The sequence below is a fragment of the Microbacterium canaveralium genome (genome assembly GCF_047238045.1).
In the GTDB taxonomy this organism is placed as follows: Bacteria; Actinomycetota; Actinomycetes; order Actinomycetales; family Microbacteriaceae; genus Microbacterium.
Window position 1 is genome coordinate 282105 of sequence record NZ_JBDFMA010000003.1, and the last position, 114518, is coordinate 396622.

Here is a 114518-nt window from a genome sequence, read left to right on the forward strand (position 1 = left end):
CGTCCGTCACGGCGACGGTGAGGGATCCGATCCACCACACACCGCGTTGTGCGAGCGGCAGCACCTGGACATTGAGCTCGAACGAGTGCGCCCGGCGCCCGACCCGGCGTTCGTGCTCCGCGATCGCGCTGGCGTAGGCGCGGTACGAGACGCCCGGACGCGACGCGCCCTCCGCGCTGTAGCGCCCGTGAGCGAGCCGGGCGAACTCCAGCGCGTCCGCGGCGTGCGGCGCGATCGCCTCCCGCAACGCCTCGGCCCGGCCGACCGGTAGCGCCAGCAGGTCGTCGAACCCCTCGACCAACTCGAGCGGGACGGGCGAGGGGTGCGCCAGCGGCTCGACGCTCATGGCCCACAGTTCGCGCCACTCGCGTTCGAGAAGCGCCTGTTCGTCCTCGGGGCGGTCGAGGCCGTCATACGCGGGCACGCGTCGGAGGGCCGGCAGCTCCTCCGGGGCGCGGATGCCGCAGACCTGCCGCAGATAGAGCGCGATCAGGACGGCGATCGCCGCGTCCTCGCGGATCACCCAGTCCGGCTGACCGCTCACCATGGCGCCATTGTAGGGAGCGGTCGTGACCGCGAGGGCGGGTCTTGCTCTCGGCGTCGCTGCGCGGGGTTCTCTGCTCGTAGCTCGCCGGCCCGCTTCTCGGTGAGGACCGGAGGACATGGGGCAAGGGGAGGAGCAATCCACCTTCCGGCATCCTCCGTACTTCCCAACTCCTCCGCTCGTCCCGCGGCATCGAAGGACGGACTCCGGGCGACGGTTCCTCCCCAGTCGCCGAATCCGGCATTCCGTCCACAGAAGCGCGTCGTCGCCGGACGCGTTCGTGCCGAATCGCGCACAGTATGTGGATGCCAGCTCACCGCGCCGATCCCGTCGACCTCGCTCGCCGGGCTGGCGGGATCGTGCGTGGAGTACGACTGGCAGAGGCGGGAGTCTCATGGCGCGCGGTGGCCGATGCCACCGACCGTGGCGAACTCGTCCGGCTGCGTCGCCGATGGTTGGCCCTGCCCGACGCCGATCCGTATGTCACCGCCGCGGCGCGCGCGGGCGTGATCCTGACGTGCATCACGGCCGCGGTGCATCACGGTCTCTGGGTCGCATCGCACACCGAACCGCATGTTGCCACGGGTCCGCACTCGGGGCGCGTGGACGTTGCTCCGGGTACACGCGTCCATCGCACGCGCCCGTTGATCCCGCGGCACCCGGACTCACTCGTCGATGGCGTCGGCAACACCCTCGTCGCCGTTGCATCCTGCCTTCCTCGTGATGACGCACTGGTCGTGTGGGAGTCGGCATTGAACAAGCGGCTCATCTCGCTGGACGAACTCTCGCGTCTGCCGCTCCCCGCGAGAGCCCGCGCGCTCGCGGAGGTTGCGCAACCATTCGCGGACTCGGGGCTGGAGACGTATCTCATCGCCCGACTTCGGTGGCTCGGGCTTCGTTTGATTCCTCAGGCCTGGATCCTCGATCATCGCGTGGACCTCCTGATCGGAGACCGGCTCGTGTTCCAAGTCGATGGGGGCCACCACGTCGACGCTCAGCGTGAGCAAGACATCCAGCACGATGCACTGCTCACCCTGCACGGGTACCACGTCATACGCGTCGGGTACCGACAGGTCATTCACGACTGGCCCCAGGTGCAGATGACCGTCATGAACGCGGTCGCCCAGGGGCTGCACCGAATCTGCGACTAGTCACATCCGGGCGTCGCGCCCGTGAAATGCGGGGGGAGGGGAGGGCGGGGGAGGAGGGGAGGATGCCGGGAGGCCATGGCATCCTCCCTCTGCCCCAAGCCCTCCCCTCGTCACAGCAACGGCGCCGCTCGCCGCCGCGTCGACGGCGGCTGACGCGCCGCCCGAACCGCGGATTCGCGTGAGGAAGGGAGGGCGGGGGAGGAGGGGAGGATGTCGGGAGGCCATGGCATCCTCCCTCTGTCCCAAGCCCTCCCCTCGTCACGCAGCCGCAGCCGCAGCCCCAACCAGCCCCCGCACACCCCCGCGAAGCGCAGAGGCGGGAGGCGTGTCGGATCCTGCGGGTAGTCTGTTGCGGTGGCCTCTGCTCCCCACGAAAACCCCTACTCCGCTGCTGGCGTCGACACCGCCGCGGGCGACCTCGCCGTCGAACTGATGAAGTCGGCCGTCAAGCGTACGCACGGCCCCGAGGTGCTCGGGGGAGTGGGCGGCTTCGCGGGTCTCTTCGACGCTTCCGCGCTGCGGGACTACGCGCGGCCGCTGCTCGCGACCAGCACCGACGGTGTCGGCACGAAGGTCGCGATCGCGCAGGCGATCGACAAGCACGACACGATCGGCGAAGACCTCGTCGGCATGGTGGTCGACGACATCGTCGTGGTGGGTGCGCGGCCCCTCTTCATGACCGACTACATCGCGTGCGGCAAGGTCGTGCCGACCCGTATCGCCGACATCGTGGCGGGGATCGCGCGCGGTTGTGCGGCGACCGGCACGGCCCTGGTCGGCGGCGAGACCGCCGAGCACCCGGGTCTGCTGGGCATCGACGACTACGACGTGGCGGGTGCGGCGACCGGCGTCGTCGAGGCCGACCGCGTCCTGGGCGCCGAGGGCGTCCGTTCCGGTGACGTCGTCCTCGCTCTCGCCTCGAGCGGTTTGCACTCGAACGGCTACTCGCTCGTGCGCCACATCGTCGCGGGTCGCGGCATTGCCTACGGCGCCGCCTCCGCCGAGCTCGGCGGTACGTGGGGCGAGGCGCTGCTCGAGCCGACGCGCCTGTACACCTCGCCGCTGCTGCGTCTGCTCGACGATGCGGCCGTGGGTACCGGCATCCACTCGCTCAGCCACGTGACGGGCGGGGGCATCGCCGCCAACCTCGCCCGCGTGCTGCCGCAGAACACCTGGGTCGACGTCGACCGCTCGACGTGGAGCCCCTCGCCGGTGTTCCGAGTTCTCGCCGACATGGGCGGTCTCGAGCTGACGCAGACCGAGGGCACATGGAACCTCGGCATCGGCTTCCTCGCCGTGGTCGCCCCGGAGGTCGTGGATGCCACGATCGCCGGACTCCGCGCCGACGGCATCCACACGTGGCAGGTCGGTGTGGTGCGCGACGACGCGCGTCCTGACGGAGAGTTCGAACAGGGTGCGAAGGGCGTCGACGGTGGCGCCGTGCGCTTGGTCGGCACCTACGCGGATGCCGGTACCCCGGCGAACGGAGCGAAGTAACACTTCATGTGCGGCATCGTCGGCATGGCCGGGCAGGGCCCGGTCAACCAGGAGATCTACGACGCGCTCCTGCTCCTCCAGCACAGGGGGCAGGACTCCACCGGTATGGCGACGGCGGAATCGAGCGGCGTCTTCCACATCCACAAGGCCCGCGGGCAGGTGCGCGAGGCGTTCCGCACCCGCGACATGCGGGCGCTTCTCGGCGACATCGGCCTCGGGCACGTGCGCTACGCCACCAAGGGCACCGCATCCAGCGAAGAAGAGGCGCAGCCCTTCTACGTCAACGCCCCGTATGGCATCGTCCTGGTGCACAACGGGAACCTCACGAACACCCGCGAGCTGACGAGCGAGCTGTTCCACAAAGACCGCCGACACCTCAACACGAGTTCGGACACCGAGCTGCTCGTGAACATCCTCGGTTCCGAGCTGCAGTCCGAGATCTCCGGTCCCGACCTCGACCCGGCACAGGTGTTCCGCGCGGTGGCCCGCGTCCACGAGCGCGTCGAGGGGTCGTACGCGACCATCGCCCTCATCGCGGGCTATGGCCTGCTTGCGTTCCGCGACCCGTTCGGCATCCGCCCCCTCATCCTCGGCAAGCGGCCGGCGGCCGAGGTGCCCGGTGGCGAGGCGCGCGAGGAATGGGTGGTGGCATCCGAGTCCCTGGTGCTCGAGAACGCCGGCTTCGAGGTCGTCCGCGATGTCGAGCCCGGCGAGGCCGTCTTCATCACCCTCGACGGCACGCTCCACGCGCAGCAGTGCGCCGAGAACCCCACGCTGGCGCCGTGCTCGTTCGAGTACGTCTACCTCGCCCGCCCCGACTCCGTCATGAACGGGATCTCGGTGTACGAGGCGCGTCTGCGCATGGGTGAGCGTCTGGCCGACACGATCGCGAAGTACACCCCGCACGGGTCGATCGACGTCGTGATGCCGATCCCCGACTCGTCGCGGCCCGCGGCGATGCAGGTGGCGCGCAAGCTCGGTATCGAGTATCGCGAGGGCTTCTACAAGAACCGCTACGTCGGCCGGACGTTCATCATGCCCGGCCAGGCGGTGCGCAAGAAGAGCGTGCGTCAGAAGCTCAACGCCATGTCGACGGAGTTCCAGGGCAAGAACGTCCTCCTCATCGACGACTCGATCGTGCGCGGCACCACCAGCCGAGAGATCATCCAGATGGCTCGGGATGCCGGCGCGAAGAGCGTCACGTTCGCCTCGGCGGCGCCGCCGGTGCGGTACCCCCACGTGTACGGCATCAACATGCCCTCGCGCCACGAGCTGGTCGCGCACGGCCGCACGATCCCGCAGATCGCCGAAGAGCTCGGGTGCGACTACCTGGTGTACCAGGAGGTCGACGATCTGAAGGCCGCGATCATGGAGGGCTCCGACCTCGTCGACCTCGATATGAGCTGCTTCGACGGCCGGTACGTCACCGGCACCGTCTCGGAGGAGTACCTCGCCTGGGTCGAGGGCAGCCAGGAGTCTTGACGCCCCGCGCCGCGGGGACGGTCGCGTGGGCCGCGGCGGCGATCGTGCTGCTCGCGCTCACCCTGCGCATCGCGGTGGCATCCCTGTCGCCGCTGCTGACCATCATTTCCCGTGACTTCCCCCTGCCGGCGGCGGTCGTCGGACTCATCGGCATGGCGCCTCCCGTGGCGTTCGCGTTGTCCGGGGTCGTCACACCGGTCATCGAGAGACGGGTCGGGCTGGAGCGCCTCGTCCTGCTCGCGGCGATCGCGGCGGCGGCGACGCTGGGTCTGCGGGCTCTCGCGACGGATGCCTGGACCCTCCTCGCCGCGACGGCGGGGGTGTTCGCCTCGGTCGGTGTGGCCAACGTGCTGATCCCGGCGGTCGTGAAGAAGTACTTCCCCGAGCGGGTCGGCCTGATGACCACCGTCTATACGACGACGATGGCGGTGGCCACGTTCACTCCGCCCCTGGTGGCGGTCCCGCTCGCCGACTCGATCGGGTGGCGCGGGTCGTTCGCGGTGTGGGCGTTCGTCGCGGTCGCGGCGGTCGTGCCGTGGATGGTGACGAGCCTGCGGGCGCGAACCGGACGCGGGGACGTCGTGGAGGAGCCGCGCGCCTCCGTGCTCTCGCGCGTGGTGCGCGTGCCGCAGGCGTGGGCGCTCGTCATCACGTTCGCCGTGAACTCGTCGGTCGCCTACGGCATGTTCGCGTGGCTGCCCGCGATCCTCATCGATACCGCCGGCGTCGACGCGGCCACCGCGGGGAGTCTGCTCGCCCTGTTCTCGTTCATGGGCCTGCCGGTTTCGCTCGTCGTGCCGCTGCTCGTCGCGCGCCTGCGCCGGACCACACCGTTCTACGCCCTCGCGGTCGGAAGCGGCGTCGCGGGAGTCGCGGGACTGCTGCTCGCGCCGGGCACCGCAACCGTGCTGTGGGTCGTCCTGATCGGGCTGCCGCCCCTGATGTTCCCGATGGTGCTCGTGCTGTTCGGCCTCCGCACGCGCTCGCACGAGACGGCGGTCGCCCTCAGCGGATTCGTGCAGAGTCTGGGCTACGCGCTGGCCGCGCTCGTTCCGCTCGCGATCGGCGTCACCCACGAGATCACCGGCGGTTGGGCCGCCGGACTGCTCGTGCTCGGGGCTGCCATCGTGATCGTGGTGCCCGCAGCCGTCGTGGTGGCGCGCTCGGAAACGATCGAGGAGGCGTGGGAACGCCGCCACGGTCGAGCGTGGTGAGGAAGGCTAGGCCTTCTCGTCTTCGTACTCGTCCGCGTACTGGTCGGCCCACTTGTCGACGTACGCGTCTTCACCCGCTTCGGGTGCGCCGAGTTCGCGCTCGAGAGCCGAGTAGTTCACCGAGTAGGTGTCGTACTTCAACTCACGGGCGATCTTGGTGTTCTTCGCCTTCTGACGGCCACGCCCCATGCGAGACCCCCTCACGATCGACGTCGAGGGCCACGCTCTGGGCCCTGCGTATTGCGGTTCCGGACCGAGCCGGTAAGAGTAACAGCCAGGATATCACGGTGCCCTCTGACCCCGGCTGTCCGGGGATCGGACCAGAGGTGCACCGAGCAATGCGAGGAGTGACGATGGCCGAGAACACCCCCACCCCGAAACGCGCGGGAGCCGTGATCGCGGGTGCGGTACCGGGTCAGTCGCCCCGCGTCCTGCGTGTCGCCGCGCGACAGGCGGCTCTGGCGGGCACCGAGCTCGTGATCGCGCACGTCGACACCACGCGGTTCGTCGCCTTCGAGGACCCGGACGGTTACGTGAACCCCTCCACCGTCGACGTCGCCGGGGCGGCGTCCCGGGCGGCACTCGCCGAGGTGCAGGCCGCGGCGGATTCGGCCCTTGCCGATGAGACGGTGTCGTGGACGGTGCGGCAGGTGATCGGCGATCCCGCTCTCGCCCTGATCCGACTCGCCGACGAGCTGGATGCCTCGCTGTTGGTCGTCGGTACCCGCAAGCGCGGGCTGGGGGAGTCGCTGCGCGAGTTCCTCACCGGCTCGGTGGCCGCCCGGCTCACCCATCGGCAGCGTCGTCCGGTGCTGGTGGTTCCGCTGGGTGAGCCGCTGGCCCCCGACGAAGAACTCGTCTGGGAGTGATCGTCAGCCGCGCATGACACGCGTGACGGCATCCGACGCCTGCTGAAGCGCGGATTCGATGGCATCCACGCCGGATGCGCTGAGCTCGCCGCCCCGCGCCACGTGCGATCGCAATTCCGCTCGGACCCTGCCGCGGAACTCGGTGATTGCCGCATCAGCGCGATGCAGTTGTTCTCGACTGCGCACGCGCGGATCGTCCGTCGGCGCTTTCTGCGCCTGCTCGCGTTCGTCGCGCGAGGCGGCGGCGAGGTCGGCGCGGAGGCTGCGCATGGCATCCCGTACGCTCCCGCGGACCTCGTCGGCGATGAGCCGGACGCTGTCGGCGAGACCGGCCTGGATGCCCTCGAGGTCGCCCTCGCGAGCGGTGACTTCGGCGCGGCCGGCGTCGGTGATCTCATAGACGGTTTTGCGCCCGTCGACGGTCTTGGTGACGAGACCTTCTTCTTCGAGCTTCGCCAGGCGCGGGTAGATCGTGCCCGCTGACGGAGAGTACGTTCCGCCGGTGCGTTCGGTGAGCGCCTGCATGAGGTCGTACCCGTGACGGGGCGCCTCGGCGAGGAGACTGAGGATGTACAGGCGCAGGTCGCCGTGGGAGAAGACGGGGGTCATCACCACTCCTCCTCTCCGGCGAGCTCGTCGGGACGCAGCCCCGAAACGCCGCGCCGCAGGACCGTGATCTCGCCCGACACGGTGTTCGCGCGCACATCGACGAACGACCCGGCGAGGGTGCCGGTCGAGCCCGCGTAGTTGGTGGGGCCCGAGCCCGAGCGCACGTGCCCGTCGATCTGCACGCGGCCGCTCACCGAGCGCGCGACGTAGTTCGCGGGGAGTTCGCGATCCAGTCGGATCGTGGCCGAGCCGTTGACGGAGTTCAGTCCGATCGACTGGACCGTGCCGGTGGAGTCGACGAGCATCGCACCGGAGACGGTGTCGATCGAGGCCTTGGTGACGGCGCCGGTGGCCGCGATGTCGCCCGAGACGCTGTTCGCCGTGAGGGCGCCCTGGAGCTCGCGCACCTGGACGTCGCCCGAGACGGCGTTGAGGCTCACGTCGCCGACGAGTCCGTCGACCATGATGTCGCCCGAGACGGTGTTGAGCTTGGCATCCCGGCGGAGTCCCGAGACGAGAGCGCTCGCACTCACGACGCCGAGCGTCAGGGCGACGGTCCGCGGGACGGCGACGCTGACCTCGGCCTTGGGGCCGCCCGCGCCGAAGTTGCGGAACACCTCGAGGAAGTTGTCCCACCGCAGCTGCGGGTGGTCGATCTCGAGTCGACCGTCCGTCATCTCGATGCGCAGGTCTTTGACCGTCACGCCGTGCACCTCGATGCGGGCGCCGGGGTCATCGTGGGCGATGACGTCGACTTGGCCTCCGACGAGACCGATCTTCAGCTCCCGCAGTCCGTCGACGTCGATGACGCGGGTTTCGCCCGGGTGGACGATCCATTTCTCCATGGCGATCTCCTTACTCACGATATATCGCGTTTTTTCGAGTATCGCGATATATCTCGAGTCCGTCAAGCCCCGCCCTCGCCCCGCGCCCTTCTAGCCCCCGGCATCCGGCGAGAACGCACGTTCGGGTCCAGCGCACACGTTGTGGGCGTCCCGACCGTGTGCGCTCGACCCGATCGTGGGCGTTCGGTGCTGATGCAGCCGTTCGGTGCTGACGCCGCCGTTCGGTGCTGACGCCGCCGTTCGGTGCTGACGCCGCACGGAAACGACGGATGCCACGTCCCGGGGGGAACGTGGCATCCGGGGCGGGCGAACCCGCCGGGGGATCAGAGCGCTGCGCAGAAGTGCGAGCGCTCCTCTCGGGGGTTAAACCGGCTTGCGGCCGCTGATCAAACGGAACAGCAGCACGATGAGGGCGATGAGGCCGACGATGATCGCGATCCAGAGCAGGAAGCTCGCGGCCTGGCTCAGACCGCTGACGATCGCGATGACGATCGCGGCGACGATGATGATGATCAGGAAGATGTTCATGGGGGGCTCCTTGCTGTTTCCGCTGGGCGCGGCAACCGGCGAGTGGTTGACCTCTACGTTCCCACTGCGGCTCCATCCGAGCCGGGGGGTTGACGTTTCTGGAAATTCGCTGTTAGTCGCGGCGAATGCTTGACCGGGGGATCAGAAGGGGCGTCTGTCAAGCCCGACCGCGGGGCCGGGCCGCGAGTCGTACGTTCGGGGCATCCGACGGAAGGAGACGGCCATGCCCCAGGGGCGAGGATCGAGCAGCCTGAAGGACCCTGATCTGTACGAGGAGTTGCGCAAGCAAGGCGATTCGAAGGAGAAGGCCGCGCGCATCTCGAACGCGGCTGCCGCGCAGGGACGCGGCAAGGTCGGCGCGCGCGGCGGGCATGCGGAGGACTACGAGGACCGCACCGTCGATGAACTCCGTAAGCGCGCCAAGGAGCTCGGCATCACGGGATACTCCGGCAAGAAGAAGGCGGAGCTGATCGACCTGCTCCGCAACCACTGACGGTGGCGCGGCTCGTCCGGGTCCGCCCGTACGAAGACCCCGGGTTCCGGCGGGTCCGTTCCGGCTCGGGCTTTCGATTCGTTGACCATACGGGGGCCGCCGTGCCCGAGCGGGAAGCCGATCGCGCGCGGGGACTTGTCATCCCTCCCGCGTGGCGCGAGGTCTGGATCGCGAAGGAACCGAACGCGCACATCCAGGCCGTCGGCACGGACGAGGCCGGACGCCGCCAGTACACGTACCACGCCGACTGGTCGAAGGGCCGGGACAAGGGCAAGTACTCGCGCGCCCTCCAGCTGGCCGAGGCGCTCCCGCGCGCTCGAGCGCGCGTCACGCAGTCGCTGCGACGCTCGGACCTCGACCGGGAACGGGTGCTGGCGGTGTCCTTCCGACTCCTCGATCAGGTCGCGCCCCGCGTCGGCAACGCGCGCTACTTCGTCACCAACGGCAGCCGCGGCCTCACGACCCTCCAACGACGGGATGCCACTGTCGAGGGCGACCTCATCCGCCTCTCCTTCCCGGCCAAGAGCGGGAAGCGCGCCGAGTTGTCGCTGAGGGATGCCGAGGTCGCGGCGCTCATGTCCGAACTCGCGACAGGACGGTCTCGTGCGGCGCTGTTGAGCTACCGCCGCGGCCGTCGGCGTGTGCCGCTGACTCCCGGCGACGTGAACGCCTACGTTCGGTCGCTGACCGGTGGTCCCTTCAGCGCCAAGGACTTCCGGACGCTGCGCGGCACGATCCTCGCGGCCGAGGCGCTCGCCAAGGCGGGTGTCGCGCCGACCAAGAACGAGCGCAAGAAGGTCGAGCTCGCCGCCGTCCGCGCTGCCGCCGAGGCCCTCGGCAACACCCCGGCGGTCGCACGGTCCAGCTACATCGATCCGCGCGTGTTCTCGCTCTACCGTCGCGGGCACACGATGGAGCTGGGCGGATCGAAGGATGCCGCCATCCGACGCCTCATCCTGGGGCAGTAGCCGGCCCCGCGCCCGCCTGGGCCCGCGCCCGCCTGGCCCCGCGCCCGCCTGGGCCCGCGCCCCCGCCCTTCCCGCGAGCCCCGAACCCGCGCGGCCCGCACGTACCCGCGAGCCTCGAACCCGCGCGGCCCTCGCGTACCCGCGAGACTTCATCCGGCTGACATCTCCCTTGCAGCCTGCAAGGGAGATGTCGGCGCGATGAAGTCTCGGCGGAACCGGGGCCGCAACCACACCGCGTGCGCGGGACGTGACCGCGGGACGTGACCGCGGGGCGGGGCGCGTAGGGTGTCGACGTGGTGTCCTGGCGCGATCTCGTCTCGGTCGCCGTCGGCGGTGCGCTCGGGACCGCGGTGCGGGCGGGCCTCACTCTCGCCTTCGCCGACGCCCTCGGGTCGGCGCTCGTGCCGATCATCAACGTCGTGGGTGCGTTCGCGATCGGCATCCTGTTCGGAATCCGAGCGCGGATGCCGAGATCCACCCGCGCTCAGCGGGCGCAGCTGTTCTTCGGCACCGGCGTGCTGGGCGGCTTCACGACATACAGCGCTCTGGCCGTCGAGTCGGCCGATCTGTCACTTGTGTGGTGGGGGGCGGCGACCGTGGTCGTCGGGACGTTCGCGGCGTGGGTCGGTGTGCTCATCGGCCGGGGCGGCCGCGTGCGCTGACCGGCGCTTGGTGGTGAGTGCGGCGCGGTGGTACAAATGTGCCACTCGCCGACGTGGGCTCGCTGCGCCGGAAGCGACCCGGAGGCTCAACGATGACAGCCGTCCCCCGAATCGTCACGCTCGGCGCGCACGTGCTCGACACGATCGTCCAGCCCGTCGACGAGATCCCGCCCGGGCAGGGCTCACTCCTCGTGGACGAGATCGCGATGTCGGCCGCCGGCCCCGCCGGCGGCACGGCGCTCGTGCTCGCCAAACTCGGCGCGCGCGTGATCACGAGCGGGGCCGTGGGCGACGATGTCGCGGGGCGTGTCCTGCGCGGGCTGCTGGCCGACGCGGGGATCGACGTCACGCATCTGCGCACCGGCGAGCTGCCGACCTCGGCCTCGGTGCTTCCCATCCGCTCCGACGGGTCGCGGCCGGCCCTGCACGTCGTCGGGGCCAACGCGCTCGCCGCCGATGTCGTCCCCTGGGATGTTCTCGCCGACGCCGATCACGTCCACATCGGAGCCCCGGAACTCCTCGGGCCCGAGAACGTCATCGAGATCCTCGACCACGCGCGCGCGAACCGGGCGAGTACGTCGCTGGACTTCCTGATCGGCGGTGAGCAGGCGTTCTACGCGCTCATCGAGCCCCTGCTGCCGTACACCGACTACATGCTCCCCAACGCCGAGCAGGCTCTCGGGTGGACCGGTGCCCCCGACCTCCACACCGCCGCCCACGTCCTCGCCGAGGCGGGCGCGCGCGTGGTCGCGATCACGAACGGCGGCGACGACATCGTCCTCGTGGAGGGCGACCACCTCGTCGACATCCCCATCGTTCCCGCGATTCCGGTCGACACCAGCGGCGGTGGCGATGCGTTCTCCGCCGGGTTCGTGTTCGCGCGGCTGCGCGGGCAGACCTCCGTCGAGGCCGCGCGGTTCGGCTCCGCCGTCGCGGCGCAGGTCGTCGCGGGCGTGGGGACGAGCCATGGCACCTACGACGAGGCATCCATCGATGCCCTGCTCGCAGGGGCCGCCCGGTGACGGACGCCGACGCGCATACGGCGGTGCGCGCCGCCATCGCCGAGGTGTGCCGGGCGCTCGCCGCGGACGGGCTCGTCAAGGGGACCGCGGGCAACGTCAGCGTGCGGGTCGACGAGGGGATCGCGATCACGGCGACCGGCGTGGTCTTCGCGCAAGCGACCCTCGATGACGTGTCCGTCGTCGATGCCGCGGGGCGCGTGGTCGTCGGTGCGCTCGCCCCGAGCTCGGAGCTCGGTCTGCACCTCGCGGCGTACGCGGACGACGCGGTGGGGGCCGTCGTCCACACGCACGCGCCGGGCGCTGTCGCGCTGTCGCTCGTGTCCGACCGGCTGCCGTGCCTGCACTACCAGCAGCTCACGTTGGGCGGGGAGATCGAGGTGGTGCCGTTCGCCGTCTTCGGGTCGGAGGAGCTCGCGGCCCGCACCGGTGCCGCGCTGACGACGGCGAACGCGGCGATCCTCGCGCACCACGGTGCCGTCACGACGGGCCGTGACCTCGCCGATGCCGTCGCGAACACGGCGCTCCTGGAGTGGGTGTGCGACATCTACCTGCGCGCGCGGGCGGTCGCGGAGCCGGCGGAGCTCAGCCCGGCGCAGCAGGCCGACGTCGTGGCCGCGGCGCTCGCCACGGGCTACGGGCAGACCAGACCGGTGTAGCGGCGCTGCGAGACCGGTGTAGCGGCGCGGCGTCAGCGGACCGAACGCACCCGCATGATCAGCACCGAACCCACCAGCCCCGCGATCCCGCTCGCGACGAACAGCCCCGTGAAGCCGCCGAAGAGCACGACCGCGCCGGCGCCGAGGAGGGGGCCGAACGCCTGCGGCCCGGCTTGGGCGATGTTCATGAGGCCGACGTCCTTGCCGCGACTCTCCGCCGACGGCAGAACCTGCGTGGCCAGCGCCTGGTCGACCGCGAAGAAGCAGCCCTGACCGAGTCCGAGCAGCACCGCGCCGACGATCGCCGTCGATTCCGCGGGAGCGACGGCGAGCAGCAGCGCCGCGACGGACTGCGCCGCGCCCGACGCGAGGACGAACACGCGTCGTCGGCCCAGGACGTCGCTGAGCTTGCCGAACCCGACCGACGCGACGATCGTGACGACCATGTAGATCACCGTCGTGAAGACGAGGAACCCCGTCGGGTCGGCGACCCTCAGTGCGAACGTGAAGAAGTAGAGCAGCATCGTCGTCGCGATCGCGTTGCTCAGGTTGATGAGGACGCGGCTGACCACCGTCCACACGAAATCGGGGTGGCGGCGCGGGTCCACCCAGATGGATGACAACACCGAGCGGACGGTGAGGGGCCCCAGCAGCGCCGCCTCGGCGGGGGTCAGCGGGACGTCGTTCAGACGCAGCAGGAACGGCACGGCGAGCACGACCGCGCACACCGCCAGCGCAAGGTAGCCCGAGGACGTGGTCGTGAACACCGCCGTCACCAGCACGATCCCCAACAGGATGCCGAACGCGTTCGGCGCCGAGATCCAGCCCGACACCAGGCCGCGCTGATTCTCGGGCACGCGGTCGGCCATCACCGCGGTGAGAGCGGCGGATGCCATGCAGAATCCGATCATGGTGACGGTCCACCAGATCACCGTGCCGACCGTCTCGGTCTGGAACCCGAGAAGGGCGAGTCCCACCCCGACCGTCAGGGCGCCGGCGAGGATCCACGGACGACGACGTCCGAATCGTGAGCGGGTGCGGTCGCTCAGGGCGCCGACGATGGGGTACGCCACGACGACGAAGGCGCCGGCGATGGCGCTGACCGCGCCGTACGCGACGAGCGAGGCCAACCAATCCTCGGAGGTGTGCTGGGCCTCGATCTGCAGGGGCAGCAGCACCTGGACGGGGACGAGTTGTGCCATCCAGAGTCCGAGCCATACGCCGGCGAAGGCGGCGATCCATCCGGCGCGCACGGGTCGGGTCGGCTCGGCGTATGCGCTCAGCGCCGTCGGGCGCTCGGCGGATGTCACCTCAGCTCGCGGGCAGGGAGGGGGATCATCTCAGTGGCCCTTCTGTCGATCACAGCATCGGAATCGACTATCCGGTCACTTTATTGCACAGGCGTACTGAGTTTTGTATCCAGAATGTGAATTTCCGCGGCTGGGTCGACCGACCGCAAGTGAAACCTGTACATTCGTGCCAACTAATCGGCTTCGTGCTCCGCGTCCCCGAGGGATGACGTGGCGGCGAGGCTCACGAAGCCGATGAGGGCGGCGCGGAGGGCGTGCGCGAGGGACTGGTACTGGATGACTTCCGAACGGGCGATGCGATGCAGGGTGAATCCGTCGATCAGCGCGACGACCGCCGCCGCGGCGTGCGGGTCGGTGACGCCGTTCGTCCGCAGGACCGCCGCCGCGATCGTGCGCGTCTCATCGAGGATGCGCTCCACGTGCACGCGCAGAGCGGGATGCCGAGAGGCGAAGAGGTAGATCTCGAACTGCGCGACGGCGTTCTCGTCCGACTGTTGCCGCACGATCTCCACGAACTCGTCGATCGCGGCGCCGGGGCCGTTCGCCCCGGTTTCGAGCAGTGTGCGGAACTCCTGCAACCGGTCGAACTCGGCCGCCATGGCGTGCGCGACCGCCTCGCCGATCATGTCGTCGAGCGAGTCGAAGAAGTATGTTGTCGACGAATGCGGCACTCCTGCCGCTGCGGCCACCGAGCGGTGGGTGACGCCCGAGATGCCGCGGTCCGCGATGATCGACAGCGTCGCCTCCAGCAGCAGCTCGCGGCGCGCGCGACCCCGAGCGCGCATCGACCGAGTCGTCGTCCCACTCACCGTGTCCTCCTCACCGACCTCCGGGGTCGGCCTCGCAACGGAATGGGAGCAAGCCTATGACCGCGCCTTCGGCTCCACGCGGTTCCGACGGCCCTGATGACGTCGATGTCGTCGTCGTGGGCGCGGGTCTCTCCGGGCTGACCGCCGCGCACCGCCTCCGGCAGTTCGGTTTCACGGTCGCCGTGTTCGAGGCGTCCGCCCGCGTGGGCGGCCGCGTGTCATCTGCCGAGGTCGACGGTGTCCACGTGGACCTCGGCGGCACGTTCGTCGGCCCCGGGCAGGACCGCATCCTCGCGCTCGCCGACGAGGTGGGCGTCGAGCGTTATCGGACCTACGGCGCGGGGGACAACGTCATCCGATGGCGCGGTCGGAGTCGTCGGTATCGGGGCACGGTCCCGCCCGTCGGCGCGGGTCTGCTCGATGTCGGACGCATCCAGCTCGCGCTGGATCGACTCGCCCGCACGGTTCCCTGCGGGGACCCCGCCGCCGCACCACACGCCACCGAGCTGGATGCCGAGAGCCTCGGCTCATGGCTCCGTCGATCGCGCGCGTCGGCGGCCGCGCGCGACCTCATCGCGATCGCCGGGCGCACCACGTGGGGCTGTGAACCCGACGAGATCTCGCTCCTGCACGCTGTGCACTACATCCACCAAGCCGGTGGTCTGTCCTCGATGCTCGATACCGAGGGGGGTGCGCAGGAGGAGCACTTCGTCGAGGGGTCGCACGAGATCGCCGTGCGTATCGCGCGCGGACTCGGGCCCGCGCTCCGCCTCGACGCGCCGGTCGAGCAGGTCGAGGCGTCGGCGGACGGCGTCGTCGTCTCGTCCGTCGGTGAGGCCGTGACGGCGCGCGCCGTGATCGTCGCCGTGCCGCCGGCGCTGCGCGGTCGCATCCGATTCTCGCCGGAACTCCCACCCCGGCATGCCCAGCTCGCGCAGCGGTGGCCCGCGGGAGTGCTCTCGAAGGCCTACGCGATCTACGACGAACCGTTCTGGCGCACGCGAAACCTCTCGGGTCAGGGCCTCTCCGACACCGGCCCGGTGTTCATCACGTTCGACGCGAGTCCGCCGGGTGACGGCGGTCCGGGCGTGCTGCTCGGATTCATCGGCGCCCGCTACGCGCGCGAATGGGACGATCTGCCGGCCGCCGAGCGCCGGGTGCGGGCCCTGTCCTCCTTCGCGGATCTCTTCGGTTCTCGGGCCCTGGATGCCAGGGGCTACATCGATCAGCGATGGGGCGCGGAGCCGTGGGTCGGCGGCGGGCCGACCGCGGCTCCCGGACCCGGCGTCGTGGCCCCCTACGCCTCGGCCCTCGTCGAGCCGGTCGGCCGCATCCTCTGGGCGGGCACCGAGACCGCGTCCCGCTGGACCGGGTTCATGGACGGCGCCGTCCGCGCCGGCGAGCGCGCCGCTCTCGAGGCGCGGCGCTTGGTCGACACCTCCGCACGCGACACCGACATGACGGGAGACGGCGAATGACCTGGCGCCGCGAGTACACGCAGCTCACCACGGCCACGCCGGAGGCGGTCTGGAAGCGGTGGACGACGCCCGAGGACTGGGCGACCGACGACCCCGACCTGCGGGAAGCCACGTTCCCCGTCCCGGCGCGCGTCGGCGCCGTCGGTCGTGTCGTGAACCACGGCACTCCCGCGCAGAAGATCGTGTTCACGGAGCTCCAGCCGGGCTACGCCATGAATTTCCGGATCTCTCTGCCGGGGGCCACGCTGTCCTTCCCGCACCGGATGCACATGACGCCGAACGGGCTGTCGGTCACCCACGCGGTCGAGATCTCCGGCCCGCTCGCGAAGCTCTACGGCCTGCTGGTCGGTCGGTCGATCGCCGCGGGTCTGCCGGCGGTCGTGCGTCTGGTGACCACGAACGCGCTCGCCGACGCGGTGGGGTGGACGACACCCTAGTGTGACGGGACATATGTGCAAGAATTGCGCGCGTGACGACGATGTCACGGAGAGCAGGAGAGACGATGGCTGCACGCTACGACCTGGCGAAGGTCAAGCTGGGGGCACTCATGACCGATCCGGATGCCGAGAGCATCATCCTCGACGTCATTCCCGACCTGAAGAAGAGTCCGACGTATCTCGTGGCGCGGACGCTGACGGCGAGCGCCGCGCTGCAGCTCGCCGCCGCCCAGCTCGGCGCGGAGAAGGCGGCGGAGCTCCGCCGCCGGGTCGAAGCGCTCGAGGCGTGAGCCGGCGACCGGCGCCGCCACGGACGCCTGCGTCGGCGTAGATTGGCGGCGTGACGCCCCTCGTCTTCCTCGCGGTCGTCGTGGCCGGCGGTGTCGGCGCGGCCCTGCGCTTCGTCGTCGATGTCGCCGTGCGGCGGCGAACGGGTGAGCGCTTCCCGTGGGGGATCCTGGTGGTGAACCTCACCGGCGCGTTCGCGCTGGGGCTCGTCACACCGCTCGCGGCCGACGAGGCCTGGCGCTGGATCGTGGGCACGGGGCTCCTCGGTGGGTACACGACGTTCAGCGCCGTCGCCGTGACGACGGCGCTCCTCGCGGAGGAGGGGCGCTCGCGCGCCGCGACCTCGTACGCGGTGGCATCCTTCGTGGGGTCCGTCCTGGCGGCCGACCTCGGGCTGGCCCTCGGCCGCGCCCTCTGATCCGCCCGCACGATCCGTTGGCCCGCCGCCTCCGCGGCCGTCTTCCACGCGCGCGGACCGTGGGATACTGGCCGTCGATACAGTCCTGTATCGAACCGGCCGACCGAAGGGCCCCCGCGTGTCGTATCTGGCCGTGCTCAGCCTGCGCAACCGCGCCCTCATCGCCCTCGTCACGATCGTCGCCGCGGTGTTCGGTGGCCTCGCGTTGACCAGCCTCAAGCAGGAGCTCATCCCGTCGATCGAGTTCCCTCAGCTCGCGGTCGTCACGACCTACCCGGGCGCCTCGCCGGAGGTCGTCGAAGCCGACGTGTCCACGCCGATCGAGGGCGCCATCCGCGGCGTGGAGGGGCTCGAGTCGACCACCGCGACGAGCACGACGAACTCCTCGATCGTCTCCGCCTCGTTCACCTACGGCACCGATCTGGCCGCGGCGCAGCAGAAGATCCTCGCCGCGATCGCGCGCATCAACGACCAGCTCCCCGAGTCCGCCGACACCACCGTCGCCTCCGCGAGCATCGACGACTTCCCCGTCATCCAGCTCGCCGTCACCGGCTACTCCGACGCGCAGACGATCCAGTCGACCCTCGAGACGGTCGTCGTCCCGGCTCTCCAGGACGTCGACGGCGTCAACGCCGCCCAGGTGGTCGGTGGCACCGGCCAGCGGGTCACCATCACCCCCGATCCGGCCCGGCTCGCGGAGCGCGGCTTCAGCCAGCAGGCGATCAGCGACTCCCTCGAAGCCAACGGCGTGCTGTTCCCGGGAGGCACGGTCACCGAGGGCGATGAGACGCTGACGGTGCAGACGGGGGCCAAGATCACCAGCGTCGATGAGATCTCGGCGCTCCCGCTCGTCCCGACTGATGCGGCGCAGGTGACGGCCGGACGCACCACGATCGGCGATGTGGCGACCGTGGCGCAGCAGTCCGACCCCGTGACGACCCTGTCGCGGGTCAACGGCGAGCCCGCGCTCACGATCGCCGTGACCAAGCTCCCCGCCGCCAATACCGTCGACGTCTCGCGCGCCGTCCTGGCCGCGATCCCCGATCTCGAGTCCTCGCTCAACGGCGCCACGTTCACGGTCGTATTCGATCAGGCGCCGTTCGTGGAGCAGTCGATCGAGGCCCTCGCGCAGGAGGGTCTGCTCGGCCTCGCGTTCGCGGTCGTCATCATCCTCATCTTCCTGATGTCGGTGCGCTCGACGCTCGTCACGGCGATCTCCATCCCCACCAGCGTCCTCGCGACCTTCGTCGGGCTGCAGGCGTTCGGGTACTCGCTCAACGTCCTCACCCTCGGCGCCCTGACGATCGCGATCGGGCGCGTCGTCGACGACTCCATCGTCGTCATCGAGAACATCAAGCGGCACTACGTCGGCGATGCCGACAAGATCCCCACGATCATCCGTGCCGTGCGCGAGGTGGCTGCCGCGATCACGGCATCCACGATCACCTCGGTCGCGGTCTTCCTCCCGATCGCGTTCGTCGGCGACGTGACGGGTGAGCTGTTCCGCCCGTTCGCGCTGACCGTCTCGATCGCCATGGCCGCGTCGCTGCTCGTGTCGCTCACGATCGTCCCCGTGCTCGCCTCGTGGTTCCTCAAGCCCGGGAAGGTGATCCGGGATGCCGAGGGCAACCCCGTCGACCCCGAGTCGCCGACCGCGCCTCCCTCGCGCCTGCAGAAGGCGTACGTCCCGATCCTCAGCTGGACCCTGCGGCACTCGTGGGTGACCCTCGGGCTCGCCGTGCTCGTGCTGGCCGGGACCGTGGCATCCGTTCCGCTCCTCAAGACCGACTTCCTCGGCGACTCGGGTCAGAACACGTTCACCGTCACACAGAAGATCGGCGCCGCACCGAGTCTCACGGCCGAAGACGACGCCGCGCAGCGCGTCGAGGCGGTCCTGCGCGACATCCCCGGCGTCGAGACCGTGCAGACCTCCATCGGCTCGAGCGGCTCGGCTCTCCGTGACGCCTTCTCGGGTGGTGGATCGGGCATCACGTACTCGATCACCTCCGAAGCGGGCGCCGACCAGGTCGAGCTCCGCGAGCGCGTGCGCACCGCCGTGTCCGACATCGCCGACGCCGGCGACATCGAGGTGAGCGCCCAGGGCAGTGGCTTCGGCTCGAGCGACATCACCGTCGACGTGACCGCCGCCGACGGCGAAGGACTCCAGCAGGCCACCGACGCTGTCGTCTCGGGGCTCCAGGGACGCGAGGGCATCGGTCAGGTGACCAGCAGCCTGTCGGCGTCACTGCCGTTCGTCTCGGTGCGGGTCGACCGGGATGCCGCCGCCGAGCGCGGGCTCTCCGAGCGCACCGTCGGCGCGCTGGTGTCCGGCGCGATGCAGCCGCGACAGGCGGGCACCGTGGAGATCGATGGGCGCGGGCTGAGCGTCTACATCGCCTCGGACGATCCGCCCACCACCATCGACACCCTGCGCGCCCTGCAGATCCCCACGGCGCGGGGTGCCGTGCGTCTCGACGAGATCGCCACGGTGGAGACGAGTCAGACGCCGCCGAGCATCACGACCTCCCGCGGACTTCGCACGGCGACCGTCACGGTCACCCCCACGAGCGACAACCTCAGCAGCTCCTCGGCGAGCGTGCGAGACGCGCTCGCCGACGTGTCGCTGCCCGACGGTGCGACGGCGAAGCTCGGCGGTGTCGTGACCAATCAACAGGACGCGTTCGGTCAGCTCGGTCTGGCCCTGCTGGCCGCGATCCTCATCGTGTACGTCGTCATGGTCGCGACCTTCAAGTCGCTCCGTCAGCCGCTCGAGCTGCTGGTCTCGGTGCCGTTCGCCGCAACCGGCGCGATCCTGATGTTGGCGATCACGGGCGTGCCCCTGGGGGTGGCCGGCATGATCGGTGCGCTGATGCTCGTGGGCATCGTCGTCACGAACGCCATCGTTCTGATCGACCTGGTGAATCAATATCGTGCGCGCGGACTCAGCGTTTTCGAGGCCACGGTCGTCGGTGGCTCACGACGACTCCGCCCCATCTTGATGACGGCGCTCGCGGCCATCTTCGCGCTCGTGCCGATGGCGCTGGGTATCACCGGGCACGGCGGGTTCATCTCGCAGCCGCTGGCGGTTGTGGTGATCGGCGGACTCGTGTCGTCGACGTTCCTGACGCTGCTCGTGCTGCCGACGCTGTACAACCTCGTCGAGGGAGCGCGGGAGCGCCGTATCGCTCGCCGCGCGGCGCGCTCGACGCCCGCCGCAGACGAGGCCGAGCCGACGACGGACGAGCACCCGCTGAGCCGACGAGAGCTGCGCGAGCGCCACTGACGATCGCGGGGCGGCGTCGCATCGCGCTCACACGGGCGTGGGGGAATCGGCGCGCGACGGGAGTGGTCGCCGCGGCGGGATTCGCGGCGACCGGAATTCCGGTGACAGCGGCTCGCGTGGCGGACACTCGGGTGCGGCGAGCGATTTCGAGGGCGGGCGCTTCCACAGGAGCGGTGACCGGACGCGCCTGGGCGCCGCCGAGGCAGTGCGTGAATACTCCCGACCACGCGAACATCGCGCTGAAGGCGATGACCTCGAAGAGCGCGAGGTTGATGGTGGCCGTGACGAAGAGCCACGCCCCGGCGAAGAGGAACACGAAGACGAGAGACGTGGAGATCACGAGACGCTTCGGCAGACGGTGAAGCAGGAAGGGGGACGTGAGCAGGAGGGCCGCGAAACCCAGCACCATCATTCCGGCAACTTTGTCGTGCAGGTCTTTGTTGGTGTTCAGCGGAACGCAGCCCACGAGCGCCAGATTCACGCCGATGACCGTCAGGAAGAATGCCGCGGAGGTGGGTGCACCGCGACGGCCGGCCCGGCGTCCGAGCCGGCGCAGGTCACGACGAACCCGCACGGCGTAGACGACCACGAGCGATCCGCCGACCTTGAGCGTGGTGTTGAAGAAGGCGGCCGAGAGGTCGCCGAACGTGCCGAGCTGGCTGAAGTGCAGCTGCCACCACAGCGGGTCGCTCGTCGTGAGGATGGATGCCAGGATGCCGCCGACCAGGACGACGAGCACGAGACCGGCCAGGTGCATCGTGGGGATGTCGTCGAAACGGCGGGTGAGGCGCCGCGCGAGCGTGGGAAGGTCGGCAGAAGGGACGGCGGGGCGGACCGCAATGCTCATTTCGGGCACTTTCGTCGTGGACGGATCGGGCGTCCCCCCACACCGCGAGACCCCCAGCCCCCGTCGGCTCATTCGGGTTTGAGCCGAGGGGACGATGGTCCTCGGTCTCCCCGGCGGCGACGGAATCCGTCAAGGGAATCGTAACTTTCCGAGCGCCCTCATAGGAAAGGTCTTGCCTGCGAATTCCCCAGATCGTATGGCAAATTCCTTGTCCCCCAAATGGGGGACAAGAGCCTCATGCGCGGTAAGAAATGCCCCATTCACGACGCATTTCGCACCCCGGCTCCAGCGCGACGAGATCCACGCCGGACGCGAACGCATTCGACGGTGCGGTCATGGGTTCGATGGCGACTGCCAGGGAATTCCCGGGGTAGCGGTCGGTGGTGAAGACCTGCGTCCATTCGAAACCGGCGTCCTGCCACAGCTCGACGCGCCGACCGTCGGGTGCCGTGAGCGTGTGGCGGGCCCGACCGTCGGCATCGCGTTCCAGTCCTCGGTAGGCGTTGTCCAGCGCGACGTCGCCGAGACGTCGGCCCGCGCGGAGGTCGGTCGCCCCGCTCACCGATACCTCGTCGACGGGGAGCTTGCGGTCGTCCACGACGAGGGTCGAGGTGCCCGTGGAGTGGATCACCAGGTCGGCGGTCGCGACACCGCCGATCTGCAGATACGGGTGGATGCCGAGCGCCACCGGGGCCGTGTCGGCACCGACGTTCTCGATCACGTGCTCGACGTGCAGTCCGTCGGGGAGGAGGATGAAGGTCACCCGGGTGCGCAGGTGGAACGGGTAGCCGGTCTGCGGGACGACGTCGGCCGTCAGAACGAGCCGGTCGTCCGTGACCTCGACGGCCGTGTAGGAGCCGAAGCGCAGCAGCCCGTGGCTGGCGTTGCCGAAGGCCGGCTCGCTGAGGGCGAGCTGCCGTTCCACGCCCGCGAAGGAGTACCTGCCGTCACGGATGCGGTTCGGCCAGGGAACGAGCACGACCCCTGATGCGGCCGGAGTCGGAACGTCGTCCGCGTAGCGGGGGACGAGGTCGACGCCGTCGACCGTGAGCGCCCGGAGTGCGGCACCCACCTGGGCGATCTCGGCCGAGGAGCGGGGGCCTCGCAGATGGAAGCGGTGGCCGGTGGGATCGGCGGTCATGACGAGGCCTTTCGAGAGCGGGGCGGACGCTGCAACCAGGGTCGCAGGAGGCGTGTCACCCAGGGAAGGACCGCGTAGGTCATCACGGGCGTCAGGAGGAGAGTCGTGGCCAGCACGCGCAGCGGAAGAGGGATCTCGCCGAAGCCCGGCACGAATCCCAGCAGCCAGCTGGCGAGGAGGTTCGTCGGGAAGAAGCCGACCCAGATCGTCACGGCCTGTTTCCACCGGGGCGGAGCCGGCGGCACCGGCTGTTGCACGCTCTGGGTCGTGGCATCGGCCGGGGCGAGCACCGATCCGAATGCCGCGTCGAACCATCCCTCGATGCCCGTGCGGCGCTCGACGCGCTCCTCGCGGGCGAAGGGTCTGCCCGAATCCAGCCACCACCGCCGCTGCGACGACGTCTCCCACCCCTCGAGGGTGGCGATGTCGCGGAAGCGGTACAGCATGTACCAGAGGTCGCTGTCTTCGCCCGCGCGTACCCATCCCGAGCCGAGGAAGCCCGGGAAGGCGGTCGCGAGGTCGGTGCCGGCCTGCATCCAGGAGGTCGCTTCGGCGGTGCGCGTCGGGTCGATGCGCCGCTCGATCGCCACCGTGATGGGGTGGGCGTCGGTGTCTGCCATGCGTCCATCTTCGTGCAGGGAGGGGTGTCTCGCGCGGGCTGCGACGAGCGGCCGCCTCGGTTCCGTCGCTCGCGTAGAGCCTCGTCCCACTTATGGCGGAGCGTGTCCCACTTCTTGCCGTCTGAGCGCCGCCGAGGTGGCAACAAGTGGGACGAGCCTCGACGATATGGATGCCATTCCCAGGGGCTACCTGTAACGTGGTGAGGTCGGCTCTGGACACCGCACCGTGTGCGGATGGGTTTGTGAGTCCAAGGGGCCGATGGAGAGAACGCGATCGCGTCTCGACCATCACTAGTGAATGGCCCCCGGCCGACGGATGTCCGGGTTTTGCACCGCTGTACGGTGCCGCTGTTTCGCGCGAACAGAACCCAGAAGGACACCCCATGCCCAAGAACAAGAAGCCCGCCGGCGGTCGCGCCGCGAAGAACTTCGAGCCCCGCTACGGCGCGACGACGTCGTTCCAGGACCGCAAGCGTCGCCCCGGAGCGGATGCGCCCGCCAAACCCGGGAGCAAGAGCCCGAGCCACCGCGGCTACCGCGCTCCCGAGGCCGACGCCGCCCCCGCCAAGCGCCGCTGGTCCGCGCAGGACCGTGTCGGTCGTGACGAGGCCCGCGGCATCCGCAGCCAAGCCCGCGGCGATGACCGCTACGCCCGTCCCGAGAGGGATGCCGCGCCCCGCAGCCGCGACGAGCGTCCCGCGCGTTCGTTCGATCGCGATGAGCGTCCGCGTCGGTCGTTCGACGACCGCCCGGCGCGTTCGTTCGAGCGTCGTGATGACCGTCCGGCCCGTGATGACCGTCCGGCGCGTTCGTTCGATCGGACCGAGCGCCCCGCTCGGTCGTTCGATCGCACCGAGCGCCCGGCGCGTTCGTTCGAGCGTCGCGATGACCGTCCGGCTCGCGATGACCGGCCCGCGCGCTCGTTCGATCGCACCGAACGCCCCGCGCGTTCGTTCGACCGCAGCGACCGTCCGGCCCGTGACGACCGTCCGGCGCGTTCGTTCGATCGGAACGACCGGACCGCGCGTTCGTTCGACCGCAACGACCGTCCCGCGCGTTCCTTCGAAGACCGTCCGGCCCGGTCGTTCGACCGCAGCGACCGTCCGGCCCGTGACGACCGCCCGGCGCGTTCGTTCGATCGCAGCGACCGCCCGGCCCGCGCCGAGCGCCCGGCGCGTTCGTTCGACCGCGCCGACCGCCCCGCGCGTTCGTTCGATGACCGCCCGGCCCGTTCGTTCGACCGCAGCGACCGTCCGGCCCGCGACGACCGCCCGGCTCGCTCCTTCGACGACCGCCCGCGCCGCGACGACCGCCCGGCTCGCTCCTTCGACGACCGCCCGCGCCGCGACGACCGCCCCCGCCGGACCGACGGCCCCAACCGAGCCGACTGGAACGCCACGCCGAAGCGTTCGGCCGAGCACGAGCAGCGCGTCGACGTCGTCCACGAGCGCCTGCAGGCCGAGGCCGTGGACGCGACGACCGTGACCGGCGCCGGCTTCGCCGAGCTGGGCCTGGGCGACAACATCGTGCGCGCGCTCGCCGGTCTCGGCGCCGCGAACCCGTTCCCGATCCAGGCGGCCACCGTGGCCCCGATCCTCGAGGGCCGCGACGTCCTCGCGCGCGGCCGCACCGGCTCGGGCAAGACGATCGCGTTCGGCGCTCCGCTGGTCGAGAGCATCCTGCGCGCCCAGGCGGGCAAGAAGCGCGAGTTCGGTCGTGCGCCGAAGGCGCTCATCCTCGCCCCGACGCGCGAGCTCGCGCTGCAGATCGACCGCACCGTGCAGGTGATCGCGCGCAGCGTCGGTCTCTTCACGACGCAGGTCTACGGCGGCGTGCCGCAGGCGCGTCAGGTGGGTGCGCTGAAGAAGGGCGTCGACATCGTCATCGGCACCCCCGGCCGCATCGAGGACCTGTTGAACCAGGGCAAGCTCGACCTCTCCGAGGTGAGCATCGCGGTCCTCGACGAGGCCGACCACATGTGCGAGCTCGGCTTCCTCGAGCCCGTGCAGCGGATCCTCCGCGCGACGGCCGAGGGCAGCCAGAAGCTCCTCTTCTCGGCCACGCTCGACCGCGAGGTCGCGGCGCTCGTCGACGAATTCCTCGTCGACCCGGCCGTCTACGAAGTCGCCGGGGAAGACCAGGACTCGGGCACCATCGAGCACCGCGTGCTGGTGATCGACCACCGCGACAAGGCCGAGATCCTCGGCTCGCTCGTCGACCGCGAGGGCAAGACGCTCGTGTTCGCCCGCACCCGCGCCTACGCCGAGATGCTCGCCGAGCAGTTCGACGAGGCCGGCATCGCGGCGGTCGCCCTGCACGGTGACCTCAACCAGCAGAAGCGCACCCGCAACCTCGAGAAGCTCACCTCGGGCCGCGTCAACGTGCTCGTTGCCACCGACGTCGCCGCCCGTGGCATCCACGTGGACGACATCGACCTCGTCATCCAGGCCGACGCACCCGACGAGTACAAGACGTACCTGCACCGCTCGGGTCGCACCGGCCGTGCCGGTCGCCGCGGAACCGTCGTGACCCTCATCACGCGCCAGCGTCGCCGTCGCATGACGGAGATGCTCGAGCGTGCCGAGATCGAGGCGCCGTTCGAAGAGACGCAGCTCGGTGACGACGTCATCGAGGAGCTGGCCGGCCGCCAGCTCGCCGACGTCACGTCCTGAGCCGGTCTCGAAAGCCCCGTCCGCCGCGTGCGGGCGGGGCTTTCGCGGTTTCAGAACAGGGTGGGCTCGCTCGCCGGTGCGACGGAGGGGCGAGCGGATGCCGCGGACCCGGTCGTGCGCACCGGTCCGAGCCGCGGCGTCGTCGCGGTACGGTCGGCGAGCCCCGGCTGCGGTCGGCCGCGCGGGTGGTCGTCCTCTTCCCAGCCGTCGAGTCGGTGCAGGCGCAGCAGGGGCTGGACGCGTTTGCCGAGCCAGCGACGGTACGCCTGCGGCGCTTGCACGGATACACCCGGATAGAGGCCGCGGTAGGACGAGATCAGCTCCGGGTGCTCGCGCTCGAGCCACTGCAGGAACCACTCTTTCGCTCCGGGCCGGAGGTGCAGCGCTCCGTACACGACCCGCGCCGCGCCGGCGGCCCGGATGCGCCCGAGGGCATGGTCGAGAGCCTCGATCGAGTCGGTGAGGTGGGGGAGGATCGGCATGAGGAAGACGGTCACGCGGAACCCCGCCGCCGTCGCCGCGCGCACCGTGTCGAGGCGTGCCTCGGCGGTGGGCGTCCCCGGCTCGAGCGAACGCTGCAGGGCGTCGTTGAACACGGCGATCGACATCGCGAGCGTCACGCGGACTTCTTTCGCCGCGTCGGTGAGGAGCGGGAGGTCGCGCCGCAGGAGCGTGCCCTTCGTGAGGATCGAGAACGGGGTGCGGTTCTCGGCGAGCGCGCCGATGATGTCGGGCATCAGCCGGTAGCGTCCCTCGGCGCGCTGGTAAGGATCGGTGTTCGTCCCGAGCATCACGGGTTCGCGGGCCCACGACCCGCGCCGCAGTTCGCTCCTCAGGACGTCGGCGACGTTCACCTTCACGACGATCTGCGAGTCGAAGTCGGCTCCCGAGTCGAGGTCGAGGTACTCGTGGGTCTTGCGCGCGAAGCAATAACCGCACGCATGACTGCATCCTCTGTATGGGTTCACCGTCCAGTCGAATGGCATCGCCGAAGCGCCGGGCACGCGATTCAGGGCGGTCTTCGCGACAACCTCGTGGAAGGTCATCCCCGCGAACTCCGGGGTGGTGACCGAGCGGACGAGACCGTCCATACGCTCCATGCCGGGAAGCGCCGACGTGTCATCGACGCCGAGCTTCTGTCCCTGCCATCTCATCCCTCAATGGGAACATGTGTTCGAAGAAATGGCAAGCGAAGACGGCGTCAGTTAGAAGACATGGACTCCCGACCTCCCAGGAGCAGCCTTGTCAGCGCCGCGCCGGATGACAGCAGGTCGTCGAGCGAGGCCGACAGGTCGTCGTCGAGGGGGAGATCGTCGCCCCGGAGCGCCGCTCGCAGAACCGTGCGGCGCACGAGTTCCTTGGCGAACGATCCGGTCGTCCCTTCGGCTCGTTCCGCCGCGGCATCCAGGGCCTCCGGGGAGAGGGGCAGGCTGCCGGCGTAATGCTGGAACAGGCGGCGGCGCGCGGCGACATCCGGGAGGGCGATCTCGACACCGAGGTCGACGCGGCCCGGGCGGGCGGCGAGGGCTTCCTCGAGGATCTGCACGTGATTCGTCGTCATGACGAAGGCGATGTCGGCATCCGCCTCCAAGCCGTCGAGGGCGTCGAGCACGTCGAACAGCACCGGCTGGGGCGAGTACGAGCGGTCGGCGGCGACGAGGTCGATGTCTTCGAGGACGACGAGCGCGGGCGCGAAGGTGCGCGCGATCTCGGCGGCGGCGGTGACGAAACGGACGCTTGAGCCGGTGAGCACGACGGCGGTCGTCCCCGGCGTGCGCGACAGCAGGTGGCGCACCGTCAGCGTTTTTCCGGTGCCGGGCGGGCCGTACAGGAGCACGCCGCGCTTCAGGTGCTGTCCCGCGGCGCGCAGGACGTCGCGCTGGTCGCCGATGCCGACCACGTGATCGACGATCTTCTCGAGCACGCCGTCCGCGAGCACGACCTCGTCGGCGTCGACCGAAGGGCGGGGAAGGAACGTCGCTCCCGCCTGCGAGCCGTACTCGGTCGGTGCGAAGGACAGAACCTGGCCTCGCACCACGCTCCGCTCGACCATGAGGCGTCGGATCTCCGCGAGGGCCGCGCTGGTGGCATCCGGGTCGGGTCCGAAGAGTTCCAGCCGCGCGGTGGGAGGCATGGCGTTCGCCGTGCTCGCCCGCTGCACCACCGCGAGGGGACGGCCGTCGAACGTCAGCAGCCGCACGCCGAACGCGACGACGCGGCGCTCGGTGCCGGGCCCGATCGCCCGCGTCTCGTACGAGATCGGACCGGGCGTGAAGCGACCGTGCGTCGAGGTCAGCAGATCGGATGCCGAGAGGTGCCACCGCTGGTCCCCTCCGGTCACGCCGATCACCCGCCCGTCGCCGGCGGCGCTCAGCTCGTCCAGCGCGATGTCCGCGTCGACGTACCGGTGCAGCGACACCGACTCGGTCGTGACGGGCACGGTCGTGACATCCACTCCCAAGTGGGCCGAGATGACGTCGGCCAGCTCGCTGCTCCGGTGCACGTTGTCGTCGGTGGCCACCAGGTGCACGTGCTCCAGGTAGCGGTAGACGGTGCGCAGAATCTCCCGGTCGTCGTCGTCGATCATCATCGCCCCCCGTTCGCCCCAACCCTCCCAGCCTGCCTGGGCAGGCGCGGCCCGGCAACCGGGGATTCGCTGCGCGTCCGTGCGTCCCCTCGACCGAGGCGGGTGGCCGGGGGAGAATGGATGCAGTGACGTCCTTCGATCCCGAGCTGTCGCCTCGACGCGCCGCGCGCGCCGAGGTCGAACGACGGGCGACGGCTGCGGTCTCGGTGGTCACTCCCGACGAGATCGCCGAACCCCCGATGTCGCGACGGCGGCACCGCGCGGCCGCGGCCTCCGCGGCGCCCGGCGCACGCGTGAGGTGGGCCTCGCAGCCACGTTCCGTACGCCGTCTCGTGGCGGCGCTCGCGTTGACGGCGACCGTCGTGGCTGCCGGAACCATCGCCGTCGCCGCGGCGGTCGGAAGCGCCCCCGCCCCTGTCGCTGCACCCGAAGCTGCGGCAGTGATCGCCGGCCCGCCGGCGGTGCCCGCCGAAGGATTGCCCGTGCCGGTGATCGCGGAAGCCCCGGCTCCCGCGAGCCCCTGCGACAACCCCGCGGTCACGTCGGCCCTGGCATCCGGGGACGATGGTGCCGCGATCGCCGCGGTCGGTGGCGGGGAGGCGTTCCGTTCGGCCGTGGCATCCGGGATCGCCCCGTGCATCTCGTTGTCGGACCCGAACCGGCAGTGGGTCGTGGTGAACAAGAAGCGTCCCTACGAACCCGTGGATTACTGGCCCGGAGACCTCGTGATGCCCGACGGCGTGCGCGCGCTGAAGGAATCGGGGCTGCGCCGACAGGCCGCGGATGCCCTGTCGTCCCTCGTCGGGGCGGCGAAGGACGCGGATGCCGGCGAGATCGGCTATCTCAGCGCCTTCCGCTCGTACGCGAACCAGCAGTCGACGTACGCCGGACGCGTCGCGGTCGGCGGAGTCGAGACCGCCGATCGTGAGAGCGCACGGGCCGGCTTCAGCGAGCATCAGTCGGGGCTCACGGTCGACATCGTGCCCTGCAACCGATCGTGCGGCACGCTCGACGACGTCGCCGGATCGAGCCAGGGCGCGTGGGTCCGCGACCACGCGTGGGAGTACGGCTTCATCACGCGGTACGTCGAGGGGCGCACCGACGTGACCGGATACGATCCCGAGGCGTGGCACCTCCGCTACATCGGTCCCGAACTGGCGAAGGCCTACCACGACGGCGGCTACACGACGCTGGAGGAGTTCTTCGGTCTCCCGGCGGCGCCGACGTACTGACCCGCGTCACACCACCACGAACACCGCCGCCGACGCGGCCCAGAACGCGAGCACGAACACGCTGTCGCGGCGACGCCACGGGACGAGGTGGCGTTCGGTCCGGTCGGGGTGGGCGCCGAACGCCCGCGCGTCCATGGCGAGGGCCACGCGCTCGGCGTGACGGATGCCGCCGGCCAGCAGCGGCACGACCGTCCGCATCCACCGCATCGGGGCGAACCCGCCGACGCCGCGCACCCGGTGCGCCTGTCGGATGATGTCGAGTTCGCGCCCGAAGCGCGGGACGAAGCGGATCGCGGCGAGCGCCGCGTATCCGATGCGATACGGCACCCGCAGCTGTTGCACGAGCGCCCGGACCAGGTCGGGGCCGGTGGTCGTCAGGCCGCCGATGAAGGCGAGCACCATGATCGCGGCCAGCCGCAGTCCCGTGGCCAGCCCCGTGGTGAGAGCGTCGTCGGTGAGAGTCCACGACCCCGCGCGCACCACCTCGGCACCGCCCCCGGACGCGTCGACCCACAGTGCGAAGCCCGCGGCGACGACGACCACCGCGAGCGGCACGACGACGCCGAGCAGCACGAGGAGCCGCGCCGACCATCGCGCGCCGATCAGCAGGACGAGGGACGCCAGTCCGAGGAATGCCGTCGGGGTCGCGAGATCGCGCGCGAAGACGAGCGCGACGATCGCGGGCAGAGCCGCGGCGATCTTCGCGAGCGGATTCAGCCCCAGAAGGAACGGCGCCCGGGTGGGCGAGAGCGCGACGGCGGTCATCCCTCGCCCCCCGGGAGGTCGCGCAGGCGCGTGATCGAGGCGAGCTCCGGATGCCGCTGGAGTCCGGCGAGCGCCCGGCGCAGGGGCGGAACGCCCAGGCCGGTGCGCTCGAGCAGCGGCACGTCGGCGAACACGGCAGGGGTGGGAGCGTTCGCGACGAGGCGCCCGGCATCCATCACCACGACCCGGTCGGCGTGCTCGGCGACGAGCTGCAGGTCGTGCGTGACCACGATGATCGTCGTCCCGCTCGCGCGGAGGTCGTCGAGCATCGCGAGCAGCTCTTCGGCGCGGGCGCGATCCTGCCCGTACGTCGGTTCGTCCAGCACGAGAACCCCCGCCCCGCCGACGAGCGCGGTGCCCACCGAAAGCCGGCGCTTCTGGCCGCCGGAGAGGAGGAATGGATGGGCGTCCGCGCGGTCCCGCAGGCCGAATCGAGCGAGCATCTCGTCGACGCGGGCGCGCACTTCGCTCTCGGGGAGCCGCAGCCGACGCAGGCCGTGGGCGAGTTCGTCGAACACCGTCGTCGTGACGAACTGGTGCTCGGGATTCTGGAACACGAACCCGACGTGGCGCGACAGCACCCGCGCGGGGAGGCGTCGCACGTCCCGTCCGTCGATCGCGACGGTTCCTCGGGGTGGGCGCCGCACGCCGGCGATCGCCTGAACGAGCGTCGTCTTCCCCGCACCGTTGGGGCCGACGACGGCGACGAACTCGCCCACCGATACGTCGAGGTCGACGTCCTGCAAGACGGTCGAGCCGCCGCGCGTCACCCGCAGGCCGCGCACGCGCACGACCGGCTCGCCCATCGGTCGCGTCTGCACGGGGCCGGGGACGGATGCCAGGGCGGGCGGCGCCGCGGCCTCGAGCTCGGTGCGCAACTCATCCGGTGTGAGGGGCAACCGCGCGAGCACGTACCCGGCGCGGCGCAGCCGCAGCGCCGCGAGGGTCGCGGTCGGCAGCCACACGCCGAGCGCGTGGAGCTCCTCCGCCCGCCCCCGCAGCACCTCGTCGACGCCGCCGTCCGCGACGACACGGCCCTCGCTGTCGAGGGCGACGACCCGATCGACCAGGTCCACCGCGGCATCCAGGTCGTGCTCGATCAACACGATCGCGCGGTCTCCCGCGGCGACCACGTCGCGCAGCGCCGCGTAGACCTCTGCGACCCCGGCCGGATCGAGGCTCGCGGTGGGCTCGTCGAGCACGAGGAGCGGGGATGCCATCGCCAGCGCACACGCGATCGCGAGACGCTGCCGTCCGCCGCCGGACAGCACGTCGGGCGAGTCGTCGCGCCGGTCCCACAGCCCGACGCGACGCAGCGCCGCCTCCGCCCGTGAGAGCACCTCAGCCACGGGGAGCCGGAGGTTCTCGGGACCGAAGCACACTTCGTCGAGCACTGTGCCGGTGATGAGCTGCGCATCGGGGTCTTGGAACACCATCGCCACGGTCAGGGCGAGCTCCGAGACCGGCGAGGTCGCGGCGTCCCGGCCCCCCACGATCACGGTGCCGGTGACATCGCCCGGGACGGCATGGGGGATGAGTCCGTTCATGGTCATGGCCAGGGTCGACTTCCCCGACCCGCTCGGGCCGAGCACGAGCACCACCTCGCCCGGTCGGACGTCGAAGCTCACATCGGCGGGCGTCGGGCGGTCGGCCTCGAGGTGGGTGACGCCGACGTTCCGCAGGCGCAGCAGCGCATCGATGTCCGCGCGGGGCGTCGCGGCGGTCGGGTGCGGGTGGGTGGTCACGGATGTCCTGTCGGCGAGGCATCCAGTCTATTTAGGTAGGCCTAACCACCGCCGGGCGGCGTCTCGACGTCGAGGAGCCCGGATCCTGCGCTCTGGACGGCCGAATTGCGCGAACGGTACATTCGAGATTCCTCCGCCCGAACGGACGATCTCGTGACCGGTCTCTCCCGCCGTCAGTTTCTGCACGCCACCGCCGCCGCTGCCGCCGCGACGGGGCTCGGGTTCGACGTGCTCGCGCCGCAGCTCGCGCGTGCAGCGGCACCGTCGGCGGACATCCCCTCGACGCTCCTGCAGACGATCCGTCGGGGCGCGATCCTGTCCGGGAAGTACCGCACCCTGACGACCGGACCGGGCGAACCATACGTCCCGCGCATCGACGTCTTGCGGCGCTCGCCGTCTCCCGCGCGCACGAAGGCCCGTCGTTCGCTCCTGTACCTCGGACACCTGTCCGACCTGCACGTCATCGAGGCGCAGTCGCCGGGACGCATCGAGCCGATGATCGTGCAGAACCACTCGGCATGGGGCTCGGCCTTCCACCCGCAGGATCCGCTCAGCCCGCACGCGACGGCCGCGATGGTGCAGGCCTTCTCGGACGCCCGGTACAGCCCGCTCACGGGAGCGCCGATGAGCGCGGCCATCGTCACGGGCGACAGCGCCGACATGCACTCGCACCTCGAGTTGCGCTGGTACATCGACCTCATGGACGGCCTCGCGGTCGACCCGGCCACGGGCGGCCCGACGTGGCAGGGAGTCCAGGCGTGGAGCGAGGCGACGTGGGCGTACCGCCCCGGGGACCCGAGCGGCGGCGACTTCGGCGACTACGGATTTCCGCGCCTGCCGGATCTTCTCGCGCAGGCCATCGCGCAGCCGGTGACGTCGGTGGGACTCCCCGCCCCCTGGTACGCGGTCTATGGCAACCACGACACGCTCCTGCTCGGAACGTTCGACATCAGCCCGCAGCTGCGAGCGCTCGCCGTGGGCGCCCGGAAGTCATACACCCTGGATGCCACGACATCCACGGCCCTCGAAGGATGGGCCGCAGGGACGAGCGTGCTCGCCCAGGCGCTCGCGTCGCTGGGGCTGGCGTCCGGGGGCCCGGGGTTCAAGGAGGTCGCTGCCAACCCGGATCGGTACCTGTTCGAGCAGCGCGACTTCATGGCCGAGCACTTCCGGACGCAGCCCACGCCCGGACCCGTCGGGCACGGCTTCACCGCGCACAACCTCACGTCGGGTGAGACCTGGTGGCAGGCCGACCTCAGCCCCCGCGTCCGCGCGTTCGGGCTCGACACCTGCAACGCTGTCGCGGGCCCCGACGGCGCGGTGCCCGAGTCGCAAATGCAGTGGCTGCGCGCGCAGCTCGAGATCGCGCAGCGCGACCAGGTGCTCGCGCTGATCTTCAGCCACCACAACAGCCTCACGCTCGAGAACCGCGCCACTCGCCCCGGCGCGGACGAGAAGCTCTACGGCGCCGAGGAGCTCGTCGCGATGCTGCTGGAGTATCCCGTCGTCGTCGGGTGGCTCAACGGCCACACTCATCTGAATCAAATCCTCGCCCACACGAACGCGAAGGGCGGCTTCTGGGAGATCACCACGGCGTCGTGCATCGACTTCCCGCAGCAGCAGCAGGTGGTCGAGATCGTCGACAACCGCGACGGCACGCTGTCGCTGTTCACCACCGTTCTCGACCACGCCTCCCCCGCGATGCCGGGGAACTCGGGCTCGGTCGCCGACCTGGCGTCCCGCAGCCGCGAGCTCGCCGCCAACGACTGGGCGGAGACGCCGCTCATGCGCCGGGGATCGCCGCTGGACCGCAACACCGAGCTGCTGCTGCCGGCGCCGTTCGACCTCTCGGTCATCACCGATGCGCAGCTGGAAGCGCAGCACGTCGCCGAGCGGGCACGGATCCTCGCGTACGAGAAGGAGCGGGGGCTGTGAGGCGCGTCCGCGCGGCGGCGGCGCTTCTGGCGGTCGTGGCGTTGTCGGGCTGTTCGCAGGTCGCGGCGATCGCCCCCGTCGGCGGCAACCACCTCACGGAGGTCCGTTTCGCGACGATCGACGTGCTGCAGCAGAAGGGCATAGCCCTGGAGCAGGTGCCGATCTGCACGCGGGCCTCCGACGGGGCGATCTCGTGCGAGGGGACGACGGCCGACGGCGCTGCGGTCTCCGCGGCCTCGTCGGCCGGCGACCCCGACAGCTTCACCGTGACCGTCGGGTCGGAGACGGTGTTCTCCGGCAGCGTCAGCGCCGTGATCGATCAGGCCGCGGGAGTCGCCCCGTGAGGCGCGCGCTGCTCGTCACGGCCGTGGTTCTGGCGAACGCCGTGATCCAGGCGCTCTGCGTCCTGCCGGGCGCGACCCCGGCCGCCGCGCCGCTCTTCGTCGCGCTGCTCACCGCGTCCGTCGTGACGCTCGTGGCCGCGGCGACGGGCGTCGTCGTCCTGGTGGGCGGCCCCGGCGCCCGCGGGGGGCGTTCACTCGCCGCCGTGGCGCTCGCGCTCGTGATCGTCGGGGCGCTCGCCGTGGTGTCGTCGACGACTCTCCTCCCGGCGCTCCTCGTCGCCTTCGTGTTCGCGGCGCCCGCCGGTACCCCGGATGCCACGGCGTGGAGCGGTCTGCGCGCGTTCCTCTGGCATCCGGTCCGGGCGATCCTGCTCGCGGTGCTGACCCTCCTCGCGATCGTCGTGGTCGCGATCGCCGCGCTGCTCCTCGGGCTGTTCGTCACCGGCGGGCTCGGATCGTTCGTGACGTGGATCGTGGTGGGCGCGCTCGCCGCGTTGCTCGCGCGGGCGTGGGCGCGGCTCGCGGTGCGGCCCCGGCGTACCCGCTAACGCCGCGACAGTCCGCGCGCGACCCCGGCGCCTCGGAGTCCCGAGCCGATCCCGATGCCCGCGGCCGTCCACGCGACCGGCCCGAGCACCGCGATGACGAGCGAGGCGACCTGCGCCCACGGAGCGAGGGCGCCGAGGTGCGCCGCGAACCACACCGCGGCGGCCACGACGAGCCCGATGATCACGGCGGAGACGAAGAATCGGGCGCTCGCCCACACGCGGTATCGGGTGAGCGCCGCGACACCCTCCTGGATGCCACCGAACAGCACCGCGGTCCCGAGGAAGCGCAGCGTCCACTGCGGCGCCATCGCACTCGCGACGAGAGCCGCGAGCAGATGGGTGAGCAGCGCCACCCACGGCCGGCGGACGACCTGCTGCGCGATGATCCCGGGGAGGACGTGCGACCCGAGCACGAGGCCGTACGCCCACGGTGCGGTGGCCAGGACGACGAGGGTGAGCCATCCGGCCGCGCCCCCGAGAATGCCCGTGCCGACCCCGATCGCGGCGCAGATCAGAAGCACACGGGTGGACAGACGGGATGCCGACGACACGGGCTCAGCGTATCGCGGCACGACTGTCGTCGCGGCCTCGCCGACTGTCCACGACACGCCGTATCTCCGCCTCGGCATCCGGCGTGTTCTGGACACTCGACCGCGGCGCTACGCCCGGCGGCGTCGCGGTGTCAGCCGCACGGCGGGGAGAGGGGGAGCGGGGATGCGCTCTGTGCCGTGTCCCACGACCGCGCCGAAGCGCGAGGCCTGGGCCTCCCATGCCTCACGCGCCTCGAGGATCTCCTCGTGCGAGCGGCCGACGAAGTTCCACCACATCACGATGTCGGCCTCGAACGGCTCGCCGCCGAGGAGGAACACCCGGGCGTCGTCCGGCGCGGTGACGTCCACGTGGTCCCGACCCGTCCCCAGGTAGAGCAGACGTGATGCGTCGACGGATGCCGTGGCCCCCGTCGCCGCGAGCGGAGTCGTTCGCTGCGCCGCGTCGGCGTCGGTGGCATCCATTCCCGTCTCCACCTCGGCGGAGCCGATCATTCCGTAGAGGGCATATTCCCATTCGGGCCGGAGTGGTACCCGCACGGTCCGGCCCGCGGGGAGCCGGAGCTCGGCGCCCACGATCGGGGTGTGGACGGTGGCGGGCGACGTGATCGCGCCGAACTCGCCCATGACGACGACGGCATCCGCCCCGTCGCCGAGGTCGTGCACGGGGAGGTTCTCGTGCCGCTCGAAGGCGGGCGCGCCGTGGCGGCGGGACTCGGGCAGGGCGACCCAGAGCTGCAGCGCGTCGAGCGGAATCGGACTTTCGCCGACCGAGTACTCGGAGTGGGCGATGCCCTCCCCGCTCGTCATGAGGTTCAGGGCTCCGGGACGTACGACGACGTCACTGCCCACCGTGTCGCGGTGGCGCACCTCGCCGATGATCGGCCAGGTCACCGTCTGCAGTCCGATGTGCGGGTGCGGCTCGACGCGCATGAGGGTGTCCTGTGGGCCGAAACGGTCCAGGAAGCACCAGGCCCCGACCATCGGCAGCGCGCGGTGGGGAAGCGTGCGGTGCACGGCCATGGCCCGCACGCCGCCGAGCGGCACCTCACGCGCTTCGACGATGAGCGCACGCGGACCGTCGCAGTCGACGGGGCCCTCCGTGGCCTCGGGGGCGACGTCGAGCCGCGTCATGCCGGTTCGCCGGGATCGGCAGAGTCTGCGGCGTCCTGATCGTTCGGCCAGTCGATCACCAGGCCCGGCACGTCGTGCTCGTGCAGGTAGCGAGCGACGAACGGGCACGTCGGGATGATCGTCTCGCCGCGCCGGGCGAGATCGGCCAGCGCCTCGCTCGCAAGTGTCGAGCCCAGGCCCTTGCCCTTGAACGCCGAGTCGATCTCGGTGTGCGGCAGGACGACGCGGCCCTCGCCAGCGGGGCGGAACTGCAGCACTCCACCCAGTTCGCCGTCCACGTGCACTTCATAGCGGTGCGCCTCGTCGTTGCGGGTCACGGTCACTTCGTCAGTCATGTCGCCTCCGGTCGTCGGTCCTGACCTCAACGTTCGCAGGGTGCGTGCTGTTCCGCCATCCCGGGTCGGCCGGTGCTGGCGGGCGGCGAGGCCGATCGCTAGGGTGCGGGCATGACGGTTGTGGGTATCGGCGGGCTCCTCCTGCGCAGTAGCGATCCCGAGGCGCGAGCCGGCTGGTACCGCGACCTGCTCGGCATCCCGGTCGGCGCGGAGGGATCGGATGCCGTGTGGATGCAGGACGCCGGCCCGACCGTGTTCGCGCCGGTCTCGAGCGGGTCGGCGGACTTCGCGGCCGATCAGCCGTTCCTGCTGAATCTCCGGGTCACCGACCTGGACGCGATCGTGCGGCGCCTCGACGCGGCCGGGGTCGCGGTCGAACGACGCGAGGAGTGGGACACCGCCTACGGCCGGTTCGTCCGCCTTCGCGATCCCGAGGGGCTGCCACTCGAGCTGTGGGAGCTGCCGTCGGACCCTCCTCCCCAGGCCGAAGCCTGACCCGGCTCTCCACGACCGGTCCTTCCCTCCGCTGCCGGTGTCGGCCGCCCGGGTTACCGTGGTCGGGTGACTTCTCCCGGCGCCGCTCCCGAGCCGTACGCCGACGCGCCTCCCGAGGCGTTCGGCGGGTACGACGATCCGTACGCGGGTGCCGACTGGGACCCCGATCTGTTCGCCCCGCCCGAAGACCCTGACGCGCCACCGCCGCCGACGGATGCCGCGGCCTCGCCGTTCGCTCGAGCGGCGGTCGTGACCGGCACGGCACGCGAACTGCCCGACGCCCGTGACTTCACCGGCCGCGACCCGCGCGAGGTGCTGCACGAGGTCTACGGCTACGACGCGTTCCGCGGCGACCAGGCCGACATCGTGCAGCGGGTGGTCGACGGCGGGGATGCCGTGGTGCTCATGCCGACCGGCGGTGGCAAGAGCGTCACGTACCAGGTACCCGCTCTCGCGCGCCCCGGTACCGGGCTCGTCGTGAGCCCGCTGATCGCCCTCATGCACGACCAGGTCGACGCCCTCGTCGCCAACGGTGTGCGCGCGGCCTACCTCAACTCGACGCAGGCCCCCGCCCAGCGCCAGGCCGTCGAGCAGGCGTATCTCGCGGGCGACCTCGACCTCCTCTACGTGGCGCCCGAGCGTCTCAACGGCGCGCAGACCCTCGGACTCCTCGCGCGGGGGCGCTTGAGCGTCATCGCGATCGATGAGGCGCACTGCGTGTCGCAGTGGGGCCACGACTTCCGCCCCGATTACCTGGCGCTCGGTGACCTCGCCGACCGGTTCCCCGGTGTTCCGCGCATGGCACTGACCGCGACCGCGACACCCGAGACGGCGCGCGAGATCGTCGAGCGGCTCCGACTGCGCGACGCCCGTACGTTCATCGCGAGCTTCGACCGGCCCAACATCCAGTACCGGATCGATGCCAAGGTCGATCCACGCCGTCAGTTGGTGTCCTTCATCCGATCGCAGCCCGAGGGCTCGGCGGGCATCGTCTACGCGCTGAGCCGCAAGAGCGTCGAGCAGACCGCGGCGTACCTCGCAGCGCAGGGGCTCGACGCGTTGCCGTACCACGCGGGGCTCGACGCGTCCGTGCGCGCGGCCAACCAGTCGCGCTTCCTCCGCGACGACGGTGTCATCATGGTCGCCACGATCGCTTTCGGCATGGGGATCGACAAGCCCGACGTGCGATTCGTCGCCCACATCGACCTGCCCAAGTCCGTCGAGGGCTACTACCAGGAGACGGGCCGCGCCGGTCGCGACGGCGATCCGTCGGTCGTGTGGATGGCCTACGGACTCGGCGACGTCGTGCAGCAGCGGCGCATGATCGACCAGTCGCCGGGCGACCGGTCCTACAAGATGCGTCTCGGTCAGCACCTCGACGCCATGCTGGCCCTGTGCGAGACGGTCGGATGCCGCCGACAGAACCTGCTGTCGTACTTCGGCGAGCCGTCCGAGCCGTGCGGCAACTGCGACACGTGTCTGACCCCGCCGGACACCTGGGATGGGCTCGTCGCGGCGCAGAAGCTCCTCTCCACGATCGTTCGTCTTCAGCGCGAGCGCGGGCAGGCGTTCGGTGCGGGCCACCTCATCGACATCCTCCGCGGCGCGAAGACCGACCGCATCGCGCAGCAGGGCCATGACCGGCTGACCACGTACGGGCTCGGCGCCGACTTGTCCGACCAGGACTGGCGCAGTGTCATCCGTCAGCTCCTCGCGCGCGGCATCATCGTCGCCCAGGGCGACTACGGCACGCTGGCGATCAGCGAGGCCTCGGCACCGGTGCTGCGCGGCGAGACCCCCGTGCCTCTCCGTCGCGACGCCCTCGGGCGGTCGGCCGGCGGCGGCTCGACCCGTCCCCGCAAGTCCAGTGCCGACGACGTCGCTCCCGGCGACCGCGACCTCTTCGAGGCGCTACGCGTCTGGCGCGCCGAGCAGGCGCGTGAGCAGGGTGTCCCGGCCTACATCGTCTTCGGCGACGCCACCTTGCGGGCGATCGCGGCCGAGCGTCCCGCCTCCATGGGCGACCTCGACGGCATCACCGGCATCGGTGCCAAGAAACGCGAGGCCTACGGCGACGGCATCCTGACGGTGGTCGCCCAGCACTGACTCGTCCGGGTGTCTCCCAGAGATGTTGACGCCCCACAACCACCCGTGGCGACGTCGCCGGCCGGGCTTGTGTAGACCGCACACAATGTTTGATCCAGCGTTGTGGGACTCCTACCGTGGAGGCATCCCTTTGCAACGTCGAAAGGTGCCGAGATGACCGACGCCGCCGTCCGTCCCACCACGCCCGCCACGAGCACGCGTACCCCCGTCGGGGGTGCGCCGACCGCCGCGCACTCCGCCGCGGAGGCCGCCGAGAACCGCATCGACATCGAGCGGGTCACCGATCTGCTGCTCGGAACGTGGGCCGATACCCGCCGAGAGGCGCGCGAGATGCTGAAAGACCCGCTGTTCTGGCGCGATGACAGCCTCGCTATGGACGCCCACCGCGAGCGCACCCTGGGCCAGCTCCACGAGCTCGTCGCCCGCAAGGCCGTGCACCGCGCGTTCCCGAAGCGGTTCGGCGGCGAAGAGAACAATGGCGCGAACATCGCCGGGTTCGAAGAGCTCGTGGCCGCCGACCCCAGCCTGCAGATCAAGTCGGGCGTCCAGTGGGGGCTGTTCGGCTCGGCCGTGCTGCAGTTGGGAACCGAAAAGCACCACGAGAAGTGGCTGCCGGGCATCATGAGCCTCGAGATCCCGGGTGCCTTCGCGATGACCGAGACCGGCCACGGCTCGGACGTCGCCGCGATCGGCACGACGGCGACCTACGATCCCGAGACCGAGGAGTTCGTCATCCACACGCCGTTCCGCGGCGCCTGGAAGGACTACCTCGGCAATGCGGCCTTGCACGGCAAGGCGGCCACCGTCTTCGCGCAGCTCATCACCAACGGCGTCAACCACGGCGTGCACTGCTTCTACGTGCCGCTGCGCGACGATGAGGGCACGTTCCTGCCGGGTATCGGCGGCGAGGACGACGGCCTCAAGGGCGGCTTGAACGGTATCGACAACGGACGCCTGCACTTCGACCAGGTCCGTGTCCCGCGCGAGAACCTGCTGAACCGCTACGGTGACGTCGCCGCCGACGGCACGTACTCGAGCGAGATCGCCAGCCCCGGCCGTCGCTTCTTCACGATGCTCGGCACGCTCGTGCAGGGTCGCGTCTCGCTCGACGGCGCCGCCGCGTGGGCGTCGGCCATCGGCCTCACGATCGCGATCACGTACGGTAACCAGCGTCGCCAGTTCGACTCCGGCAGCGGCACCCCCGAGGTCACGCTGCTCGACTACGGCAAGCACCAGCGCCGCCTGCTGCCACGTCTGGCGACCACGTACGCCCAGATCTTCGCGCACGACGAGTTCCTGCAGAAGTTCGACGGCGTCTTCAGCGGCCGCCTCGACACGGATGCCGATCGCGAAGACCTCGAGACCCTCGCCGCCGCGCTGAAGCCGCTGTCGACCTGGCACGCGCTCGACACCCTGCAGGAATCGCGCGAGGCGTGCGGCGGCCAGGGCTTCCTGTTCGAGAACCGTCTCGTGGGGCTCCGCGCCGACCTCGACATCTACGTCACGTTCGAGGGAGACAACAACGTGCTGCTGCAGCTCGTCGGGAAGCGTCTGCTCGCCGACTATGCGAAGCAGTTCAAGGGCAAGGATGCCAAGGCCCTCGCCGCGTTCGCCGTCGGGCAGACGGCCGGGAAGCTCTTCCACGGCGCCGGTCTCCGTCAGCTCGGACAGGCCGTGACCGACCTCGGTTCGACCGCGCGCTCGGTCGAGAAGGGCCTTCGGGCACAGCAGCAGCACGAGCTCCTCGCCGGTCGCGTGCAGCAGATGGTCGCCGACATCGCGGGGCGCTTGCGCCCGGCATCCAAGCTCTCCCGCGAGGACGCGGCCGCGCTCTTCAACGAGAACCAGGCCGAGCTGATCGAAGCCGCGCGAGCGCACGGCGAACTGCTGCAGTGGGAGGCGTTCACCGACGCGATCAATCGCCTCGGCGACGACTCCTCGCGTCAGGTGTTGACGTGGCTGCGTGACCTCTTCGGCCTGCAGCTCATCGAGAAGCACCTGGCCTGGTACCTGATCAACGGGCGCCTGTCGACGCAGCGCGCGGCGGCGGTGTCGAGCTACATCGACCGTCTGTGCGTGCGGCTGCGTCCCCACGCGCAAGACCTGGTGGATGCCTTCGGCTACGGCCCCGAGCACATCCGCGCCTCGATCGCGACGGGCGTCGAGGACGACCGGCAGAACGAGGCGGCGTCGTACTACGCGGCGCTGCGGGCGTCGGGCAACGCCCCGGTGCCGGAGAAGAAGCCGGGCAAGTAAGGCGCTCACGAAGGGCGGTGGTCGGGACGGCCGCCGCCCTTCGTCGTGTCAGTTGCGGCGCAGCAGCGCCAGACGGATGATGGCGATTCCCGCGATGATGGCGCCCGCGAACAGCATGATGAGCGCGAACCACAGCGGTCCGTCCACGCCGATGGCCACGAGCCCGACGACGATCATGATGACGGCCAGGACCAGCCGAGGTAGAGCGAGACGCGTGTCCTTCGCGCACCCAGGGGAACGGTGTGCATGCCGGGAGGGTACCGGCCGGTCGGACCGCAGGCCAGCGCTGGTGTCGGACCCCCGGCCTACCCTGAGAGCATGAGCGACCTCATCATCGACGCCGACGGCATCGCCCGGTGCGCCTGGGTCGGCGACGACATCGAGTACCGCCGGTACCACGACGAGGAGTGGGGCACCGAGCTGCGCGGCGATCGTCCGCTGTTCGAGAAGATGAGCCTCGAGGGGTTCCAGGCCGGGCTGTCGTGGATCACGATCCTGCGCAAGCGCCCGCGCTTCCGCGAGGTGTTCCGCGGGTTCGAGCCGGCCGTCGTCGCCGCGTTCGGGCCCGACGACGTGGAGCGGTTGCTTCAGGATGCCGGCATCATCCGCCACCGCGGCAAGATCGAGGCCGTGATCGGCAACGCCGCGATCGTCGCGGGCATGGCCGAGGGCGAACTCGACGCGCTGCTGTGGTCGTTCGCCCCGGCGCAGCATCGACCGCCGTCCTCCTTCGCCGAGGTGCCCGCCGTCACCGACGAGTCGACCGCGATGAGCAAAGAGCTGCGACGGCGCGGATTCCGCTTCGTCGGCCCCACCACGATGTACGCCCTCATGCAGTCGTCGGGCATGGTCGACGACCACGTCGCGGGGTGCTGGCGCGCGGCGGCCTGACGTCACCCGCTAGACTGGGTCGTGGAGCTCTCGCTCCCAGCGTCGTCGAACGCACCGGCCCCCTTGCGTGGGCCTTTGACCTTCACGGCGAACGGATGCGCCGCCCGGCGCCTTCGCCCATTGCAGCCGCAGTATCGCGGCATCCCGAACCGCCGTGCGTGCTCGCGCGCCGGCAGGAGACTTCATGACGTCCCAGACTTTCACAGACCTCGGCGTGCCCGCGCCGCTGATCGCCGTCCTCGCCGAGCAGGGAAAGAACGAGCCCTTCCCGATCCAGGCCGACACCCTGCCCGACACCCTCGCCGGGCGCGACGTGCTCGGCCGGGGCAAGACCGGCTCCGGCAAGACCCTCGCGTTCTCGCTGCCGCTGGTGGCCCGCCTCGCCGCGAAGAGCGACCGCCGCCGCGGCCGCCGCCCCCGCGCGCTCGTGCTCGCCCCGACCCGCGAGCTCGCCAACCAGATCGACGAGGTCATCAAGCCCCTCGCCGCGGCGTACGACCTCACCACGACCACCGTCTACGGCGGCGTGAACCAGAAGCGTCAGGTCGACGCGCTCGCCGCGGGCGTCGACATCCTCGTCGCGTGCCCGGGCCGCCTCGAAGACCTCATCGGTCAGGGTTTCGCGAGCCTCGACGCGGTCGAGATCACCGTCCTCGACGAGGCCGACCACATGGCCGACCTGGGCTTCCTCCCCGGTGTGACCCGCCTTCTCTCGCGCACGCCCGCCGACGGCCAGCGCCTGCTGTTCTCGGCGACGCTGGACAACGGTGTGGACAAGCTCGTCAAGCGCTTCCTCCGCAACGAGGTGCTGCACTCCGTCGACGAGGCCCACTCGCACGTCGCCGCGATGACCCACCACGTCTTCACCCCTGCCGACGCGGATGCCAAGAAGCAGCTCGTCGAGACGCTGGCTTCGGGCTCCGCCCGCCGCATCCTGTTCATGCGCACCAAGCACCAGGCCAAGAAGCTCGCCAAAGCGCTGACCGCCGCCGGCATCCCCTCGGTCGATCTGCACGGCAACCTCTCGCAGCCGGCGCGTGACCGCAACCTCGCCGCCTTCAGCGACGGGCGCGCCAAGGTCCTCGTCGCCACCGACGTCGCCGCCCGCGGTGTGCACGTCGACGGCATCGAGCTCGTCGTGCACGTCGACCCGCCCGTCGAGCACAAGGCGTACCTGCACCGTTCGGGCCGTACCGCCCGGGCCGGCAGCGCCGGTGACGTCGTGACGATCATGCTTCCCGAGCAGCGTCGCGACACGCTCGACATCCTCCGCAAGGCGCAGATCTCGGTCACGCCGCAGGCGGTGACGCCGACCTCGCCCGAGGTCCTCGCGCTCGTGGGTGAGGTCGCCCCGTACGTCAAGCCCGAGCCGATCGTCGCGCAACCGCAGGGTGGGGGACGCTCGCAGGGCGCCAACGCTCAGCGCAAGCGCGCCGCTCGCGGACAGGGATCCTCGGATGCCGCTCCCCGCACGTCCGCTCCGGGCGAGGCGCGTCGTCGCCGCGGCCGCGGTGCCGGGCAGGGTGCCGCGACCACCGATGGTGCGCAGCCCGCACGTCAGGGTCAGCGCTCGGGTTCGGGACGCGGTCAGGGAGCCGGCGGCAACCCCCGCGGTGGCTCCGGCAACGGTCGTCCGCAGGGCGCCGGCCGCTCGGCATCCGGTGCCCCCACGACCGGCATGGTCGTCGGCGCCCGCAGCCCGCGCACGAACCGTCGCGCCCAGGGCTGACCCACCCTTCTCGTCGCCCCCGCGGATCCGTCCGCGGGGGCGACGTTCGCGGTCGCGGATGTCGGAGGCCTACGGCACACTGAGGGTCGACCCTTCGAGGAGCCGCCATGGCCGATGCCCCCGCCGATGCCCACGACGTCATCCGCGTGCGCGGCGCACGTGAGAACAACCTCAAGAACGTGGACGTCGACGTACCCAAACGGCGGCTCACGGTCTTCACGGGTGTGAGCGGTTCGGGCAAGTCGTCGTTGGTGTTCGGCACGATCGCGGCCGAGTCGCAGCGGCTCATCAACGACACGTACCCGACGTTCGTGCAGCAGTTCATGGGGCAGCCGTCGCGTCCCGAGGTCGATGCGCTCGAGAACCTGAGCGCGACCATCCGCGTCGATCAGGAGCGCATGGCGCCCAACGCGCGATCGACGGTGGGCACAGCGACCGACGTACACGCGATGCTGCGCGTCCTGTTCAGCCGGCTGGGGCAGCCGCACGTCGGTTCATCGCAGGCGTTCTCCTTCAATGTCCCGTCGATCTCGGGCTCCGGCGCGGTGGAGATCGCGACCGGTGCGCGCAAGGGGCAGAAGGAGCGACGGTCGTTCGAGATCACCGGCGGCATGTGCCCCGATTGCGAGGGTCTCGGCCAGGTGAGCGACATCGACCTGTCGCAACTGGTCGACGAGTCGAAGTCCCTGAACGACGGGGCGATCCTCGTCCCCGGATATACCGCCGACGGCTGGATGGTCCGCATCTTCGCCGAGGCGGGTTTCTTCGACGGCGACATGCCCGTGCGCGACTTCAGCCCCGAGCAGCGGCAGCTTTTCCTGTACGGCGAGCAGCAGAAGGTGCGGATCGCCAGCACCAACATGACGTACGAGGGGCTCGTCCCCAAGATCACGAAGAGCATGCTGCAGAAAGACCGCGACGGCCTGCAGCCGCACATCCGCGCGTTCGTCGACCGCGCCGTGACGTTCGTGCCGTGTCCGGCGTGCGAAGGCACGCGTCTGAACGAGGGGGCACGATCGTCCCGCATCGGCGGGGTGAACATCGCGGATGCCGCGGCCATGCAGATCACCGACCTCGCCGCATGGGTGCGCACGATCGACGACCGCTCCGTCGCCCCGATCGTGGATGGGCTCCGCGACACGCTCGACGCTTTCGTGCACATCGGGCTCGGATACCTCTCGCTCGACCGCGCGAGCGGCACGCTGTCGGGCGGCGAGGCGCAGCGGACCAAGATGATCCGGCACTTGGGTTCGAGCCTGACCGACATCACCTACGTCTTCGACGAGCCGACCGCGGGCCTGCATCCCCACGACATCCAGCGGATGAACGACACCCTGCGGCAACTGCGCGACAAGGGCAACACCGTGCTGGTCGTCGAGCACAAGCCCGAGGTCATCGAGATCGCCGACCATGTCGTCGACCTCGGCCCGCGCGCGGGCCGCGACGGCGGAACCATCCAGTACGAGGGCGCGGTGGCGGGGCTACGCGCGAGCGATACCCTGACCGGCCGCTTCCTCGACCACCGGGCTCAGCTCAAGGCCGCGGTGCGCCCGCGCACGGGCGCCATCCCCATCCGCGGGGCTTCGCAGCACAACCTGAAGAACGTCGACGTCGATGTGCCCCTCGGCGTTCTCACGGTCGTCACGGGGGTCGCGGGGTCGGGCAAGTCATCCCTGATCCACGGCAACCTGCCGGCCGCCGACGACGTCGTGGTCGTCGACCAGTCGCCGATCAAGGGCTCGCGGCGCAGCAGCCCGGCCACGTACACCGGCGTCCTGGATGCCGTGCGCTCCGCGTTCGCCAAAGCGAACGGTGTGAAGCCGGCGCTCTTCAGCGCGAACTCCGAGGGCGCGTGCGTCGCCTGTAACGGACTCGGAGTGATCGTCACGCAGCTCGGCTTCCAGTCCACCGTCGAGACTGTCTGCGAGCTGTGCGGCGGGACGGGCTTCGCCGACGAAGTGCTCCAATACACCCTCGACGGCAAGAACATCGCCGAGGTGTTGCAGATGTCGGTGGCCGAGGCATCCGCGTTCCTGACCCGAGGGCCCGCGGTCGCGGTCCTGGGGCGACTAGTCGACGTCGGCCTCGGGTACATCACGCTCGGTCAGTCGCTGAACACCCTCTCGGGCGGCGAACGGCAGCGGCTCAAACTCGCGATCTCGATGGCCAAGAAGGGCGCGGTGTACGTGCTCGATGAGCCGACGACCGGTCTACATCTCGCCGATGTCGACACGCTGCTGGCCCTGCTCGATTCCCTCGTGGATGCCGGCAACACCGTCATCGTGATCGAGCACCATCAAGCCGTCATGGCGCACGCTGACTGGATCATCGACATCGGCCCGGGGGCGGGGCGAGACGGCGGGACGATCGTCTTCGAAGGAACCCCGGCCGACCTCGTCGACGCTCGATCGACGCTCACGGGCGAGCACCTCGCCCGGTACGTGGGGGTCTGACGCCGCGCCGATCCCCGGCGGCGGGGCTGCGGGGCCGGTCAGGCCATCGGAGTCGCGGTGTGCAGGTGCCGGTCGCCGTGGGCGAGCACCTTGACGATGACCCCGCGCTGCCGGAGCTCCGACACGGCGCGAGACGCGTCGGCACGTGAGACACCGAGGGCCTCGACCGTGGTGACGACGAGGACGTCACCGCGGGTCAGCGTCCCGAAGAAGCGCTCGAGTCGGGCTGCCCAGTCCTCGAGGGTCTCGGGGGCGGGGTGTCGGAAGCCCTCGATCGGCACGCCGAAACGAGTGAGGTCATCGCGCTGCCTGACAACGGAGGGAAGACCGGGGCGCGACACGACGAGGCCCACGAGACGCGAACCGGCCGGTCGCGCTCGCCACCACGCGCCGTCGCTCTGCATCTCGGTGAAACACTGCGGGCAGTCGGCCGCGGTGTGAGCAACCGGCACATCGGCATCCGTGGACGAGATCGGTTCGCTCATGGCACCTCCCGCGTCCATTCTGCCTTACGCCCCCGCGGACGCCCAGGCTCGAGCCCCATCAACGCGAGACTTCATCGCGCCGACAACACGCCGGCAGTCTGCAAGGGGTTTGTCGGCCAGGTGAAGTCTCGCGGTCCGCGGTCCGCGGTCCGCGGTCCGCGCCACGCGGAGCGGCGCCGGCTAGTCCTCGCCGTCGATGCGGAGCTCGGTGCTCAGCTGGTCGGCGTCGAGTTCGGCGAGAGCGTGGCGCAGCGCCGCCGTGCTGTAGCGGCCGTCATGGCTGATGTGATTCAGCTCGCGCCGCATCGCGTCGATCGACGCGAGGCGGAACTCGAGCAGGTCGCGAGCCCGCACGGTCAGTTCGTCGTCGGGCGGGCGCGTCAGCCGCGCGCCGGCGCGTTCGATGAGATCCGCGGGGAACGGTTCGCCGTTGCGCCGGAGGAGCCTGCCGGAGGTGAGGGCGTTCATCGAAGCCTCGCGGAGTTCGGCATCCAGAGCGTGCTGCTCCTCGCGTGTGGGGCCTTCCCCGCCCTCGGAGAGACCGACGCTCCGCACCACCGCGGACAGCGTCAGGCCCTGGAGCAGCAGGCTGAAGAGTGCGACGAGGAACGCGACGAAGATGAGCAGCGGCCGGTCGTCGACGCCCTCGTGGGGCAGGGTCTGTGCGGCGGCGAGCGTGACGACCCCGCGCATCCCCGCCCACACGATGATGATCCCGTGCCGCCACCCCAGGGGGCTGTCGCGGTAATAGTCCAGGTCGGCCAGGGTGCGCGTGACCCGGCGGCGCACGAAGGCGAAGCGGCGTTCCGCGTGAGCGGGATCGGCGACGCGGTTCTGGAAGGCCGCGGGATCGGCGCGATAGGCCTCTTGCATCTCATCGATGCGTTCGTTGATCCGTTCGGCGCGTTCGCGGTGAACGACATGTCTCCGGCTCCGACGCCCCTGCAGCCAGATGATCCCCGCGACGTACACGGCCCGGACGCCCAGCGAGATTCCGAGCGCGCTGAGCGCGAGCCACGTGCCGTACCAGAGTCCCTCGTGTTCCCCGAGGTTGGCGTTGACGATGTCTTTCAGCTCGAGACCGAAGACCAGGAAGACGCCGCCCTCGAGGATCAGCTCGATCGTCCGCCAGTTGAGTCTGTCGCTGAGGCGCTGCTCGGGGGTGAAACGGCGTGCCGCGCCCTGACCGGTGACGATGCCCGCGACGACCGCGGCCACGAGCCCCGACCCACCGAGGTGCTCCGTAGGAAGGTAGGCGATGAACGGGATGGTGAAGCTCAGCGCCGTGTTCGCCGCGGGGTTGGTCACACGCTCACGGATGCGCAGATTCCCCCACCCGACGAGCCCGCCGAGGACGAGGGCGATCATGACGGCCCACGCGAAGTTCGCGACAGCGTCGCCGAAAGCGAAGCCGGATGCCACCGCCGCCACCGCCGTGCGCAGGAGCACGAGCGCGGTCGCATCGTTCAGCAGGCTCTCGCCCTCGAGCAGCGTGACGACGCGGGGAGCGATGCCCAGCCGCTTGGCGATCGAGGTCGCCACGGCATCCGTCGGGCTCAGGATCGCCCCGAGCGCCACGCCGAGGGCGAGCCCCAAACCGGGGATGACCGCCGCGAAGAAGAGACCCAGGCCGAGTGAGCTCAGGACGACGAGCAAGACCGACAGACCCGCGATCGGGGCGAAGTCGCGGCGGAACTCGATCGCGGGGAGTTGGAGCGCGGCCGAATACAGGAGCGGCGGAAGCACGCCGATGAGGATGACTTCGGGGTTGATCGTGAACGCCGGGACGAAGGGCAGCAGGCTCACGCCGAGCCCGATCGCCATCAGCACCAGCGGACCCGCGATGTTGAAGCGCGGCGCGATGACGGTGACGAGCGAGACCACCACGATCCCGCCGACGACGATGAGGAGGGGGTCGATCACCCTCCGAGGCTAGACCCGCGGATGCCGTGCGGCGAAGACGACCGTCTCAGTGCTCGGCGCGCACCGCGTCGGCCACGGCGCCGAGTCCGGTGAGAACTTCGGCGAAGCTCGTCGAGAGGGGCGCGAGCCCGATCCTCAGCCCGTCGGGGTCGCGATAGTCGGGAATCACATCGCTCGCCCACAGTCGCGCGGTGACGCTGCGCATCGCGGGGTGCGACAGCGTCACGTGGCCACCGCGCTCGCCGGAATCCCGAGGCGACGCCAGCGTCACGCCGAGCGGGCTCAGGATGCCATCGCTCACGCGCAGCGCGAATTCGGTGAGCGCCACGGACTTCTCACGGATCGCGGTGATGCCGGCATCCTCGATGAGGTCGAGCGTGTCCTGCATCGCAAGCATCGCGAGCACCGGGGGAGTACCCGACAGGAACCGGCGCATGCCGGCGGCGGGTCGGTATTCGGGCCCCATCGCGAAGACGTCGGCCGCTCCCATCCATCCTTGGATCGGCTGCGTGAGCGTCGCGTGGTGCCGCTCCGCCACGTAGGCGAAGGCCGGTGATCCCGGCCCGCCGTTGAGGTACTTGTACGTGCAGCCCACGGCGAGGTCGACGCCCCACGCGTCCAGGTCGACGGGCACGGAGCCGGCCGAGTGGCACAGATCCCAGAGCACCAGGGCGCCGGCGTCGTGGGTGATGCGGGTGAGGGTCGCGGCATCCGCGAGGTACCCGGAGCGGTATGAGACGTGGCTGAGCAGCACGACCGCGGTGTGCGGTCCGACGGCCGCGCGCAGCCGGTCCGCGTCGACGCCGCGGGCCGTGTCGACCTCGATCCAGACGACCCGCGCGCCACGCTCCGCGGCGATCCCCTCGACGAGGTAGCGGTCGGTGGGGAAGTCGTCGCGTGCGACGACGATCTCGACCCGCTCGGGGTCCGCGGCGGACCGTTCGGCCAGGGCCGCCCGCAGCAGCTTGTAGAGCAGCACGGTCGTGGAGTCGGCGATGATCGTCTGCCCGGCGGCCGCGCCGAGCACTGACCGACCGATTCGGTCGCCGATGCGGAACGGCAGTTCCATCCACGCCTCGTCCCATCCGCGGATGAGACGGCCACCCCATTCGGCGGTGACGAAGTCGCCGAGCCGCTCGGCGGTCACGCGCGGCGGACGCCCGAGCGAGTTGCCGTCGAAGTACACCAACGATGTCTCCGCGCCGACGAACGCGTCGCGGAGGGCGGCCAGGGGGTCGGCGGCGTCGAGAGCGTGCGCCTCGGCTCGGAACGGGATGGAGGGATCAGTCGACACGCGTGAGCTCCTCGGTGGGGACGACCACCGCGTGCGACAGCCAGCTCGCGAGATCATCGAGATCGGTCGGGGCGGGCCCGGCGATGAAGCTGCGGACCGCGTCGGCATCTGAGTGACCGGGCCAGGGATCGGTGAGGGATGCCACAAGCGCGTCGCCGCGGATGCCCGCTTCTTGCAGGGCGAGGAGTTCGCGGCGGTTCACGCCGAGGGGGAGCAGGCCGTTGCCAAGGTCGGTGCCGTACAGCACGCGCCCACCACGCTCCGCGAAAGCGCCGAGGTGGGCGATCGCACGCGCACGCGCGTCACCGCGGTGGATGTCGAGCGTGGAGATCCAGATCTGGCCGGCCTCGGCGGCGTGCGCGAGGAGTCTTCGTGAGAGCGACGGGTCGAACGGCGTGTGTGCCAGCGCCGCGACACCGGCCTCGATCGCCCGCTCCACCTGACCCGGGCCCTGGGCATGCGCGACGACGGGGAGTCCGCGCCCGCGCGCCGCGGCGACGACGGCCGCGAGCACCTCGTCGGAGGGTACCGGACCCGCGTCCGCGTTCATCGCCACCTTGATCACCGTGGCCCCCGCGTCGGCCTGCGCGTCGACGGCCGTGCGGGCACCGCCGGGCACGCCGGGGTGCGGCGACGGGTTCGACACGTCGCACACGATGGCATCCGGTGCCCAGGCTCTCCCCCTCGGGTAGCCTCCGGGCGCGCTGAGGAAGGCGCCGGCGTACGTCACTCGCGGCAGGCCGGACGGTCGCCGCGCGAGGGCCGCCGGATCTCCCCCCAGATCGAGCACGCGCGCGATCCCGCGAGCGGGCAGCGCGTCGATGTCGACGAGGTGCGCGTGCACGTGGTGGTCGGCGAACGCCGGAAGCGAGGTTCCGGTCTCACCGGTCGCGTGACGGCGTACCGGCCACGCGGCGGTGAGCATCGGGCGGGGTCAGATCAGCGAGAGTTCGCGGAGCTTGGCCTCGACGTCGGCGTTGGTCGGCTCGACGTGGTGCGAGGCATCGGGATAGACCACGACGGGGATGTTGGTGCGACCCGAGATCTCCTTGGCCACATCGGCGGCAGCCGGGTCGGCCACCAGGTCGACGTACTCGTACGCGACGCCCAGGTCATCGAGCTGCTTCTTCGTGCGGATGCAGTCACGGCACCAGTCGGCGCCGAACATGCGGATAGATGCGTCGGACATGATTCCAGCGTACGCCGCTGCGAACGGCGCGGACTCGGACCCCGGTCAGGCGGCGAGTTCGTCCTCGAGCGTCTCGGGGAGCGGAAGCCGCGCGAGACGGTTCTTCTTCGGCGCGTAGACGACGAGAGCGTGGTAGACGAATCGGACGACGAACGCGGCGAGCAGCGTCAGCGCGGTGGCGATGACCACGTGCAGGTGCGCGGCGCTCACCAGCAGCCACAGCAACGGGATACGCACAATCGCCTCGATGCCGTTGAACGTGAACGACTTGAGGAAGCGATGCCGCATGAGTCCGGACTCGGCGCGCATGTCGGCGAACACCAGGTACTCGAGCGCGAGGAAGTTGCCGATGATCGTCAGCAGGCTCGCGATCACCGACGCCACGAGGTACTGGACGCCGAGGCCGGTCAGGGCCCACGTGATGAGGAGGTTCGCCACCGCGCCGATGCCGCCCACGACGGCGAACGCCGACATGCGTCCGAAGCGCAGCATGGTCAGCTGGGTGAGGAAGCGCAAGCCCTGGCTGAAAGAGGCCTTGGATTCGCCGGCGAAACGCGGGGCGAACGAGAACGGCACCTCGGCGACGCGCATCTGCTTGCGCGCGAGGATCTCGAGCAGGATCTTGAAGCCGCGCGGACGCAGACCCTCGACGTCGAGCGCGCGGCGGTCGATGAGGAAGAAGCCGGTCATCGGGTCGGAGCAGTTGTGCAGCTTCCGGGGGAACATCGCCTTGGTGAGCAAGGTCGATCCGCGCGAGACGAGCGTGCGCACGGCGTTCGCGAGTCCGTCGGACGTGCCGCCGGCGGTGTAACGGGAGGCGACCACCACGTCGGCATCGCCGACCTCGGCCCGATTCAGGAGTTCGGCGATGACCTCCGGCGGGTGCTGGAGGTCGCCGTCCATGACGACGCAGTAATCGGATGCCGCGGCGCGGATGCCGTCGACCACCGCTCCGCCGAGTCCGCCGACCGGCTGGTCACGGTGGAGGAGTCGGACGGGAATCGATGCCTGCGCGGCGACGGCGCGGATGATGTCGGGGGTGTCGTCGGTGGAGTCGTCGACGAAGAGGATCTCGATAGCGCGACCGGGGAGCGCATCTGCCGTTCGACGGACGAGTTCGGCGACGTTCGGACCTTCATTGAAGGTGGGAACGATGACGGAAAGGTCCATGGATGCTCGCGTTTCGGTGAAGCCAGAAGTACACAGCGTAGACGGGCCGACACGTGCCCAAATAAGCATTGTGAATCATTTAGCTGAGAGGTATCGGGGCGTTCATCCCCGGGAGGGGTGGTCCGCTGCCGATTTCAGCCGATGGCGTTCTTCAGATCCTCGACCGTCATGCCGTAGTTCATGCGGATCACCGGGAGTGCGAGTTTGTCGGTCCCGAGGCGGACGTAGCCGTGTTCGATCGTGCGGCCCATCTCGAAGCCGGCACGTCGGAGCCCCTCCTTGGTGGTGTCGTTGTAGTGGCCGAACGGGTACGCCACGACCTCTTTCGCGCCCAGGATCGCCGCGGACTGCTCCAGGTCGGCGGCGATCGTGTCGGCGTCGTCGTTGACCATGCGACCTTTCCCGTTCGCGCCCGCGCGGTGCATGTCGTGGGTGTGCGATCGCTGGAGCACGAATCGGTTGGGCGTTCCCTCGGTGCGCGCCGAGGTGATCACGAAGGAGGTCGTCAGGAGGCGGCGCGCGTCGACCACGGGGGCGGCCTGTTCGAGCCAGGTGATGTCGGCATCGTCATCCGTGATGATGACCGATCGCTTCGGGAGGAAGAGGGCGCCGTCGATGAAGGCGCCCAGCTCGTCCCATGTCGGCAGATAGAACGCCGACTCCTGGATGTACGCCATCTGCGCGTCGAAGTCGCCGATGTAGGTGTAGTTCGCGCGCAACCAGCTGTCTTCGCCCTCCGGCTTCCGCGTGAACTGGTGGTACATGAGGATCGGGATGCCGGCATCCTCCGCCGCGTTCGCCGCGGGGGTCGTCCACGCGGCGTGGAGCGTCTGCTGCCGGTCACTGCAGGTGACCAGGTCCGCGCCGTTCACGCGAGCGGCGACGGACATCGCGCTCGCGTCGGCCGCGGAGGTGTACCAGCCCGCGAACACGCGACCGTCGGAGCGCGGGATCGGCAGCTTCTCGTAGCGCGCGTCCTGGGTCTGCAGTTGCGGATCCGCGGTGATGCCGTCGCCCGCGAACGAGACGGCGCACGCCTTCGGGTCACTGGTCGTGGACAGAAGCTTCTGCGCGGCGGTGAGGGGCGGCGCGGTCGGAGTGGGCGAGGGCGTCGGCGTCGACGGCGAAGAGGGCTCCGTCTCGGCGACGGGCTGCCCGGACGATTCACGCAGGAGCGCGAGAGCGCCGACGGCTCCGACGATGAGGACGACCGCGATCACGGCGGCGATCGTGCGTCGCAGGCGCACTCGCCGTGATGCCCGGCGGCGTCGTTGCGCGCGCGTGACCATTGACTCTTCCCCCGGATGTAGCGATCGTCCCCGCGATCAGCGCGATCCTATCCGGACGTTTCGCGCAGGCCGTGCACGGTCGCGCGCGCGTCGGCGGGGGATGATGGGCGCATGATCCGCATCGGCATCGTCGGCACCAGTTCCATCTCCGAGCGCCTGGCGGATGCGGTGCGGGCGGTCGACGGCGTCGCGCTCGGCCCGGTGGCGTCGCGTGACGGGGATCGCGCGCGCGAGTTCGCCGACCGCATCGGTGCGCCCGGCGCCGTCCGGGGACTGGACGCCCTGCTCTCGGCGGGCGAGGTGGATGCCGTCTATCTCGCGAGCCCGAACGCGGCACACGCGCAGCAGGTCGAGGCGGCCGTGGACGCGGGTGTCGCCGTGCTCGTCGAGAAGCCGGCGACGCTCGCCGCCGCCGAGTGGGACGGCCTCGTCGCCCGCGCGCGGGAACAGCGCGTCGTGCTCCTCGAAGCGATGCGCACCGCGTACGACCCCGGCATCCGGTCGATCGCCGAGATCCTGCCGCGTCTGGGCCGTGTCCGCAGGGTCTCCTTCCGCTACGAGAAGCGATCGGCGCGGTACGACCACGTCCTTGCGGGGGAGCAGACCAACATCTTCGACCCGTCTCTCGGGGGGAGCGCACTGCGTGACCTGGGGGTCTACCCCCTGCACGCTCTCGTCCTCCTCTTCGGCGAGCCGCGGCGGATCTCGGGCGCCCGTGTCGGCATCGCGTCGGGCACCGACGGCCTCGGCAGCGCGATCGCGGAGTACGACGATCTCGTCGCCGATGTGGCGTGGTCGAAGATCACCGACACGGCGCTTCCGAGCGAGATCCAGGGCGAGGAGGCCTCTCTGTCGGTGGACGCGATCGACGCACCGCGACGCCTCGTGCTCACCCCGCACGGCGGCGCATCGGAGGTGATCGACGTCGAGGCCCCCGAGAACCCGATGATCGGTGAGGTGGAGCGCCTCCGCGACGCGGTGCGCGGCGCCGACATCGCGTCCGACCAGGACCGCACCGCGTCGACCCTGCGCCTGGTCGACGTACTCCTGCAGCGTCCGCTGCGCTGACGCGATTCACCCGTCGTTTCCCCTGACGCGGTAGGAAGAGCGGATGACACGAGCCGGCACGGTGCCCGAGGTCTTCCTGGCGTTCCTGCGGCTGGGGGTGACGTCCTTCGGCGGTCCGATCGCGCACCTCGGGTACTTCCGCGACGACCTCGTCGTCCGTCGGCGGTGGATGGATGACCGTGCCTACGCCGACCTCGTGGCCCTGTGCCAGTTCCTGCCCGGCCCGGCATCCAGCCAGGTCGGATTCGCGATGGGGCTCCAGCGCGCGGGCTTCCTCGGCGCCGTCGCGGCCTTCCTCGGGTTCACCCTGCCCTCGGCGGTGCTGCTTGTCGCCTTCGCCGCGGGAGCCACGCTGTTCGCGGGCCCGGTGGGCGGCGGCATCCTGAACGGACTCGAGATCGTCGCCGTGGCCATCGTCGCCCAGGCCGTGTGGGGAATGGCGCGCTCGCTGACCCCCGACGCGCCGCGCGCGGGGATCGCCGTCGTCGCGGCCGCGCTCGCCCTGTTCGCACCGGGGGCCATCGGGCAGCTGGGGTCCCTCGTCATCGGCGTCGTGGCGGGACTGCTCCTCCTGCGCGACGTGGAGGAGGGGTCCGGGGAATCCCTCCCGTCTTTCGGTGTTCCGCGCGCCGTCGCGATCGGCAGCCTCGTCGTCGCGGCCGGCGCACTCGTCGGGCTCCCCGTCCTGGCCGCGGTGACGGGATCGGGCGTGGCCGCGCTCGCTGACGCGTTCTTCCGTTCGGGTGCGCTCGTCTTCGGCGGCGGCCACGTCGTCCTCCCTCTTCTGCAAGGCGCGGTCGTGGAGACGGGGTGGGTCTCGCCCGACGTGTTCCTCGCGGGATACGGCGCGGCGCAGGCGGTGCCGGGTCCGCTGTTCACGTTCGCCGGATACCTCGGCGCGGTCTCCTCGGTCGGTCCCGGTGGCGTCGTGGGCGCGGCCGTCGCGCTCGTGGCGATCTTCCTCCCCGGGTTCCTCGTGCTGGTGGGCGTGCTGCCGTTCTGGGACGCGCTGCGCGGCCGCCCCCGGGTTCGTGCGGCGATGCGAGGCGCGAATGCGGCCGTCGTCGGCATCCTGGGGGCCGCGCTGTACACCCCCGTGTTCACGACCGCCGTGACCGGACCGGGGCCCTTCGTGCTCGCCCTCGTCGGCTTCGTCCTGCTCACGGCGTTCCGGACACCGGCGTGGATCGTCGTGATCGTCGGGGCGGCGGGCGGAGTCGGGCTCGCGCTGCTCTGAGAGTCCGCTGAACCTCCGTCTCGTACGGAGTGACACCGAGTTTCTCGTTTGGCAGGATGAGCACACGGCATCGTCGCCGCGCCGGTATCGAAGGAGATCCCGTGTTCCACAGCCCGTACTCGCGTATCGAGATCCCCGCCGTCAGCGTTTACGATCACCTCTTCGGCTCCCTCGAGGACGTTGATCTCGACAGGGTCGCCGTGATCGATCCCGCGACCGGTTCCGAGACGACCTATCGGGCGCTGCGCGCGCAGGTCGACGCCTTCGCGGGCGCGCTCGCGCACCGCGGGGTCGACACCGAGACGGTCGTCGCGATGCTCTGCCCCAACGTCCCAGCGTTCGCGACGGTGTTCCACGGCATCCTGCGCCTGGGGGCCGTGGTGACGACCGTCAACTCCCTCTATACGGCCCACGAGATCGAGACGCAGTTGAGGGATGCCGGCGCCACCTGGCTCGTGACGGTCTCGCCGCTGCTCGGACCCGCCGCGGAGGCTGCGCGCGCCGCCGGCATCGCGGACGAGCGGATCATCGTCCTCGATGGCGCCGACGGCCACCCGGATCTGCGGTCGCTCCTGACGGAACGGCGGACCCCGCCCGAGGTCGATTTCGACCCCGAGACGCACATCGCCGTGCTGCCGTATTCGTCCGGCACCACCGGGGTGCCCAAGGGCGTCATGCTCTCGCACCGCAACCTCGTCGCCAATGTCGAGCAGTGCCGCGTCAGCATCCGTCTGAACAGCGACGACCGCGTGCTGGCGGTGCTCCCGTTCTTCCACATCTACGGCATGACCGTGCTGCTGAACCTCGCGCTGCGGCAGCGCGCCACGCTCGTGACGATGCCGAAGTTCGACCTGCTGGCGTTCCTCCGGTGCATCCAAGCCCACCGGTGTACGTTCCTGTTCATCGCACCGCCGATCGCGCTCGCGCTCGCCAAGCATCCCGTCGTCGACGACTTCGACATCTCGAGCGTGCACACCGTGTTCTCCGGCGCCGCTCCGCTGGACGGTGAGACCGCCGAGACCGCGGGCCGACGCATCCACGCCCGCTTCTTCCAGGGGTATGGCATGAGCGAGCTGAGCCCGGTGTCGCACGCGATCCCGCCCGAGCGAGAGGACATGCCGGTCAGCTCCGTGGGGGTCCTGCTGCCGAACGTCGAGGCGAAGCTCGTCGACGTCGAGACCGGCGCCGAGATCGAGGAGCACGACCGCGCCGGGCTCACGGCGCCGGGCGAGCTGTGGGTCCGAGGGCCCAATGTGATGGTCGGATACCTGAACCGCCCGGACGCCACCGCGGAGACGATCGACGCGGACGGCTTCCTGCACACGGGCGACATCGCGACCCACCACGAGGACGGGTACTTCACGGTCGTCGATCGGCTGAAGGAGCTGATCAAGTACAAGGGGTATCAGATCGCCCCCGCCGAGCTCGAGGCGCTCCTGCTGTCGCATCCGAAGATCCAGGATGCCGCTGTCATCGGCGTCCTCGACGACGAGAAGCAGGAGATCCCCAAGGCTTTCGTCGTCGCGGCCGCCGGCGCTGAGCTCACGGCCGACGACGTCATGTCGTTCGTCGCCGGGGAAGTCGCGCCGCACAAAAAGGTGCGACGCGTGGAGTTCGTCGACGCGATCCCGAAGTCCGCGTCGGGGAAGATCCTGCGGAAGGACCTGCGCGCCCGCGAGGGGTGAGGGGGAAAAGGCGAAACCCCCGCGATGTAGAAGCTACGCGAGGGTTCCTGGGGTGACTGTAACGGTCACCCTTGTGGCTCCGACCGGCATCGATCCGGTGACCTTTCGATTTTCAGTCGAACGCTCTACCAACTGAGCTACAGAGCCGAGCGGCATGTCTGCCGCTTCCTAAACGAAAGGCCTCCTCGAAAGAAGGCCCGTCGCTGTGGAGCGACCCTGACGGGACTTGAACCCGCGACCTCCGCCGTGACAGGGCGGCACGCTAACCAACTGCGCTACAGGGCCATGCATATTTAATTGTGACCGGTGAGTGACCCCAACGGGATTCGAACCCGTGCTACCGCCGTGAAAGGGCGGCGTCCTAGGCCGCTAAACGATGGGGCCGGATGAAGCTCGAACCTTACGATTTCGTGCTCACTTGCCGACCACCGAGCCTACTTCATGATCTTTGAGATTGCCAATCGGGGGCGTGGCGATGCTCCGCCCTGGCGTGTCGAGGGTCCAGACTAGCCGCGGCAGCGGGAACGCGCCCTGTTGTTCGTGTGATTCGTGTTGCTACTGTGGTGCGAGTTGCGAACCGGTGAGATGAGGTATTCCCGTGGCGCCTGAACCCCCCATCGGCGTTGATGACTGCGGCTGCGCCCCGAGCGCGGCCGAACGATCCCGGATCTGGCCGACTCTCGACCGCCGCGGTGCACTGAAGTTCGGTGCGTTCGGCGCTGTCGCGATCGGCGCCCTCGGTGCCACCGTCCCCTCGCTCATCTCGTCGTCCCCAGCGTTCGCGGCCGACTACCCGTCATGGGCCGATGTCGAGGCCGCCCGCGCCAACGAGGCGGCCAAAGCCGGCGAGATCTCCCGCATCCAGGGTCTGATCGCGGGTCTGCAGTCCGAGGTCGAGCGCACCCAGGCCGAGGTCATCGCGCGATCGGACGAGTATTACGCCGCGCAGCAGGCGTTCTTCGACGCCGACTACCGCGCTCAGCAGTTGAGGACGCAGGCCGACGCCGAGGCCGCCAAAGCGACGGATGCCGCGACCAAGGCCGGCAAGGTCGCCGCGCAGCTGTACCGCAGCGGCGGAGATGACACGTCTCTCGACCTCTTCTTCTCGGGGTCGGCGGCGACCGCCGACGATCTGCTCTCCAAGCTCGGCACCATGGACAAGCTCCTCGAGCGCAACCGGTCCGTGTACGCTGCGGCCGTGGCCGCGCGCGACAGCGCCAAGAACCTCAGCAGCCAGGCCGACGACGCGAAGGCAGAACGCGACCGCCTGCAGAAGATCGCGGAAGACAAGATGGTGGCCGCTCAGCAGGCCGCCGACGCGGCACAGGCGGCGCTCACCGAGCAGCAGGCGAACCAGGTCGTGCTGCAGGCCCAGCTCGCGGCGCTCCAGGACACGACGGCCAAGACCGTCGCCGACTACCAGGCCGGTGTCGAGGCCGAACGCAAGGCGCGCGAAGAGCGGGAGCGCAAGGCTCGCGAAGAGGCAGAAGCGCGCGACCGTGCTGCACGCGAGGCCGCAGCCCGTGCGGCAGCTGCGGCCGCGGCTGCCGCCAGCAGTGGCGGCGGAGGCGGCGGTGGCGGCGGAGGCGGCGGCGGTGGCGGCGGCGGTGGCGGCGGCGGATCCGTCGTCGGCTCCGGCTGGGCGCGCCCCTCGTCGGCCGGGATCAGCTCGGGGTACGGCCCCCGTACGGGGCAATGCGGCCCCGATTACTGTGCGAGCACGTGGCACCTCGGTCAAGACTTCGCGGCGAGCTGCTGGTCGCCGATCTACGCGGCAGCGGCCGGTCGGGTCACGTACGCCGGTTACAACGGCGGCTACGGAAATTACATCCGCATTCAGCACGACGACGGCTCCGGCACCGGATACGCGCACATCGTCCCGGGCGGAATCTACGTCTCGTACGGTCAGCGCGTCTCGGCCGGCCAGCAGATCGCGGCCACCGGCCAGACCGGTAACTCGTTCGGATGCCACCTGCACTTCGAGGTCTACCCGCCGTGGGGCGGCACGATCGACCCCGCGCCCTGGCTGCGCGATCGCGGCGTCTGGGTCTGATCAGACGACGAAGCCCCCGGTCGGTGACCGGGGGCTTTCGCGTGACGGGGAGGGTCAGATCGTGCTGGGCGACTCGCCCTCACCCTGCGTCTTGGTCTGGCCCTCGTGCTCCTCGAAGCGGGTGAACGCTTCGGCCACGAGACGCTCGGCTTCGGCGGCATCCGCCCACTCGTCGACCTTGACCCACTTGTTGGGCTCGAGGTCCTTGTAGTGCTCGAAGAAGTGCGAGATCTCCTTCTTCGTCCAGTCGTCGATGTCGCCGACGTCCTGGATGTGGTCCCAGCGGGGGTCCTTCGCGAGGACCGCGACGACCTTGTCGTCGCCGCCGGCCTCGTCGCTCATCTTCAGCACACCGACGGGGCGCACCTTGGCGAGGATGCCGGGGTAGAGGTCGCGGTCGAGGAGGACCAGCACGTCGAGCGGGTCGCCGTCCTCGCCGAGGGTGTTCTCGAAGAAGCCGTAGTTGGCCGGGTAGCCGAACACCGTGTACAGGATGCGGTCGAGGAAGACCCGGCCGGTGCCGTGGTCGACTTCGTACTTCACGCGGCTGCCGCGCGGGATCTCGATGACGGCGTCGTACGCGCCCATACGTGTGCTCCTTAGATCTGTGGGTTTCCGCGCCCAGCCTAGCCGGGGCGCTCCACGTCCGTTCGGGCATTCAGCCGGGGCCGCTACCGTGGAGGAGTGGAGCGACGACCTGGACTCGCCCCCGCCGTCGCGGAGGTGCGGCGAGCGGTGCGGGCGAGCCTCGAGGGACGCAGCGGTGCTGTCGTGGTCGCGCTGTCGGGCGGGGCGGACTCGCTCGCGCTCGCGGCGGCGACGGCCTTCGAGGCACCGCGGCACGGCATCCGCGCCGAAGCCGTGGTGATCGACCATGGGCTCCAGCCGGGATCCGACGCGATCGCGGAGAGGGCGGCCGAGGTCGCCCGCGGACTGGGGCTGTCTGCCCGGGTGGTCGCGGTTGAGGTGGGCACGGGGGACGGACCCGAGGCTGCGGCCCGCGCGGCCCGATACGCGGGTCTGGCGCGCGCGGCCGCCGAGGTCGGAGCCGACGCGGTGCTGTTGGGCCACACGCTCGACGACCAGGCCGAGACGGTGCTGCTCGGGCTCGCGCGCGGGTCGGGCACGGCGAGCCTGTCGGGCATGGCCCCCGAGCGTCGGGATGCCGCCGGCCCGGTGCTGCTGCGCCCGCTGCTGGCCGTGCGACGAGAGACCACGGCCGCCGCCTGCGTCGCGGATGGACTCGACCCGTGGCGCGACCCCCACAACTCCGACCCCGTGTTCGCGCGCGTGCGAGTGCGCGAGACCGTGCTGCCCGTGCTGGAGGCCGAGCTCGGGCCCGGTGTCGCCGAAGCCCTCGCGCGCACCGCCGATCAGCTGCGCGAGGACGCCGCGGCGTTCCAGGAGATGATCGACGAGACGATCGAGGACATCGTCGAGCACGCCGAGGCGGGGATCTCGGTGTCGGTCGCGGCGCTCGCGGCGAACCCCGCCGCGCTGCGGAACCGCATCGTGCGCCACGTCGTCGAGAGCGAGTTCGGCGTCGCCCTCACCCGGACGCAGACCCTCGAGGTCGCGCGCCTGGCCACCGACTGGCGCGGACAGGGCCCCATCGACCTGCCCGGCTGCCTCGCGCGTCGGGTCGGCGGCCGGATCGAGATCGTCGCGCGGGCGGCATCCTGAATCGTCCTGCGTAGACTTGCCCAATGCGCGCGGCCGACATCTCCGACGACATCAGCGAAGTCCTCCTCACCGAGGAGCAGATCCACGGCAAGCTCGCCGAACTGGCCTCGCAGGTCGCGGCCGACTACGCCGGACGCGACGTCGTCCTCGTGGGCGTCCTCAAGGGTGCGGTCATGGTCATGGCCGACTTCGCCCGTCACCTGCCCATCCACATCACGATGGACTGGATGGCCGTCTCCTCGTACGGCGCGAGCACCCGCTCGAGCGGCGTCGTGCAGATCCGCAAAGACCTCGACACCGACATCACCGGCAAGCACGTGCTGATCGTCGAGGACATCATCGACTCGGGCCTGACCCTCAGCTGGCTGCTCGAGAACTTCGCCTCGCGCGGTGCCGAGTCCGTCGAGGTCCTGGCGCTCCTGCGCAAGCCCGAGGCGATGAAGGTCGAGGTCGACTGCCGTTACGTCGGCTTCGACATCCCCAACGACTTCGTCATCGGCTACGGCCTCGACTACGCCGAGAAGTACCGCAACCTGCGCGACGTCGCCGTGCTCGCGCCGCACGTTTACTCCTGACCGGTATCCGGATGCCGGGCGTCTCGGCGTGGCATCCCTCGCCCGCGTACGCCCACGACGAACGCACAGTCTCGGCATAGCCGGCGGGCGTTACCCTGATCCCACCGCTTTTCACCGGGCGGATCACGAAAGGGCTGGGCTCGCCCACCATGGATTTCAAGAAGATCACGCGCAATCCGATCATCTACGTTCTGCTGGTCGGTCTGCTTCTGGTCATCGGTTTCTCCCTCATCTCGAACCTCAGCGGAGCCCGACAGGTCTCTACGCAGGAGGGCCTCGAGCTCCTCAAGGGCAACACGGTCACCTCCGCGACGACCAATGACACGGACCAGCGCGTCGATCTGAAGCTCTCGCAGCAGTACGAGGGCGCCGACACCGTGCAGTTCTACTACGGCACCGCGCGGGCATCCGAGGTCGCGACCGCCATCACCAACGCGGCCCCGTCGGACGGCTTCAACGACGTCGTCCCGCGTCCCGGCTGGTTCGACGGCTTCATCTCCCTCATGCTGCCCCTCGTGTTGCTCGGCCTGCTCTTCTGGTGGCTGCTGTCCAGCGCCCAGGGCGGTGGAAGCAAGGTCATGCAGTTCGGGAAGTCGCGGGCGAAGCTCGTGACGAAGGAGACGCCGACCGTGACGTTCCAGGACGTCGCGGGGTCGGACGAGGCGATCGAAGAGCTCGAGGAGATTAAGGACTTCCTCAAGGACCCGAAGAGGTTCGAGGAGGTCGGTGCGCGCATCCCCAAGGGCGTGCTGCTGTACGGCCCTCCCGGAACCGGTAAGACGTTGCTCGCCCGCGCTGTCGCGGGTGAGGCGGGTGTGCCCTTCTACTCGATCTCCGGTTCGGACTTCGTCGAGATGTTCGTCGGTGTCGGTGCGAGCCGCGTGCGCGACCTGTTCAACCAGGCGAAAGAGAACTCGCCGGCGATCATCTTCATCGACGAGATCGACGCCGTCGGCCGTCACCGCGGCGCCGGCATGGGCGGCGGTCACGACGAGCGCGAGCAGACGCTGAACCAGATGCTCGTCGAGATGGACGGTTTCGACCCCAAGGTCAACGTCATCGTCATCGCGGCGACCAACCGTCCCGACATCCTCGACCCCGCTCTGCTGCGCCCGGGCCGTTTCGACCGCCAGATCGGCGTCGACGCCCCCGACCTGAAGGGTCGCCAGCGCATCCTCGAGGTGCACGGCCGCGGAAAGCCGCTGTCGGACTCGGTCGACCTCGAGGTCGTCGCCCGCAAGACGCCCGGCTTCACCGGTGCTGACCTCGCCAACGTGCTGAACGAGGCCGCGCTGCTGACCGCGCGCTCGAACGCGCAAATCATCGACAACCGTGCCCTCGACGAGGCGATCGACCGCGTGATCGCCGGCCCGCAGCGGCGTACGCGCGTGATGAGGGACAAGGAGAAGCTCATCACGGCCTACCACGAGGGCGGACACGCGCTCGCGGCGGCGGCGATGAACCACACCGATCCCGTCACGAAGGTCACGATCCTCCCGCGCGGCAAGGCGCTGGGGTACACGATGGTGCTGCCGCTCGACGACAAGTACTCCGTGACCCGCAATGAGCTGCAGGACCAGCTGACGTACGCCATGGGTGGCCGCGTCGCCGAGGAGATCGTGTTCCACGACCCCACGACCGGTGCCTCGAACGACATCGAGAAGGCCACGAGTATCGCCCGCAAGATGGTGACCGAGTACGGCATGACGAACGAGGTCGGCCCGGTCAAGCTCGGGTCGTCGTCGGGCGAGGTGTTCATGGGGCGTGACATGGGTCACGGTCGCGACTTCTCGGAGCGCATCGCCGAACGCGTCGACGTCCAGGTCCGCGGACTCATCGAGCAGGCCCACAACGAGGCCTATCAGGTGATCAACGACAACCGCGAGGTGCTCGACCGCTTGGCGCTCGCGCTCCTCGAGAAGGAGACGCTCGACCACCTGGAGCTCGCCGAGATCTTCAAGGACGTCAAGCGTCTGCCCCCGCGGCCGCAGTGGCTGTCGTCGGGCGACCGCCCGGTGTCGAGCCTGCCGCCCGTCGAGGTCCCGCGACGCCAGTCCGCGGCCGGTGTCGCCGCGTCCACCGAGGCCAACGCGCAGCCGGCGACCCAGCCGCAGCGTCGGCCGAGCGGACAGACGCGTCCGGCCACCGCCTAAGGCGCCGTGGCCGTCGACCGGGAGCGCGTGGCCGCGCTCGTACGCGAGCTGCTCGAAGCGATCGGTGAAGACCCCGACCGCCCGGGCCTGCGCCAGACCCCGGCGCGCGTGGCGGATTCCTGGACGGAGTTCTTCGGGGGAGTGGGGCAGGATGCCAGCTCTCCCCTGCAGCACACCATCTCGGTGAGCCGCGGGCCGGCGCCCGACACCCTCCCCTCCGGCGCGGTGATGCTGCGCGACATCGCGTTCCGTTCGATGTGCGAGCACCACCTGCTGCCGTTTCGGGGTCACGCGCACGTCGCCTATCTCCCGGGCGAGCAGGTCGTGGGGCTCGGCGCGCTGCCGCGCGTGATCGACATCCTCGCGGCCCGCCCGCAGGTGCAGGAGCGTCTCGGCGAACAGGTCGCCGACACGATCGCGGGTGCTCTCGACGCGCGCGGCGTGCTGGTCGTCCTGGATGCCGAGCACGAGTGCGTCACGATGCGCGGTGGCCGGCAGCCCGACGCCTCCACGGTGACCATCGCTGCACGTGGCGTGTACACCGAGCCCGTGGCACGGGCGGAGCTCGTCGCCCTCATCGGGAGGGGTCGTCCGTGACCCTCGTCATGGGGATCGTCAACGTCACCCCCGACTCCTTCAGCGACGGCGGCCGTTTCCTCGACCCCGACGTGGCGATCGCCCACGCCCGATCCCTGCGCGCGCAGGGGGCCGACATGCTCGACGTGGGTGGCGAATCGACCCGCCCGGGAGCCGAACGCGTCGCGCCCCGGGTCGAGCAGCAGCGAGTGTTGCCGGTCGTCGAGGCGCTGGCATCCGAGGGGCTCATCGTGAGCGTCGACACGATGAACGCGACGACGGCGCGCGCGGCGGTCGCCGCCGGTGCGAGGATCGTCAACGACGTGTCCGGGGGTATGGCCGATCCCGACATGCTCGCCGCGGTTGCCGACACCGACGCCGACATCGCCCTCGGGCACTGGCGGGGTCCGTCGGTGGAGATGTACGCCCGCGCCGAGTACGACGACGTGGTGGCCGAGGTCCTCGCCGAACTGCAGGAGCGGGTGGACGCGGCCGAGGCGGCCGGCATCCCCCGCGCCCGCATCGTCGTGGACCCGGGTATCGGATTCGGAAAGCGCGGTGAGCAGAACTGGCAGGTTCTGCGCGCTCTGCCGCGGCTGTCCGGGCTCGGATGCCGAGTGCTGATCGGCACGAGCCGCAAGAGGTTCCTGGCCGAGGCGCTGGGCGGCGACGCCGATCTCGGGCGACGCGACCTGGCCACGGCCGTCACCAGCGTTCTGGCCGACCGAGCCGGCGCCTGGGCCGTGCGCGTCCACGACGTCCCGACCACCCGCGACGCCCTCGCCGTCGCCCACGCCTGGGAGGCCTGATGGACTTCGCCGACGAGATCACGCTGACCGGGGTGCGCGCCTTCGGCTTCCACGGCGTCTACGCCGACGAGAAGCGCGAGGGGCAGGAGTTCGTCGTCGACGTCGTGCTGCAATTGTCGCTGCGCCCGGCGGCGGAGTCGGACGACGTCGTCGACACGGTTCACTACGGCGAACTGGCCGAGCGCATCGTGGCCCACGTCGAGGGCGACCCCGTCGACCTGCTCGAGACGCTCGCGCAGCGCATCGCCGACGACGTCCTGGCCGATGAGCGTGTCATGCTCGTGACGGTGACCGTCCACAAGCCGCAGGCCCCCATCACCGTGCCCTTCGGTGACGTATCGGTGACGATCCGGAGGGGGCGCGCGTGAGCGTCCGCCTTGCCCACGGAATCGGCGATCCACCCGCCGACCGGCCCGTCGCCGCCGTCGTCGCGCTCGGCGCCAATCTCGGTTCGCGCGCAGACACGCTGACGGCGGCGGTCGAGGAGCTGCGGCTCCTGCCGCTGACGACCGACGTCCGCGTGTCGACGCCGATCGAGACGGTGGCGGTCACCCTCGCGGGCGAGGACGTGGACGCCCCGCGATACCTCAACGCCATCGCCCTGCTGCGGACACGACTGGCTCCCGCGACCCTGCTGCGGGAGCTGCATCGCATCGAGGCCGAGCACGGGCGGGTGCGGCGCGAGAAGTGGGGCGACCGAACGCTCGACCTCGACCTGATCGCTTACGGCGACGTCCGAATCGAGGAGGAACACCTCACGGTTCCTCATCCTCGCGCGCACGAACGTGACTTCGTGCTCGCGCCGTGGCTCCAGATCGATCCGGATGCCGAGATTCCGGGCCGCGGGCGGGTCGACGCGTTGCTCGCTGCGGTGCGGGGCGGTGCATCGTGAAGCGGACCGGGGCGACGATCCTCATCGTCGCCGTGCTCGCGGGCCTCGTCGTCGGGTTCCTGGTCGACGCGGTTCTGACGTCCACGGGGCGCCCCACGTTCGTGCCGGCGGCGAGTCTGCCGACGATCCTGGTGCTTCTCGGTGCGATCGTCGTTGCGTTCGCCGTGCCGATCTTCCGCGCTTCTCGGGGGCGAAGCGGTCGCCGTATCGACCCGTTCCGGGCGTTGCGGATTGCGATGCTGGCGAAGGCCTCCTCTCTCGTGGGAGCTGCGGCGACGGGCTTCGCGGTGGGACTTCTCGCTTTCGTCTTCACGCGTCCCTTCACTCCGTCGTTAGGCTCATTGGGGTCGATCATCGCGACGGCCGTGTGCGGTGCCGTCCTCGTCGTCGCGGGACTCGTGGCCGAGCAGCTGTGCACCATCCGGAAGGACGACGATGACGAACACCCCGGATCTGCCGGAGAGCACCCCGACGCCGGTCCCTCCGTCGGCTGAGCCCCCGGCATCCGTCCTCGACGACGCGACCTACTCCCGCATCCTCGAGCCGCGCGGCGAGGGACGTCTCCCTCTCGGCGACGGCACGTGGCACCAGCTCGCGCGCGCCTACGTCCGAGTCCAGCTGATCTCGCAGGGGGCGGTGTTCCTGGTGGTGCTCGCCGCGGCGATCGTCGCACAGATCGTCACCGGACTGATGTGGCAGTGGATCCCGGCCGGCGTCGTGCTGCTGGTCACCGCGATCGGAATGATCATCACGCCGCGCCAGGCGCGGTCGTTCGGATACCAACTGCGCCGCGACGACCTGGTGTTCCGCCGCGGCATCCTGTGGCAGAGGGTCGTGGCCGTGCCGTACGGACGCATGCAGCTGGTCGACATCACCCACGGTCCGCTGGATCGGGGATTCGGTATCGCCCAGCTGAAGCTCGTCACCGCAGCCGCATCCTCGGGGATCACGATCCCGGGCTTGACGCAGAGCGCGGCCGAACAGCTGCGCGACACTCTCATCGACGTCGCCGAGACCCGCCGGACCGGGCTGTGACTGATCCGCGGCAGCCGGAACCGTCGGCGGAGGTGGGTTCGACACCGCCTCGACCTGAGCCCGCGTGGGGTCCGCCGTCGCCTGACGCGATCGCGGCGCCCGCGTCGGGTGCCGAGGTCGCTGGGCCCGCCGGGGGCGTGGGACCCGCCGAGGGCGCTGGGCCCGCCGGGGGCGCCGGACCCGCCGGGGGAGGGGAGAGCCCCGAGGGTGCGCCTCCCCGCGCCATGGTCCGCTCGCCGTTGAGCGATGGCGAGTGGCAGCGTCTGCATCCGCTCACCCCGTTGCTGCGTGGCGGACTGTTCCTCGTCGTGATCATCGGTGTCATCGTGGCGAACCTGCGGGAGCGGTTGATCGAGTTGTTCCTGCCCTCCGTGACGGACCTGCCTCCCGGTGTCGTCCCGCCGGATCCGGTCGACTTCATCCTCGCGAACAACCTCATCCTGATCGCCGGGGGCGGGGCGCTCGCGGTACTCGTGGTGCTGCTCGTGATCTTCCGGCTGTCGTGGCGCTTCCACACCTTCCGGATCAGCGACGACGACGTCGAAGTGCGCTCGGGCGTCCTCTTCCGAACGCACCGGCGAGCGCCGCTCGACCGCGTGCAGGGCGTCAATCTCACGCGACCCCTCGTTGCCCGCATCCTGGGCTTGGCGAAGCTCGAGGTGGTGGGCGCCGGACTCGATTCCAACGTCAAACTCGAGTACCTGTCGGCTCCTGCCGCCGAGACCGTCCGAGGCGACATCCTGCGGCTGGCATCCGGTCGACGTCTCGCGGAACGCGGCGCGGCGACGGTCGCCCCGGGATCTTCGGTCCAGCAGGCCGCTGACGCGGTGGCGGCTGGCATCCAGGGAATCGTCGACGGGGAAGACTTCTCGGATGCCGAACCCGAGAGCATCGTGCGAATCCCGTTCGGGCGTCTCGTCGCTTCGCGCGTGCTGAGCGGTTCGACCCTGATGCTTGTCGTGCTGATCGTCGCGATCGCGGTCGCTGCGTCGCTCTCCACACTGTGGGTGCTGTTCACCATCGTTCCGGCGTTCCTGGCTTTCGGGGCGTACTACGTGCGTTCGATCGCGCGTGGCCTGCGGTACTCCATCGCGCCGAGCCCCGACGGGGTGAGGCTCACGCTGGGCTTGTTCACGACGATCAGCGAGGTGCTGCCGCCGGGACGCGTGCACGCGATCGAGGTCCACCAGCCGCTGCTGTGGCGACCGTTCGGCTGGTGGAGCATCTCGATCAACAGACTTTCGGGTCGTGGCTCGACCGATTCCACCACCGACCCGTTCGCGGCCGTGCTCCCTATCGGGACGCGGGAGGACATCGAGCGGGTGCTGCGGATCCTGGCTCCGGCGCTGCCGCCGGACGAATGGACGTTCGTGTTCCGGGACGGCATCCTTGGTCCGGTGGACGACGACCCCTACGTGACGACACCGGGGCGCGCGCGGCTGTTGCGGCCTTTCTCATGGCGACGCAACGGCGCGGTGCTCTCGGCCGACGCGCTGTTCCTCCGGCGGGGCTGGGTTCATCGGACGCTCGCGATCATCCCGCTGGCGCGGCTGCAGTCCATCGGCCTGCGCCAGGGACCCGTCGCGCGCGCAACGCGCACGGCGACCCTGGCCGCGCACGTCATCGCGGGCACGGTTCGCACTTCGGTCGGCGCGCTCGACCGGGACGCCGCCGTCTCCCTGTTCGAGGACACCGCGCGCTTCACCATCGCCGCGGCGGCGGGCGACCGTAGCCATCGGTGGGCGGGATGAGCGGCGGACGCGACGGTCGGCTCGGCGTCGGCATCATCGGCGCGGGGCGCGTGGGGCCCGTTCTCGGCGCGGCGCTGGCGGGTGCCGGCCACGCGTTGACCGGCATCACGTCGGGATCGGACGACGACCGTGTGGAAGCCATCCTCCCCGGTGTGCCGATCCTGCCGCCCGAGGAAGTCGTCCGGCGCAGTGAGCTCGTGGTCGTCGCCGTTCCGCATGCCCAGCTCGCGGGGCTCGTGGCCGGACTCGCCGACCTCGGCGCCTGGCAGCCTGGACAGCTCGTGCTGCATACCGACCCCGCGTACGGCGTCGATGTGCTGGCGCCGGCACTCCAGCGTGGGGCGATCCCCCTCGCGATCCATCCCGCGATCGTCTTCACCGGCGCGTCGTCGATCGATCTGCGCCAGCTCGCGCAGGCGTACGCCGCGGTCACGGCGCCCGGACCCGTCCTGCCGATCGCGCAAGCTCTGGCCGTCGAACTCGGATGCGAACCGGTGGTGATCGCGGAGTCCGACCGTTCCGCGTACGCCGAGGCGGTCGCGACGGCCACCGAGTTCTCGCGTTCCATCGTGAGGCAGGCGGCGGGACTCTTGGCGGGCGTGGGAGTGGAGAACACGGGCGGGTATCTGTCGGCGCTCGTGCGTTCCAGCGTCGACCAGGCGCTGGTGGACGGGACCGGTCCCGTCCGCGCGGACGACCTTCCCCCGGACGCTACGATCGACGAATGATCCGCACCATCGAGGATCTGCGCACCCGACTGGCCGAGGCCAGAAGCGCAGATCGCCCGGGCGGTGCTGCGCGCGTCGCTCTCGTTTCGACGCTCGGGGCCCTCCATGACGGCCACCGCGACCTCATCCGCACCGCCCGAGAGCGTGCCGACGTCATCGTGGTGTCGACTTTCGTCAATCCGCTGCGGTTCCGCACGGCGGAAGAGACCGCGGCCTATCCCCGGACCCCTGAGGCGGATGCCGATCTGCTCGACCGATTGGGCATCGATCTCGTTTTCGCACCGACCGCGCGGGAGTTCCTCCCCGCGGGTACGGCCACGACCCGCGTGTCCGCGGGCGATCTCGGCCTGAGGTACGAGGGGCGCACACGGCCCTTCTACTTCGACGGTGTTCTCACGGTCGAGGCGAAGCTCTTCCACCTGATCCGTCCTGACGTCGCCGTGTACGGTGAGCGCGATCTCCAGCGGGAGTTCCTGGTGCGGCGCATGATCCGCGACCTGGACTTCGGCATCGCGACGGCGCTGGTCCCGACCGTGCGCGCCGAGGACGGCCTCCCGATCTCGAGCCGTATCGACCTGTTGGATGATGCGGATCGCCGGGCTGCGGCCAAGCTCCCCATCGCGCTCGAGGCCGCCGCATCGAACGCCGATCTGGGTGTCGACTCGTGCATCGCGGCGGCGCAGTCGTCGCTGATGGGCGAACCACGTATCAACCTGGAGTACCTCTCGGTGGTCGACCCGGAGACGTTCCTTCCCGTCGACGACGGGCACCGTGGTCGCGCGATCGCGCTCATCGCGGCGACCGTCGGTGGGCACCGCTTCATCGACAACGCCGAGATCTCGCTGCGCTGACGCGCACCATCCACCCGCGCCCCGCGGGTGTCGGTCGCTCCGCGGTGGCAGCGGCCGCGTTCCGGGAAAACGCGGAGCGGGCCGCGGATAAACTCGATGCGACCCCGAGGAGCCTTCACGATGACCGACGCGCCCGCGAACGACGCCGAACCGACCGAAGACGACGTCTTCGAACAGAAGGCGGTCCGTCTCGCGAAGCGGGAACGCCTCCTCGCCGAGCGGGCGGATGCCGCCGGCGGACCCTACCCGGTCGGTGTTCCGGTCACCGACACCATCCCCGCACTGCGCGAGCGCTATGGCGACCTCGAGGCGGGCGCGGAGACCGGTGTGACCGCAGGCGTCGCAGGACGCGTCGTGTTCAGCCGCAACACCGGCAAGCTCTGCTTCGCCTCGCTGCAGGCGGGCGACGGCAGTCGCATCCAGGCCATGGTCTCGCTCGCGAATGTCGGTGAGGAGTCGCTGCAGGAATGGAAGGAACTCGTCGACCTCGGCGACCACGTTTTCGTCTCCGGTGAGGTGATCTCGAGCCGCCGCGGCGAGCTCTCGATCATGGTTTCGGACTGGGCCATCGCGTCCAAGGCCGTGCTGCCGCTCCCGAACCTGTACTCCGAGCTCAGCGAAGAAAGCCGGGTGCGCAGCCGTTTCCTCGATCTCATCGTGCGCGACCGCGCACGCGACACGGTGCTGGCGCGGGCGAAGGTCAACGCGAGCCTGCGCCGCACCTTTGCCGAGCGCTCGTTCGTCGAGGTGGAGACCCCGATGCTGCAGGTCCAGCATGGCGGTGCCAGTGCTCGACCGTTCGTCACGCACTCCAATGCCTTCGACGCCGACCTGTACCTGCGCATCGCCCCCGAACTGTTCCTCAAGCGCGCGGTTGTGGGTGGGATCGACCGCGTGTTCGAGATCAACCGCAACTTCCGCAACGAGGGTGCGGATTCGACCCACAGCCCCGAGTTCGCGATGCTCGAGGCCTATCAGTCGTACACCGACTACAACGGCATCGCCGACCTCACGCAGACGTTGATCCAGGACGCGGCCATCGCCGTGGCCGGCTCCACGACGGTGACGTGGGCGGACGGAACCGAATACGACCTTGGCGGCGAATGGGACCGCATCTCGATGTACGACTCCCTGTCGGAAGCCGCGGGGCGCGTCGTGACTCCCGAGACGACCCTCGACGAGCTGCGTGCGATCGGCGCGGAGGCCGGTGTCGATGCTCCGGCTCACGAGACGCACGGCAAGTGGGTCGAAGAGTTGTGGGAGCACTTCGTGAAGGGCGGATTGACGCGCCCCACGTTCGTGATGGACTTCCCCGTCGACACCAGCCCCCTGGTGCGTGAGCACCGTTCCATCGCGGGCGTCGTCGAGAAGTGGGACCTGTACGTGCGGGGATTCGAGCTCGCCACGGGGTACTCCGAGCTGGTCGACCCCGTCATCCAGCGCGAGCGTTTCACCGAGCAGGTGAAGCTGGCCGCGCGCGGTGACGACGAGGCGATGTCGATCGACGAGGAGTTCCTGCGTGCGCTCGAACACGGCATGCCGCCCACCGGCGGCATGGGAATGGGTATCGACCGTCTCCTCATGGCCATCACCGGTCTCGGCATCCGCGAGACGATCCTGTTTCCGTTGGTGAAGTAGCCGACTCGCGCTCGAACACCCACTCGGGCAAGCGCGCGTGGGCGACCAGGGTCGCCACGATGTCGGCGAGGCCGTGGTCGGGATCGATCTCGCGTGCGTGATCGGCGTAGGCCGCCGCGTGCGTCGATCGCCCTGTGGCCCAGGCGAGCCAGGCGCACGCCGCGAGGGGCCCGGCCCGCCCGGCGAGTGGGGTCGCCGCGGCGACCTGGCGACACGCGGTCAGTGCTCGGTGAAGTCGCGTCGACTCGGGCTTCGCGCCTTCCCCCCACATCGGACGTGCGAGGTCTTCCGGGAAGGAGCCTCCGTCAGCGAAGGCGAACTGGGCGCGGTAGATCGCGTCGCCGGTGGCGAGGTCGCCGACCCACTGCATCAGCGCGACGTCCCGAAGTGCGGGTCGCTGCAGGCAGAACGCCACCGCGGCGAGACAGGGAGCGTCGAGCGGCGACTCGGACGCGATGGCGGCCTCGAACAGGGCCGGGGGATCGCTCAGGTCGTCGAGGAGCGCGGCCGCGGCTGTTCGACGGTGGATCGGCAGTCGCCTTCCCGCGGGGGAGCGGGAGACCAGATGCTCGGCGTCTACCAGCAGTCGTCCCACCGCTTTGCCCACGGTCGGCCCGATCACGGGAAGCGCGGCCGCGGCTGACTGATCACCGTCGACGGCAGGCATCGGGGGAAGCTCTGACGGTGCCGCGATCTCCGCGAGCGGTTGCGGTCCGGTAGCGGAGGGTGCGAGATAGCTGTCCCACCCGTTCGCGCCCACGACCAGCGCATGCGTCACGTGGAGACCGCAGATGTCGGCCCGGGACATGAGAGCCTCCACCAGCGCACGATGCGGGAGAGTCTCGGCATGCCTGAGGCGGGTGTCGGTGTAAACGACAGCGGCGATGGCATCCGTCTGCGAAACCTTGCACGCCATCCCGATGACGGTCGATGCGACACTGTCGACGCCGGCGGCGTGCGACGGGTCGGGGAGGTCGACACGCAGAGCGCCGACGGAGCGCCCTGCGGCGAAGGTGATGACGGCGAGGCTGGATCTCGGTGTGTACTCCAGGAGGTGGGGGACGAGGGCGAGGAACTCGGCGGAGGATCCGGCGCGGACGATCGTTGGCATGCCCCGAGGGTGGCGCAGGCTTTGCGGTGGCCGCGGCGCGATCGGCACGATCTGGGGAGGGATTGCCAGGATGGCGTGGTGGGAGGGAACGGTCGCCCTCCCGACCGACGCACAGGCGTTGCCCGTATCCTTGGAGGGTGGATGACATGTGGGCCGGCGTGCTGTGGGCGATCCTGCCGACCATCGTGGTCTCGGTGACCTTCTTCTTCATCCTGCGCGGAGTCATTCGCATGGACCGCACGGAGCGCAAGGCGTACGCGCGCATCGAGGCGCAGGAGCGTGCCAAGCGCGGTCTCCCCGCCTCTGACAGCAGCGAGCGCTGAGCCCCGCCGTCCCCCGCGTGTCGGGGCCGGTCACTACGCTGGGGGGACATCCCGCCCAGGAGGTCCCGTGATCGACACCACGTTCGAGGCGAGCTGGCTCGTCATCGCGCTGTTCGTGATCGATCTGGTCGTGCGCATCGCCGCCGTCATCATCGTTCCGCGCAACCGCCGACCCACCGCGGCGATGGCCTGGCTGCTCGCCATCTACTTCATCCCGTTCGTCGGCGTGTTCCTGTTCCTCCTCATCGGGAACCCGCGTCTGCCGCGAAAGCGCCGTCGCAAGCAGGCCGACATCAACCGGTACATCCACGACACGAGCGAGTCGCTCGAGTTCGGCACGCTCCGCCCGAACGCGCCCGACTGGTTCCGTGCGCTCGTGCGCCTGAATCGCAATCTCGGAGCGATGCCCATCGCGGGCGACAACGCCGCGACCCTCATCGCCGACTATCAGGAGAGCCTCGACGCGATGGCGGATGCCATCCGGCAGGCGAAGCGCTACGTCCACGTGGAGTTCTACATCCTCCAGACCGACGCCTCCACCGACAACTTCTTCCGCGCGCTCGAAGAGGTCGCCGAGCGCGGTGTCGTCGTGCGGGTGCTGCTCGACCACTGGGCGAACCGTGGCAAGCCGTTCTACCGCCAGACGTTGCGTCGCCTCGACGCCATGGGGGCGCACTGGCACCTGATGCTGCCGGTGCAACCGCTGCGAGGGCGCTACCAGCGCCCCGACCTCCGCAATCACCGGAAGCTCCTTGTCATCGACGGCGCGGTGGCCTTCATGGGCTCGCAGAACGTCACGGATTCGTCGTACAACCTGCGTAAGAACATCCGCCGCGGACTCCACTGGGTCGACCTCATGGTCCGCGTCGAGGGCCCGGTCGTGGCCAGCGTCAACGCCGTGTTCCTCAGCGACTGGTACAGCGAGACAGACGAGACGCTGACAGACGAGATCGACCTGTTCAGCGTCGAATCCGGTCCCGGAGACCTGGATTGCCAGATCGTTCCCTCGGGCCCGGGCTTCGACTTCCAGAACAACCTCAAGCTGTTCCTAGGGCTTCTCTTCGCGGCCCGCGAGCGCATCATCATCGTGAGCCCGTATTTCGTGCCCGACGAGGCGCTGCTCCTGGCGATCACCACCGCGTGCCAGCGGGGCGTGCACGTGGAGCTGTTCGTCTCCGAGGAGGGCGACCAGGCGATGGTCTACCACGCCCAGCGGAGCTACTACGAGGCGTTGCTGACGGCCGGCGTGAAGATCTGGATGTATCGCAAGCCGTTCATCCTGCACAGCAAGAGCCTGACGATCGACGATGAGGTGGCCGTGATCGGGTCGAGCAACATGGACATGCGCTCGTTCGGTCTCAACCTCGAGATCTCGATGCTCGTCCGCGGCGAAGAGTTCGCGCGCGAGATGCAGCGGGTGGAAGACGTCTACCGCACGCTGAGCCGCGAACTGACGGCGGAGGAATGGCGGCGGCAGCCCCTGCGCTCCACGATCCTCGACAATCTCGCGCGTCTCACCTCGGCGCTGCAGTGACCCCACCGGAGGCATCCATGGTCCGACGTTCCCTGCCCGTCCTGATGGGCCTCGGCATCCTGTCGGTCGGGGTGCTCGTCGGCTGTGCGACGGGTACCGGCTCCGTTCCCGCCGAGGATGAGACCCCGGATGCCACGTCGCCGAGCGCGTCGTCAGAGGTCGACGCGGGGTGGCTCGACGCGGGCCGCGGTGTCGCGGTCGTGACCCTGGGCAGTTCGTCGTGCGTGCCGGTCGCCGCGGATCCCTCGATCTCGGGCACGACGCTGACCGTCGACCTCGTCGACGTCACCGATGGTCCGTGCACGCGCGACATGGCGCCGCGTGCGACATACGTTGCGCTGCCGTCGGGTGTCGACCCGACGCAGGATCTCGACATCGTCGTGACCGGCGCCGTCGCCGGGGCGACGTCGCTCGCGGGCCTGGCGACGTCTCCGGCGCCCGTCGCGGAGTTCGGGCCGAGCGCCGGGTGGGTCGGTGGCGATCTCGCCGCGATCCTGACGTGGGGCAGTTCCGGATGCCGCCCTCAGCTCGAAGCCGTGACCTCCTCGGACGCAGGGGCCACGGTCACCTTCGCCGAACCGCCCGCCGACCAGGTCTGCACCATGGACCTCGCTCCGCGCGTGACTCTCGCCGACCTCACGGGGATCGTGGGCGACGGCTCCGTCGAGCTGACGCTCTCGGGCGGCAACGTCGCGTCGGACGGCCCGGTTCCCGTGCTCGGCAACCGTTGACGCTCCTCCCCATCGCGGTAAGGGGAGGAGTTCTCCCCAAGAGAGGCTGCCGCGGCGCCACGGGTTGCACTCGACAGGGCACGCTCGACAGATGGATCCGCGTCGCTTGCCGCCCGAGCTCGGGCCGCGATTCAGCGTGCGGCAAGCGCTCGAACTCGGAGTGACTCCGGGGCTTCTGCGGTCGCGACGCCTGGATCGACCGTTCCACGGGGTGCGGTCGCGTCTCGAGACCGGTGCCGGGGAACATCTGGATGCCGTCCTCGCGTACGCCACCCGAATGTCCCCGTATGCGTTCATCAGTCACCGCAGTGCCGCGGTCATGTGGGGCCTTCCCCTGCCCGGACCGCTGGCGGCGTTGCGTCCCGTCGACGTGTCCGTCATCTTCCCGCGGCGCGCGCCGGAAGGGCGTGGAGTTCGGGGGCATTCGGTGCGCGGGTCCGGGGTTCACGTCTGGGATCATCCGCAATTCGGCGTCCGAGTGAGTTCGCCTGCGTCCACGTGGGTCCAGCTGGCCGGGGACCTTACCCACCCGTACGACCTGGTCGCCGTCGGAGACGCGCTGGTGAGACAACCCCAGCACCCCAACGACCCCGGGGCGCTGGCGACAGTCGATCAGTTGGGGCGGGCACTGTCCGCGGGGCGTCGCGTGAAGGCCGAAGACCTGCGTCGCGCGTTGCCCCGGATCCGCAACGGTGCATCTTCTCGCCCCGAGACCTGGACGAGGCTCCTCGTGGTCGACGCCGGACTGCCCGAGCCGACTCCGGCGTTCGAGATCGCCGACGACGCCGGTGATCTCGTCGCTCGCGTAGACCTCGCGTTCGAAGCCGAGCGCCTGGCGCTCGAATACGAGGGCGAGCATCACCTCACGAGCCCGGCGCAATGGCGTCGCGACATCGAACGGATCGAACGACTCGCCGACCTCGGCTGGCGTGTCATCCGGGTGACTGCGGACGACGTGTTTCGGCATCCGGATGCTTTCGTCCGACGCGTTCGGCGAGCACTCGACGAGCGTCGCCTCTGACCTCCCACACGTCGGGTGTTCGCTCCGTCGCCTTCGGTCGCGGCAATTCGTTGCGCTCGCGGTTTGGTCGCGCCAAATTGCACGACTGAACGGCCTCCTCTGACGTCCGTCGTGTCATGGTCGCGGCAATGCGTTGCGCTCGTGGTTCGGTCGCGCCAGGTTGCACGACCGAACGGCCTCCTCTGGCGTCCGTCGTGTCATGGTCGCGGCAATTCGTTGCGCTCGCGGTTTGGTCGCGCCAAATTGCACGACTGAACGGGCCCCCTTTGGCGTCCGTCGTGTCATGGTCGCGGCAATGCGTTGCGCTCGCGGTTCGATCGCGCCAGGTTGCACGACCGTAGTAGCGACGCGTGTCGCGCAGACGCACCGGTGGCAATGAGACACCGTCACTCGTCTCGGTCGCGCGAAAGTGTCGTTGACCCTGTTCGGTCGTGCAACTTGGCGCGACCGAAGGACATTGCCGCGGCGCCACCCCGCCTCAGCCGCGGCAAAGTGCTGCCCGCGGCCTAGGGTCGTGCAACTTGGCACGACCCACGGTGGCGACGGGCGCGCGGCGACGCTGCGCCTGCACCACCAACAGGACGCTATCCCTGCACCACCGACAGGACGCTATCCCTGCACCACCGACAGGACGCTATCCCTGCACCACCAACAGGTCGCCGACCTCGCAGTCGAGGGCTCGGCAGATCGCCGCGAGGGTGGAGTAGCGGATTGCGCGGGCGCGGTCGTTCTTCAGCACGGACAGGTTCACGATGCTCACCCCGACCAGCTCGCTCAGCCGGGTGAGTGTCATGCCTCGCTCGGCGAGCAGTTCGTCGAGTCGGCAGTGGATGCCGCTGGGGCCGTCGTCCTCGGTCGCGGGGCTCACACGAGTCCTTCCGTGTCGCGCTGCAGACGGATGCCGTAGGAGAAGACCACGGAGAGGGCGAGGACGCCGAGACCCACGAGAGCCCATGCCGGATCGAACGACGACCCGATGACGAAGACGTTCCCGGCCGCCGGGTTCAACTCGTCGGCGGCCATCATTCGGCCGAGACCGCCCAGTCCGGCCGACAGGATGCCACCGATGAGCAGCGAGGCCCCCGCCACCCGTGTTGCGACGACCAGAGCGCGGTGGAACGGACGTCTCCACAGCAGCAGGAGGAAGAAGAGCATTACGGACCCGACGGTGAGGAACGTCGTCAGCGCACCCGCGGCCGCGCCGAGAACGAGCAGGGTGCGCGCACCCGAGCCCAACTCGTCGGTGATCACCCACGCCGACTCGTAGCGCGCCGTGATCGGTGCGCCCGGCGTCGTCACGACGGTGGCGTCGGTCAGCAGGCTGAAGCCGCCCGCTCCCGTCGCGATGCCCACCGCCGACCGGATCCCGGGCAGGGCGAGCGCGAACCCCATCACCACACCGGCCGCGATGAACAGCAGGAGGATGCCGCGCTCCATGCGGGCGGACACCCACGCGGGTGTGCTCATCAGACGAGTCCTTCCGTGTCGCGCTGCAGGCGGTCGCCGACCGAGAACACCGTGCCGGCGACCGCGGCGACGAACGCCGCCCCCAGCAGCACGGGCAGATCGATGACCTGCACGGGTCCCCGGTCGTAGGTGTAGTCCGAGATCCGGGCGAGAGCGCCGTTGGCGACCATGTTCTGGAAGAACGGCACGCCGGCCAGGCCGACGAGGGTGACCGTCCCGGCGGTCGTGACGATCGCGGTGTTGCGTCTGCTGAAGATCTGTCCGCGGAGGATGCCGATCGTCAACGTCAACAGGAGGGCCACCACGGTCACGACCACCACCGCGAGCAGCACCTCCGCGATCACGAGTGCCCACAGGGACGCGACCGGGAGCTCGGGGGCGACGATCGCGCCAGCGCCGAGCTCCACCGGGACGGGCGCACCGTCGGGGCCGAGCGGGGCCTCCGCCGCCGTGTCGAGGAACGGCATCGCGACCCGGACGTCGCGATTGGGGAGGGCCTGGACGATGGTCGCGACGCTCTGCACGACGGCCCAGACGGCGAGGCCGACCCCGGCCACGAGGAAGAGCAGCAGGCTGACGGTGTCGCCGCGCGAGAGGGCGCGGGAGGTCGGGCGGGGGGATGCCATGACGACTCCTTATCGATGATCGTTGTTATTGACTTTCGATAAGTTATCGATCATCGATGTGTGACGCAAGCCCCGCACCGTCGCGGGTATGCCCACGGCGAACACGGGTCCGCGGCATCCGGCCGCTGGTTACTCTCGATGTACGGCGCGCGGAGGCGTGCCTGTCAGCCCATTCCTGGAGGGACTGAGGATGTTCGAGAGATTCACCGACCGTGCCCGTCGCGTGGTTGTGCTCGCCCAAGAAGAGGCGAAGATGCTCAACCACAATTACATCGGGACCGAGCACATTCTCCTCGGCCTCATCCATGAGGGAGAAGGTGTCGCCGCCAAGGCGCTCGAGTCCCTCGGCATCTCGCTTGACGCCGTGCGCGAGCAGGTGCAGGACATCATCGGCCAGGGTCAGCAGCAGCCGACCGGTCACATCCCCTTCACGCCGCGCGCGAAGAAGGTGCTGGAGCTGTCCCTGCGGGAAGCGCTGCAGCTCGGCCACAACTACATCGGCACGGAGCACATCCTGCTCGGCCTGATACGCGAGGGCGAGGGCGTCGCCGCTCAGGTGCTCGTCAAGCTCGGCGCCGACCTGAACAAGGTCCGCCAGCAGGTCATCCAGCTGCTCTCGGGTTACCAGGGCAAGGAGCCGGCGGGCGTCGCCTCCGGCGCCGGGGAGCAGAGCCAGGGCGCTGCCCAGGGCGGCTCGGCCGTGCTCGACCAGTTCGGCCGCAACCTCACGCAGGCCGCGCGCGACAACAAGCTCGACCCCGTGATCGGGCGCGAGAAGGAGATCGAGCGGGTCATGCAGATCCTCTCGCGTCGCTCGAAGAACAACCCCGTCCTCATCGGCGAGCCCGGTGTCGGAAAGACGGCGGTCGTCGAGGGCCTCGCGCAGGCGATCGTCAAGGGCGACGTGCCCGAGACGCTGAAGGACAAGCAGGTCTACTCGCTCGACCTCGGTTCGCTCATCGCCGGTTCCCGCTACCGCGGTGACTTCGAGGAGCGCCTCAAGAAGGTCACCAAGGAGATCCGCACGCGCGGCGACATCATCGTCTTCATCGACGAGATCCACACCCTCGTGGGGGCCGGTGCCGCCGAGGGTGCGATCGACGCGGCATCCATCCTCAAGCCCCTCCTCGCCCGCGGTGAGCTCCAGACCATCGGTGCCACCACGCTCGACGAGTACCGCAAGCACTTCGAGAAGGATGCCGCCCTCGAGCGCCGCTTCCAGCCGATCCAGGTCGCCGAGCCGAGCCTGCCCCACGCGATCAACATCCTGAAGGGGCTGCGCGACCGCTACGAGGCCCACCACAAGGTGCAGATCACGGACGGCGCGATCGTCGCCGCGGCGAACCTCGCCGACCGTTACATCAGCGACCGGTTCCTGCCCGACAAGGCCATCGACCTGATCGACGAGGCCGGCGCGCGCCTGCGTCTGTCGATCCTGTCCAGCCCGCCGGAGCTGCGCGAGTTCGACGAGAAGATCGCCAAGGTCCGCGAGCAGAAGGAGTTCGCCTCCGAGGAGCAGGACTTCGAGAAGGCTGCCGCTCTGCGCGACGAGGAGAAGTCGTTGCTCGCCGAGCGCCTCCGCCTCGAGAAGCAGTGGCGCTCCGGTGACGTCGCCTCCCACGCGGTGGTCGACGAGGGTCTGATCGCCGAGGTGCTCGCCCAGGCGACCGGCATCCCGGTGTTCAAGCTCACCGAGGAAGAGTCCAGCCGCCTCATGTTCATGGAGAAGGCCCTGCACCAGCGGGTCATCGGCCAGGAAGAGGCGATCGCGGCTCTCTCGCGCACGATCCGTCGTCAGCGCGCGGGCCTCAAGGACCCCAAGCGTCCCTCGGGCTCGTTCATCTTCGCCGGCCCCACGGGCGTCGGAAAGACCGAGCTGGCCAAGGCGCTCGCCGAGTTCCTCTTCGACGACGAGGGTGCGCTGATCTCCCTCGACATGTCGGAGTTCGGTGAGAAGCACACCGTCTCGCGTCTGTTCGGTGCCCCTCCCGGATTCGTCGGGTTCGAAGAGGGCGGCCAGCTCACCGAGAAGGTGCGCCGCAAGCCGTTCTCGGTCGTGCTCTTCGACGAGATCGAGAAGGCCCACCCCGACATCTTCAACTCGCTCCTGCAGATCCTCGAAGAGGGTCGTCTGACCGACGGTCAGGGCCGCGTCGTCGACTTCAAGAACACCGTGATCATCATGACCACGAACCTCGGTTCGTCGGCGATCGCCGGTGGTCCGGTCGGCTTCCAGGTCGAGGGCAGCGCGCAGACGTCGTACGAGCGGATGAAGGGCAAGGTCGACGAAGAGCTGAAGCGCCACTTCAAGCCCGAGTTCCTCAACCGCGTCGATGACGTCATCGTCTTCCCGCAGCTGAACAAGGACGAGCTCCGCCAGATCGTCGGGCTGTTCGTGAAGCGCCTCGCCGACCGTCTGCTCGACCGCGACATGACCGTGGAGCTGTCGGATGACGCGAAGGACAAGCTCATCGAGATCGGATTCGACCCGACCCTCGGTGCTCGTCCGCTGCGTCGCGCCATGCAGCGCGAGGTCGAGGATCGACTCAGCGAGAAGATCCTGCACGGCGAGCTCGAGGCGGGCGACCACGTCAAGGTCGCCGTCGAGAACGGACAGTTCACGTTCGAGACCAGCCCCCGCGGCGACAAGGTCGCCATCGGTGTCGGCACGGCCGGGGAGATCTCGGCTACGCCTGACATCGTCGCCGGCAGCTGACGCGTAACGACACGAGGGCCCGGATGCCATGGCATCCGGGCCCTCGTTCTGTCTCCGGCCGGGGCGCCGTGTGCCGAGATGACCCGCCCTCGCCGAGATGACCGCCGATCCGGCCCGCACGGCGGTGATCTCGACGACCGCGGGTGATCTCGGCGGTGGAGGCCGTGGCATCCAGACCCTCGTCGTACGCTGGGACGATGACCGCTCCCGCGCCGTTCGTCGTCCGCCCCGCCGGGACCAGCGATGTCCGACGTATCCACGAGTTGCTCGAGCCGTTCGTGCAGAAGCGCATTCTGCTCGGCAAGGACCTCGTGGTGCTCTACGGGTCGGTGCAGCAGTTCGTCGTCGCCGAGGTCGACGGCGAGGTCATCGGATGCGGGGCGCTCCACGTCATGTGGGAGGACCTCGGCGAGATCCGCACGCTCATCGTGCACGACGACTGGCTGCATCACGGCGTGGGCCGCCAGATCGTCGAGGTGCTCGAGGAGAACGCGCGGGCGCTGGGCGTCTCGCGGCTGTTCTGCCTCACGTTCGAGGTCGATTTCTTCACGCGACGCGGCTTCGCCCCCATCGGCGAGCAGGTCGTCGATCCTGACGTGTATTCGCAGCTCGTCCGCAGCCCCGACGAGGGCGTCGCGGAATTCCTCGACCTCGCGCACGTCAAGCCCAACACCCTCGGCAACACGCGCATGCTCAAGCAGCTCTGAGCGCGGCGTGGCGCGGCCGCTCAGCCTCGCCGCCTACGCTGGAACGATGACCGATGCCCCCCGCAGGCGGCGGCAATCCCCGGCGGTCTACCGACGTCGCCGCCTCGCCGCCGTGCTCCTCGCGCTGCTCGTGATCGGCCTCGTCGTGTGGCTCGTCGCGGCACCGCCGTGGCGTTCCGCCCCCACGGCCGAGCCGTCGACCGTGGCGAGCTCTGCGACGCCGGTGCCGTCAGCACCGACGACGCCCTCCGCACCGGCGGAGTCGCCGACGCCGTCGAGCACCCCGACGCCGACCGCACCGGCCGGACCCGTCGAGTGCAGCCCCGCCGACATCACGGTCGAAGCGCTCACCGACAAGGGCGAGTACGGCCAGGGCGAGAACCCTCAGCTGTCGATCCGCCTGACCAACACCTCGACGAACCCGTGCACGATGAATGTCGGCACGAGTGCCCAGTCCTTCACGATCACCAGCGGTTCCGACGTCTGGTGGCGTTCGACCGACTGCCAGTCCGAGCCGAGCGACATGGATGTCACGCTCGCGGCCGGGCAACAGGTCACCAGCGCCGCTCCGCTGACGTGGGACCGCACGCGCTCGTCGGTGTCGTCGTGCCAGGGTGAGCGGCCGTTCGCCCCGGGCGGGGGCGCCACGTACCACTTGAGCGTGTCGATCGGCGGCATCCCCTCGACGGGGACCGCATCGTTCATCCTGCGCTGACCCGCGCGGACGCGAAGAGGGGCGGATGCCACGTGGCATCCGCCCCTCTGCCGTCAGCGCTTCTCGCCGAAGACCTCGCCCTCCATCGCGTCGTAGCCCTCTTCCTTCGGGTCGCGGTGCAGGCCGCCGGACAGGGCGTACTCCTCCTCGGGGGAGAGCACGAGCCGGTGGCGTCCGTAGATCGCGAAGCCGATGAAGATGACCGCGTACACCACGATGATCGCGACGATCGCGGGGAGATACGCCGGGTTGAGCAGCAGACCGAAGAACACGATCGCCGCGATGATCGCCGCCGAGTAGGCGCCGAACAGCCCCCACGGGCTCTTGTACGGGCGAAGGGCGTTGGGGAACTTCCGCCGCAGCACGATGAACGACACCATCTGCAGGAAGTACGCCACGACCGCGCCCCACACGGCGATGTTCAGCACGATGGCGCCGGCGGGGCTGGCATCCCCACCCGCCGCCTGGACGACCACGAGCGCGAGGAAGCCGAGCACCGCGCCGAAGACGAGCGCGACCCACGGGGTCTTCCGGGCGCCGGTGAGCGACAGCCACCGCGGGTAGTACCCCGCGCGCGACAGCGAGTACATGTTGCGTCCGTACGCGAACATAATGCCCATGAGCGAAGCGAGCAGACCGATGAGGGCGAGCAGCGACAGGAGCGCCGCGGCCTGGTCGCCGACCATCGCGCGGAATCCGTCGAGCAGCGGCTCGAGCGACTGACCGGTGGCATCCGATCCGAGGACGCCGGTGTTGAGGAACAGCACGATGAGACCGGTGATGATGAGCGTGCCGCGGGCCCACAGTCCCGCGCGAGGGATGTCGCGGGCCGGCTCGTGCGATTCTTCCGCGGCCAGGGGCAGCTCCTCGATGCCGAGGAAGAACCACATCGCGAAGGGGAGGGCGAGCAGGATCGATCCGACGCCGAAGGGGAGGAACTCCGACTGGCCGGGGTCCGGCGCGATGTCCCACAGCGAGCCCCAGTTGAACGCTCCGCTGGCCAGCGCCATGATGCCGAACACCACGATGATGCCGATCGAGATGACCGAGACGACGATCGCGAAGACGAACGAGATGTTGGCGCCGGCGGCGTTCAGGGCGATGAACACCGCGTAGAGGATGATCCACCAGAGGAACGGAGGCAGGCTGACGCCGGTGAGGAGTTCGAGCGCCGAATCGGCGTACTGCCCCGAGAAGTACACGACGACGGCGGTCGTCGCGACGTACTCGATGGTCTCGGCGAGGCCCGTCGCCAGACCTCCCCACGGCCCCATCGCGGAGCGCGCGAACGAGTAGGCGCCGCCCGTGTGCGGCATCGCGGCGGCCATCTCGCCGATCGAGAACGTCAGGCCGTAGTACATGATCACCAGGACGACGAAGGCGATGAGCATCCCGCCGAAGCCGGCGAAGCCGATGCCGAAGTTCCATCCGGAGAAGTCGCCCGAGATCACCGCGGCGACGGCGAGGCCCCACAGGCCCCACACGCCGGCCGAGCGTTTCAGGGTGCGCTTCTCGAAGTAGGTGGAGTCGGTCGCGGTATAGGTGGCCCCGGCGACCTTTTTTTGAGAACTGCTCGAGGTGGACATGGAGCCTCCAGACATATGCGATCAGGCTTCGGGAGCGCCTTTGCGGAGAATCATGGCGTTCTATTGGTCGACCTGTCTACCTTTGGCGTGTAAGTTCCTCGTTACGTCCTCCGAGCGTGGGGGACCTCGAGCAGGCGAGAGGGAGATCATGGCGGGCAATCTCACCACCGCAGAATTGGATGCCGCGATCGACTCCGGCGAGATCGACACCGTCGTCGTCGCCTTCCCGGACGCGCAGGGGCGTCTGGTCGGCAAGCGCGTCGCGGCCCGATTCTGGCGCGACGAAGTGCTGCCGCACGGAGCCGAGGCGTGCAACTACCTGCTGTCGGTCGACGTCGACATGAACACCGTCGACGGCTACGCGATGTCGAGCTGGGAGAAGGGCTACGGCGACATGCTGCTCCTCCCCGACCTCGATACGCTGCGCCACGTGCCGTGGCAGGAGGGAACGGCGCTGGTCATGGCCGACCTCGCGTGGGAGGATCGCGCCGCCGTCGTGCAGTCGCCGCGTGGCATCCTGAACGCCCAGCGCGCGCGGCTGGCGAACGACGGGCTCTCGGCCTACGTCGGTACGGAGCTCGAGTTCATCGTCTTCGACGACTCGTTCCGGGATGCCTGGGCCAAGGGCTACACCGGGCTCACCGCGTCGACCGACTACAACGTCGACTACAACCTCCTCGCCACGACACGGCTCGAGCCGCTGCTGCGCGACATCCGCCGCGGCATGGACGGCGCGGGAATGTACTGCGAGGGCGTGAAGGGCGAGTGCAACGACGGGCAGCAGGAGATCGCGTTCCGCTACGCCGAGGCGCTGGAGACCGCCGACAACCACACGATCTACAAGAACGGCGCGAAAGAGATCGCCGACCGGCACGGCAAGTCGCTGACCTTCATGGCGAAGTTCGACCAGCGCGAGGGCAACAGCTGCCACATCCATCTGTCGGTGCGCGGCGAGGACGGCGAGCCCGTCATGGCCGGCGATGGGCAGTACGGCTTCAGCCCCTTCATGGAGCACTGGATCGCCGGCATCCTCGCCACCCTCCGCGAGTTCACGCTGCTGTACGCCCCCACGATCAACTCGTACAAGCGCTACGCCAAGGGGTCGTTCGCGCCGACGGGCGTCGCGTGGGGCGTCGACAACCGCACGTGCGCGCTGCGGGTCGTCGGCCACGGCTCCTCACTGCGCGTCGAGAACCGCGTCCCCGGCGGCGACGTGAATCCCTACCTCGCGATCTCCGCGATCATCGCCGGGGGACTCCACGGGGTACAGCAGCAGCTGCCCCTGCCAGCACCGCTCACCGGCAACGCGTACGCCGCCGGAGTGGACACCCTGCCGACGACCCTCCGCGAGGCCGCGAAGCTGTTCTCGGAGTCGACCGTGGCCCGCGCGGCCTTCGGCGACGACGTCGTCGAGCACTACCTGAACCAGGCGCGCATCGAGGTGGAAGCCTTCGACGCCGCCGTGACCGACTGGGAGCGCGTGCGTGGTTTCGAGCGTCTCTGATCCCGCCCGGACCCCCGTGGTGGGTCTCACCACCTACCTGGAGCGCGCGACGCAGGGCGTGTGGGACGTGCGCGCGTCGTTCCTGCCGCAGCAGTACTTCGACGCCGTGACCGCTTCGGGTGCGACCGCCGTGCTGCTGCCCCCGCAGCCCCGACCCGCGCAGGCGGCCGCCGCCGTGCTCGACGGCCTCGACGGTCTCATCCTCACCGGAGGGCTCGACGTGCAGCCCGAGCTCTACGGCGCCGAACGGCACCCGCTCACCGATCCTCCGCGCGCGGACCGCGACGCGTGGGAGCTGGCACTGCTGGCCGGGGCGCGGGATCGCGGCATCCCGGTCTTCGGGATCTGCCGCGGCCTGCAGCTCATCAACGTCGCCTTCGGCGGGACGCTGCACCAGCACCTGCCCGAGGCCCTCGGCACCGAGCGCTACAAGATCGGGGGCGGGGTGTTCGCCGAGAACGTCGTTGAGGTGGATGCCGGAACCCGGCTCGCCGGCCTCGTCGGTGCCGGAGACCTCGCCGTGCACAGCTACCACCATCAGGGCGTCGACCGCGTGGGCGAGGGGCTGCGGGTCACGGCCCGGACGGACGACGGACTCGTGCAGGCCGTCGAGACGGTCGGCGACGACTACCTCGTCGCGGTGCAGTGGCATCCCGAGGAGAACTCCGAGGACCGGCGGCTGTTCCTCGGTCTCGTCGCCGCCGCCGCAGCCCACCGCGTGGCCCGTGCCTCCGCCCAGCACCAGGGAGTCCCCTCATGAGCACCTTCACCGTCACCGATCCCTCCACCGGCGCGCCGATCACGACTCTCGCCCGTGCCGAGGTGGAGCACGTCGACGCTGCCGTCGCCGATGCCGTGCGCGCCCAGCGGGCCTGGGCCGCACTGCCCCCGGTGGCGCGGGCCGACGCGCTGCGGTCTTTCGCCCGCGTTGTCGGAGAGCACGTCGAGGAGCTTGCCGCGCTCGAGGTGCAGAACTCGGGGCACCCGATCGGGTCGGCGCGGTGGGAGGCGCAGCACGTCGCCCAGGTGCTGAATTACTACGCCGGATCGCCCGAACGCCTGATCGGTCAGCAGATCCCCGTCGCCGGAGGGCTCGACGTCACGTACCACGAGCCGTACGGCGTCGTCGGGATCATCGTGCCGTGGAACTTCCCCATGACGATCGCCGCGTGGGGCTTCGCTCCGGCGCTCGCCGCGGGTAACGCCGTGGTGCTGAAGCCCGCCGAGCTCACTCCTCTGACGGCGCTGCGGCTGGGCGAACTGGCCCTCGAGGCGGGGCTGCCCGAGGGGCTGTTCCGCGTGATCGTCGGTTCGGGCTCGGTCGTGGGGCAGCGCTTCGTTTCGCACCCCGACGTGCACAAGGTCGTGTTCACCGGCTCGACCGAGGTCGGCACCGGGGTCGCAGCCGGGTGCGCCCAGCTGCTCAAGCCCGTCACCCTCGAGCTCGGCGGCAAGAGCGCCAACATCGTGTTCGCGGATGCCGATCTCGAGAGGGCCGCGGCGGGCGTCCCGGGTTCGGTGTTCGACAACGCCGGCCAGGACTGCTGCGCGCGCAGCCGCCTCCTCGTCGAGCGGAGCGTCTACGACCGCTTCCTCGAGCTGCTCGAACCCGCCGTGCGGGCGTGGAAAGTCGGCGACCCGCGCGACGAGAACACCCAAATGGGGCCGCTCATCTCGGCATCCCATCGCTCCACCGTTCAGGGCTTCGTCGATGAGGCCCGCGTCGCCTTCCGCGGATCGGCGCCCGAGGGCGATGGTTTCTGGTTCGCCCCCGCGGTCGTGCTCGCACAGCCCGGCGACCGCATCGCGCGCGAGGAGGTGTTCGGCCCGGTGCTCGCCGTGCTGCCGTTCGACGACGAAGCGGATGCCATCCGGCTCGCGAACGACACCGCGTACGGTCTCGCGGGCTCGATCTGGACCGAGAACCTCGGCCGTGGCATCCGGGTGTCGCGGGCTGTGCGCAGCGGGGTGTTGTCGGTGAACTCGCATTCGTCGGTGCGGTACTCCACGCCCTTCGGCGGCATGAAGGCCTCCGGCCTCGGCCGGGAGCTGGGGCCGGATGCCGCCGAGCACTTCACCGAGACGAAGAACGTCTTCTACGCCACCGAGTGACCCCGCCCCTCCCGCCCCTCGAACCTCGTCCCCGTTATGACGCCCCTTGTCCCACTTATGGCTGATTCAGAGGCTCTCAACCAGCCATAAGTGGGACGAGGTGCAGCTCGAAAGGAACCACCGCACATGACCATCGACCTCACCCAGCGTCTGCGCGATCGCGTCGCCATCGTCACCGGCGGCGCGTCGGGCATCGGCTTGGCCACCGCCCGCCGCTTCGCCGCGGAGGGCGCGCGCGTCGTCATCGCCGACCTCGACGAGACGACCGGCGCCGCGGCGGCCGCCGAGGTCGACGGCGTGTTCCGGCAGGTGAACGTCGCCGACGAGGCATCCGTGAACGCCCTCTTCGACGGTGTCGCCACCGAGCTCGGCAGCGTCGACATCGCGTTCAACAACGCCGGGATCTCACCCGCGGACGACGACTCGATCGAGACGACCGAACTGCCGGCCTGGGACCGCGTGCAGGACGTCAACCTCAAGAGCGTGTATCTGTGCTCGCGGGCGGCGTTGCGACACATGGTGCCCGCCGGGCGCGGGTCGATCATCAACACCGCGTCGTTCGTCGCACTGCTGGGGTCGGCGACCTCGCAGATCTCGTACACCGCGTCGAAGGGCGGCGTTCTCGCCATGACCCGCGAGCTCGGCGTGCAGTTCGCGCGGCAGGGGATCCGCGTCAACGCGCTCTGCCCCGGCCCGGTGAACACCCCGCTCCTGCAGGAGCTGTTCGCGAAGGACCCCGAGCGTGCGCAGCGTCGCCTCGTCCACGTGCCGATGGGCCGATTCGCGGAACCTGATGAGATGGCCGCGGCCGTGGCGTTCTTGGCATCCGACGACGCCTCGTTCATCACCGCGACGGCGTTCGTCGTCGACGGCGGCATCACCAACGCCTACGTGACCCCCCTGTGACCCGGGTCATGACAGGCTGACGGGATGACCGAAGCGCCGCTCGACGACCTGCGGCGAGCCGTGTACCGGCCCGTCCGCAGCGGCAATGCGCTCGAGGACACCACGGCGCGCATCGTCCAGACCGTGCGGCTCGGGCTCGTCGCGCCGGGGGAGTCGCTGCCGGCCGAGCGCGAGCTCGCTGCGCTGTACGGCGTCAGCCGTGACACCGTGCGCGAGGCGATCCGTGAGCTGTCGGATGCCGGCTGGCTCGAGACGCGGCGCGGCCGCTACGGCGGCACGTTCGTCGTCGACCCGGTGCCCCGGCCCGCGAGTCCGGCGGAGGTGTCCGCCACCGAGCTCGACGACGTCGTCGCCCTGCGCGGCGTCCTGGAGACGGGGGCCGCGTGGGCGGCCGCGGGCCGCACGCTCGCCCCGGAGGAACGCGACGTCCTGTGGGCGCGGCACGAGGCCGCCGCCGTCGCCGACAGCGACGACTACCGCCGGCTCGACACGCTGCTTCACCTGACGGTGGCGGAGCTGTCCGGCATCCCCTCGCTCGTGCCCCTCGTGGCCGACAACCGGGCGCGGATCAACGCGTGGCTCGACACGTTCCCGCTGTTGCCGCGCAACATCGACCACTCGACCGCGCAGCACGCCGCGATCGTGTCGGCGATCCTCGCCGGGAGACCGGATGCCGCCCACGCGGCGATGCGCGACCACCTCGCCGGCAGCGAGGCGCTGCTGCGGGGGTTCCTCGCGTAGAGGTGTGGCGGGGCGCGGGTGCTTCGGGGGCGGGGCTGCAGCGGCGGGTCGGGGGCGCCGCGGCGGCCGCGGTAGTGAGGGGAGGGGATTCGGCGGAGGGAGGACCTGTCCGGGGGTTGGGGTCCTCCGCTCGCGGTATGTCCTCCGCTGGGCGCGCGGGCCGGGGTCCGCGATGCATCGGAGGTATCTCCTCCGCTGCGCGCGCGGGGTGGGGCGGACGCGACGCGGCCGGGGCGCCGCGGATAGGCTCGGGGGATGGCCGGCGGCAAGAAGCGCAAGGGGAAGAAGCCCGACGTGGAGTTCAAGAACACCGCCCTCACCGACGCCCTCCAGACCCAGGACATGGCGGCGATCGCGTTCGCTCTTCGGCACGGGCCGACTGTCGTGCCGCTGATGCGCGCGGGGGATGCCGACAATCCACTCGATGTCGGCGAGGTGTGGACGTACCGCGACCCGAACACCGGGCAGATCGCCCTGCTGCTGTTCAGCGACGCGGTCCACAAGCCCGAGACGCTGCCGCCGCACGTCGCGCTGCAGTCGCCGCAGTGGCTGCGCGCTTTCCTCGATCGTCACGGCGACGAGATCACGACGGTGTTCATCGACATCGCGGGCCCGCACCCGATTCAGGCCAGCCCCGCCGACCTCCTCGCCGCGCTCGAGGCCTGACGCGCGCCTTCGGGGCGTGTGGAGGGATGCCGCGACCCGGCGACACCCCGAGGGTGAAGTACCTGACTCGCGCGGGTGATGGGCGCGTGCAAGACTCAAGGCATGGAGTACCTGATCGCCGGTGCCGTGTGCGCCGCCGGACTCGTGATCCCCGCAGTGCTGGGCTTCACGTCGCCGCACCGCCGTCGCCGCTCGGCGCCGCCGGGTCGCTGATCCGGGGCTCTGCCCCACCGCGCGCAGCTCCGTCCGCCGGGGCGTCGGCCAGCCCCCCGTGGTCTCAGAACTCGGGTGCGACCTCGTCGCGTGGCATCCCGCGCACCTTCAGCTCGTTGAGAGCCTGCGCGAGCTTGCGCGACGAGGAGTCGAGCACGGTGTGATACCCGAGGCGCGCCGCCTCGGATGCCCGCTGCGCCGCCTGCGTGACGTTGCGGATCTCGCCGGTCAGCGTCAGTTCGCCGATCGCGGCGAGCCGCTTCGAGACCTTGCGGTTCTGCACGGCGTTCGCGACGGCGATCGCGATCGCGAGGTCGGCGGCCGGTTCGACGAGGCGTACCCCGCCGACGGTCGAGACGTACACGTCTTTGTCGGACAGGGAGACGCCCATGCGGCTCTCGAGGATGGCGAGCACCATCGCCACGCGCGAGGAGTCGACACCGTTGACGATGCGGCGCGGGTTCGGGGAGGTCTGCTTGACGGCCAGCGCCTGGATCTCGACGGGCAGCGCGCGGCGCCCCTCCATCGCGATCGTGACGCACGTGCCGGGCTCGGGATCGCCGTGCCCGAGGAACAGCGCGCTCGGGTCGCTGACCTCGGCGATGCCGCTGCCCGTCATGTCGAAGCACCCGACCTCGTCGGTGGGGCCGAAGCGGTTCTTGAGCGCCCGCACGAACCGCAGTGACGTCTGCCGGTCGCCCTCGAAGTGGCACACGACGTCGACGAGGTGCTCGAGCACGCGCGGGCCCGCGATCGTGCCGTCCTTCGTCACGTGGCCCACGAGGACGACGGGCAGCCCGCGCTCCTTCGCGACGCGGATGAGAGTGGATGCCACCTCTCGCACCTGAGCCGGCTGACCGGCGGCTCCGTCGCTGAGCGCCGATGACACCGTCTGAACCGAGTCGACGATGAGGAGTTCGGGTTCGACCTGGTCGATGTGCCCCAGGATCGTGGCCAGGTCGGTCTCGGAGGCAAGGAACAGCTCGTCGTGCAGTGCGCCGGTGCGCTCGGCGCGCAGGCGCACTTGCGCGGCCGACTCTTCGCCGCTGGCATACAGCACGCGGCGTCCGGCGCGGGCGCTCTGGGCCGCGACCTCGAGCAGCAGCGTGGACTTGCCGACCCCCGGCTCACCGCTCAGCAGAATGGCGGCGCCGGGCACGATCCCGCCGCCGAGGACCCGGTCGAACTCGCCGACACCGCTCGTGCGCCGCGGAGCGTCCTGCGTGTCGATCTCGGTGATGCGCCGGGCCGCGCGCGCGGCGCCGGGTGCGACCGCGGTGACCGATCGCGTGATGCCAGTCTGCTCCGCCGCCTCGACGACCGTGCCCCACGCCTGGCACTCGCCGCACCGGCCGACCCACTTCAGGGTCGTCCACCCGCACTCGGTGCACCGGTACGGAGCGGTCGTGGGGGAGGGACGACGGGATGCCATGCGCCCAGGCTACGCGGGCCCTCCGACATCGCCGATGCGGGGTGCGGATGGCATCCGGGTGCTCAGTCGCGCAGGGAGTCCGCGACCGTGGTGAGGGCGTCGGCCGAGCGGCGAAGAAGCATGAGCTCGCGGTCGGAGAAGGGTGTGCCGGTCAGGGGAACGGCGCCCTTGGAGCTGACGACCGACGGGACCGACAGCGCCATGCCGGAGATGCCGTGGAAGTCCTCGAGCACGGTGCTCACCGGGAGGATGGCGTGCTCGTCGCGGAGGATCGCCTCGACGATCCGGGCGCTGGACAGCCCGATCGCGTAGTTCGTCGCGCCCTTCCCCTGGATGACCTTGTACGCCGCGTCGCGGACGTCGATGGCGATGGCATCCAGTTCTGCCTCGTCGAAACGGGTGCCGTCGGGGAGGTCGTACTCGGTGATGGGGACCGACCCGATCGTGGCGGTCGACCACAGCGGGAACTCGGTGTCGCCGTGCTCGCCGACGATCCACGCGTGCACGCTGGAGGTCGCGACCCCCGCGCGCTGCGCGATCTTCCAGCGCAGGCGCGAGGTGTCGAGCACCGTGCCCGAAGCGAAGATCCGCTGCGTGGGGAGTCCCGTCGCCTGCTGTGCCAGGACGGTCAGCACGTCGCACGGGTTGGTGACGATGACATAGATCGCGTTGGGTGCCACTTCGAGCAGCTCGGGCATCATGCGCTGGATGATCCCGGCGTTGGTGGCGGCGAGCTCGGTGCGCGTCTGGCCAGGGTTCTGCTTCGCGCCGGCGGTGATGACCACGACGTGCGAGCCCTCGGCGACCGAGACGTCGCTGCCGCCGGTGATGTCGCTCGAACCGGTGAACTGCGTGCCGTGCGCGAGGTCGAGGACCTCGGCTTCGACCTTCGCCTCGGCGATGTCGTAAAGGGCGACGTGCCGGGCAGACCCGCGGATGAGGGACGCATACGCGACGCTGGCCCCCACGCTCCCCGCGCCGACGACGGTCAGTTTGGAGTTCTCGATCACGCTCATGATCTGATCCTGGCACCGGTGCGGGAACGCGACCAGGACGGTTCTTCGACGATGGAGGACCGGATGCCGAACGCCCGGCGGCGGCCGCGGCCGGGCGGGCGAGACGGATGCCGCACGGTGGCCGAACTCCTGAGGCTTTGGCTTCAGCGAGCTGAATACGGCCAGACCGAGACCGCGGCCTGCGGTTTCTCAGGAGTTCGGCCGCCGCGGCCGGGAGAGCGGGGACGCTCGGATTCGCGGCATCCTGCCGAGTGTCGTAAGCTGGTCGGCGGTGACGTGTCCGAGCGGCCGAAGGTGCAACTCTCGAAAAGTTGTGTAGGGTAACCCCCTACCGTGGGTTCAAATCCCACCGTCACCGCCACTTTCACCAGATCAGCCCCGCTTTCGAGCGGGGCTGATCTGCGTTGGAGCGACTCAGCCCCGCAGCGCGGTGGCGGCAATCTCCACGAGCCGGTGCGAGCGCGTCTCCTCGTGGGCGGTGATCGTCACCGCCGCGGAACGGTCGTTCGCGATGAAGACGTACTGGCCGTAGAGCCCGTCGAGCCGCCATCCGTCGCCCGGGCCCTGCCACGTCGCCAGGCCGTAGCGCGCGAAGTCGCCCTCGCCTCCGGTGTCGACGACGTCGGTGTGCATGGCATCCACCCACTCGGCGCTCACGATCCGTTCCCCCCGCCAGAGGCCCCCGCCGCGGAGGACGCGAGCGATCCGCGACAGCTCTTCGGTGTGGAGTTCCAGGCCGCTGCCGGCGATGATCCCGCCGCGCGGACAGCGGTGCCATTGCGGGTTGTGGATGCCGAGCGGGTCGAAGAGCCGGGGGAGGAGCCAGTCGCGGACGTCGCCGACGGCGGCTCCGAGCATGCGCATGGCCACGTAGGTGCTCGCATCCGAGTACTGGAAGACCGCGCCTGGACCCCGCGTGGGGCGGCGCAGCATCTCCTGCGCGAGGTCGGGCCAGGGGGCGGGCTCGCGTCCGAACCAGGTGAAGTCGATCCCGCTGGTCATCGTCAGCAGGTGCCGGAGCGTCACCTCCTCGACACCCTCTCCGAGCTGCATGTCGGGCAGCATCTCGCCCACTCGGGTGTCGACCGACAGGATGCCCTCGTCCGCGGCGATCCCCGCGGCCAGAGCGCTGACGCCCTTCGACACCGAGTAGACGTTCACGGGGTCGTCGCTGCGCCACCGGTGTTCGGCGGTGTCGCCGCCGAGTGCCACATGGACGCCGTATGCCCCGAGCCCCTCTCCGTCGATCGAGGCCACGATGCGGTCGAGGACGGTGGATGCGGATGCCACGGTGAAGCCTTCTTCCTCTGGCGGGGACCGAGCGGCTCGACGAGAACCGCACCCGGTGCTCCGTTCAGGATGGCAGGCCAACGGCCCCCGAGGTTCGCTCTCCCACGGGACCTTCGGCCCGTTCGGTTCCCCCGATCACTCCTAACTTTGGAGGAAAGGGAAAGCCCGAGGGCCCGCCATGGAGAACATCGTCGTCGGCGTCGATGACAGTACGGCATCGCGATCCGCGCTCGCGTGGGTGGCGCATCGCTGTGCGACGCGTGCGGCCAAGGTCGAAGTAGTGCATGTCGTGAGCAGTGTCGCCCCGCACGACGCGCCCGCGCGGGCGCTTCTGGCGCACGCGGAACGGATCGTGCACGAGATCGCTCCCGATCAGACCGTGCATCCGCACCTCGCCGAAGGGGGAGTGGCGCGAACGCTCGGCGAGCTGTCCGCCGCGGCGGATCTGCTCGTCATCGGCGTCGACCCCGACCGCCCGGTGCACACGGCGCTCGGCGGGTGGCTTCCCGTTCGCGTGATCGCCCGAGCGGTGCCGCCCGTGTGCGTCGTCCCCGCCGGGTGGGTGCCGCGCGAAGGAAGCGTCACGGTCGGACTGGGGGACGATCCGTCGTCGGCAGAGGCGCTGGACTTCGCGGCGAGAGAGGCCGAGGAAACCTCGCGGGGGCTGCGGATCGTCCACGCCTGGCGTCTTCCCGAGCCCGCGACCGACGGTTCCGCCGCCCTGCTGGTGCGACCGGATCGGCTCCTCCAGGAGCATCGCGACCTGCTCGACGCCGACACGCGGGCCCTTCGACGCCGGTTCCCGAAGGTGCACATCGAGTCGGACCTGGTCCGCTCGCATCCGGCTGCGGCTCTCCTCGACCACGCGGCGACCGCGACGATGATCGTCGTCGGCACCCATCGAGAGGGGGTGCTCGCGGGCGGCTACCTCGGGTCCGTCGCCCAGGACATCCTGTGGCGGGCGGGATGCCCCATCGTCGTCGTGCCGTCGGCGAGCTTCCCACCCCGAGGATCGCGACCATGAGCGGCGCCGTGCGCTGAGACGCAGGACGCCCCCGGCGACCGCGCGATATCGGCGAGATCCGGATCAGGCCAGCACGCGGGTCGGCGGCACCACGCAGATCGTCCGATGGAGTGAGCCGACGAGGTCCAGCCCGATCGATCCGACGAGTCCTCCGACGGCGATCCCGCGCCCGTGGGTGCCGATGACGACCATGCTGCTGCGATCGGCAGCGCGCGTGAGCGCGGAGGTGGGGTTGTCGCGCACGAGTTCGGTGACCACGGGGAGGCGCGGGTACTGCCGTGCGACCTCGGCGACGGCGGCATCCAGGATCTGCTCGTGCTCGGCGGCGACCCGCTGGGTGCTCGGCAGGGCGGAGGCGTGACCTCGGAGGAGGGAGCTGCCCATCAGCCACGAATGGAGGATGCGCAACGGGACGCCGGCGAAGGACGCCGCCCGGGCCGCGAAGAGGAGGGCCTGAGCGGAGGAGTTGTCGTCGTCCAGGCCGACGGTGACCGGATCGTCGGATGCCGACCACCCGGTGGGGACCAGCACGGTCGGTGCCCCGCTGCGAGCGGCCGCACGCAGCGGCATCCATGCGCTCACAGCCGACCGCATCCGGAACCCCGGCTCGATCCCCAGCACCAGCAACGCGGCTCCCCGCGCCACCTCCGTGAGGGTCGCGGGCATGAGCCCGTCAAGGCGGACGGCGGTGGCCGGTACGTCCGGAGCGAGGTCGCGCCACCGGCGGCTGGCGGCATCCAGGATCCTGTCCGCGGCGGCCCGGTCGGAGATGAACATGTTCGTGACCAGGACGATGTCGAGCTCGAAGCGTTCGGTTCGTGCTCGCTCTGCGGTCCACTCCAGCGCCGCCTCCGACGCGGCGCTGCCGTCGAATCCCAGAACGACCCGCTCCATGGCGCTCTCCTTCCGAACGCCCCGAGAATAGGCGGCGCGCCGTCGCGCGCGACGGGCCGAAAGTCCCGCGGGGTCAGAGCTCGACGGGTCAGAGGAGGTCGGGGTGCCCGAGCCGGAAGACGGCCGCCTGTGTCCGTGAGTCGACGCCGAGCTTCATCAGCACCGACGAGACGTAGTTCTTCACGGTCTTCTCCGCGAGGCCGAGACGCTCGCCGATCTGACGGTTCGTCAACCCGTCGGCGATGAGGGTGAGCACCTGCCGTTCGCGCAGGCCCAACGACCCCCACCGCGGGTCATCGTCGCCGGCCCCGTCGCGCAGGCTCGAGGCGGCTTTCGCAGCCGCCGCGGTGTTCAGGAGCGAGCGTCCGGTGCTGACGGCGCGGATGTCCTCGAGCAGGCGCATCGCGCCGATGTTCTTGAGGAGGTACCCCGACGCGCCGGCGAGCACGGCGGCGTAGGTGGCGGCGTCGTCGTCGTACGCCGTGAGGATCAGGCACGCGACGTGCGGCATGGAGGAGCGGATCCGTCGGCACAGGTCGATGCCGCTGCCGTCGGGGAGGCGCACGTCCAGAACGGCGACGTCCGGCCGGGCGGCTTCGATGCGCGCAAGTGCCTGGCGGATGCTGCCCGCCTCGCCGACCACCTCGAATCCGTCGGCGCCGTCGATCAGGTCGGACAGCCCGCGCCGCACGATCTCGTGATCGTCGACGAGGAACACGCGGATCATCGTGTCTCCCTTCGAGAGTCGCCGAGGGGAACGCGCCACTCGGCGCGCGTGCCGTCCGCGCCCGTGTCCACCGTGAGCGCACCGCCGCGCCCCTCGGCTCGCGCAGCGAGATTGGCAAGGCCGCTCCGCCGCGAATCCCGGATGCCGCCCCCATCGTCCGCGACTACGACCGTCACTGCGCTGCCGTCCACCCCCACGTCGAGCGAGATGCTGCGTGCGTCGGCGTGTCGCACGCTGTTGGTCAGGAGTTCGCGCGCCACCCCGACGATGTCGTCCGCCAGAGGACCGGTGAGGGCCGTGTCCACGGGGCCGGAGAAACGCAGCGCCGGCGGCCGCGGGAGCGCGCCCGACACCTCCGCCACGACATCGATGAGGCGGTGACGCAGCGAACTCCCGTCGCGCGCGGAGAGGGCGAAGATCACCGTGCGGATCTGCGTGATCGCGTCATCCAGTTGCCCGATGACCTCGTCCACGCGCGAGCGATCGTGCGTCTCGGCGAGCGTCGCGGCCATCGACTGCAGCGTCAGCCCTGCTCCGAAGATCTGCTGGATGACGTGGTCGTGCAGGTCGCGTGCGATGCGGGCGCGTTCCTCCGCCAGCATGGCCTTCTGCTGCTCCCGCCGGGCGTAGGTCAGCTCGAGGGCGATGGCCGCCTGCGAGGCCAGGTCGCCGAGGACCTCCCGCTCGACCTCGGTGAACTCGCGCTCTCCGGGTGCCCGCGCGACGGTCACGACCCCCCAGGTGCGCCGGCGCGTGCGCAGCGGCGCGGCGACGGCGGGCCCGATCTCATCGTCGACGGTCAGGACGGCCGGGTCGGTCGGTCCGGTCGAGCGTACGGCGGCGGCCATCCGGATGCCGCCGTGCTCCAGCGCTTCGCCCGCGATGCTTCCGCGCGTGACCGCGGTCGTGCCGAGGATGTCCAGCTCGCCGGACCCCCGCGCCGCGGCGACCCGGAGCACCTCGGCGACGTCGGTCGGGACGAGGACCGTGACGCGGCAGCTCGCGGCGAGGTCGAGGACGCGGCCGGCGACGAGGTCGAAGACCTCGTCCGGCGGAGTGGAGAGGATGGCCGCGGACAGCTCGGCCGTCGCCGCCGTCCAGGTCGCTCGCGTGCGGGCTTCGTCGAACAGTCGCGCGTTCTGGATCGCGAATCCCGCGGTGGATGCCAGACCCCGCACCAGTTCCTCATCCTCGGCGGAGAACGAACCGCTTCGCGCGTTCGTGAGATAGAGGTTGCCGAACACTTCTCCGTGCACCGAGACGGGGGCGCCGAGGAACGAGTCCATGCGCGGGTGGTGCGCCGGGAACCCCACGGCCCGCGGGTCGGTCTGCAAGTGCGCGAGCCGAATGACGCGCGGGTCGGAGATGAGCGCACCCAGGATGCCTCGCCCCCGGGGCAGTCGCCCGATGTCCTCGGTATCCCCCGGGGTGATCCCGACGTGGATGAACTGATCGAGGGACGCCCGGTCGGCGGTGAGCACGCCGAGCGCTCCGAACTCGGCATCCACCAGTTCGACGGCCGCCTCGACGACCCGACGTAGGACGACGGGCAGTTCGATCTCGCCGACCACCGTCTCCACCGCATGGAGGAGCCCCCGCAGGCGGTCGTGTGAAGAGGGCGCGCCGTCAGCCGATCCGTGACCTTCCGCGGAAAGCGATCCGAACCTCTCGCTCGTCATCGACCACCCCCTCTCCCCACCGCCTAATCTACGACCGGGCACCCGGTCTCGCCAGGACGGGGGGACCTTCGGCCCCTCCCGCGACACCGGCTCGGGGTGCACTGGACTCGGAGGTCCGCCATGAGCAACTCACCGAAAGTCCCGTCGTCCGTCACCGAGCTGAGCACCGCCGAGTGCTGGCGTCTCCTCGAGACGCAGGCCCTCGGCAGGCTCGCGCTCGTCGACGCCGGCGGGGAGCCCCTCATCTACCCCGTGAACTTCGCCAGCAGCGACGGAGCCCTCTACATCCGCAGCGCCTACGACGCCAAGCTGCGCCTCCTGCGTTCGCATCCCACGGTCGCCTTCGAGATCGACGGGAAGGATGCCGGTGATCGGTGGAGCGTCGTCGTGCGGGGCGACGCGGTTCACGTCGACGTGGATGCCGAGATCCGCCGCAGCCGCGAGACCGGGTTGCGGTCGATGAGCCCGACGCCGAAGCCGTACGTCATTCGTATCTCGCCGCGGACCGTGACCGGACGCCGGTTCCGGGAGCGCGACGACAGCGAGCCGCTTTGGTCGCGGATCTTCCGGACGCGGGAGGACACCCTTCCCGCGGCGGCTCGATCGCCGCACCCCATCGCAGGCATCACGCCCAGGGCGGACGCCTGAGCTTCCGTCGGCAGATATCCCGCGAAGACGCCCGGAGAGACCCTCGCTGATCGATGGCGTCGGGCGCATCCTTCCCTGGCGAGCCCGGCACACGGCGCTACCCGGTCGGGGGGTCCGTGCGACCGAGCTCGGCCAGGCGATCCCCCAGGAACGCCTGCTCCGCGGCGTTCGCCGTGAGTTCCATCGCGCGCCGGTACGCCGCCGCCGCCGCGGCGGCGTCGCCGAGGCGCTGCAGCAGATGGGCGCGGGCGGCGTGAAAGTAGGGATACTCGGCGAGCCGGGGATCGGCCGCCAGCTGGTCGAGGAGAGGCAGCGCTGCGGCGGGACCGTCGGCGAAGGCTACGGCGGCGGCCCGGTTGAGCGCGACCACCGGGGTGTTCCAGACCGCCAGCAGCAGGTCGTACATGTGCACGATGCGCGGCCAGTCGGTGAGCTCCAGGGACGGGGCCACGGCGTGCACACCGGCGATCGCTGCCTGCAGGGTGAACCGCCCCGGTGCGCCGGACGCCAGCGCCCCGGCGGTCACGGTGAGTCCCTCCAGAATCGCCCGCCGGTTCCACCGCGTCCGATCCTGGTCGGCGAGGAGGAGGAGGCGGCCCCGCTCGTCCGTCCGGGTTGCTCTGCGCGCGTCGGTGAGGAGCAGCAGGCCGAGGAGGCCGCGGGTCTCCGCCTGCTCGGGGAGCAACGCGGCCAACATGCGGGCGAGGTGCAGTGCCCGGTCGCAGAGGTCCTCCCGGACCAGCGTGTCCCCCTCCCCGGCCGTGTGGCCGGTGCTGAAGAGCAGATGGACGGCGGTGAGGACGCTGTCCAGCCGCTCCGGCAGCTCCGCGCGGCCCGGCACGCGGTAGGGGATCCGCGCTTCGGAGCCGATCTTCTTCTTGGCCCGGGTTATTCGTGCGGCCATCGTCGACTCGGAGACCAGGAACGCCCGGGCGACATCGGGGGTCGCGACTCCGCAGACCAAGCGGAGCGTGAGGGCGACGCGGGCCTCGGGCGCGAGGGCCGGGTGGCAGCACGTGAACACCAGCCGGAGCCGGTCGTCCGGCACCGCGGCATCGGGGTCGTCACCGTCCACAGGCTCGTGCGGGTCGACGCCCGCGGGCTCCACGAGGAGCGGGAGTTTTCGCCGAAGGGTGATTTCGCGGCGCAACCGGTCCAGCGCCTGATTCCGCGCCGTCGTTGTCAGCCAGGCGCCCGGCCGTGTCGGGATGCCGTCTCGGGTCCAGGCCTGCAGCGCACTGACGTAGGCCTCCTGGGCGCACTCCTGCGCCAGGTCGAGGTCGCCGGCCACGCGCACCGTCGCGGATAGCACGAACGCCCACTCGGAGCGGTGTGCCTCCGCCAGCGCGGCAACGACCGCGTCCGCCTGCGTGGCGGACGCGGTCGGCTCGTCGGCGGGAGAGATCAGAACGGATTCGCCGTCGGGTCCACGATGGGGCGCACCTCGACGCCGCCACCGGGTGCCGGGCAGAGCTTGCCGATCTCGACGGCGTGGTCGAGGTCGCGCGCCTCGACGACGTAGAAACCGCCGAAGGCCTCCTTGGTCTCGACGAACGGGCCGTCCGTCAGCGTGCCGCCCGCCTTGATCGTGGTGGCCGTCGTCGTGGACGCGAGCGCCGCGCCGCCCTCGATGGACCCGCCGAGCTCAGCGACCTGCTTCGTGAACGTGTCGTGCGCGTCGATCACCGCGCCCCACGCCTCGGGCGACATCGTCGCGTAGAAGTCCGGGTCTTCGTAGATGAGGATCGCGTATTTGGCCATGGGATGCCTCCTGCACTGGGTCGCGGGCCGGCCTGTCCGGCTCCGTCATCACTGACGACGAACAGCCTGCCGTCGGATCGACAGTCCGGCCAGATTGTTTTGAGAACTCTTCCGTTCGGCTGCGCGCGGGCCCCCACGCGGCCTCGTTCCGCATCCGTTCCCGCGGCCGGGTAGGCGACGCGCCACGATCACCGGACGATGACGGTGACCGTCGGCAGGTGCGACAGCACCGCGTGACTGGTCGAACCGAGCAGGAACCGCGCCACCGCTCCGCGACCGTGGCTGCCCACGACGAGGAGCCGAGCGGTGCGGGCCGTCCGGATCAGGACCTGCGCGGGGTAGCCGGACTCCACGACGGTCGTGACCGCGAGATCGGGATAGTCCTGGCGGAGCCCCGCGAGCGAGATGGCCAGCTCTTCCGTGGTCAGGTCCTGCATACGGTCGAGGTAGTCCTGCGGGTACTCGTCCAGCTCGAACGGCACCGGGACGGGCGACCAGGTCATGACCGCGGTCAGGTTCTCGCCCGCACGGTCGGCCTCCGCCGCGGCGAAGGCGATCGCCTTCTCCGACGCCTCCGACCCGTCGACGCCCACGACGATGCCCGTCTGCTCGCGCGCCACGATCTCGGGCACCACGACGACCGGGCAGCCTGCCGCGGCGGTGATCCGCACCCCGCGGACACCGCGGAGACTCGACCGGTCCTTCGCGAAGTCGCTGCCGATGACGAGCAGATCGGAGCGCTGGGACACATCGACGAGTCGAGCCACCGGGTCCCCTCGCTCGATCACCGTCTCGGCATCCACGCCCGCCGCGCGTGCCTGTTCTGCCGCGTACTCGAGGATCGCTTCGGCTCTGCGGGTGGCGTGAGCGATGAGGCTCTCTTCGCCGCCGATGCCCCACGCGGTTCCCACCACGGACACCAGCAGCAGCCGCTCTCGTCGCGCGACCGCGCGCTCGATCGCCCAGTGCAGGGCGTTCTGCGCCGCAGAAGCATCGGTGACTCCGACCGCGATCGTCCCGTTCATGATCCTTCCTCCGCTCGTGCCGTTCGTCGGCTCACTTTCGATTGTGCCGCCGACGGAACGAACGCCGCGGGACCTTCGGCCCGCCGCGAAAGGGGCCACCGGCGAAGACTCGACGTAGGCAAACGATCCAAGGAGAGATGATGCGCGCAGCAGTCGTCGAACAATTCGGTACGCCCGCGAAGGTGGAGGAACGGGCGATCCCTCACCCCGGACCGGGGCAGGTCCTGGTCCGCCTGGAGACTTGCGGCCTCTGCCACACCGACATCCACGCGATGAACGGTGACTGGCCGGTGAAGCCGCCCCTCCCGCTCGTGCCCGGCCACGAGGGCGTCGGCATCATCGAGGAACTCGGTGAAGGCGTGACCACCCGCACCGTCGGGCAGCGGGTCGCGATGCCGTGGCTCGGGCACGCGTGCGGCGAGTGCCGGTACTGCGTCGACGGGCGCGAGAACCTGTGCGAGCAGCAGTACAACAACGGGTACGGCGTCGACGGCGCCTACGCCGAGTACATGCTCGCCGACGCGCGCTTCGCCGTCCCGGTGCCGGACGGGGTCACGCCGCTGGACGCGGCGCCGCTGACCTGCGCCGGCGTCACCACGTACGCGGCGGTGAAGAACGCCCGGGTCACGCCGGGGGAGACCGTCGTCGTCTTCGGCGTCGGCGGCCTGGGACACCTGGCGGTGCAGTACGCGCGGCTCGTCGGGGCGAAGGTCATCGCGGTCGACGTGACGGACGAGAAGCTGCAACTGGCGACCGAGCTGGGTGCCGACCACGTCGTGAACGCCCGTACGACCGATCCGGTCGAGGCGATCCGGCAGTACGGCGGCGCCGACGCGGCGATCGTCCTCGCGGTCGCTCCCGCAGTGTTCCGTCAGGCATTCGACTCGTTGAACCGCGGAGGCCGTCTCGTGCTGGTGTCTCTTCCCGCCGACGGTGAGCTGACGATTCCGGTGTTCGACACCGTGCTCAAAGGAATCAGCGTCATCGGCTCGATCGTCGGCACGCGGCAGGATCTCGTCGAGGTCTTCGCGCTCCACGCCCTCGGCCGCACGCGGGTCATCACGCAGACCCGTGACCTTGCGGACGTCAACCGCTCCGTGGAAGAGGTGCTCGCGGGCTCTGTGCCGGCGCGTCTGGTGTTCGCGTACCACACGGCCGATCTGGTGCCCGTCACGGAGGCAGTGGAGACCGTGTCCTAGAACCGTCTCCTCGGGCCTGCCTCACGACGCCGGTCAGCTCCGCCTCTTGCGGGACTGACCGGCGTTCGGTCGTTCAGCCCAGCGTGACGAGCCGGGCGTCCCAGGGTCCCGGCCGCTGCCACGCCACGTCGTGCGCGACGTCCAGCAGCGCTCCGCAGTGCTCGCACACCTCGGAGCGCTCGGAGGCGACTCCGCATGCGCCGCAGATAACCGCGAACGGCGGGTCCTCATTCTCGGACGGGCGGTGCTCCCGCGCCCAGGCCGCATACGCCTGCAGGATCGGCAGCGCGTCGGTAGCAGCGCGAGTGGGGAAGTACTCGACGCGCGGGCGCGGTCCGGTGGTGTAGGCGCGCGTGTCGAGGAGGCCTGCCGACACCATGCCCGACAGCCGCGACGACAGCACGTTGTCGGCCGCGTCGAGTCGACGCTTGAAATCGTCGAAGCGGCGAGCTCCGGCAAGCGACTCGCGGAGGATCAGCAGCACCCACGGGTCGCCGACCGCGTCGATTCCGCGCGCGATCGGGCAGACATTGCCGCTCCAGTCCGATCTCAGGGGCATGGGTCCCTCCTTGACTTGCTTGAAGCAAGCATAACCGCTACCGTGCCATTATTTACTAGCTTAAAGAAAGTAAATGACGTGACCGACACCACCTCGACGAAGGCGGCTCTGCGCTCCCGCCCGCGGCCCGACGCCGCGGCCGTCATCCTCGCTGCGGTCGTGCTCAGCGCGCCGGTGGTCCGGGCCGGCATCCGTCCGTCCGCCCGTCGGGGCGGGCTCGATCACGTCCGCGGGAGCGGGCTCGAACAAGGAGAAGACAAATGACGCAGATTTCGGATGCCGTCGTGCTCGTCACGGGCGCGAACGGAGGCCTGGGCACCGAGTTCGTGCGGCAGGCCCTGGCGGGTGGCGCGAAGAAGGTCTACGCCGCGACCCGATCGCCTCGCGAGTGGGATGACCCCCGCGTCGTGCCCCTCGCCCTCGACGTCACCGATGAAGCCGCGGTCGCTCGTGCGGCCGCGGATGCCGCGGACGTCGACGTCCTCATCAACAACGCCGGCATCCTCCGACGGGGTGACCTGCTGACGGGCGATGTCGCCGACATCCGTGCCCAGCTGGAGACGAACCTGTTCGGGCCGGTCCTGCTGACCCGCGCTTTCGCGCCGCGCCTGATCGCCGCGAAGGGTGCCGTGGTCAACGTCGCGTCGGTGCTGTCGTGGCTGGCGTGGGGCAAGGGGTACAGCATCTCGAAGGCGGCGCTATGGTCGGCCACGGAGGGCTTCCGACTCGAGCTCGAGCCCCAGGGTGTGCACGTGGTCGGGGCGTATCTCGCCTTCACCGACACCCCGATGAATGACGGTCTGACCGGCCAGCAGATGAACGACCCCGCCGATGTCGTCGCCGCGATCTACGACGGCCTGCGCAGCGGGCACGGCGAGGTCCTCGCCGATGAGACCACGCGAGCGGTGCGGGCGGGGTTGTCGCACGTGGCTGACGCCGCCTGAGACGGGTCGGCCGGGAGGGGGCGGCGGGCGCGTCCGGCGCTCCCCTCCTCCACATCACGCCGCACACGCGATCTGTCCCCCATTCGCCCCCTGAGTCGGGTTCGATGTCGGAGGCCGTCGCTAGCATGCATACATGACTTTCGAGACGCGTCCGCCGCTCCCCGATGATGGGGTTGACGCCCTGTCGTCGGTGCTGGCCGAGGTGCGGGGAGTGGATGCCGAGGTGGCCTCCGCCGAAGCCCGCCGCACGCGCGCGCTGGCTCGCGCGGGTCATCTCGCCCTAGACGCGCCGGCCGGACTGCGGGCGTCGTCGAAGGCCGCGGAGATGGCTCTGCGGGAGGTGGCGTCCGAGATCGCGGCAGCATCGAATCTGTCGGACCGGTCGGTGCAGGCGCAGATCGGGCGGGCGATGACCCTCACCGATCACTTCCCCGTCACGCTCGACGCGTGGGAGGCGGGCGCGCTCACGCGGGCGCACGTGCGGGTGATCGTGGATGCCGGGATCCCGCTGCCGCTCGAGAGGCGCCACGAGTTCGACGTGCTCGCCGTCGCCACCGCCGAGGGGCTGAGTCCCGGACGGTTGAAGACGCGACTGGCCGCGTTGGTGGAGTCGCTGCAGCCCACGACCCTCACGGATCGTCACCGGCGGGGGCGCGAGACGCGGTGCGTCCGCGTGGTCGCGGGGGAGGATGGCATGTCCGACCTGATCGCGACGCTGCCCACGGTGCTGGCGGTGGGGATCTACGACCGGCTCGTGCAGCAGAGCGCAGCGATCATCGACCTGCGCCGAGAGGCGGCGCGCGGTGATGCCTCCGCGGAGGCACCCGCGAGCACCCGCGGGGGTGGCGACGAACGCGGTGACCGCTCGGAGGCCGGGACGACTCCTGCGCCCGACACCCGGACCGCCGACCAGGTGCGGGCCGACATCCTCGCCGACCTGCTCCTCACCGCCGCGCCGGATGCCGACCCGACCCGCGCCGACGACGGCCCCGGCACCCTCGGCGCGATCCGCGCACGGGTGCAGGTCATCGTTCCGGCGTTGACGATGCTGCGCCCCGGGGAGGAGAACTCCGACCCTGCCGACCTCGTGGGGCACGGTCCCATCGACGCCACCACCGCCCGGAACCTCGCGGAAGCCACAGCCGTCCCCTGGGACCGGGTCATCACCCACCCGGTCTCCGGTGCGGTGCTGCGGACCGACGCCTACCACCGCACCGCCGCGATCGACCGGCACCTCCGCGCCCGCGACCGACACTGCCGCTGGCCCGGCTGCGTCGCTCCCGCCGTCCGGTGCGAGGTCGACCACACCCACGACTACGCCCTCGGCGGCGCCACCGACGTGTCCAACCTCGCCCACCTCTGCCAACGGCACCACACCCAGAAACAGTTCACCCGGTGGAAGGTCAGACAATTCCCCGGCGGGGTGCTCGAATGGACCTCACCGGCCGGACGGGTCTACACGGACGAACCCTTGCCCTACTCGCCGGCGGTGAGGTTCGTCCCCGACGAGCATGCCGAGGCGTCGACTCATGCCGCGACATCGCCGCCACGCGTACCCGGCGGCCACGATCCCGAACCGGCACCATTCTGAACTCGGCCGGGCCGTCGTGACATGCCGCGCCGGCCCCTCCCGTTCTCGCTGCGTCCATGTGGCGTCTCCACGGCGGTCGTACCCTCGGAGGTGACACGCATGAGAACGGGGGCTCACATGACGACGTCCGCACCGCGAAGGGTCTCACGTCTGAAGATCCTCGGGATCTCGGCCCTCGTCCTCGCCGCGGTCGGACTCGGCGCGGGCTACCTGCTCGTCTTCAGCTGGGTGATCGACGAAACGCACTTCGATCGCCCGAGCGCGGAATTCGACCGCCTGGAAGCCGAGATCACGGCGCTGCCAGGTGTGGTCGCGGTCGACAAAGAGCGCTGGGTGGAGGCGCCGATCTTCTCGAACCCGTCGTCGGCCCTCCGGGTCACGCTCGACCGCGCCGCACTCCCCGCGCTGCTCGACCTGGCGTGCTCGTCCGACTACCGGGATCCCGTCGTCTGGGGACTCACGGTCCGTACCCCCGCCGGTGCCGAAGTGTCCGTGTTCGCCGAGCCCGCGGCATCCGGCTGCCCAGATTTCCCGGTCGATGTGCTGCCCACGGTGGACGCGGTGAACCGCCTCGCCCCGGGGCGCAGCATCCAGGCCGCCGTCTGGGAGAACGGTCGCCTCTCGTTCTCGGATCTGCTCGACGGACGCGACGACATCTCGACGATGATCCCGCTCGTCGCAGCAGCCGACGAGCTTCGACGGGCCGCCGATGTGGACGCCGACGGCGAGATCGAGATAAGCGGGCCACGACTGACCGCTGCGCCCGCTCCGGGGGAGTCCGCCGCGTATGCCGCGCTGCTGCGCACGCTGGTCGACGCCTACGGCGTGACGGGATTCTGGGACGGTGCGGGCGGGGGCATGCCGACCGACGGTGTCGCGAAGACGCAGATCCTGTGCGACCCGGCCTCCTCGACGGCCTCCGCGGAGGCCGTCGAGGAGGCGATCCGCTCCTCCGGCCTCCGTCTTGCCGACGCGCCCCTCGACTTCCGAAAGGGCTGATTCCGCCGTTCGCAAGTGCTCCTTCCGCGGGGCCCGTTGTTGCGAAGATGGCGGGATGGATGCCACCACAGGCGACGCCACGGCCGACACCGCCGCAGCACCCCCGACCGCCGACCCCGACGCGCGACGGGCCCACGCACTCGTCGTCGGGGTCGCCGCGACCGTCGCCTTCGTAGCCCTGCGCCTCGTTGTCGCGCTGACCGGATCCGCCCCGCTTCCTGTGGACGTGTGGTGGGACGACGCGATGTCGGCGCTCGCATCACCGGTGGGCGTCATCGTCGCGTGGGTCCCGGCGATCGTCGGCGGCACGATCGGCATGATCCTCATCGGGGTGGCCACCACGATCGTGTTCCTCGTCCTCCGCCGCCCGTGGGACGCGCTGAACGTCGGAGGATCCATCGCCCTCGTCGTCGCTATCGGTGCGCCGATGGCTGCGGTCATCGCCAGGGCGCGGCCGACCGATTCGCTCGCCGAGACCGTGGCGACCTCGTTCCCCTCGGGGCACACGGCCGTGGCCACGACGATCGTCGTGACGCTGGGGCTGATCCTGCGACGGCGCTGGGTGTGGGCGGTCGGGGTGGCGTGGGTCGTCCTGATGATGTGGAGTCGCACCTACCTCCACGCCCACTGGCTGTCCGACGTGACGGCCGGCGCGCTGGAGGGTCTCGCGGTCGCGACGATCGCGTGGTCGGCGATCGAAGTGGCTCGCGAGCGCCGAGCGCAACGGGCTGCCGCAGCCGCGCTCTGAGCGCTACGGTACACGGATGACTTCTGCCAGTGCAGCCGCCGACAAGGCGCAGGATTCGACCGCTTTCCGAGTCGCGGCCCGTGTCGGGTACGTCGTGCTCGGACTCTTGCACCTCCTCATCGGCGTGATCGCCATCGCCATCGCCACCGGCGGTGCCGGCGACAGCGCGGATCAGTCGGGAGCCTTCGCGCAGATCGCTTCCGCGCCGGCGGGACTGCTGCTCCTGTGGGTCATCATCGTCGGTCTCGTCGCCCTGGCGATCTGGCAGATCAGCGAGGCGATCGTCGAGCGGAACCCGGATGCCAAGAAGCGTTGGGGCTACCGCGCGAAGTATGTCGGCACGGCGGTGGCGTACGCCGCGATCGCCGGCACCGCCTTCACCGCGGCGATGGGCGGACGCTCGGACTCTTCGGCCTCGACCAAGAACCTGAGCGCCACCCTGCTCGCGTCGCCCGGCGGAGTGTTCCTCCTCGTCCTCGTCGGCCTGATCGTGGCCGCCGTCGGGGTGTCGTTCGTCGTGCGCGGCATCACGCGGGCGTTCCTGAAGAACCTGTCCGTTCCGAGCGGTCCGGCCGGTCGTGGCATCCGGGTGTTCGGAACCGTCGGCTACGTCGCGAAGGGCATCGCCGTCGGCGTGGCCGGCATCCTGTTCATCGTGGCGGCGCTCACGCACGACCCGAACGCCGCGAGCGGACTCGACGGGGCGCTCCGCTCGCTCGCGGGACTGCCGTTCGGGCAGGTCGTGCTGTGGCTCGTGGGCGCGGGGCTCGTCGTCTACGGCGTGTTCTGTTTCGCCCGCGCCCGCTACGCGCGGATGTAGGGCACGGCGGCGCCTCGCTAGTGTTCTTGGGGTCACCCGAAGACCCGGGGCACCGTCGCCCCGCCCGTTCCGCGCACCATGGAGCCCGCCATGACCGAGACCCTGTTCGACTACTTCAGCCACGGTGAGCTGCCGACACCGACCCTCCCGACCGCCGAGGCCGTCGAGCTGCTCCGCGAAGTGCACGGCCTCGAGGTCGAGCTGCAGGGTCTCGGCAGCCAGCAGGACCAGAACTTCCTCGTCCGTCCGGTCGATGGCGGTGAGCCGCTGGGGGTGCTGAAGATCAGCAACCCGGTCTTCAGCGAGATCGAGATCGAGATGCAGGATGCCGCGGCGGCAGCGGTCGCGAGGGCCGAGCCGGGGCTTCGTATCCCCGAGGTCGTCGACGGCCCGCGCGGCCCCGTGGCAGGGTGGTGGCAGACGAGTCAGGGGCGTCTGCACGCGCGGATCATCTCCTTCGTCTCGGGGGCGACTCTCACCGGTTCCGGATACCTCGCGCCCCGCGTGATCGAGCGGCTCGGCGAACTCGCCGCCGCCGTCAGCGTTGCGCTCGCGGAGGAGACCCACCCCGCTTCCGGTCGAGTCCTCCAGTGGGATCTGCGTCACGCCGAGCGGGTGATCGCCGAGATCGCGGCGACCGAACCGGATGCCGAGGTTCGGGAGTACTGCGCCGCGGCGACGGCCGCGGCGCTCGCCGTGCTGTCCCCGGTGGCCGACGGGCTCCCGCGGCAGCTCGGCCACTTCGACGTCACCGACGACAACGTCCTGCGCCCGCACGGTGTGGGGACGCTCCCCGACGCCGTGATCGACTTCGGCGATGTCATCGACTCGTGGGCCGTGGGCGAGATCGCGGTGACGGTGTCGTCGGTGCTGCACCACGACCGCGCGACATCCGTTTCGACCCTCCCCGCGATCGCGGCCTTCGACCGACGTCGTCCGCTCTCCGACGACGAGATCACGGCGCTGTGGCCCCTCGTCGTGCTGCGCGGGGTCGTGCTCGTGCTGAGCGGCCGTCAGCAGGTGCGGCTGGATGACGCGAACGACTACGCCAGCGGTGCCCTCGACCGCGAGTTCGAGATCCTCCGCCGGTCGGTCGCGGTGCCCCTCGAGGTGGCGACGGCCCGCATCCGTCACGCCCTCGGTCGCCCGTCCGCCCCCGCTCCGGCGTGGGAGGGGGCGTCGATCCTGCCCGAGACGATCCGCCCCGTCGTGCTGGATGCCACGACCCTTTCGCCGCTCGCGGACGAGGGCGCGTGGCTCGACGACGACGCCCTCGAGCGCGCAGCCCGGCGCCTCCTCGACGGGGGAGCCGACGCCGTCGTGCTTCCCGCGCTCGTTCCGACGCTGCTCGGTGCCCCCTCGCGCACCCCCGAGGAACCGGCGACGGTCCCCACGGCCGCGTCGGTGTGGTTCGCGGCTCCCGCGACGCTGACCCTGCCCGACGCTGCGCTCTCGGTGCGCGTGGGGGATGGCATCCTGCACTCGCCCGCGCGCACGGTCGACGTGCCCGCCCGGACGCGCGTTCGCGTGCTGCTCACGAGGCTCGACCCCGCCGACGTTCCGGATGCCGTGCGACCGAGCGATCTGCCCGGGTGGCGCGCCGTGATCGGTGACGCGACTGCCGCGCTCGGCGTCGCCGCGCCCGCAGCCGGCCCCGACGATCTGCTCGAACGTCGCGAGGCCGTCGTCGCCGAGGTGCAGGAGCACTACTACTCCCGTCCGCCTCGGATCGAGCGCGGCTGGCGCGAGTACCTCGTCGACGTTGACGGTCGCGTGTACCTCGACATGGTCAACAACGTCGCCTCGGTCGGCCACGCGCACCCGCGGATCCATGCCGCCGTGTCGCGGCAGACACGGCTGCTCAACACCAACTCGCGCTTCCACTACGCCGCGATCACGGAGTACGGCGAACGGCTGGCCGCGACCCTCCCGGACGAGCTCGACACGGTGTTCTTCGTCAACTCCGGCTCCGAGGCCGTCGACCTCGCGATCCGGCTCGGCCTGGCCGCGACCGGGCGCACGGACGTCGTCGCGATGGCCGAGGCGTACCACGGCTGGACCTACGCCAGCGACGCGGTGTCGACCTCGATCGCCGACAACCCGAACGCCCTCGAGACGCGCCCCGACTGGGTGCACACCGTGGATGCCGCCAACTCCTACCGCGGCCGTCACCGGGGTGCGGATGCCGCCCGCTACGCGCCCGAAGCGGTCGCGCGTCTGCGCGCGCTCGCCGCCGAGGGGCACGCGCCCGCCGCCTTCCTCAGTGAGACTTTCTACGGCAATGCCGGTGGCGTTGCGCTTCCGGACGGCTACCTGCGGGAGGTCTACGCGACGGTGCGCGAGCTCGGCGGACTCGCGATCGCCGACGAGGTGCAGGTCGGCTTCGGCCGCCTGGGGTGGTGGTTCTGGGGCTTCCAGCAGCAGGGCGTGGTGCCCGACATCGTCGCGGTGGCCAAGTCGATCGGCGGCGGCTTCCCGCTCGGCGCCGTGATCACGCGCCGCGAGATCGCCGACCGCTACCGCACGCAGGGCTACTTCTTCTCCTCCACGGGCGGCTCGCCGCTGTCGTCGGTCGTCGGGCTGACGGTGCTCGACATCATCCGCAACGAGGGGCTGCAGGAGAACGCCCGCGTCGTCGGCGGGCACCTCAAGGCCCGTCTCGAGGCGCTGGGGGAGCGGCATCCCCTCGTCGGCACCGTGCACGGGTCGGGGCTCTACCTCGGGCTGGAGTTCGTGCGCGATCGTGAGACCCTCGAGCCCGCGACCGAGGAGACGGCCGCGATCTGCGACCGCCTGCTCGAGCTCGGCGTCGTCATGCAGCCCACCGGCGACCACCAGAACGTGCTGAAGATCAAGCCGCCGCTGTGCGTCTCGCGCGACTCGGTCGACTACTTCGCCGACATGCTCGACCGGGTGCTGACGACCGGCTTCTGATCGCGCAAGCCCCGCATCGCGGTCGGGTCGGAGGAGTAGACCGGACGAAGACATCCCTCCGCCCGAAAGGAACCGCCATGCGTGGAGTCATCATGCACGCCGCCGGAGACGTGCGCGTCGAAGACCGGGACGACCCGACCATCCAGGAACCGACGGACGCCATCATCCGTCTCGCCGCGTCGTGCATCTGCGGCTCCGACCTGTGGCCGTACCGCGGGTCCGACAAGGTGGATGCCACACCCATGGGCCACGAGTACGTCGGGGTCGTCACCGAGATCGGCGACGCGGTGAAGAACGTGAAGGTCGGCGACTTCGTCGTCGGTTCGTTCATGGCATCCGACAACACGTGCGAGATCTGCCAGGCCGGATACCAGTCGCGCTGCGTGCACGTCGTGCCCATGGGGCGCGTGGGGACGCAGGCCGAGTTCGCCCGGATCCCGCTCGCCGACGGCACGCTCGTCGCGACCCCGGGCCAGCCCGACGACGACCTGATCCCGTCGCTTCTCGCCGCCTCGGACGTGCTGGGCACCGGGTGGTTCGCCGCGGTGGCGGCCGAGGTCGGTCCCGGCAAGACGGTGGCCGTCGTCGGTGACGGAGCGGTCGGGCTGCTCGGCATCCTGGCCGCGAAGCAGCTCGGCGCCGAGCGCATCATCGCGATGTCGCGCCACGCCGACCGGCAGGAGCTCGCGCGACGCTTCGGTGCGACCGACATCGTCGAGGAGCGCGGCGACGAGGGCATCGCGAAGGTCAAGGAGCTCACCGGCGGGCTCGGCGCGCACTCGGTGATCGAGGCCGTCGGCACTCAGCAGTCGATGGAGCAGGCGATCCGCTCCACCCGCGCCGGCGGGCACATCGGTTTCGTCGGGGTCTCGCACGACGTCACGCTCGAGGGACAGGAGCTGTTCCGTTCGGCCGTGCACCTCCACGGCGGGCCCGCGCCCGTGCGGCGTTTCCTCCCCGACCTCATCCAGCTCATCTGGGACCGCGAGATCGACCCGGGCGCGGTGTTCGACCTGACCCTCCCGCTCGAGGAAGCCGCGGAGGGCTACCGCGCGATGGACGAACGCCGCGCCACCAAGGTGCTGCTGACGATCCCATGAGCCCCTCGACGACACGCCGTACGGGACTCGCGGCCGGCCTCACCCTGGCACTGGCCGCCCTGGCCGGGTGCACGGGCGAGCGGGAGACGGATGCCATGCCTCCGTCCTCTTCCCCACCCGCGCCGCCGGTGATCAGCTCGTCGCCGTCGGTTCCGCCGCCCGCGTTCGTCGTGCCCGCCGGGGAGCCGGAGGTCGTGGCATCCGGATTCACCACGCCGTGGTCGGTGGCGTTCGTCGGCGAGGCGGCGCTGGTGAGCCAGCGCGACACGGGGGAGATCCTCGAGATCGTCGGGGACGGCACCCGTGTCGTGGGGGAGGCTCCCGACGTCGCCCCGCGCGGCGAGGGCGGGCTCCTCGGCATCGCCCACGCCGACGGCTACCTCTACGCTTACGCGACGACCGCCGACGGCAACCAGGTG

At 70.3% G+C, this 114518-nt stretch carries 108 protein-coding genes, 4 tRNA genes and 1 pseudogene (2 of these 113 cut by a window edge); 69 read left to right on the forward strand and 44 right to left on the reverse strand.

Annotated features, from left to right (window positions below; translation table 11 throughout):
- Positions 1–547: the 5' portion of a zinc-binding alcohol dehydrogenase gene (locus ABC271_RS02250; RefSeq protein WP_412923295.1), read on the reverse strand. 65 nt of this gene lie to the left of the window's left edge; 547 of the gene's 612 nt are visible here — the first part of the coding sequence; it begins with the start codon at positions 545–547; the stop codon falls past the left edge of the window.
- A 302-nt stretch (positions 548–849) separates the two neighbouring features.
- Between ABC271_RS02250 and ABC271_RS02255 the strand changes: the two genes are divergently transcribed.
- The 4 genes from ABC271_RS02255 to ABC271_RS02270 all read left to right on the forward strand — a co-directional run bounded on the left by ABC271_RS02255 (position 850) and on the right by ABC271_RS02270 (position 5888).
- A complete protein-coding gene (locus tag ABC271_RS02255) occupies positions 850–1695 on the forward strand; it encodes a DUF559 domain-containing protein (RefSeq protein WP_412923296.1) in 846 nt (281 codons plus the stop codon).
- A 354-nt stretch (positions 1696–2049) separates the two neighbouring features.
- A complete protein-coding gene (purM, locus tag ABC271_RS02260; protein WP_412923297.1) occupies positions 2050–3192 on the forward strand; it encodes a phosphoribosylformylglycinamidine cyclo-ligase in 1143 nt (380 codons plus the stop codon).
- Positions 3193–3198: 6 nt separating this feature from the next.
- Complete coding sequence (gene purF / locus ABC271_RS02265; RefSeq protein ID WP_412923298.1) at positions 3199–4674, forward strand: amidophosphoribosyltransferase; 1476 nt, start codon at positions 3199–3201, stop codon at positions 4672–4674.
- Positions 4671–5888, forward strand: a complete 1218-nt coding sequence (locus ABC271_RS02270; protein ID WP_412923299.1) for an MFS transporter — start codon at positions 4671–4673, stop codon at positions 5886–5888. Before purF ends, ABC271_RS02270 begins: the two co-directional genes overlap by 4 nt.
- Positions 5889–5894: 6 nt before the next feature.
- Here the strand turns inward: ABC271_RS02270 and ABC271_RS02275 are convergent, their stop codons facing one another.
- Entirely contained in the window at positions 5895–6077 is a 183-nt protein-coding gene (locus ABC271_RS02275; protein WP_076673353.1) for a DUF3073 domain-containing protein, read from the reverse strand.
- A 164-nt stretch (positions 6078–6241) separates the two neighbouring features.
- Here ABC271_RS02275 and ABC271_RS02280 point away from each other — a divergent pair, with 164 nt between their 5' ends.
- Entirely contained in the window at positions 6242–6757 is a 516-nt protein-coding gene (locus tag ABC271_RS02280; RefSeq protein WP_412923300.1) for a universal stress protein, read from the forward strand.
- A 3-nt stretch (positions 6758–6760) separates the two neighbouring features.
- Here the strand turns inward: ABC271_RS02280 and ABC271_RS02285 are convergent, their stop codons facing one another.
- The 3 genes from ABC271_RS02285 to ABC271_RS02295 all read right to left on the reverse strand — a co-directional run bounded on the left by ABC271_RS02285 (position 6761) and on the right by ABC271_RS02295 (position 8739).
- Entirely contained in the window at positions 6761–7366 is a 606-nt protein-coding gene (locus tag ABC271_RS02285; protein WP_412923301.1) for a PadR family transcriptional regulator, read from the reverse strand.
- A complete protein-coding gene (locus ABC271_RS02290) occupies positions 7366–8217 on the reverse strand; it encodes a DUF4097 family beta strand repeat-containing protein (RefSeq protein ID WP_412926091.1) in 852 nt (283 codons plus the stop codon). Before ABC271_RS02290 ends, ABC271_RS02285 begins: the two co-directional genes overlap by 1 nt.
- A 357-nt stretch (positions 8218–8574) precedes the next feature.
- Positions 8575–8739 carry a hypothetical protein gene (locus ABC271_RS02295; protein WP_022878111.1) on the reverse strand — a complete coding sequence of 55 codons (165 nt, stop codon included), beginning with the start codon at positions 8737–8739 and terminating at the stop codon, positions 8575–8577.
- A gap of 223 nt (positions 8740–8962) precedes the next feature.
- On the opposite strand from ABC271_RS02295, the gene ABC271_RS02300 reads away from it, so the two are divergent.
- The 5 genes from ABC271_RS02300 to ABC271_RS02320 all read left to right on the forward strand — a co-directional run bounded on the left by ABC271_RS02300 (position 8963) and on the right by ABC271_RS02320 (position 12540).
- Entirely contained in the window at positions 8963–9232 is a 270-nt protein-coding gene (locus ABC271_RS02300) for a DUF7218 family protein (protein WP_412923302.1), read from the forward strand.
- A gap of 2 nt (positions 9233–9234) precedes the next feature.
- Positions 9235–10200 (forward strand): DNA topoisomerase IB, encoded by a 966-nt coding sequence (locus ABC271_RS02305; protein ID WP_412923303.1) that lies wholly within the window; start codon positions 9235–9237, stop codon positions 10198–10200.
- Positions 10201–10493: 293 nt separating this feature from the next.
- Complete coding sequence (locus tag ABC271_RS02310; RefSeq protein ID WP_412923304.1) at positions 10494–10862, forward strand: fluoride efflux transporter FluC; 369 nt, start codon at positions 10494–10496, stop codon at positions 10860–10862.
- 92 nt (positions 10863–10954) lie between these two features.
- Entirely contained in the window at positions 10955–11884 is a 930-nt protein-coding gene (locus ABC271_RS02315; RefSeq protein WP_412923305.1) for a carbohydrate kinase family protein, read from the forward strand.
- The gene (locus tag ABC271_RS02320; protein ID WP_412923306.1) at positions 11881–12540 is read left to right on the forward strand and encodes a class II aldolase/adducin family protein; all 660 of its coding nucleotides are present in this window, start codon (positions 11881–11883) and stop codon (positions 12538–12540) included. The genes ABC271_RS02315 and ABC271_RS02320 overlap by 4 nt, the downstream gene beginning before the upstream one ends.
- 32 nt (positions 12541–12572) lie before the next feature.
- Here the strand turns inward: ABC271_RS02320 and ABC271_RS02325 are convergent, their stop codons facing one another.
- On the reverse strand, positions 12573–13850 hold the full coding sequence (locus ABC271_RS02325; RefSeq protein WP_412923307.1) for an MFS transporter: 1278 nt from the start codon (positions 13848–13850) through the stop codon (positions 12573–12575).
- 173 nt (positions 13851–14023) lie between these two features.
- Positions 14024–14659, reverse strand: coding sequence for a TetR/AcrR family transcriptional regulator (locus tag ABC271_RS02330; RefSeq protein WP_412923308.1), 636 nt, complete (start codon positions 14657–14659; stop codon positions 14024–14026).
- Between the two features lie 56 nt (positions 14660–14715).
- On the opposite strand from ABC271_RS02330, the gene ABC271_RS02335 reads away from it, so the two are divergent.
- The 5 genes from ABC271_RS02335 (at position 14716) to ABC271_RS02355 (ending at position 20563) form a co-directional block, all read left to right on the forward strand.
- Positions 14716–16137, forward strand: coding sequence for a flavin monoamine oxidase family protein (locus ABC271_RS02335; RefSeq protein WP_412923309.1), 1422 nt, complete (start codon positions 14716–14718; stop codon positions 16135–16137).
- Positions 16134–16574: an SRPBCC family protein gene (locus ABC271_RS02340; protein ID WP_412923310.1), complete on the forward strand. Its 441-nt coding sequence runs from the start codon at positions 16134–16136 to the stop codon at positions 16572–16574. The genes ABC271_RS02335 and ABC271_RS02340 overlap by 4 nt, the downstream gene beginning before the upstream one ends.
- Before the next feature lie 65 nt (positions 16575–16639).
- Positions 16640–16864, forward strand: a complete 225-nt coding sequence (locus ABC271_RS02345; protein ID WP_412923311.1) for a hypothetical protein — start codon at positions 16640–16642, stop codon at positions 16862–16864.
- A gap of 50 nt (positions 16865–16914) precedes the next feature.
- The gene (locus ABC271_RS02350; RefSeq protein WP_412923312.1) at positions 16915–17280 is read left to right on the forward strand and encodes a fluoride efflux transporter FluC; all 366 of its coding nucleotides are present in this window, start codon (positions 16915–16917) and stop codon (positions 17278–17280) included.
- A gap of 118 nt (positions 17281–17398) precedes the next feature.
- The gene (locus ABC271_RS02355; RefSeq protein WP_412923313.1) at positions 17399–20563 is read left to right on the forward strand and encodes an efflux RND transporter permease subunit; all 3165 of its coding nucleotides are present in this window, start codon (positions 17399–17401) and stop codon (positions 20561–20563) included.
- 223 nt (positions 20564–20786) lie between these two features.
- Here the strand turns inward: ABC271_RS02355 and ABC271_RS02360 are convergent.
- From ABC271_RS02360 to ABC271_RS02370, 3 genes and pseudogenes are all read right to left on the reverse strand, one after another.
- Positions 20787–21482: pseudogene (locus ABC271_RS02360) on the reverse strand (DUF998 domain-containing protein); the annotation flags it as partial.
- 163 nt (positions 21483–21645) lie between these two features.
- Positions 21646–22551, reverse strand: a complete 906-nt coding sequence (locus ABC271_RS02365; RefSeq protein WP_412923314.1) for an aldose 1-epimerase family protein — start codon at positions 22549–22551, stop codon at positions 21646–21648.
- Positions 22548–23171 (reverse strand): antibiotic biosynthesis monooxygenase, encoded by a 624-nt coding sequence (locus tag ABC271_RS02370; protein ID WP_412923315.1) that lies wholly within the window; start codon positions 23169–23171, stop codon positions 22548–22550. Before ABC271_RS02370 ends, ABC271_RS02365 begins: the two co-directional genes overlap by 4 nt.
- A 383-nt stretch (positions 23172–23554) precedes the next feature.
- On the opposite strand from ABC271_RS02370, the gene ABC271_RS02375 reads away from it, so the two are divergent.
- Positions 23555–25843: a DEAD/DEAH box helicase gene (locus tag ABC271_RS02375; RefSeq protein WP_412923316.1), complete on the forward strand. Its 2289-nt coding sequence runs from the start codon at positions 23555–23557 to the stop codon at positions 25841–25843.
- Between the two features lie 50 nt (positions 25844–25893).
- On the opposite strand, the gene ABC271_RS02380 is transcribed toward ABC271_RS02375, so the two are convergent.
- The gene (locus ABC271_RS02380) at positions 25894–26997 is read right to left on the reverse strand and encodes an Rv2578c family radical SAM protein (protein WP_412923317.1); all 1104 of its coding nucleotides are present in this window, start codon (positions 26995–26997) and stop codon (positions 25894–25896) included.
- A 47-nt stretch (positions 26998–27044) separates the two neighbouring features.
- Positions 27045–28433, reverse strand: a complete 1389-nt coding sequence (locus tag ABC271_RS02385; protein WP_412923318.1) for an AAA family ATPase — start codon at positions 28431–28433, stop codon at positions 27045–27047.
- Positions 28434–28555: 122 nt separating this feature from the next.
- Between ABC271_RS02385 and ABC271_RS02390 the strand changes: the two genes are divergently transcribed.
- Positions 28556–29662, forward strand: a complete 1107-nt coding sequence (locus ABC271_RS02390) for a M15 family metallopeptidase (RefSeq protein ID WP_412923319.1) — start codon at positions 28556–28558, stop codon at positions 29660–29662.
- A 6-nt stretch (positions 29663–29668) separates the two neighbouring features.
- Here ABC271_RS02390 and ABC271_RS02395 read toward each other — a convergent pair whose 3' ends face one another.
- Positions 29669–30427, reverse strand: a complete 759-nt coding sequence (locus tag ABC271_RS02395; protein ID WP_412923320.1) for an energy-coupling factor transporter transmembrane component T — start codon at positions 30425–30427, stop codon at positions 29669–29671.
- Complete coding sequence (locus ABC271_RS02400; protein WP_412923321.1) at positions 30424–32172, reverse strand: ABC transporter ATP-binding protein; 1749 nt, start codon at positions 32170–32172, stop codon at positions 30424–30426. Before ABC271_RS02400 ends, ABC271_RS02395 begins: the two co-directional genes overlap by 4 nt.
- Before the next feature lie 153 nt (positions 32173–32325).
- Between ABC271_RS02400 and ABC271_RS02405 the strand changes: the two genes are divergently transcribed.
- From ABC271_RS02405 to ABC271_RS02415, 3 genes are read left to right on the forward strand one after another with little or no spacing between them, the layout of a single operon-like run.
- A complete protein-coding gene (locus tag ABC271_RS02405) occupies positions 32326–34107 on the forward strand; it encodes a TIGR03767 family metallophosphoesterase (protein WP_412923322.1) in 1782 nt (593 codons plus the stop codon).
- Complete coding sequence (locus tag ABC271_RS02410; RefSeq protein WP_412923323.1) at positions 34104–34451, forward strand: hypothetical protein; 348 nt, start codon at positions 34104–34106, stop codon at positions 34449–34451. The genes ABC271_RS02405 and ABC271_RS02410 overlap by 4 nt, the downstream gene beginning before the upstream one ends.
- The gene (locus tag ABC271_RS02415; protein ID WP_412923324.1) at positions 34448–34999 is read left to right on the forward strand and encodes a hypothetical protein; all 552 of its coding nucleotides are present in this window, start codon (positions 34448–34450) and stop codon (positions 34997–34999) included. The genes ABC271_RS02410 and ABC271_RS02415 overlap by 4 nt, the downstream gene beginning before the upstream one ends.
- Here ABC271_RS02415 and ABC271_RS02420 read toward each other — a convergent pair.
- From ABC271_RS02420 to ABC271_RS02430, 3 genes are all read right to left on the reverse strand, one after another.
- Positions 34996–35550 (reverse strand): ECF transporter S component, encoded by a 555-nt coding sequence (locus ABC271_RS02420; RefSeq protein ID WP_412923325.1) that lies wholly within the window; start codon positions 35548–35550, stop codon positions 34996–34998. The two genes, ABC271_RS02415 and ABC271_RS02420, sit on opposite strands and share 4 nt — an antisense overlap.
- A gap of 108 nt (positions 35551–35658) precedes the next feature.
- Positions 35659–36681 carry a pirin family protein gene (locus tag ABC271_RS02425; protein WP_412923326.1) on the reverse strand — a complete coding sequence of 341 codons (1023 nt, stop codon included), beginning with the start codon at positions 36679–36681 and terminating at the stop codon, positions 35659–35661.
- Positions 36678–37016: a GNAT family N-acetyltransferase gene (locus tag ABC271_RS02430; protein ID WP_412923327.1), complete on the reverse strand. Its 339-nt coding sequence runs from the start codon at positions 37014–37016 to the stop codon at positions 36678–36680. The genes ABC271_RS02425 and ABC271_RS02430 overlap by 4 nt, the downstream gene beginning before the upstream one ends.
- 111 nt (positions 37017–37127) lie before the next feature.
- Between ABC271_RS02430 and ABC271_RS02435 the strand changes: the two genes are divergently transcribed.
- From ABC271_RS02435 to ABC271_RS02445, 3 genes are all read left to right on the forward strand, one after another.
- Positions 37128–37511 (forward strand): VOC family protein, encoded by a 384-nt coding sequence (locus tag ABC271_RS02435; RefSeq protein WP_412923328.1) that lies wholly within the window; start codon positions 37128–37130, stop codon positions 37509–37511.
- A 66-nt stretch (positions 37512–37577) separates the two neighbouring features.
- The gene (gene recQ, locus ABC271_RS02440) at positions 37578–39617 is read left to right on the forward strand and encodes a DNA helicase RecQ (RefSeq protein ID WP_412923329.1); all 2040 of its coding nucleotides are present in this window, start codon (positions 37578–37580) and stop codon (positions 39615–39617) included.
- A gap of 153 nt (positions 39618–39770) precedes the next feature.
- Positions 39771–41873, forward strand: coding sequence for an acyl-CoA dehydrogenase family protein (locus ABC271_RS02445; protein WP_412923330.1), 2103 nt, complete (start codon positions 39771–39773; stop codon positions 41871–41873).
- Between the two features lie 48 nt (positions 41874–41921).
- Here the strand turns inward: ABC271_RS02445 and ABC271_RS02450 are convergent, their stop codons facing one another.
- Positions 41922–42050: a hypothetical protein gene (locus tag ABC271_RS02450; RefSeq protein ID WP_412923331.1), complete on the reverse strand. Its 129-nt coding sequence runs from the start codon at positions 42048–42050 to the stop codon at positions 41922–41924.
- A gap of 141 nt (positions 42051–42191) precedes the next feature.
- On the opposite strand from ABC271_RS02450, the gene ABC271_RS02455 reads away from it, so the two are divergent.
- The 3 genes from ABC271_RS02455 to ABC271_RS02465 all read left to right on the forward strand — a co-directional run bounded on the left by ABC271_RS02455 (position 42192) and on the right by ABC271_RS02465 (position 46946).
- On the forward strand, positions 42192–42764 hold the full coding sequence (locus tag ABC271_RS02455; protein ID WP_412923332.1) for a DNA-3-methyladenine glycosylase I: 573 nt from the start codon (positions 42192–42194) through the stop codon (positions 42762–42764).
- Positions 42765–42948: 184 nt separating this feature from the next.
- A complete protein-coding gene (locus tag ABC271_RS02460) occupies positions 42949–44493 on the forward strand; it encodes a DEAD/DEAH box helicase (RefSeq protein WP_412923333.1) in 1545 nt (514 codons plus the stop codon).
- A 107-nt stretch (positions 44494–44600) separates the two neighbouring features.
- Positions 44601–46946, forward strand: coding sequence for an ATP-binding cassette domain-containing protein (locus ABC271_RS02465; protein ID WP_412923334.1), 2346 nt, complete (start codon positions 44601–44603; stop codon positions 46944–46946).
- Between the two features lie 38 nt (positions 46947–46984).
- Here ABC271_RS02465 and ABC271_RS02470 read toward each other — a convergent pair whose 3' ends face one another.
- The 7 genes from ABC271_RS02470 to ABC271_RS02500 form a co-directional block, all read right to left on the reverse strand.
- Complete coding sequence (locus ABC271_RS02470; RefSeq protein ID WP_412923335.1) at positions 46985–47431, reverse strand: recombinase family protein; 447 nt, start codon at positions 47429–47431, stop codon at positions 46985–46987.
- Positions 47432–47611: 180 nt separating this feature from the next.
- Positions 47612–49354, reverse strand: a complete 1743-nt coding sequence (locus ABC271_RS02475) for a cation:proton antiporter (RefSeq protein WP_412923336.1) — start codon at positions 49352–49354, stop codon at positions 47612–47614.
- 46 nt (positions 49355–49400) lie between these two features.
- Complete coding sequence (locus ABC271_RS02480; RefSeq protein WP_412923337.1) at positions 49401–50705, reverse strand: kynureninase; 1305 nt, start codon at positions 50703–50705, stop codon at positions 49401–49403.
- Positions 50638–51573 carry a hypothetical protein gene (locus ABC271_RS02485; RefSeq protein ID WP_412923338.1) on the reverse strand — a complete coding sequence of 312 codons (936 nt, stop codon included), beginning with the start codon at positions 51571–51573 and terminating at the stop codon, positions 50638–50640. The genes ABC271_RS02480 and ABC271_RS02485 overlap by 68 nt, the downstream gene beginning before the upstream one ends.
- Positions 51574–51582: 9 nt before the next feature.
- The gene (locus ABC271_RS02490) at positions 51583–51837 is read right to left on the reverse strand and encodes a glutaredoxin family protein (RefSeq protein WP_412923339.1); all 255 of its coding nucleotides are present in this window, start codon (positions 51835–51837) and stop codon (positions 51583–51585) included.
- 45 nt (positions 51838–51882) lie between these two features.
- Entirely contained in the window at positions 51883–53007 is a 1125-nt protein-coding gene (locus ABC271_RS02495) for a glycosyltransferase (protein ID WP_412923340.1), read from the reverse strand.
- A gap of 134 nt (positions 53008–53141) precedes the next feature.
- Positions 53142–54227 (reverse strand): polysaccharide deacetylase family protein, encoded by a 1086-nt coding sequence (locus tag ABC271_RS02500; RefSeq protein WP_412923341.1) that lies wholly within the window; start codon positions 54225–54227, stop codon positions 53142–53144.
- Positions 54228–54407: 180 nt separating this feature from the next.
- Between ABC271_RS02500 and ABC271_RS02505 the strand changes: the two genes are divergently transcribed.
- The 3 genes from ABC271_RS02505 to ABC271_RS02515 all read left to right on the forward strand — a co-directional run bounded on the left by ABC271_RS02505 (position 54408) and on the right by ABC271_RS02515 (position 58286).
- Positions 54408–55364 (forward strand): Gfo/Idh/MocA family protein, encoded by a 957-nt coding sequence (locus ABC271_RS02505; RefSeq protein ID WP_412923342.1) that lies wholly within the window; start codon positions 54408–54410, stop codon positions 55362–55364.
- A gap of 43 nt (positions 55365–55407) precedes the next feature.
- Positions 55408–56601 carry a chromate efflux transporter gene (chrA, locus tag ABC271_RS02510; RefSeq protein WP_412923343.1) on the forward strand — a complete coding sequence of 398 codons (1194 nt, stop codon included), beginning with the start codon at positions 55408–55410 and terminating at the stop codon, positions 56599–56601.
- Positions 56602–56702: 101 nt separating this feature from the next.
- A complete protein-coding gene (locus tag ABC271_RS02515; RefSeq protein ID WP_412923344.1) occupies positions 56703–58286 on the forward strand; it encodes an AMP-binding protein in 1584 nt (527 codons plus the stop codon).
- A gap of 74 nt (positions 58287–58360) precedes the next feature.
- Here ABC271_RS02515 and ABC271_RS02520 read toward each other — a convergent pair.
- The 3 genes from ABC271_RS02520 to ABC271_RS02530 all read right to left on the reverse strand — a co-directional run bounded on the left by ABC271_RS02520 (position 58361) and on the right by ABC271_RS02530 (position 58670).
- Positions 58361–58433, reverse strand: a tRNA-Phe gene (locus tag ABC271_RS02520).
- Between the two features lie 64 nt (positions 58434–58497).
- Positions 58498–58571, reverse strand: a tRNA-Asp gene (locus tag ABC271_RS02525).
- Positions 58572–58597: 26 nt separating this feature from the next.
- A tRNA-Glu gene (locus ABC271_RS02530) sits at positions 58598–58670 on the reverse strand.
- A 214-nt stretch (positions 58671–58884) separates the two neighbouring features.
- On the opposite strand from ABC271_RS02530, the gene ABC271_RS02535 reads away from it, so the two are divergent.
- Positions 58885–60339, forward strand: coding sequence for a peptidoglycan DD-metalloendopeptidase family protein (locus ABC271_RS02535; protein ID WP_412923345.1), 1455 nt, complete (start codon positions 58885–58887; stop codon positions 60337–60339).
- Positions 60340–60393: 54 nt separating this feature from the next.
- On the opposite strand, the gene ABC271_RS02540 is transcribed toward ABC271_RS02535, so the two are convergent.
- Positions 60394–60927, reverse strand: coding sequence for an inorganic diphosphatase (locus tag ABC271_RS02540; RefSeq protein WP_412923346.1), 534 nt, complete (start codon positions 60925–60927; stop codon positions 60394–60396).
- A 96-nt stretch (positions 60928–61023) separates the two neighbouring features.
- Between ABC271_RS02540 and tilS the strand changes: the two genes are divergently transcribed.
- The 13 genes from tilS (at position 61024) to lysS (ending at position 73030) form a co-directional block, all read left to right on the forward strand.
- A complete protein-coding gene (gene tilS / locus ABC271_RS02545; protein ID WP_412923347.1) occupies positions 61024–62022 on the forward strand; it encodes a tRNA lysidine(34) synthetase TilS in 999 nt (332 codons plus the stop codon).
- Positions 62023–62045: 23 nt separating this feature from the next.
- The gene (hpt, locus tag ABC271_RS02550) at positions 62046–62597 is read left to right on the forward strand and encodes a hypoxanthine phosphoribosyltransferase (protein ID WP_412923348.1); all 552 of its coding nucleotides are present in this window, start codon (positions 62046–62048) and stop codon (positions 62595–62597) included.
- Between the two features lie 149 nt (positions 62598–62746).
- Positions 62747–64750, forward strand: a complete 2004-nt coding sequence (gene ftsH, locus ABC271_RS02555) for an ATP-dependent zinc metalloprotease FtsH (protein WP_412923349.1) — start codon at positions 62747–62749, stop codon at positions 64748–64750.
- Positions 64751–64756: 6 nt separating this feature from the next.
- Entirely contained in the window at positions 64757–65347 is a 591-nt protein-coding gene (gene folE / locus ABC271_RS02560) for a GTP cyclohydrolase I (protein WP_412923350.1), read from the forward strand.
- Complete coding sequence (gene folP, locus ABC271_RS02565; protein ID WP_412923351.1) at positions 65344–66135, forward strand: dihydropteroate synthase; 792 nt, start codon at positions 65344–65346, stop codon at positions 66133–66135. The genes folE and folP overlap by 4 nt, the downstream gene beginning before the upstream one ends.
- On the forward strand, positions 66135–66503 hold the full coding sequence (folB, locus tag ABC271_RS02570) for a dihydroneopterin aldolase (RefSeq protein WP_412923352.1): 369 nt from the start codon (positions 66135–66137) through the stop codon (positions 66501–66503). Before folP ends, folB begins: the two co-directional genes overlap by 1 nt.
- On the forward strand, positions 66500–67027 hold the full coding sequence (gene folK, locus ABC271_RS02575; protein ID WP_412923353.1) for a 2-amino-4-hydroxy-6-hydroxymethyldihydropteridine diphosphokinase: 528 nt from the start codon (positions 66500–66502) through the stop codon (positions 67025–67027). Before folB ends, folK begins: the two co-directional genes overlap by 4 nt.
- Positions 67024–67521: a DUF3180 domain-containing protein gene (locus ABC271_RS02580; RefSeq protein WP_412923354.1), complete on the forward strand. Its 498-nt coding sequence runs from the start codon at positions 67024–67026 to the stop codon at positions 67519–67521. The genes folK and ABC271_RS02580 overlap by 4 nt, the downstream gene beginning before the upstream one ends.
- A complete protein-coding gene (locus ABC271_RS02585) occupies positions 67463–68062 on the forward strand; it encodes a PH domain-containing protein (RefSeq protein ID WP_412923355.1) in 600 nt (199 codons plus the stop codon). The genes ABC271_RS02580 and ABC271_RS02585 overlap by 59 nt, the downstream gene beginning before the upstream one ends.
- A gap of 239 nt (positions 68063–68301) precedes the next feature.
- Entirely contained in the window at positions 68302–69813 is a 1512-nt protein-coding gene (locus tag ABC271_RS02590) for a PH domain-containing protein (protein WP_412923356.1), read from the forward strand.
- Positions 69810–70541 carry a DUF2520 domain-containing protein gene (locus ABC271_RS02595; protein WP_412923357.1) on the forward strand — a complete coding sequence of 244 codons (732 nt, stop codon included), beginning with the start codon at positions 69810–69812 and terminating at the stop codon, positions 70539–70541. Before ABC271_RS02590 ends, ABC271_RS02595 begins: the two co-directional genes overlap by 4 nt.
- Positions 70538–71392 (forward strand): pantoate--beta-alanine ligase, encoded by an 855-nt coding sequence (panC, locus tag ABC271_RS02600; protein WP_412923358.1) that lies wholly within the window; start codon positions 70538–70540, stop codon positions 71390–71392. Before ABC271_RS02595 ends, panC begins: the two co-directional genes overlap by 4 nt.
- A 120-nt stretch (positions 71393–71512) precedes the next feature.
- On the forward strand, positions 71513–73030 hold the full coding sequence (lysS, locus tag ABC271_RS02605; RefSeq protein ID WP_412923359.1) for a lysine--tRNA ligase: 1518 nt from the start codon (positions 71513–71515) through the stop codon (positions 73028–73030).
- Here lysS and ABC271_RS02610 read toward each other — a convergent pair.
- The gene (locus tag ABC271_RS02610; protein WP_412923360.1) at positions 72981–74141 is read right to left on the reverse strand and encodes a DUF4192 family protein; all 1161 of its coding nucleotides are present in this window, start codon (positions 74139–74141) and stop codon (positions 72981–72983) included. The two genes, lysS and ABC271_RS02610, sit on opposite strands and share 50 nt — an antisense overlap.
- Before the next feature lie 137 nt (positions 74142–74278).
- Between ABC271_RS02610 and ABC271_RS02615 the strand changes: the two genes are divergently transcribed.
- The 4 genes from ABC271_RS02615 to ABC271_RS02630 all read left to right on the forward strand — a co-directional run bounded on the left by ABC271_RS02615 (position 74279) and on the right by ABC271_RS02630 (position 77750).
- Positions 74279–74464, forward strand: coding sequence for a hypothetical protein (locus tag ABC271_RS02615; protein WP_412926189.1), 186 nt, complete (start codon positions 74279–74281; stop codon positions 74462–74464).
- Positions 74465–74534: 70 nt separating this feature from the next.
- The gene (gene cls, locus ABC271_RS02620; RefSeq protein ID WP_412926092.1) at positions 74535–75998 is read left to right on the forward strand and encodes a cardiolipin synthase; all 1464 of its coding nucleotides are present in this window, start codon (positions 74535–74537) and stop codon (positions 75996–75998) included.
- 17 nt (positions 75999–76015) lie between these two features.
- Entirely contained in the window at positions 76016–76729 is a 714-nt protein-coding gene (locus ABC271_RS02625; RefSeq protein WP_412923361.1) for a hypothetical protein, read from the forward strand.
- A gap of 91 nt (positions 76730–76820) precedes the next feature.
- A complete protein-coding gene (locus tag ABC271_RS02630) occupies positions 76821–77750 on the forward strand; it encodes a DUF559 domain-containing protein (RefSeq protein WP_412923362.1) in 930 nt (309 codons plus the stop codon).
- 634 nt (positions 77751–78384) lie between these two features.
- Here ABC271_RS02630 and ABC271_RS02635 read toward each other — a convergent pair.
- Genes ABC271_RS02635 through ABC271_RS02645 form a run of 3 tightly spaced genes read right to left on the reverse strand, consistent with a single transcriptional unit; the run spans position 78385 to position 79843 of the window.
- The gene (locus ABC271_RS02635) at positions 78385–78618 is read right to left on the reverse strand and encodes a helix-turn-helix domain-containing protein (RefSeq protein WP_412923363.1); all 234 of its coding nucleotides are present in this window, start codon (positions 78616–78618) and stop codon (positions 78385–78387) included.
- Complete coding sequence (locus tag ABC271_RS02640) at positions 78615–79217, reverse strand: hypothetical protein (protein ID WP_412923364.1); 603 nt, start codon at positions 79215–79217, stop codon at positions 78615–78617. The genes ABC271_RS02635 and ABC271_RS02640 overlap by 4 nt, the downstream gene beginning before the upstream one ends.
- A complete protein-coding gene (locus ABC271_RS02645) occupies positions 79217–79843 on the reverse strand; it encodes a hypothetical protein (protein WP_412923365.1) in 627 nt (208 codons plus the stop codon). The genes ABC271_RS02640 and ABC271_RS02645 overlap by 1 nt, the downstream gene beginning before the upstream one ends.
- A gap of 190 nt (positions 79844–80033) precedes the next feature.
- On the opposite strand from ABC271_RS02645, the gene ABC271_RS02650 reads away from it, so the two are divergent.
- The 3 genes from ABC271_RS02650 to ABC271_RS02660 all read left to right on the forward strand — a co-directional run bounded on the left by ABC271_RS02650 (position 80034) and on the right by ABC271_RS02660 (position 83981).
- Positions 80034–82559, forward strand: a complete 2526-nt coding sequence (locus tag ABC271_RS02650) for an ATP-dependent Clp protease ATP-binding subunit (protein ID WP_412923366.1) — start codon at positions 80034–80036, stop codon at positions 82557–82559.
- Between the two features lie 197 nt (positions 82560–82756).
- On the forward strand, positions 82757–83266 hold the full coding sequence (locus tag ABC271_RS02655; RefSeq protein ID WP_412923367.1) for an amino-acid N-acetyltransferase: 510 nt from the start codon (positions 82757–82759) through the stop codon (positions 83264–83266).
- Between the two features lie 46 nt (positions 83267–83312).
- Entirely contained in the window at positions 83313–83981 is a 669-nt protein-coding gene (locus ABC271_RS02660) for a hypothetical protein (protein WP_412923368.1), read from the forward strand.
- Between the two features lie 53 nt (positions 83982–84034).
- On the opposite strand, the gene ABC271_RS02665 is transcribed toward ABC271_RS02660, so the two are convergent.
- Positions 84035–85567: an amino acid permease gene (locus ABC271_RS02665; RefSeq protein ID WP_412923369.1), complete on the reverse strand. Its 1533-nt coding sequence runs from the start codon at positions 85565–85567 to the stop codon at positions 84035–84037.
- A gap of 148 nt (positions 85568–85715) precedes the next feature.
- Between ABC271_RS02665 and ABC271_RS02670 the strand changes: the two genes are divergently transcribed.
- The 6 genes from ABC271_RS02670 (at position 85716) to ABC271_RS02695 (ending at position 91496) form a co-directional block, all read left to right on the forward strand.
- Entirely contained in the window at positions 85716–87071 is a 1356-nt protein-coding gene (locus tag ABC271_RS02670) for a glutamine synthetase family protein (protein WP_412923370.1), read from the forward strand.
- A complete protein-coding gene (locus tag ABC271_RS02675; RefSeq protein ID WP_412923371.1) occupies positions 87052–87831 on the forward strand; it encodes a gamma-glutamyl-gamma-aminobutyrate hydrolase family protein in 780 nt (259 codons plus the stop codon). Before ABC271_RS02670 ends, ABC271_RS02675 begins: the two co-directional genes overlap by 20 nt.
- Complete coding sequence (locus ABC271_RS02680) at positions 87828–89183, forward strand: aldehyde dehydrogenase family protein (protein ID WP_412923372.1); 1356 nt, start codon at positions 87828–87830, stop codon at positions 89181–89183. The genes ABC271_RS02675 and ABC271_RS02680 overlap by 4 nt, the downstream gene beginning before the upstream one ends.
- Before the next feature lie 126 nt (positions 89184–89309).
- Positions 89310–90089, forward strand: coding sequence for a 3-oxoacyl-ACP reductase (locus ABC271_RS02685; protein WP_412923373.1), 780 nt, complete (start codon positions 89310–89312; stop codon positions 90087–90089).
- Positions 90090–90113: 24 nt separating this feature from the next.
- Positions 90114–90830, forward strand: a complete 717-nt coding sequence (locus tag ABC271_RS02690) for a FadR/GntR family transcriptional regulator (RefSeq protein ID WP_412923374.1) — start codon at positions 90114–90116, stop codon at positions 90828–90830.
- Between the two features lie 255 nt (positions 90831–91085).
- Complete coding sequence (locus ABC271_RS02695; protein ID WP_412923375.1) at positions 91086–91496, forward strand: dehydrogenase; 411 nt, start codon at positions 91086–91088, stop codon at positions 91494–91496.
- A gap of 277 nt (positions 91497–91773) precedes the next feature.
- Here ABC271_RS02695 and radA read toward each other — a convergent pair whose 3' ends face one another.
- A complete protein-coding gene (radA, locus tag ABC271_RS02700; protein ID WP_412923376.1) occupies positions 91774–93141 on the reverse strand; it encodes a DNA repair protein RadA in 1368 nt (455 codons plus the stop codon).
- Positions 93142–93203: 62 nt separating this feature from the next.
- Entirely contained in the window at positions 93204–94157 is a 954-nt protein-coding gene (locus ABC271_RS02705; protein WP_412923377.1) for an L-lactate dehydrogenase, read from the reverse strand.
- Positions 94158–94427: 270 nt separating this feature from the next.
- Here ABC271_RS02705 and ABC271_RS02710 point away from each other — a divergent pair.
- Positions 94428–94518 (forward strand) — tRNA-Ser (locus ABC271_RS02710).
- Between the two features lie 53 nt (positions 94519–94571).
- Here the strand turns inward: ABC271_RS02710 and ABC271_RS02715 are convergent.
- Positions 94572–95447 carry a serine hydrolase domain-containing protein gene (locus ABC271_RS02715; RefSeq protein ID WP_412923378.1) on the reverse strand — a complete coding sequence of 292 codons (876 nt, stop codon included), beginning with the start codon at positions 95445–95447 and terminating at the stop codon, positions 94572–94574.
- Positions 95448–95625: 178 nt separating this feature from the next.
- Between ABC271_RS02715 and ABC271_RS02720 the strand changes: the two genes are divergently transcribed.
- On the forward strand, positions 95626–96471 hold the full coding sequence (locus tag ABC271_RS02720) for a universal stress protein (RefSeq protein ID WP_412923379.1): 846 nt from the start codon (positions 95626–95628) through the stop codon (positions 96469–96471).
- Positions 96472–96534: 63 nt separating this feature from the next.
- Here the strand turns inward: ABC271_RS02720 and ABC271_RS02725 are convergent, their stop codons facing one another.
- The 3 genes from ABC271_RS02725 to ABC271_RS02735 form a co-directional block, all read right to left on the reverse strand.
- Positions 96535–97365 (reverse strand): universal stress protein, encoded by an 831-nt coding sequence (locus ABC271_RS02725; protein ID WP_412923380.1) that lies wholly within the window; start codon positions 97363–97365, stop codon positions 96535–96537.
- 88 nt (positions 97366–97453) lie between these two features.
- Positions 97454–98092 (reverse strand): response regulator, encoded by a 639-nt coding sequence (locus tag ABC271_RS02730; RefSeq protein ID WP_412923381.1) that lies wholly within the window; start codon positions 98090–98092, stop codon positions 97454–97456.
- The gene (locus ABC271_RS02735; RefSeq protein WP_412923382.1) at positions 98089–99771 is read right to left on the reverse strand and encodes a sensor histidine kinase; all 1683 of its coding nucleotides are present in this window, start codon (positions 99769–99771) and stop codon (positions 98089–98091) included. Before ABC271_RS02735 ends, ABC271_RS02730 begins: the two co-directional genes overlap by 4 nt.
- A gap of 120 nt (positions 99772–99891) precedes the next feature.
- Between ABC271_RS02735 and ABC271_RS02740 the strand changes: the two genes are divergently transcribed.
- Positions 99892–100419 (forward strand): pyridoxamine 5'-phosphate oxidase family protein, encoded by a 528-nt coding sequence (locus ABC271_RS02740; RefSeq protein WP_412923384.1) that lies wholly within the window; start codon positions 99892–99894, stop codon positions 100417–100419.
- Positions 100420–100516: 97 nt separating this feature from the next.
- On the opposite strand, the gene ABC271_RS02745 is transcribed toward ABC271_RS02740, so the two are convergent.
- The 3 genes from ABC271_RS02745 to ABC271_RS02755 all read right to left on the reverse strand — a co-directional run bounded on the left by ABC271_RS02745 (position 100517) and on the right by ABC271_RS02755 (position 103205).
- On the reverse strand, positions 100517–101731 hold the full coding sequence (locus ABC271_RS02745) for an RNA polymerase sigma factor (RefSeq protein WP_412923385.1): 1215 nt from the start codon (positions 101729–101731) through the stop codon (positions 100517–100519).
- A 92-nt stretch (positions 101732–101823) separates the two neighbouring features.
- Positions 101824–102180: a YciI family protein gene (locus tag ABC271_RS02750; RefSeq protein WP_412923386.1), complete on the reverse strand. Its 357-nt coding sequence runs from the start codon at positions 102178–102180 to the stop codon at positions 101824–101826.
- A 188-nt stretch (positions 102181–102368) separates the two neighbouring features.
- Positions 102369–103205 (reverse strand): universal stress protein, encoded by an 837-nt coding sequence (locus tag ABC271_RS02755; protein WP_412923387.1) that lies wholly within the window; start codon positions 103203–103205, stop codon positions 102369–102371.
- 140 nt (positions 103206–103345) lie between these two features.
- On the opposite strand from ABC271_RS02755, the gene adhP reads away from it, so the two are divergent.
- Positions 103346–104404: an alcohol dehydrogenase AdhP gene (adhP, locus tag ABC271_RS02760; RefSeq protein WP_412923388.1), complete on the forward strand. Its 1059-nt coding sequence runs from the start codon at positions 103346–103348 to the stop codon at positions 104402–104404.
- Between the two features lie 73 nt (positions 104405–104477).
- Here adhP and ABC271_RS02765 read toward each other — a convergent pair whose 3' ends face one another.
- The gene (locus tag ABC271_RS02765) at positions 104478–104963 is read right to left on the reverse strand and encodes a winged helix-turn-helix transcriptional regulator (RefSeq protein ID WP_412923389.1); all 486 of its coding nucleotides are present in this window, start codon (positions 104961–104963) and stop codon (positions 104478–104480) included.
- A gap of 78 nt (positions 104964–105041) precedes the next feature.
- Between ABC271_RS02765 and ABC271_RS02770 the strand changes: the two genes are divergently transcribed.
- The 9 genes from ABC271_RS02770 to ABC271_RS02810 form a co-directional block, all read left to right on the forward strand.
- On the forward strand, positions 105042–105227 hold the full coding sequence (locus tag ABC271_RS02770) for a hypothetical protein (protein ID WP_412923390.1): 186 nt from the start codon (positions 105042–105044) through the stop codon (positions 105225–105227).
- The gene (locus ABC271_RS02775; RefSeq protein WP_412923391.1) at positions 105224–105907 is read left to right on the forward strand and encodes an SDR family oxidoreductase; all 684 of its coding nucleotides are present in this window, start codon (positions 105224–105226) and stop codon (positions 105905–105907) included. Before ABC271_RS02770 ends, ABC271_RS02775 begins: the two co-directional genes overlap by 4 nt.
- A gap of 133 nt (positions 105908–106040) precedes the next feature.
- A complete protein-coding gene (locus ABC271_RS02780) occupies positions 106041–107498 on the forward strand; it encodes an HNH endonuclease signature motif containing protein (protein WP_412923392.1) in 1458 nt (485 codons plus the stop codon).
- 117 nt (positions 107499–107615) lie between these two features.
- The gene (locus tag ABC271_RS02785; RefSeq protein WP_412923393.1) at positions 107616–108497 is read left to right on the forward strand and encodes a hypothetical protein; all 882 of its coding nucleotides are present in this window, start codon (positions 107616–107618) and stop codon (positions 108495–108497) included.
- 55 nt (positions 108498–108552) lie between these two features.
- A complete protein-coding gene (locus ABC271_RS02790; RefSeq protein WP_412923394.1) occupies positions 108553–109245 on the forward strand; it encodes a phosphatase PAP2 family protein in 693 nt (230 codons plus the stop codon).
- Between the two features lie 16 nt (positions 109246–109261).
- Complete coding sequence (locus tag ABC271_RS02795; protein ID WP_412923395.1) at positions 109262–110065, forward strand: DUF1206 domain-containing protein; 804 nt, start codon at positions 109262–109264, stop codon at positions 110063–110065.
- A 90-nt stretch (positions 110066–110155) separates the two neighbouring features.
- Complete coding sequence (locus ABC271_RS02800) at positions 110156–112999, forward strand: aminotransferase class III-fold pyridoxal phosphate-dependent enzyme (RefSeq protein WP_412923396.1); 2844 nt, start codon at positions 110156–110158, stop codon at positions 112997–112999.
- A 77-nt stretch (positions 113000–113076) separates the two neighbouring features.
- The gene (locus ABC271_RS02805; protein WP_412923397.1) at positions 113077–114099 is read left to right on the forward strand and encodes a zinc-dependent alcohol dehydrogenase family protein; all 1023 of its coding nucleotides are present in this window, start codon (positions 113077–113079) and stop codon (positions 114097–114099) included.
- On the forward strand, positions 114096–114518 hold the start of the coding sequence (locus tag ABC271_RS02810) for a PQQ-dependent sugar dehydrogenase (RefSeq protein WP_412923398.1). The gene runs 702 nt beyond the window's last position; 423 of the gene's 1125 nt are visible here — the first part of the coding sequence; its start codon is at positions 114096–114098; its stop codon lies beyond the right edge, outside the window. The genes ABC271_RS02805 and ABC271_RS02810 overlap by 4 nt, the downstream gene beginning before the upstream one ends.

Bases quoted from the DNA above. Each gene is read 5' to 3' on its own strand.
- ABC271_RS02255 (WP_412923296.1), top strand. From the start codon at position 850: ATGCCAGCTCACCGCGCCGATCCCGTCGACCTCGCTCGCCGGGCTGGC.
- purF (WP_412923298.1), top strand. From the start codon at position 3,199: ATGTGCGGCATCGTCGGCATGGCCGGGCAGGGCCCGGTCAACCAGGAG.
- ABC271_RS02275 (WP_076673353.1), bottom strand. From the start codon at position 6,077: ATGGGGCGTGGCCGTCAGAAGGCGAAGAACACCAAGATCGCCCGTGAG.
- ABC271_RS02280 (WP_412923300.1), top strand. From the start codon at position 6,242: ATGGCCGAGAACACCCCCACCCCGAAACGCGCGGGAGCCGTGATCGCG.
- ABC271_RS02285 (WP_412923301.1), bottom strand. From the start codon at position 7,366: ATGACCCCCGTCTTCTCCCACGGCGACCTGCGCCTGTACATCCTCAGT.
- ABC271_RS02295 (WP_022878111.1), bottom strand. From the start codon at position 8,739: ATGAACATCTTCCTGATCATCATCATCGTCGCCGCGATCGTCATCGCG.
- ABC271_RS02300 (WP_412923302.1), top strand. From the start codon at position 8,963: ATGCCCCAGGGGCGAGGATCGAGCAGCCTGAAGGACCCTGATCTGTAC.
- ABC271_RS02315 (WP_412923305.1), top strand. From the start codon at position 10,955: ATGACAGCCGTCCCCCGAATCGTCACGCTCGGCGCGCACGTGCTCGAC.
- ABC271_RS02335 (WP_412923309.1), top strand. From the start codon at position 14,716: ATGACCGCGCCTTCGGCTCCACGCGGTTCCGACGGCCCTGATGACGTC.
- ABC271_RS02340 (WP_412923310.1), top strand. From the start codon at position 16,134: ATGACCTGGCGCCGCGAGTACACGCAGCTCACCACGGCCACGCCGGAG.
- ABC271_RS02345 (WP_412923311.1), top strand. From the start codon at position 16,640: ATGGCTGCACGCTACGACCTGGCGAAGGTCAAGCTGGGGGCACTCATG.
- ABC271_RS02365 (WP_412923314.1), bottom strand. From the start codon at position 22,551: ATGACCGCCGATCCCACCGGCCACCGCTTCCATCTGCGAGGCCCCCGC.
- ABC271_RS02370 (WP_412923315.1), bottom strand. From the start codon at position 23,171: ATGGCAGACACCGACGCCCACCCCATCACGGTGGCGATCGAGCGGCGC.
- ABC271_RS02375 (WP_412923316.1), top strand. From the start codon at position 23,555: ATGCCCAAGAACAAGAAGCCCGCCGGCGGTCGCGCCGCGAAGAACTTC.
- ABC271_RS02380 (WP_412923317.1), bottom strand. From the start codon at position 26,997: ATGAGATGGCAGGGACAGAAGCTCGGCGTCGATGACACGTCGGCGCTT.
- ABC271_RS02385 (WP_412923318.1), bottom strand. From the start codon at position 28,433: ATGATGATCGACGACGACGACCGGGAGATTCTGCGCACCGTCTACCGC.
- ABC271_RS02395 (WP_412923320.1), bottom strand. From the start codon at position 30,427: ATGACCGCCGTCGCGCTCTCGCCCACCCGGGCGCCGTTCCTTCTGGGG.
- ABC271_RS02425 (WP_412923326.1), bottom strand. From the start codon at position 36,681: ATGACGCGGCTCGACGTCGCCCCCGAGGCCACGGAGGGCCCCGTCGAC.
- ABC271_RS02430 (WP_412923327.1), bottom strand. From the start codon at position 37,016: ATGACTGACGAAGTGACCGTGACCCGCAACGACGAGGCGCACCGCTAT.
- ABC271_RS02435 (WP_412923328.1), top strand. From the start codon at position 37,128: ATGACGGTTGTGGGTATCGGCGGGCTCCTCCTGCGCAGTAGCGATCCC.
- ABC271_RS02445 (WP_412923330.1), top strand. From the start codon at position 39,771: ATGACCGACGCCGCCGTCCGTCCCACCACGCCCGCCACGAGCACGCGT.
- ABC271_RS02450 (WP_412923331.1), bottom strand. From the start codon at position 42,050: ATGATCGTCGTCGGGCTCGTGGCCATCGGCGTGGACGGACCGCTGTGG.
- ABC271_RS02455 (WP_412923332.1), top strand. From the start codon at position 42,192: ATGAGCGACCTCATCATCGACGCCGACGGCATCGCCCGGTGCGCCTGG.
- ABC271_RS02460 (WP_412923333.1), top strand. From the start codon at position 42,949: ATGACGTCCCAGACTTTCACAGACCTCGGCGTGCCCGCGCCGCTGATC.
- ABC271_RS02465 (WP_412923334.1), top strand. From the start codon at position 44,601: ATGGCCGATGCCCCCGCCGATGCCCACGACGTCATCCGCGTGCGCGGC.
- ABC271_RS02470 (WP_412923335.1), bottom strand. From the start codon at position 47,431: ATGAGCGAACCGATCTCGTCCACGGATGCCGATGTGCCGGTTGCTCAC.
- ABC271_RS02480 (WP_412923337.1), bottom strand. From the start codon at position 50,705: ATGATCTCGCGAGCTGGCTGTCGCACGCGGTGGTCGTCCCCACCGAGG.
- ABC271_RS02485 (WP_412923338.1), bottom strand. From the start codon at position 51,573: ATGCTCACCGCCGCGTGGCCGGTACGCCGTCACGCGACCGGTGAGACC.
- ABC271_RS02490 (WP_412923339.1), bottom strand. From the start codon at position 51,837: ATGTCCGACGCATCTATCCGCATGTTCGGCGCCGACTGGTGCCGTGAC.
- ABC271_RS02495 (WP_412923340.1), bottom strand. From the start codon at position 53,007: ATGGACCTTTCCGTCATCGTTCCCACCTTCAATGAAGGTCCGAACGTC.
- ABC271_RS02505 (WP_412923342.1), top strand. From the start codon at position 54,408: ATGATCCGCATCGGCATCGTCGGCACCAGTTCCATCTCCGAGCGCCTG.
- chrA (WP_412923343.1), top strand. From the start codon at position 55,408: ATGACACGAGCCGGCACGGTGCCCGAGGTCTTCCTGGCGTTCCTGCGG.
- ABC271_RS02540 (WP_412923346.1), bottom strand. From the start codon at position 60,927: ATGGGCGCGTACGACGCCGTCATCGAGATCCCGCGCGGCAGCCGCGTG.
- hpt (WP_412923348.1), top strand. From the start codon at position 62,046: ATGCGCGCGGCCGACATCTCCGACGACATCAGCGAAGTCCTCCTCACC.
- ftsH (WP_412923349.1), top strand. From the start codon at position 62,747: ATGGATTTCAAGAAGATCACGCGCAATCCGATCATCTACGTTCTGCTG.
- folB (WP_412923352.1), top strand. From the start codon at position 66,135: ATGGACTTCGCCGACGAGATCACGCTGACCGGGGTGCGCGCCTTCGGC.
- ABC271_RS02585 (WP_412923355.1), top strand. From the start codon at position 67,463: ATGACGAACACCCCGGATCTGCCGGAGAGCACCCCGACGCCGGTCCCT.
- ABC271_RS02595 (WP_412923357.1), top strand. From the start codon at position 69,810: ATGAGCGGCGGACGCGACGGTCGGCTCGGCGTCGGCATCATCGGCGCG.
- panC (WP_412923358.1), top strand. From the start codon at position 70,538: ATGATCCGCACCATCGAGGATCTGCGCACCCGACTGGCCGAGGCCAGA.
- lysS (WP_412923359.1), top strand. From the start codon at position 71,513: ATGACCGACGCGCCCGCGAACGACGCCGAACCGACCGAAGACGACGTC.
- ABC271_RS02610 (WP_412923360.1), bottom strand. From the start codon at position 74,141: ATGCCAACGATCGTCCGCGCCGGATCCTCCGCCGAGTTCCTCGCCCTC.
- ABC271_RS02625 (WP_412923361.1), top strand. From the start codon at position 76,016: ATGGTCCGACGTTCCCTGCCCGTCCTGATGGGCCTCGGCATCCTGTCG.
- ABC271_RS02630 (WP_412923362.1), top strand. From the start codon at position 76,821: ATGGATCCGCGTCGCTTGCCGCCCGAGCTCGGGCCGCGATTCAGCGTG.
- ABC271_RS02640 (WP_412923364.1), bottom strand. From the start codon at position 79,217: ATGAGCACACCCGCGTGGGTGTCCGCCCGCATGGAGCGCGGCATCCTC.
- ABC271_RS02645 (WP_412923365.1), bottom strand. From the start codon at position 79,843: ATGGCATCCCCCCGCCCGACCTCCCGCGCCCTCTCGCGCGGCGACACC.
- ABC271_RS02650 (WP_412923366.1), top strand. From the start codon at position 80,034: ATGTTCGAGAGATTCACCGACCGTGCCCGTCGCGTGGTTGTGCTCGCC.
- ABC271_RS02655 (WP_412923367.1), top strand. From the start codon at position 82,757: ATGACCGCTCCCGCGCCGTTCGTCGTCCGCCCCGCCGGGACCAGCGAT.
- ABC271_RS02660 (WP_412923368.1), top strand. From the start codon at position 83,313: ATGACCGATGCCCCCCGCAGGCGGCGGCAATCCCCGGCGGTCTACCGA.
- ABC271_RS02665 (WP_412923369.1), bottom strand. From the start codon at position 85,567: ATGTCCACCTCGAGCAGTTCTCAAAAAAAGGTCGCCGGGGCCACCTAT.
- ABC271_RS02670 (WP_412923370.1), top strand. From the start codon at position 85,716: ATGGCGGGCAATCTCACCACCGCAGAATTGGATGCCGCGATCGACTCC.
- ABC271_RS02680 (WP_412923372.1), top strand. From the start codon at position 87,828: ATGAGCACCTTCACCGTCACCGATCCCTCCACCGGCGCGCCGATCACG.
- ABC271_RS02685 (WP_412923373.1), top strand. From the start codon at position 89,310: ATGACCATCGACCTCACCCAGCGTCTGCGCGATCGCGTCGCCATCGTC.
- ABC271_RS02690 (WP_412923374.1), top strand. From the start codon at position 90,114: ATGACCGAAGCGCCGCTCGACGACCTGCGGCGAGCCGTGTACCGGCCC.
- ABC271_RS02695 (WP_412923375.1), top strand. From the start codon at position 91,086: ATGGCCGGCGGCAAGAAGCGCAAGGGGAAGAAGCCCGACGTGGAGTTC.
- radA (WP_412923376.1), bottom strand. From the start codon at position 93,141: ATGGCATCCCGTCGTCCCTCCCCCACGACCGCTCCGTACCGGTGCACC.
- ABC271_RS02705 (WP_412923377.1), bottom strand. From the start codon at position 94,157: ATGAGCGTGATCGAGAACTCCAAACTGACCGTCGTCGGCGCGGGGAGC.
- ABC271_RS02720 (WP_412923379.1), top strand. From the start codon at position 95,626: ATGGAGAACATCGTCGTCGGCGTCGATGACAGTACGGCATCGCGATCC.
- ABC271_RS02725 (WP_412923380.1), bottom strand. From the start codon at position 97,365: ATGGAGCGGGTCGTTCTGGGATTCGACGGCAGCGCCGCGTCGGAGGCG.
- ABC271_RS02730 (WP_412923381.1), bottom strand. From the start codon at position 98,092: ATGATCCGCGTGTTCCTCGTCGACGATCACGAGATCGTGCGGCGCGGG.
- ABC271_RS02735 (WP_412923382.1), bottom strand. From the start codon at position 99,771: ATGACGAGCGAGAGGTTCGGATCGCTTTCCGCGGAAGGTCACGGATCG.
- ABC271_RS02740 (WP_412923384.1), top strand. From the start codon at position 99,892: ATGAGCAACTCACCGAAAGTCCCGTCGTCCGTCACCGAGCTGAGCACC.
- ABC271_RS02750 (WP_412923386.1), bottom strand. From the start codon at position 102,180: ATGGCCAAATACGCGATCCTCATCTACGAAGACCCGGACTTCTACGCG.
- ABC271_RS02755 (WP_412923387.1), bottom strand. From the start codon at position 103,205: ATGAACGGGACGATCGCGGTCGGAGTCACCGATGCTTCTGCGGCGCAG.
- adhP (WP_412923388.1), top strand. From the start codon at position 103,346: ATGCGCGCAGCAGTCGTCGAACAATTCGGTACGCCCGCGAAGGTGGAG.
- ABC271_RS02765 (WP_412923389.1), bottom strand. From the start codon at position 104,963: ATGCCCCTGAGATCGGACTGGAGCGGCAATGTCTGCCCGATCGCGCGC.
- ABC271_RS02775 (WP_412923391.1), top strand. From the start codon at position 105,224: ATGACGCAGATTTCGGATGCCGTCGTGCTCGTCACGGGCGCGAACGGA.
- ABC271_RS02780 (WP_412923392.1), top strand. From the start codon at position 106,041: ATGACTTTCGAGACGCGTCCGCCGCTCCCCGATGATGGGGTTGACGCC.
- ABC271_RS02785 (WP_412923393.1), top strand. From the start codon at position 107,616: ATGACGACGTCCGCACCGCGAAGGGTCTCACGTCTGAAGATCCTCGGG.
- ABC271_RS02790 (WP_412923394.1), top strand. From the start codon at position 108,553: ATGGATGCCACCACAGGCGACGCCACGGCCGACACCGCCGCAGCACCC.
- ABC271_RS02795 (WP_412923395.1), top strand. From the start codon at position 109,262: ATGACTTCTGCCAGTGCAGCCGCCGACAAGGCGCAGGATTCGACCGCT.
- ABC271_RS02800 (WP_412923396.1), top strand. From the start codon at position 110,156: ATGACCGAGACCCTGTTCGACTACTTCAGCCACGGTGAGCTGCCGACA.
- ABC271_RS02805 (WP_412923397.1), top strand. From the start codon at position 113,077: ATGCGTGGAGTCATCATGCACGCCGCCGGAGACGTGCGCGTCGAAGAC.